Origin of the sequence: Oleiharenicola lentus, assembly GCF_004118375.1 — a bacterium.
Classification (GTDB): Bacteria; Verrucomicrobiota; Verrucomicrobiia; order Opitutales; family Opitutaceae; genus Lacunisphaera; species Lacunisphaera lenta.
This window is the reverse complement of record NZ_SDHX01000001.1, coordinates 974,163-1,087,714: the sequence shown is the minus strand read 5'-3', so window position 1 is coordinate 1,087,714 and position 113,552 is coordinate 974,163. Positions and strand designations below refer to the sequence as shown.

Genomic DNA, 113,552 nt, shown 5'->3' with positions numbered 1-113,552 from the left:
AGCTCGACGCCGCAGCCGCGGAAAAACGCAACCCCTTACCCTGATGCCATCCCTCCGTCTGTTCGCCGTTGTCACCGCCTGTTTCGCAGCGGCCTCGCTCTACGCCGCCGCCTACAACGTCCGCGACTTCGGCGCTGTTGGCGATGGCATCACCAAGGACACGCGAGCGTTCCAACAGGCCCTCGACACCTGTGCCGTCAATGGCGGCGGCGAGGTTCTGGTGCCCGCCGGCCGCTACCTGATCGGCAGCGTGCAGCAGGGCAACCGCACGATCATCCGGCTCGAGGAAGGCACCGTCATTCTCGGCAGCCCCGACGCCGCCGACTATCCAACCGTCGACATCCGCTGGGAGGGTCGCATGCAACCCGGTCGGCGCGCGCTCATCCACGCCGCCAACGTCGAGCAGATCGGAATCATCGGCCCCGGCCGCATCGAGGGCAATCCGGCCATGGCCGCGCCCCAGAACCCACGCGGCTCCGTCGTGCTCGAACCGATGAACTGCACCGGCGTCCGCTGGGACGGCTTCACCGTCACCCAGGGCGGCAACTGGGCCACCCACCCGACCTTCTGCACCGACGTCGTCATCCGTAACCTCACCATCCGCGGCAACCGCGACGGCATCGACATCGACTCGTGCAAGAACGTGCTCATCGAGGGCTGCGACATCGAGACCGGCGACGACGCCATCAGTCTGAAATCCGGTCGCGGCATGGACGGTGCCCGCCTCGGCCGGCCGACCGAGGACGTCGTGATCCGCGACTGCAACCTCCGCTGCACGCGCTTCGCCTCCATCGGCATCGGCAGCGAAACCTCCGCAGGCGTTCGTAACGTCCGGATCGAGCGCTGCAAGTTCACCGCCAAGACGCACGCCCTCTACATCAAGACCCGCCTCGGCCGCGCCGGCGTGACCGAGAACATCACCGGCGACGACCTCGAGGTGTTCGGCGGCGGCTTCCTGCGCATCAACCTCATTGTCGGTGGCAACACCAACACCGCCGACGACCCCGTGCCCGGTCTGGTCGGGTACCCCGAGGCCCGCAACCTGAACTTCACCAACGTCCGCCTGAACAACGCCGCCTCCGTCGTGGACGCCACCCAAGTGTCGCGGGAAAAACCCGTGCTCGGCCTGCGCCTCGCCAACATCACCGGCACCGCCGCGAAGGGGCTGGCCCTCACCCACATTCGTGGCGCCGAGCTTCGCGACCTCCACGTCACGGTCGCCACCGGTCCGCTTCTCACCTTGGATGACGTTCAGGGCACCGGTCTTGAAACGCCGAAGTAACGCGCGCCGTCCGGTCTTCCTCTCAGCCGTTTCGCTTCCTCAAACTTCACCCGTTTTATCCCCCATGAAAAACCCCCGCTCCCTGTTCGCGGCGCTTGTCGCCGCTTTTCTCCTCACCAGCTCCGCCCTTGCCGCCGACATTGCCGGCGCGTGGAAGTGGACCACCGAAGGCCGCAACGGCCCGATGGAGTCCACCGCCAAGCTCGCGCTCAAGGACGGCGCGCTCACCGGCACCGTCTCCGGCCGCATGGGCGACGCCGCGATCAGCGACGCCTCCTTCAAGGACGACCAAGTCGCCTTCACCGTCACCCGCGAATTCAACGGCAACAGTTTCGCCATCAAGTATGCGGGCAAAGTCGAGGGCGACACCATCACCGGGACCATTGAACGCCCCAACCGCGAAGGCGGCACCGCCAAGGTGGAGTGGAAGGCCACCCGCGTAAAGTGAACCACCGCCCCGGCCGACGTGCCGGGGCTTTTATTTTCCCCGCCACCTATCTCACCATGAAATCAACTCTCTTGCCCGTTCTCCCTCGCCTGATGCGCTGCATCGGGACGAGCCGCGCCGTAGCCATCGGCGTAGGCGGGTGCCTTCTGGCCTCCGTTCTATCCCCCATGTCCTCCGCCCAAACCTCCCCCGTCACGCCTCTGCCTTCCGCCGTCTATGATTGGGAGAAGATGACCGTCATCCCCACGCCCAAGGGTTCACGCCGCGACGTGTTCGACGGTCCGACCACGACGCTCGACAAGGCGCACTGCCACATCACCACGCTCAATCCCGGCGAAAACAGCGGCGAGCCGCGCCTCCACCTCCAAGAGGAAATCATCATCGTGAAGGAGGGCCTCGTCGAGATGCATATCGACGGCAAGCTGCACACCGCCGGCCCCGGCTCCGTGTTCTTCCTCGCCGCCCGCGCCACCACGCGCCTGCGCAACGCCGGCGACAAGCCCTGCACCTACATCGTCATTTACTATTACACGCCGCTCACACCCAAGTCCTGAGCCGGTGCAATGCGACTGGACGCGCCCCCTTTCCTGGGCAAGGTCATCGGCATGCGCTTACGCCTTTTTCTCTCCGGTCTCCTCAGCAGCCTGGTCCTTCTCATCTCTGCCATGGGGCAGAATGCCGAGCGCCAGCCCACCGATCCCGTGATGATCGAATTGAAGGCCCTGGTGGATGAGATCTCGGCCAAGCTGAAGACCACCGAGCCCACGGCGAAAAATTTCGAGGCGGAGCTGGCGAAGTTCGACGCCCTGCTCGCCAAGCATGCGGGCGAAAAAAGCGAGGCCGTCGCCAACATCCCCATGATGAAGGCCGTGCTCTACATCCAGGTGCTGCAGGATGAGAAGGCCGGCCGCGAAACCCTGCTGAAACTGAAGCAGGATTTCCCGGGCACCAAGGCCGCCAACACCGTGGACCCGATCCTGGCGCAAATCGACCAAGCCGCCCAGGCCGGGGCCGCGCAAGCCGCCCTCATCGGCAAACCCGCGCCCGAGCTGAGTTTCACCTGGGCCTCCCGTGAGGGCCTCACCAAGCTCTCCGCGCTGAAGGGCCGCGTCGTCGTGCTCGACTTCTGGGCCACGTGGTGCGGGCCCTGCATCGCCTCGTTTCCCCAGATCCGCGAGCACGTTGCGCACTTCAAGGACGCCCCGGTCACCTTCCTCGGCGTCACCAGCCTCCAGGGTTTCGTCGCCAACATGGGCCCGCGCGTGAACACCGAGGGCGACCCCGCCCGCGAAATGGCCCTGATGCAGGACTTCATCAAGGCGAAGGAAATCACCTGGGACATTGTCTTCAGCGAGCAGAATGTCTTCAACCCCGACTACGGCATCCAGGGCATCCCCTTCGTCGCGATCATCGCGCCCGACGGCACCGTCCGCCACGCCGGCCTGCATCCCGGAGACCCGCGCAGTAACATCACCGGCAAAATCGAGGAGCTGCTGAAAGAGTTCAAACTGGCGACACCGGGTAAATCCTGAGGCTCCGGACACCGGCACAGTTCCGGCCAAATCAGGCCGGACGCCCCCGGCCGGGTGGACAACCCGGCGGCCGGTGATTCACTCGCCCCATCAACCCATGAAATCCTCCGCCCTCACGACCAGCGCCCCGATTGGCTCCTCCAGCCTTTCGTCCGTTGTCGTGTCCGCCGTCAGCGGCGCGCCGCGAGGGTTTTGAACGTCTCCTGACTTTCGCCCCTCCGGTGTCCACCGGAGGGGCTTTTTGTTGCCCCGGTGGAATCCACGGAGGGGAAAGGTCAGCCGCCTTTCCCACCATGAAAAACAAAACCATCCGCCAGCGGACGCCCCGGCGTCCGACGCAACAGCCCACCGGCCGCATGCTGCCCACCCACGCCGCGCAACGCCGGCTCTACACCGACTTCCTCGCGCTCGCCTTCTACCCGGGTATGGGCGGGGAACCGCTCGGGACCATCCCGGCCCGCCTGGACAACTGAGCGCAGGCTCGCTGCGGAAAGTGTCGCCCCGGCTTACACCGATCTACGTAGATCCACCCAGATTTGGTCAAAGTGATTGCCGCAAGCCACGAGGCCTCGTTTCTGACAGGCCCACACCCACCAGCCATGTCCCTTCGCACTCTCCGCCTGATCCTGCTCGCCGGCCTCCTCTTCGGTGGTCGCCTAACCGCTTCCCCGATCACGTTCCAATACAATGGCGATCTTCTGCCCAACCAGGGCAGCTACGGTTCGCTCTTCACCACGATCGGGCCTGGCGGCCCGGCCAGCTACTGGCCGACCACCAACTGGTCGAGCGATGGCGATGTCCTCACGATGTCGACCGCCCATGGCGCCGGCATCTGGTTCGGCGCGGGCTGGGTCTATGGTGACAACCCGGGCTTCTCCCTCGCCAACACGGCGGACGGCAACCTTGTCCGGACCCGCGTGGCCCTCGGCGCCAATTCCACCGAATGGTCACAGTACTGGTACGACAGCAGCGGCTACGGCTCGGCGTTTTATTTCCTAAACAACGGCTTCAAGTACTACACGGCCGCGGGCGAGACCTTCGTGTCGACCGACATGACCCAGTTTCACACTTTCACCACGTACGTCCTCGCCGGCCAAGTCTCCTATTTCTTCGACAACACCTACCTTGGCGGCGGCGGCGCCCTCACCGGCGCGTCCAACTTCTTCCTCATCGGCGACGGCTCCGGCAGCACCATCAGCGGCACCGGCTCCATGTATCTCGACGACCTGACCATCATCACCGCCGTCGGTGCCGACGCCCCGACCATCGCCGCCGGTCCGCAAACGCCGGGCGTCCCGGACACCGGCGCCACGGCGCTCCTGCTGGCGGGCGGCCTGCTCAGCCTCGCCGGCCTCCGCCGGCGTGCCTGACGCAACCGCTCCCTCCTCCCAGCCCGGGCATTCGCGCCCGGGCTTTTTTGCGCCCGCGCCGCCCGCGCCCCAGCCAGGACCACGCACGATTGAATCTCATCCAAAGGACTGACGTACGATCGCCAGTTCACCTGTAGGTCGCGCCCTTGGGCGCGCCTCGGCCACGAGGTCGGCGCAAGCGCCGGCCCTACACAAAGTGGCGGCCCTTCTTTGGGTATTCATCACTCGGTGGGCGTCGGTTTCCACACCGAAGCCTCGGTCACCGGAAGCCACGCCCCCATCGCCCGGGTTCAGCTCACAACGTCCGCTCGAACCACGCCACTGTCAGTGCGCGCACGCGCCCGGCGTGGCCGAGTTCGGGCTGGAAGACGTTGAAGATATGATCCGCGCCGCCGATCAACACGGCCTCGGCCGGCCGGCTTGCCGTGCCGGAGCCGGGGGCGGAGGCGGGCCGGGCGGACAAAATCCGCACCATCTCGGCATCGCGGTTGGCCACATGATCCGCCGAACCACGGATCGTGAGGAAGGCCCCGGAATACTTCGCCAACGCCGCATCAAAATCGAAACCGCGGAAACTGGCGTAGAATTCACGCTTGGTCGTCAGTTGCTTCCAACCGGGGATGTCCTCGGTCGCCTCACCCTCGCGCAGGGCCCGCTGCGCGGTCTGGTTCTCCGCCCAAAGCGCGAAGATGTCGCCGCTCGGGCTCGACCACACGGCGATGGACTTGAACCAGCCCGGCTGTCGTGCGGCCGTGATGACCGCCGTCGGCCCGCCGAGGCTGAAACCGAGGGCGCCAACGCGGGCGGCATCCACCCCGCCCTGTCGTTTGACCCAGGCATGAGCTGCCGCGGCATCCTCCAGCCGCGTAACGAACGTTGACTCAATCCTCGTCCGCCGGGCGTCGCCTTCGCCGCGAAAGTTGATGCGCAGGCTGGCGATCCCCTGCGCGGCCAGATCGCCCGCCAATTGCCGGAAGATCCCACCGGCGTCATCCATGTCCGACGCCATGCCGTGAAAGAGCAGCACCGCTCGCCCATCCCACGGGCCATCAGGCGTGACCCACGCGCCCCGCAGCTCCGGAGCCACGTCCACCATCGCTTCCCCGGCGCGCATCGTCGGCAAGAATGCTAGGCCCAAGACCAGCAGGCGGAGCAATGTCAGTCGCATGCGGGCCCCGAAGCTAGTCCTTTGCCACATCGCGAAACATCCACCGGAGAATGTCGGGCAGCAGCGCGCCGCCGTGCGTGTCGGAGTGGTTGCCGTCGCCCCACTCGTATTTCACATCGTAGCGCGGGCCCTCGAGCTTGCGGCGGTCGGCACTGGCGTTGGCAAAATTCAGGGCGGAGAGCATCTGCTGGTTCGCGAGGAACCAGTTGCCGTGCGGGTTATCGAGGTCGTTGGAACCGTCCTGCAGGAAGATGCGGATGTTCTTCGGCGGATTCTTGCGGATGAGCGTCGGATAGAGGTCGCCGCCAGGGATCATCGGCTGGTTGCCCCGCGCCGGCTGGTAGCCGATGGACACGTAGCTGCCGATCATGCTGATAACCTTGCGGAAGGTGTCGGGGCGCTCCCACGCCGTGGTCCACGCGCAGATGGCCCCGCTGCTGGTGCCGCCAATCACGCGCTTTTCCACGTCGTCCGAAATGTTGTAGGTCTTCTTCAGCTCGGGGATGAGTTCGTCGGCCAGCATCCGGGCGTAGGCGTCGGTGAGCACGTCGTATTCCTGCGCGCGGTTGTTCGGATTGTTCATGCCCAGGTCTTCGGGATAACGTTCGCTCAGGTTACCCGGCGTGATGAACAGGCCGATCATTACGGGAATGTCCTTCTTGTGGATCAGGTTTTCCATCACCTGATCCACGCGGAGCGGGCCCTTGGGGTTCAGGGCGCGCTGGCCGTCGTGAAACACGAGCAGGCCGGCGGGCTTGGCGGCGGCGTATTGGGCGGGGACATACACCCAGTAACGCCGCACGGTGCCACGGATGATCGCGCTGCGCCACTCGAAGGGCCCGAGCAGCTGGCCCTTGGGCACGCCCTCCTGCGGGAGCGAGTCGGCGGTCAGCGGGTAGTCACCGGGCTTGCGGGCGGGGGCCTCGTTGGCGGTGCCCAAAAGGCTGAGGACCGAAAACAGCAAAACGATAGGAAGCTTCATGGGGTTCAGGGGTAAGAGAACTGAACCATTAATGGCCACTAAGGCCTCACTAATCAAAATCCATTAGTGCTCTATTAGTGTGATTTAGTGGTTTCCAACCCGAAACGGCGCCATCCACGGCTGGCGCTTCAGCCAGCCCGTCAGTTCCGCGGCCATGACCCGGTGGTCGGCCACGCGCGGATGGTGCCCGGTCCAGTGATTGAAGACGAAATGACTGATGCGCGGGTCGTCCGCCTCAAGCTCCTGCACGGCCGCTTCCCATGCCGCGCGCAGATCCGGATCGTTGGCCCCGCCCGACATGCCGCCGCGCAGGAGAACAAGCTGCGCCTTGGGCCAGGCGGCCCGCACCGACCGAATGAACGCCACGTAGCGGACGGCAAAGTCCTTCGCGAAAGGCCGGCCCTCCGTGCGGGGAAACGCCGAGTCATTCTCGCCGAAATTCACCGCCACGACATCCGGCACCCAGACGGAGCGATCCACCCGTTCCGGCCGGTCACGCGGATAGACCTTGTCCCACGTTTCCGCGACCCGCATCGGCACGAAGCCCTCGCCGATGCCCATGCCGCTGACCGCCACCGCGCGATGGTCCGCGCCCAGCTCCTGCGAGGTCAGGAACCCGTAGCTCAGCGCGTGGTTGTGGGTGCGGCGGTCCTCCCACTGATCCACCTCGGCATCCTCGTTGTTGGCTCCGGCCGTGATAGAGTCGCCGAGAAACTGCAGCCTGAGCTTATACGCCGGTGCGGCCGGCGCCCAGGCCCGCGCTCCGACCGCCACTTCGATGCCGCGAAAGACGACGTGCCCGGCATCAGCCTCGCTCCGCTTTACGATCCGCAGCTGATGCCGGCCGGGAGCGAGTGGATGCGGCCAGGCAAAACGCCCGTCGGCTCCGCTCGCGACCGCGGTGACTCCGTCCACGGTCACGTTGAAAAAACTCTGCCCCGTGGCTGGGCCAAAATGCACCGCCAGCGCCCCGCCCTCGAAGTCCACGCTGATACGGTCTCCCGCCCAGATGACGACCGGCTGCGCCGGATCAGCCCGGTCGAAGCGGCCTTCGTAACGGAAGCGACTGTCACTGGCGGAAAGCATGGGCGTGGGCGCGGCGAAGGATGACACCGGATCAAGCAGGAGCAGAAAGGCGCCGGCAAGCGCGCGGATCAGGAATGACTTGAATGCAGCGTTCATGGAATTGGCTTCAGACCTCGAAAATCTCCTCCACCGGGCGCTTGAAGAGCTTAGCGATCTTCAGGGCCAGAGGTAGGCTGGGGTCGTATTTCTCGGTTTCGATGGCGTTGATGGTCTGGCGCGACACCGCGAGCTGCTCGGCGAGCTCGCCCTGCGACCAGCCGCGCTCGGCCCGGAGATCCTTGAGACGGTTCTTCATCGCGGTTCAGTCGTAGCGGCGCTTGGTCCAGAGGATCCCCGAAATCATCAGGAACGACAGCGCCACCAGCAGCCGCTTGTTGGTCCACTCAAAGCGCGGGACAAAACCCGCCGCCTGGAACAGTTCGAGCGCAAACAAGCCGAAAAACGCCGCGTAAAACGCAAATTCGAGCGCCTTGCGGTTGATCAGCAGCTCCAGTTCATCCGCCTGATAGAACCGCCGTGAACTCAGGGCGAGAATTCCCACCAATACAAAAGGGGTAAGCGCCAGCGCCAATCTGCCTCCCCACGGGCCTTCGTAGCGGGCGAGGACCCGGCCTATGAACGTGCACAGCAAGCCGAAGGCAAAGCCCAGCATTGCGAGCACATGCTTGTTGCGGGTGCGCCGCAGGTTCTTGAGTGAATCAGGAATAGAGCTCTCGGGGTTCATGTCTTCGTGTGTAAAGCTTACTTGTCATGTGTCAAGCATGCTTGTCACATAAATCCTCAGTTTCAGCGCTCACTTGCTCAAGCCCGTGCCTCTCGGGCCGATTACACACCGGTCTCCTCACCGCCCGCATGGCCACTGCTCAACCTATTTCGGATACCATCGTCCAGGAATCCATCGTTCGCGCCGTCAAGAACGTGTGCGCCATCATGCTCAAGCGCGAGGCCACGTTCGTGGAGAAGTCCGCCGAGGCCGCCTACGCCGGATTCAAGGACAAGCCGCATGTCTTCGGCAGCGTGGGCTTCGTCGGCCAGATCGACGGCATCGTCTATCTCTGCATCCCCGACGACTTCGCCCAGGATGCCGCCGCCCGCGTGCTGGGCATGAGCGCCGCCGAGGTCGAAATGAGCGGCGACTCCGCCATCAAGGACGTGATCGGCGAGATCACCAACATGACCGTCGGCGGTTTCAAGAACGCCCTCTGCAACATCGGGTTTCCCTGCAAGCTGACGCTCCCCACCATCGTGCGCGGCGACAATCTCGCCGTCTCCAGCATCAAGGGCTCCGAGCGCCACACCTTCCACTTCGACTGCAACAGCCACCGGCTGATCGCGGACATCCAGCTCAAGCAGGACTGAGCCCCGTGAAACGCATTCTCTACATCGAGGATAGCGTCACTTCCCAGCGGATCTTCCAGCGGATGTTTCATCCGCCGCACGACGTGATCATCGTGCCGAGTCCCCGGGCCGCCAACGAGCTGCTGGCGCATACCACGGTGGACCTCATCGTCTGCGACTTCATGTTCCCGGGTGGTGATGCCTTCGAAGTGCTCACGCCCTTGCGCCGCGGGCAGCCGTCGCTCGCTTTGCCCTTCATCGCCGTCAGCGGCTCCATGGACCAGGCCCTCACCGCCAGCCTGCTGGCCGCCGGGGCCAATGCCTGTGCCGCCAAGCCCTTTCACAACGCTGATTTCCGCGCCCTCGTCGAGGGCATGCTCGCGCATCCCTTCGTCGAGGCCGACCACACGGGAGTGATCACCGCCTGTTGCTTCCAATGGGTCGAGCAGGGCAATCATCACGAATACTGCCCCGAGACCGGTGACCATCTCACCGGCAACGACCGCGCCGAGGTCTCCAGCCGCATGCAGGCCCGGTTGCAGGAGCGCTGGGCGCGCGGGGCCCTCGCCGGGCGCATCAGCCAGGAGCGCACCCGCACCTACGTCCTGCGACACGAGTAAGCGGCTCAGGCCTTGCCGTCCGCCAGCTCCTCCCACCGGGCAAAGGCCGCGGCGTGCTCGCGTTCGACGGTCTCGAGCCGCGCCTTCACCTCGGCGAACTTGGCGGCCTGCGACTTGTAGAAGGTCGGATCCGCCAGTTTCCCGGCCAGATCGGCCTGCTCCTTCTCCAGCGCTTCGATCTTCGCGGGCAGCGTCTCGAGTTCCTGGCGCTCCTTGTTGGTGAGTTTCTTGGCTGGTTTCGTTGTAGCCGGGGTCGCCGACCCCGGTGCCTTGCTTGAGATCCGGCCGGGGTCAGCGACCCCGGCTGCAGCAGACGCTCTGCTCGCCTGCTTCGCCTTGTCCTGCATCCAGTCGGTGTAGCCGCCGGCGTAATCGCCGAGGCGGCCGTCGCCTTCGAACACCAGCGTGCTCGTGACGACTTCGTCGAGAAACTCGCGGTCGTGGCTCACCAGCAGCAGCGTGCCTTGGAACTCCACCAGCAGATCCTCCAGCAGGTCGAGCGTCTCGGCATCGAGATCGTTGGTCGGCTCGTCGAGCACGAGCACGTTGGCCGGCTTGGTGAAAAGCCGCGCCAGCAGCAGGCGGTTGCGCTCGCCGCCCGAGAGCACCTTCGCCGGCGTGCGGGCGCGGGTCGGCTCGAAGAGGAAGTCCTGGAGGTAGGAAATGACGTTCTTGGTGCGCCCGTCGATCGTCACGGTCGGGTTGCCGTTGGCAATGTTGTCGGCCACGGTCTTGTTGTCGTCGATCTGCGCGCGCAGCTGGTCGAAATAGACGATCTCCATGTTCGTGCCGTGCTTCAGGCTGCCGGACGTGGGCTGCAGCTGGCCGAGCAGGAGCTTGATCAGCGTGGTCTTGCCCGCGCCGTTGGGGCCGAGGATGCCGATCTTCTCGCCGCGCCGGATCACGGTGGAAAAATCGCGGATGACCGGCGGGCCGCCCTCCGTGTAGGCGTAGCTCACGTTCTCCGCCTCGATCACCTTCACGCCGGAGCGGTCGGCCTCGGCGAGCTTGATGGTGGCGGTGCCGGTGCGGTCGCGCCGGGCCCGGGCCTGGGCGCGCATTTCCTTGAGCGCGTTGATGCGGGCGGTGGCACGGGAGCGCTGGGCTTTCACCCCGCGGCGGATCCACTCCTCCTCCTGCGCGAGCTTCTTGTCGAAGAGCGCCCGCTGCCGCTCCTCCGCCTCCAACACCTCCTGCTTGCGCACCAGGTAGGTGTCGTAATCGCAGGCCCAGCCGGCCAGCCGGCCGCGGTCGAGCTCGACGATGCGCGTGGAGATGCGCCGCAGAAAGGCGCGGTCGTGCGTGATGAACAGCAGGGTCGGCTTCTTCTCCAGCAGGAACTCCTCCAGCCAGAGGATGGACTCGAGGTCGAGGTGGTTGGTCGGCTCGTCGAGCAGGAGCAGGTCGGGCTGGCCGGCCAGGGCGCGCGCCAGCAGGGCGCGGCGCTTGAGGCCGCCGGACAGCGCCGAGAACTCCTGGTCGGGCTTCAGCCCGGTCGCAGTGATCAGATCCTCCACGCGCACATCGCGTTCCCAATCCTCCTCGTGGTGGTCATCGTTGGGCCGCAGGCCGGAAGTCACGATGTCATGCACGCTGCCGGTCAGATCGGTCGGCACCTCCTGCGTGAGTCGGCGGTAAACCGCGTTGGCCGGACGGAAGACATCCCCGGTGTCGGGCTTCATCTCGCCCACGATGACCTTCATCAGCGTGGATTTGCCCGCGCCATTGCGGCCGATGAGGCAGATGCGTTCGCCCGGATCGACCTGGAAGTTGACCTTTTCCAGGATGGCGGGACCGCCAAAGTGGAGCGTGACATCGAGCAAGGTGAGGAGTGCGGGCATCGGAACGGACCAACGTAGGCCGGCCCCGGACCAAACCAAGCCATTTCTTGGCCATGGCCCGGCGTAGCCGCCTCACCCTCGGGCGGCGGTTGGCGCTCGCCCTGGGCCGGTGGCGTGTGGCGGTTGCCCTCCCGGGGGAGGATCGTCACGGCACCGGCACAAGGGCGGCGATTGGGCACGCGGTCACGACTGCGGGACGCAACCGCGCGGACGGCCATCTATCGGCGCAAAGCCGGCGGCGATTAACCCGGACATTTCACCCTGATGAACTATCCAGTCAGCCAACTGTCCGTTCGCCGTTCGGGCGGAGCGACTTGGCCGCGGCTCGCCCCGACAAAATCGGACCGACCGGGCGACGGCTTCTCCCCCAGGGTGTGAAGTAGCCGGGTTAAGTGCCGGTGGCAGGCAAGGGCGTGCGTGGCCCGAGAATTTCCCGCACCTGCGCCAGGAGCGTGGTCGGCAGGTAGGGCTTGGGCAGCACGCGGTCGGCACCGAGCTGGCGCGCCGACTTGAGAAAATCCATGCCGATGCTGGAGGCGTTGCCGGAGGCCGCGATGATGGTCGGGCGTTGCGGCCGCTGTTTCAGCTTCATGATCAGTTCATAACCGTCGAGCTCCGGCATGAGGATGTCGGTCACGAGCACCGCGACTTCGCGGCCGCGCAGTTTTTTGAGCGCGGTCTGCCCGTTGGTGGCGCTCTCCGCCTTGTAGCCGCACCGGCGGAGATACTCCGTCATCAGGTCGGCAATATCCTGATCGTCGTCCACAAAGAGCACATCCAAGCCGGCCGCGGTCGTCACGGTGGGGTTGGTTTGAGGCGAGGTGTTGGTCATCACTCCCATGAATCGGCTCCGGTCCGGCGAACTGAAGCCCCGGATTCCTGAGCCGGGCGAAACCCGAGCGGGAACCGGTTTTGCCTTCCGCGCAAACCCGTCCACCCTACGGACATGTCCTCCACTCCTCCCCTCGCCGCCGGTGTGCGCATCGGCCACGTGCATCTGAAAGTGGCCGATCTGCCGCGCGCGCTCGACTTTTACTGCGGGGTGCTCGGCTTCCAGCTCACCCAGCGCTATGGCCCGCAGGCCGCCTTCATCTCGGCGGGCGGCTATCACCACCATATCGGCCTGAACACCTGGGAAAGCCTCGGCGGCCGGCCACCGGCACGCGGCACGACGGGGCTCTTTCACACGGCGATCCTCTACCCCACCCGCGCGGACCTGGCCGACGCCCTGCGCCGGCTTATGGCCGCCGGCCTCCCGCTTGACGGAGCGAGCGATCATGGTGTGAGCGAGGCGCTCTATCTGCGTGATCCCGACCAGAATGGCGTGGAGCTCTACTGGGATCGCCCCGCCGCGCAGTGGCCGCGCACGCCGGCCGGCGAACTCGCCATGATTACCGCTCCGCTCGACTTGGAATCGCTGCTGGCGGAGAAACCGCCGGGTTAACCCGCCGCCACCTTCACCCCGGCAGGTCCGATCAGCTCATGCACGAGCCGGATAAGATGCGCCGGCTGGAACGGCTTGCCCAGCGTGCGGCTGGCGCCGAGCACGGAAGCCATCTTCAGCATACACTCCACCCGCCCCACGCCGGAACCGGACATGGCGATCACCGCGGGTGCGGGGATGCAACGGCGCAGCAGGCCGAGCAGCTCGATGCCGTCCACCTCGGGCATGAAGATATCGCTGATCACCAGCTCGTATCTTTGCCGGGCGAGCAAATCCATCGCCACCCGGCCTTCGCCCGCGACCTGCACGGCGTAACCGTGACGGCGGAGATACTCGGCCACGCTCTCGGCGAGCAGGTCGTCATCGTCCACCAACAGGATTCTCGGCTGCGGGGGAGCGTCAGGCCCGGGCATGATTTTGGCGCGCGGCACCGGCGTCGGCCGGCATGTCTTCAAAGAAATCGGCGCCGGCCGCCGGCTTGGCGGTCGACCCCGTCCGGGGAAACACCGGCGCGGCCGGCCGCTTGAGGGGCAGCGTCGGCGACACCACGGTCCCGGCGCTGCGGCCGTTGACGATCTGCATGAGCTCGTTGACGCAGCCCTTCAGGGTGACGGCCTGCGCGTTGAGCTCCTCCGCGGCGGCGGAGTTTTCCTCGGCGGAGGCGGCGTTGCCCTGCGTGACCTTGTCCATCTGGCTGACGGCGGTGTTGATCTGCACGATGCCCTCGTTCTGCTCGTGGCAGGCGGAGGCGATCTCGGCGACCAGGCTGTCGAGGCGGCGCGTGCGGTCCACGATGCCGGCAAACCCGCTTGTGACCTTGCCGCTGATGCCCACCCCCAGCTCGCTCATGCGCACGGCCTCGGCGATGGTGGAGGCGGTTTCCTTGGCGGCGCTGGCGCTGCGCTGCGCGAGGTTGCGGACTTCCTCGGCCACCACCGCGAAGCCGGCGCCGGCTTCTCCCGCCCGGGCCGCTTCGACGGCGGCGTTGAGGGCGAGGATGTTGGTCTGGAAGGCGATCTCGTCGATCGTCTTGACGATGGCGGCAACGCTGGAGCTGGCCTTCTGCAGGTCCGCCATGGCGGTGGACATCTGGTGCATGTCGGTGGCGCCGGCATCGGCCGCGGCGCGCGTCTCAGCGGCGAGCGCCTTGGCGGTGGCCGCGTGGTCGGCGTTGCGCTTGGTCATGCTGGAAAGCTCCACGAGGGAGGAACTGGTTTCCTCGAGCGACGCGGCCTGTTCGCTCGCGCCCGCCGCCAGCGACTGGCCGGCGGTCGAGACCTGGCCGGAGGCGGCGGTCACCTCGTCGGCCCCGGAACCGAGCTGCAGCGCGATGGCGCGCACCGGCCGCGAAATGCCGCGCGCGATCCACCAGACGACGAGCAGCACGGCGCCCAGCACGACCGCACCGGCGAGGAGGATCGTGTTGCGCAGCTTCCAAGCCCCGGCCAGCACCTCGCTCTCGCGGATGGTGATGCTGACGCACCAGGGCGTGCTCGATGAACCGATGCGCACGGGGACGCCGAAGCGGTAGGTCATGTCGTTCAGCGTGCGGGAGAAGCTTTCCGTCTCGAAAGCCTCGCCCTTCTTCAAATTGCCGAGGAAAGGCACAACCCAGGGGTCGGTGTCCTTCATCGGTTTGCCCAGACGTTCTGCCCTGGGATGGGCGGCATAAATTCCGGTGTTGGAGACGAGGGCCGCGTAGCCCGTCTCGCCCACCTTCACCTTGGCGATCTCGGCCCCGAGGGTCTCGAGCGGCAGGTCCACGCCGACCACGCCCGCGAACGTGCCGTCGGCGCGATTCACCGGCACCACGAGGCTGGTCATGAGCACGTCGCGGCCGGCGACTTTGTAGATGTAGGGCTCGAGGACCGTCTCCTGATTGCTGTGCTTGGCCAGCAGGTAGTAGTCGCCCGCGCCCTCGGTGGTGTAATCCACCAGCGGTTCGACGATGACCTTGCCACTGCCGCGGTTCCAATAGGCGATATAGCGACCGGTGGCGTCGTGGCCGGGCTTGTTCACGTAGTCGGCATCGCGGCCGTCAAAGGCATTCGGCTCCCACAGCGTCCACACGCCGATGTAGTCGGTGTTGCCCTCAAGGCTGCCGCGCAACATGGCGTCGGCCTGGGCCCGGGACGGATGCCCTTCCGCGAGAATGCCCTCCAGCGCCTCACTGAGGGTGCGGGCGGTTCCGATGGCGCGGCCCAAACGGTGCGCCATCTCGGCGCCGATGGCCTGGGCCTTGGTGCGGCTCAGGGCATTGGCCTCCTGCCGGGCGCTGTGCACCACGCGCAGGGTGGTCAGGGTGAGCAGAACGGCGAGTCCGGCGAGGACGGTCAGGCCGATCGAGAGGAGCATGCGGGTGTTCAATCCGCGTTGGCTGATGAGTTTCATGTGGGGGGATGCGTGGAATGCGAAAAGACACGGGTGCTGCCAGCGGAACGGAACGGGCCAAAAGCAAAAGGCACAGTCTCGCGCCGCCCTCCGAGAGGGTGATGCGTGACTGTGCCTTCGACTGGCAGGCCCGTATGTCCTGCCGGAGAAAGCTGCCTGCAACCGGGTTGCAAGCCTTCCGTGCCCCCCAATCGGCACGAACGGGCCCGGCTTGAGCCCAAATTCACCACTAGGGATAATCCTTGCGCGGCCGCGCGATCCGGGCCGGGCCGCTCTACCTTCTGCCCGTGTTCAGATGCCCGCGCCTTGCCCCTCGTTCCGGTTGAGCAGTTGCTCCAGCTGCTTGCGCAAATCGGCGAGGTCCTTGCTCTTGAAATTTTGCCGGGTGCGCTCCAGCACCTCGACCGTGCGGCGCAGGGCCGCCACATGGTCCACCTCGCGCAACCGGCCGGCCGCCCGGCGGTCGAGCGCCTGGGTGGCCCGTTCGAGATCGCTGAGCACGAGGATGGCCTGCCGCAGGGAGACGCGGATGAAGTCCTCCATCGCGCCATCCGCCGGCGTGCGCACCGAAAGCTGCTCGATCCGCGCCAGCTGCTGCTCCCAGTCGCGCAACCGCTGCCGGCCGGATTGAATCAGCGCCAGTTCCCGGAATTCGGCGATCGCCTGGTCGAGCACCTTGGTCAACTCAGTCATTTCCGGGGGCTTGGTCAGGTAGGCGGCGACAGGCAGCCGCACCGAGCGCGAGGCGGTCTCCACCGAAGGGCGTCCGGTGAGCAGGATGACGGGCAGCCCCGGGGCCGCCTGCACCGCCGCCTCGACCAGCTCGAGCGAGGTGTTGCCGGGCATGTGGATGTCGGAGATCAGGGCCTCGTAGGGCGCGGCCCGCAGTTTTTGCAGGGCCTCGCTGGCGTTGGGCGCGGTCTCACAATCATAGCCCAGACGGCGCAGCATCTCGGCCAGGCCTTCGCGGGCGGCCCGGTCATCGTCGGCGAACAGCACGCGTCCGCGGGATTCGGTGGGGGGATTTTCCATGTCAGGAGGTGGAGGAGGATTTGAGCGCATCGCGAACGACCCGGGACAGATCGGCGATGTCCAGCGGCTTGGCGACCAGCCCGTAGTCTGCGTGCGGCGGCACGGAATGGGTGCCGCCGGGGCTGTCATGCCCGCTCATCAGGAGGGCCGGCAGGCCGGGCCACCATTCGCGCATGCGGGCGATCAGCGCGGGCCCCGTGATGTGCGGCATCGTGCGGTCGGTCAGCAGCAGCTGGAACTGCGACGGCCCGGCCTTGAAACGCTCCAGCGCGGCGCTCGGGTCGGTGAAGGTCTCGACGCGGTAGCCGATCTTTCGCAGCATGGCGCCCACCGCGAAGCAGATGGATTCCTCGTCATCCACCACGAGCACGCTCTCGCCATGTCCGGGCACGATCGCCGAGCCGGACATCGGGGCCGTGCTGTCGGTGCCGGGATCCTCGGGGAAAAAGAGGTCAAAGGTCGTGCCCGCACCGGGCAGGCTGTGCACGAAGATGCCGCCGTGGTGGTTTTGCACGATGCCGTGCACCATCGCCAGTCCGAGACCCGTGCCCTCGCCGGGGCCCTTGGTGGTGAAAAACGGCTCGAAGATGTGCGCCAGCGTGGCGGCGTCCATGCCATGCCCGGTGTCCGTGACGGTGAGCTGGGCATAGGCGCCCGGTTGCAGGCCCGGGAGGGCGCAACAGGCCGCGGCGTCGAGCTGGCGCGACGCCAGCCGCACGGTGAGCCGGCCGCCGGATTCGCGCATCGCGTGGGCGGCGTTCGTGCAGAGGTTCATCACCACCTGGTGAATCTGCGACGCATCGGCGAGCACGGGCGGGGTCTCGGGGGAAAGGTCCTGCCTGATCTCGATGGTGGTGGGCAACGAAGACCGCAGCAGGCCCAACGCCTCCCGCACGATCAGCTGCAGGCGCTGCCGGAGCTTTTCGTGCGGCTGCTGGCGGCTGAAAGTGAGGATCTGCCGCACCAACTCCTTCGCCCGGCCGCTGGCCTGCCCGATCTCCTCCAGCCGGCGCCGCAGGTCCACTGGTTCGTGGATGTCCATCAGCGCCAGCTCCTGGTTCACGATGATCGCGGTCAGGATGTTGTTGAAGTCATGCGCGATGCCGCCGGCCAGCGTGCCGAGGGCCTCCAGCTTCTGGTTCTGCCGGAGCTGCTCCTCCAGCGCGGCCTTCCCTTCCTCGGCCCGCCGCCGCTCGGTGATGTCCTCGATCACGCTCAGCAGGCACCGCCGGCCTGAAACCTCGATCTGTTCGAACGAACAACGCGTGATCACACGCTGCTGCTGCTTGCCGCGAAACACATACTCGACATCCCGCGCCCAGCCCTCGCGCTGCATGCGCCGCATGAGGTCCTCGCGGTCAGCCTGGTTCTCCCAGATCCCGATCTCGACCGCCGTGCGGCCGATGACCTCCTCCCGGCTGTAGCCGGTGAGCCGCTCGAACCCAAGGTTCACGTCAATGTAGCGTCCGCTCGGGATCTCGGTGATCACCAGCGCCTGCGGGCTGGAGCGGAAGGCCCGTGCGAACTTCTCCTCCGATTCGCGCAGCGCCTGCTCGGCCTTGAGCGCGGTGGTGATGTCACGTGAAATGCGCAGGATGCACTTGCGTCCGCGAATGTGCACGATCTCGGCGCTCAGCTCGACCGTGACTTCGCGGCCGTCCCTCGTGCGGGCGGGGGTGCGCATCCCGCGGACCTTGCCGTCCCGGTTGAGCAGCTCCAGCATCCGGGCGCGCGGCTCCTCACTGGGAATCATGCCGAGCTCAAGCGCGGTCTTCCCGATGATTTCCTCCCGGCTGTAGCCGAAGAACGACACAATCGCATCGTTCACCTCGATATGCCGGCCGGTTTCGTAATCGACGATGGCACTGAAGTCGGGCGAAACCCGGAAGGCGGCGGCAAATTTCGCTTCCGACTCCCGCAGCGCCCGTTCGGCTTGGAGCTGCGCCGTGATGTCGCGTGAGGTCAGCAGCGCGCAGTCCCGGCCGCCCACGCGGATGAGCTCCGCATTGTTGAGCACCGTGATCACCCGGCCGTCGCGGGTGCGCGCGTTGAGCTGCAGGTCTCTCACCCTGCCGCGGTTCCGGAGCTCGTTGAGGGCGCCTAGGGTCACCGAAGCGTCCATGACGATGCCCAGTTCCGCCGGCGTGCGGCCGACGACCTCCTCCGGCTGGTAGCCGAAAAGTTCCTGGTGTGCCTGGTTGATCTCGAGGTAGCGGCCGTCGTCCAGGGAGGCTATGGACATGGCCTGCGGGCTCGCCCGGAAGGCCTTGGCGAACTTCTCTTCCGATTCGCGCAGGGCCTGTTCGGCCTCCTTGCTCTCCGTGATGTCCCGCCCCTCGGGAATGATCGCCACCACCGTGCCGCGCTCGTCACGCACGGGCTTGAGCGAGAAGTCGATGGTCAGCATCCGCCCCGCGGCCGTCGGGTGCGTCGTCTCGTAACGCACGAATTCCCCCTGCGCCGCCCGGCCGACGGCCTCGCGCAGCCGCGCCTGTTCCGCCGGGGAATGCGTCCACCAGGGTGTGTCCCAGAAATATTTGCCGACCACTTCCTCGCGGCTGACGCCGACCGCGTCGAGCGAGGTCTGGTTCGGCCGCAGCAGCCGGCCTTCGCGATCCAGCAGGCCGATGAACTGGAACGAGTGGTCGAGGATCGCCCGCAGCATCTCCTCGCTCCGCTGGCGCTCCTGCTCCGCCACCCGTTGCGCGGTGATGTCCTGCGTCGCATAGAGCACAAAGGCGCAGGCCCCGGTCTCGTCCAGCAGGGGCGAGATCGTCGTGCGCCCATGGAAAACACCGGCCGGCCCGCTCTTTTGCTCATCGTAGGTCAGGACCTGGCGGGTCTCGATCACCTGCCGGTATTGCGCCCGGATCGCCTCGACCGCCGCGGGCGGGAAACGAAACAGGGCCATCACCTCGTCGCAGGTCTTGCCGGCAAAATCCTCGGCCGTGTACCGGTAACCCACTGCATGAACCTTGCTCAGGTATTCGCGGTTGACCGACACCACGCGGAACAGCACGCCCGGCTCGACCCGGACGAGCATCATCATGTCCCGCGAGCTGTTGAAAATCATCGCCAGCTGCCGTTCCTGCACGCGCAGCCTCTGCTCCACCGTGTCAGGCATGGTCGGCTCAGGCGGCATGGGCAAACAGCGCCGCCCAGGCGGCCTCGGGACAAGGCGCCGGCAGGCGGGAATACGGTTTACGGTTCACAAGGAAGTCTGACTGGCCTGTCACCAGCATGCACCGCGCCCGTGCGCCCGCAAGTGAACACTCGCCCGCACCCGGCCAACCGGAGAACGCCGGCCCGCTAGGCGGGCCGGCGTCCGGGCACTGGCACACGACGGTGGCGGACCTACACCTACCTGTGGCCGCCGCCGAAATCAAACTCCTGCACCGCCGCGACCATCACGGGCCGGCCGCGACTGGTCGGCGGATCAAACTTCCAGCGCCGCACCGCCTGCACCGCCTGCGCCAGGAGGTAGGGATGCCCCGCCGGCTCCGCACAGGCGAAACGCACCTCGCCGCGCTCATCGATGTAGAAATGCACCTGCACGCGGCCGCTCACGCCGTCCTTGTTCGCGCCTTCCGCATACCGCGGGGCGTCCCCCGCCACCAGCTGCGGCGGCCGGTCGAGCTTCGCGGCGGAGCACAGCGCCGTTTTCACCGCCAGGTCGCCCGCCCCCTCCAGGTGATCGAAGAAAAAATGATTCAGCAGGTTGCTCGTGATCACCGCCCCCTCCAGGCTGTAATCGATCCGCAACTCCGTCTGCACCGGCACCGGCGTGCCGTCGAGCCGCGCCGGGATGAAGCGCCACTCGCCGAGCGCCTGCCGCGTCACCTCGGCCAGACGGGCGTGGGTGTGCGCCAGGATCATCGCGTCCTGCACCTTGCCCTCGGTGTCGATGCTCACGGCCGCGATCGCGTAACCGCGCGTGATGCCCGCGGTCTGCAGCGACGGCGGATACGCCGGCAGCGCGTTGTCGGGATGGATTCGGGCGGATTCGAACTGGGCGAAACCGGAAAGCGCGGCGGTGAGCAGCGCGGCAAGGGAAAGCACACGGGGGAATTTCATGGGGATCGGGATTCGCCCGGCATAAAACCGCGTCGTGGCGCATCCCTTCAATGGATCAGGATTTTCTTCGCCTTTTGCGAGGGGGAGCCCGCGCTCCGCACGGGCTTGGTCAGACCAACCACAATCCAGCCTGCGCGGCCGGCCCGCCGCAGGCTCGGCAAAGACCGGTACGCAGGCTCACCCCGCTCCGGCCCTCACTTCCCTTCCCCGCCAAACACAAACGCCTGGCTCGCCTCCACCGTCACCGGCCGGCCTTCGCGCGTGGGCGGCGTGAATTTCCACTCGCGCATGGCGCGCACGGCGATGCCCGACAGGTAGGGATGCGTCTCGGCCGACACCGCGGGCAAGCGCACCTGCCCGCGCTCATCCACAAAGAAAAACACCGTCACGCGCCCGGCCACGCCCTGCCGTTGGGCCTCGCTGGCATATGCCGGACTCACCCGGTTCAGCGCCTCCAGCGGACGGTCAATCTCGTTCCCCCGGCTGATGCGGTAGTCCAACGGGCGCCCGGCGACGCGCTCGAAGAAATCGCCCACCGTGTCCACCACCGTGCGGCTGATGACCGCGCCGGTCATGCTCAGGTTCACCGTGAATTTCACCCGCACCGGCACGCGCGCCCCGTCGTAGCGCGCGGGCGAAAAGCGCCAGCGCTGGATCGCCTCGCTGCACGGCGCAATGAGGTCCGCGTGCGAGGCCTCCAGCACCAGCCAGTCGGTCAGCTTGCCCTCGGCGTCCACATCCACCGCGAAGGTCACGCGCCCGTCGCGCAGGCCTTCCATCCGCAGCCGCGCGGGAATCTGCGGTTCAACGGTGACCACCACACCGGCCGACTCGAAGACCGGGGGCGGCACCGCCGCCGCACTCAGGCCCATGATCAGGAAGACGAGACAGAATTTAGGATTCATAACGGGAGGAATGCCGCGGCCAATATACTCCCGGGCGCCGCATTTTTCCAGTCGCGGACCGCCGGGTGGAGCCAGCGCTCCGCGCAGGCTTGCCGGACTTAACCGGTGCGAGGCGGAGCGACCTGCTCCCCCGGGCGCTGGCTCGAAACGCCCTCCCCGCCCCTTCATGCCACACTCCGGGCTCGCCAAGAAAAGCGGCAACCGGCTCACTCGCCGGCCATGTCGCGCGTGCTTACCCTGCTCACGAACGCCTTCCCCGTGTGGGTCGTGGCGTTGAGCACCGTCGCCCTGGCTCAACCCGCGTGGTTCGCGTGGTTCAGCGGTCCATGGATCACCTGGGGCCTCGCCGTCATCATGCTCGGCATGGGCCTCACTCTGACCTTCGACGACTTCCGCGGCATCGGCCGCATGCCCAAGGCCGTGGCGCTCGGCTTCGTTGGCCAGTTCACCATCATGCCGTTTCTTGGCTGGGCCATGGGCCGCGGCTTCGCGCTGGAAACACCCTACGCCGTCGGCCTCATCCTCGTCGCCTGCTGCCCCGGCGGCACCGCCTCCAACGTCGTCACCTACCTCGCCCGCGCCAACGTCGCTCTGTCCGTCGTGATGACCATGTGCTCGACCTTCGCCGCCGTGGCGATGACGCCCCTGCTCACGTCCTGGCTGGCCGGCACGCTCGTCGAGGTGGACGCCTGGGGCATGTTCAAGTCCACCGTGCAGATCGTGGTCGCGCCCGTCGTGGTGGGTCTGCTCGTGAACCGCTTCGCGCCGCGTCTCGTGCAACGCGTGCAGCTCGCCCTGCCGCTCGTGTCGGTCGTCGTCATCGCGCTAATCTGTGCCAGCATCATCGGCGGCAGTGCCGCGGCGGTGAAGGGCGCCGCGGGGCGGCTGCTCGGCGCGGTCTTCGGCCTGCACGCCGGCGGATTTCTGCTCGGCTACGTCGCCGCGCGCGTGCTGCGCTTCGACGTGAACGTCGCCCGCACCGTCTCGATCGAGGTCGGCATGCAGAACTCCGGCCTCGGCGTCGCCCTCGCGCGGAAGCATTTCCCCGACCCGCTCACCGCCGTCCCCTGCGCCATCTCCAGTGTCTTCCACTCCGTCATCGGCAGCATCCTCGCCGGCTGGTGGCGCTGGCGCAGCCGGGGCTGAATTCGCGTTACACAGAACGCGTCAGCGCCTTTAGAATTTACTTGGCCAGCAATTCGTTGCTTTCCCGATGCCGCGGCACCGGCTCTGAACGGCCTGTCTTCGGAGCAGAATACGGGGGCAGGCTGGACCCAGTTTGCCTCCCTGCGCTTGTTGCCCCGGTGTTCATTTGATGTGGCGGCTTGATGGGCTCGGAATTGGAGTTTCTGAAAATCCTGTCAGAACGGGCTCTGAGTCGAGCCATACTGAATGAACAAACTGATGCGGAATCATCACTCGCAATTCTTTCCCCTCTTCCCGGCTAAGAATTTCAGCTTCAATGTAGCACGGGTGAGACGAGTCGACTTCCTTACACGGCAGACAAAGGAGGCGTTCTTCTTCGGGTTCTCCGAGCTGGTCGGCCAAAGCCCGAAATGCAAAGTAGTACGAAGCAGGAAGGTCACCCCTCAAAAGTATATGGTGTGGTGCGGCTCTCATCTTATTTGCCTGCCTGACCCGTTGGGCCTTTCAGGCATACTTGTTATTCTCGATCTCTGAGATCGCCCAGCAATCCGCTTCCAGCTCCTTCAAGAGCCGAGCCTCGTATGCGTCGGTGGCAGGGTCGGTGTTGGCTTCATGGTGCCGCAATTTCCAGTGCGCGACCTCATGCAAAACGAGGTGAGTCATAAACCACTTCCGATCCAAGCCCTCATCAACTCGCCGGCGCCGTTGCTCTTCTGTGAGCGGGAACATCCGCGTCATTTGCGTGGCGATGGACCAATCGATACAACGCTTCAGCAGAATCTTTGGAGGAGAGAGGTCACACTTAATCTTGGCCATGCGAGTGTGATTGCGGTCAAGCCCACGAGCTTCCCAACCGAGTGCGACGGCAGCGTCGGCAACGTCATCGACCACGAGCAAGTTTCCCTTCGGAATTCCGTAATGGCTGCAGATCTCGGTGATGTGATCGAAGTGCTCCATGTGCCTATTTGCCCAGACATCATAGCTGAGCCACGAGCGCGGCTGGCGTGACTCGTGCCTCAGCACGAGGCATGACAGACGTGATCGTAGGCACTGGCGCCTTGTAAGGCTGATATTTCATTGGGAAATAGTGCGCGGTCCGCATAAGTTTCAGAAAAAATATATCGGGTGGCGGCAACTTGAGGCGTTCTAGAAAAAGACATGCTACTTGGTCGTAATCGAGCGCGCGACATGCATGACCACAATTCGCGCAGTGCCTTCAGCGCGAACCCTGGGGTTCGAACGAATCGCTTCGACGATTCGAGACAAAATCACCGCATTGGTTGGTTGCTCGGAGAAATCCACTATGGAGATTTGAGGGTTCAGGTTCTGGACCATTGCGATCGAATCAAAGTAGCCATCAACATAGGCGATCGCCCGCATTGCCTTGATGGAATCGATCTCGCCGATCTTTTCTCCGCTTGCTTTCTTGATGGCCAACTCGCAACCAACAAAGAGTTCCTCTGCGGTCATTGGGTTCGACTGCGCAAAGACGGAAGTATTGGCCAGTAAGAGTAGGATTAGAATGAAGCGCATGGGAATTGTGGTTTTAAGGGAAGGAGTGCTGGACGCCTAATAGATGTAAGGACCAACTGAGTTGGTCTATCACAGGAACGGTCATTTTACCAAACGACAGTCACTAAGCCTTTGAGTGGCAACACTCGTTTCGGTTGGGTTGCCCTTTGCCGGGCGATTTTCGGACCTGTAAAAGCTCAACCCGATTTCAAAGATTGGTCTGCCTCCTGCTTTGGCTAGGAACCTACCCATGGCCATTCACGTCGCGCTTAACCACCGGACCAGCTACCAATACGACCGCCCCGTCACCCTCGGGCCCCAGGTCATCCGGTTGCGCCCCGCCCCGCACTGCCGCACGCCCATCCTCAGCTACTCGCTGAAACTCACGCCGGCCAAGGGCCACTTCCTCAACTGGCAGCAGGACGCCTTCGGCAACTACCTCGCCCGCGTCGTCTATCCGGAAAAGGTCACCGAATTCCAGGTCGAGGTGGATGTCGTGGCCGAGATGTCGGTCTATAATCCCTTCGACTTCTTCCTCGAGCCCTACGCGGAAAAATTCCCGTTCACCTACGAGAAGAAACTCGCGACCGAGCTCGCCCCCTTCCTGCGCAAGAACGCCCGCAAGCCCAAGTTCGGCGCCTTCGTCGCGAGCATCGACCTCAAGCCGCAGCGCACGATCGATTTCCTCGTCGCCCTCAACAGCGCGGTCAACCGGATGGTCCGCTACGTCATCCGCATGGAGCCGGGCGTGCAGACGCCGGAGAAAACCCTGACGCTCGCCAGCGGCTCCTGCCGCGACTCCGCCTGGCTCCTCGTCAACGCCCTCCGCCACTGCGGCCTCGCGGCGCGCTTCGTCTCGGGCTACCTCATCCAGCTCAAGGCCGACCAGAAGGCCCTCGACGGCCCGAGCGGCGCGGAACAGGACTTCACCGACCTCCACGCCTGGTGCGAGGTCTATCTCCCCGGCGCGGGCTGGATCGGCCTCGACCCGACCTCCGGCCTCCTCGCCGGCGAGGGCCACATCCCCCTCGCCTGCTCGCCCGAGCCCTCCAGCGCCGCGGCCATCAGCGGCGGCGTGGACGAATGCGAGACCGAGTTCGATTTCGCGATGTCCGTCACGCGCGTCCACGAGTCGCCGCGCGTCACCAAGCCCTACACCGAGGAGCAGTGGGCGAAGATCGAGGCCCTCGGCCACGCCATCGACGCCGACCTCGTGAAACACGATGTGCGCCTCACCATGGGCGGCGAGCCGACCTTCGTCTCGCTCGACGATCCCGACGGCCCGGAGTGGAATTTCACCGCCGTCTCCCCAAAGAAACGCCAGCTCTCCGGCGAGCTCATCAAGCGCCTCCGCACCAAGTTCGCCCCCGGCGCCCTCCTCCACTACGGCCAGGGCAAGTGGTATCCCGGCGAGCAGCTGCCGCGCTGGTCCCTCGCGGCCTACTGGCGCAAGGACGGCATTCCGATCTGGCACGACGATTCCCTCATCGCCGACGAATCCAAGAATTACGGCCATGGCCCGAAGGAGGCCAAGGAACTCGCCACGCGTCTCGCCCAGACCCTTGGCGTCAACCCGAAGCATCTCATCCCCGGCTACGAGGACGCCTTCTACTACACGTGGAAGGAGCGCCGCCTGCCGTCGAACGTCACGCCCGACAAGACCAACCTCAAGGACAAGCTCGAACGCGAGCGCATCGCCCGCATCTTCCAGCAGGGCCTCGACTCCGTCGTTGGTTACACGTTGCCGATCAAGCGCACCCTCATCGGCAACCAACCGGGGTGGATCTCCGGTTCGTGGTTCCTGCGCGACGACGACACGCTCTGGCTGATCCCCGGCGATTCGCCCATGGGCCTGCGGCTGCCGCTCGATTCGATTCCTTGGGTCGCGGAAAAGGATTACCCGTGGAACTACCCGCAGGACCCGTCGATCAAGCTCGGCGCCCTGCCCAAGGAGATGCCCTACGACCTCCGCCGCCTCGCCGCGATCCGCGCGGGCCAGCGCGTGCTCGCCGGCGCCAATTCGCCGACGCCCGCCGGCTACGGCCCGGGTCAGCGCGCGCAGAAGGCCGAGGAACTCCCTCCCCTCCCGCCGCCGGAGTCCGACCCCAACCGCCGCCCACAGCAGGGCGAGAGCGCGCCGTGGATCATCCGCACCGCGCTCTGCGTGCAACCGCGTGACGGACGGCTCCACGTCTTCATGCCGCCGGTGACCACGACCGAGGATTACCTCGACCTCATCTCCGGCATCGAGACCACCGTCACCGAGATGGGCGTGCCCGTCATCATCGAGGGCGAGGCCCCGCCGAAGGATCCGCGGATCAACAAGCTCGCCGTCACCCCCGACCCGGGCGTCATTGAGGTCAACCTCCACCCGAGCAAGACCTGGGACGAGCTCGTCCAGCGCACGACCGTGCTCTACGACGAGGCCCGGCAGACCCGCCTCGGCACCGAGAAGTTCATGCTCGACGGCCGCCACTCCGGCACGGGCGGCGGCAACCACATCCTCATCGGCGGCGAGACACCCTCCGACTCGCCCGTGTTGCGCCGCCCCGACCTGCTCCGCTCGCTGGTCGCCTACTGGCAGAACCACCCATCGCTCAGCTGGCTGTTCTCCGGCCTGTTCATCGGCCCGACCTCGCAGGCCCCGCGCATCGACGAGGCGCGCAACGACTCGCTCTACGAGCTGGAGATCGCGTTCAAGGAAATGGACCGCCAGCTCGGGATGTTCAACAACGTGCCGCCGTGGATGGTGGACCGCCTTTTCCGCAACCTGCTCGCCGACTCGACGGGAAACACCCACCGCGCCGAGTTCAGCATCGACAAGCTCTTCGCGCCTGAGAGCGCCACCGGCCGCCTCGGCCTCGTGGAGATGCGCGCCTTCGAGATGCCGCCGCACGCGCGCATGAGCCTCGCCCAGCACCTGCTGCTGCGCGGCCTCGTGGCGAAATTCTGGAAGGAGCCCTACAAGAACGGCCTCGTCCGCTGGGGCACCGACATGCACGACCGGTGGATGCTGCCGCATTTCAACCGCACCGACTTCAATGACGTGATCCGCGACCTGCGCCTCGACGGCCAGCCCTTCGAGGCCAACTGGTTCGACCCGCACTTCGAGTTTCGTTTCCCGCGCGTCGGCGACTTCAACGTCCGCGACATCCACGTCGAGTTGCGCGCCGCGCTTGAACCTTGGCACGTCCTCGGCGAGGAGCCCGGCCCGGGCGGCACCGTGCGTTACGTGGACAGCTCGCTGGAGCGCCTGCAGGTCAAGGCCACCGGACTCATCGGCGACCGCTTCGTGCTCACGGCCAACGGCCACCGCGTGCCGCTGCACCCGACCGGCGTCAACGGCGAGGGCGTGGCCGGCGTGCGCTTCCGCGCCTGGCAGCCGCCCGAGTGCCTGCACCCCACGATCCCCTCGCACGCCCCGCTGGTGTTCGACCTGGTGGACACCTGGAACAAGCGCTCGCTCGGCGGCTGCACCTACCACGTCGCCCACCCGGGCGGCCGCAGCTACGAGACCTTCCCGGTGAACTCCTACGAGGCCGAGAGCCGCCGCCTCGCGCGCTTCCAAAGCCTCGGCCACACCCCCGGCGGCATGCGGGCAAACCTCCCGCCCGCCGGGAAGCCAGAGCTGCCGTTCACGCTGGATCTAAGAAATCCATGAACCGATCCGTTACTTAACCACTAATGCCTCCCCTAACGGTTCGGCTTACTTGTTCCCCTTCGCCTAATCGGCTCCGGATTGGGTTTCGGGGGGCGGCTAATCGCCGCCATAAAAATCAGTTTTCCTGTCGGCGATTAGCCGACGCCTCCGACCCAATTGCGGAGCCGATCAGGCGGAGCGGACCTTGTAGCAACACCGGTAGGTGGTGCCATTAGTGGTTAAAACCATCTCCCCTCTTGCCTGCCCTTGTCGTTTTGGAAGACTCCCCCCATGTCCGCGCCCGGCTCCAGCGCCCGCACCCTGCTCCACGGCTATGCCCCCAAGGGCAGCCGGTTCGACGAGTGCGTTGACGCCGCCGGGCACCTGCGGCCCGCCTGGGCGCAGTTTTTCAGTCACCTGCACGGCAACCCGCACGTCGCGCTCGCCGCCGCCAACGAGGCCGGTCACCGCGCGATCGTCGAGCAGGACGTGAACATGAACGTCTATCGCGGCGAGCGCGCCGGCGCCCAGCTCTGGCCGCTCGACGTGCTGCCGCTGCTCATCGGCGCGGACGAGTGGGCCGACCTCACCCGCGGCCTCAAGCAGCGCGCCCACCTCTTCAACGAACTGCTCCGCGACCTCTACGGCGAACAGCGTTTCCTCAAGGGCGGACTCATGCCCGCCGCGCTCGCGATGCAGAACCCGCATTTCCTGCGCCCCGTGTCCGGCCTCTCCCGCCGCACGCCGGTCTTTCTCCACACGCTGGCCGTGGACATCGCGCGCTCGCACGACGGCCGCTGGTGGGTGATCGAGGACCGCCTCGACGCGCCCTCCGGCCTCGGCTACTCGCTCCAGAACCGCATCATCACGCGCCAGGCGCTGGCCGACGTGTTCCACCACGCGCCCGTGCGGCGGCTCTACAATTTCTTCCACGACTACCGCGAGTCGCTCGAAAGCCTCGCGCCGTGCAGCGACGACCCGCGCATCGTGCTGCTCTCGCCCGGCTCGGCCAACGAAACCTATTTCGAACAGGCCTACCTCGCCAACTACCTCGGATACACCCTCGTCGAGGGCGAGGACCTCACCACGCGCGGCCGCAAGGTCTTCCTCCGCACCGTCGGCGGCCTCCAGCAGGTGGACGTCGTGCTGCGCCGGCTCGACTCCGAGTATTGCGACCCGCTCGAGCTCGATGCCGCGTCCCTGCTCGGCGTGCCCGGCCTGCTGCACGCGGCCCACTCGGGCCACGTCGCCCTCGCCAACGCCCCCGGCTGCCGCGCGCTGGAAACCCCGGCGCTGCTGGGCTTCCTCGAACCGCTCTGCCGCCAGGTGCTGGGCGAGGACCTGTTCATGCCCCACGCCGCCACCTGGTGGTGCGGCCAGGAAGGCCCGCGCGACTACGTGTTGGACAACCTCGCCAGCCTCGTGGTGAAGCCCACCTTCCGCACCGCCGGCTCCGCCGCACCCCGCTACGGTGCGTGGATGGGCAAGGCCGCGCGCCACGCCCTCGCCGACGAGATCCGCGCCAACCCCTCCGCGTGGTGCGCGCAGGAGCGCGTCTTCCACAGCACCACGCCCGGCTGGCACGAGGGTGCCCTGCGACCCATGCCGTTCATCACCCGGCTCTACGTCGCGTGGCACGACGGCGACTACATCGTGATGCCCGGCGGCCTCACCCGCTGCAACCCGCGCGGCGAGGACATGATCGTCTCCCTCCAGCAGGGCAGCGTGTCGAAGGACACCTGGATCCTGCACGAGGGCCTGCCCGACGACCCGCCCATCCTGCTCAGCTCGCGCCCGGCCGAAACGCTGCGCCATCCGGCGGCGACGCCAAGCCGCACGGCGAACAATTTCTTCTGGCTCGGCCGCTACCTCGAGCGGGCCGGCGCCCTGGCCCGCCGCCTCGAGAAACTCGAGGCCCTGCTTCACGACGAGATCGCCCTGCTCGACCCCGAGGTGCCGCACGACACGCTGGCGTTGCTGTTCCGCATGCAGGATCTGCCGCCCGCCGGCGCGGAGGCCGACCTCGACCAGCTCGCCGCGCTCGTGCGCAAGGCCGCGGACGATCCGTCCCGTTCCTCCAGCCTCACCGCCACCGTCGCCAACCTCGTGCGCCTGCTCGAGACGCTCAAGGTCCGCCTGCCCCACGAGGCCTGGCAAATGATCCGCCACCTGCGCCAACGCCGCAAGGCCGGCGACACCGTCGCCTGCGCCTGGCTCCGGCAACACCTGACCGCGCTCGAAGGCCTCACGCTCGAGTCGATGCCGCACGACACCGGCTGGCACTTCCTCCAACTCGGCCGCCGCCTCGAGCGCGCCCAGCAGCTGCTCGGCCTCCTGCAGGCGCTCCTGCCCGCCGAGGCCGGCGGCAAGCCGCCCACGGAATTCCGGCTGCAAACGCTGCTCCATCTCGCCGACGCCCTCTTCACCTACCGCCACGCCTACCACGGCGCGGTGGACACCGGCGCCGTCATCGACTGGCTCGTCATCTCCGCCGACAACCCGCGCAGCCTCCGCTTCCAGGCCGACGAGATCAACCGCCACCTCGCCACGCTGCCTTTGGATCTCGCCCCGCGCGCCGTCGCCGCGTTGCGCCACCAGTCGGTGCGGGTGCTCGGCGGCATCCACCTCAACGACGCCGCCCGCCTGGCCACGCACCCGGCCGAGGCCGCCCAGCTCTTGCGCGACCAGCAGCGCCACCTCGCCGCCCTCAACGACGAGCTGAGCCACATCTACTTCTCCCACGCGGAGGGCCGGTGATGAACACCTGCGCACACCCCATTTCCGGAGGACCGAGCTCCCGCGAGGCCGTAGCCGCGTTGGAGCATGGCGAGAACGTGGGGCATTTTTCTCCACGCTTTCGGCATGCCTCAAGCGCGGCTAACGGCTGCGGAGCCACCTGACATGCCCCACTACCGCATCACCCATCAGACCGTCTATCAGCACGCCGCCGCGGCCGGCGCAGCGTGGCAGATGCTGCAGCTGCGGCCGCGGGCCGAGGCGGCGCAGGAGTGCCTGGACTTCCAGCTTGAGCTGCACCCCGCCGCACCCGACCTCTCGACCCGCGAGGATTTCTTCGGCAACACCCGGCACTTCTTCTCCGTGCGCGAACCGCACCGCGAACTTTCCATCACGAGCCACGCCGTCGTCCGACGCGAGGCCCCGGCGCTGCCGCTGGCCGGCCTGAGTCCTTCCCTCGTCGAGGCGCGCGAGCGCGTGCGCCACGCCATCTCAACCGGAGAAAGATTCCTGCTGGAACAATACCTCGGCCCGACGACGCTCGTGCCGCTCCTGCCGGGCACCCGGGAGCTTGCCGACGGCCTGGACCCGGCCATCCCGGTGCTCGCCTGGATCGAGGAACTGGGCCGGCGCTTTGCGGAGGAGTTCACCTTTGATCCCACCGCAACCGACGTGAGCACGCCGCTGGCCGATGCGCTCGAGAAGAAGCGCGGCGTCTGCCAAGATTTCACCCACCTGTTCCTGAGCTGTGTGCGCCAACACGGCCTGCCCGGCGCCTACGTGAGCGGCTACCTGCTCACCGAACCGCCGCCCGGCCAGCCCCGCCTGCGCGGCGCCGACGCCATGCACGCGTGGGTCTCGGTCTTCGTGCCCGAGGTCGGCTGGGTGGACTACGACCCGACCAACGCTTGCTTCCCCGCCGCCGGCCACATCGTCGTGGCCCGCGGCCGCGACTACGCCGACGTGAGCCCCACGCGCGGCGTCTTCACCGGCAGCTACTCGCCCCTCCTCCGCGTCGAGGTGACGGTCGAGCCGACGACGTAGCCGGGCATCGCCCGGCTACGTCAGTTTAAGTCTGAAGTTTATGTCATCGGTCGAAGTCGGCCGGCCTTGGGGTTCCGTCTTAAACTTCAACTTAAAACTTAAACTACCCGTCATGCCGCCACCGGCTCGTGCTGAAACCGAGTGACGAGTCCGCGCAGGCCGTCGAGCAGCGACTCGAACAACTGGTCGTAGGCCTCGTCGTCCATGCCCACCGGCTGGCGGCAGGAGGCGCGGATGATCGCACCGCCCTCGCCGTCGGTCTGCACACGCAGCGCCACGACCGCCAGCCAGCCCGAGACGTGGCGGAGCCGCAGGTCGATCTCCCCGGAAATGTCGTCCACCTTGGTCTCGACCGCGAGCTCGCCAAGGGCGGTGTAGGCCCACCAGCCCTCGCGGTGGAGTTCCACCCATTCGCAGAGGCCGCCGGTCCAGGCGGGCAGGTTTTCGATGTCGGCGAGAAAGTTGAAAGCCGACGCGCGTGGCGCGGCGAGGGTGAGCGTGAGGAGACGGTTTTGCATGGTCGGGAAATCAGACGGAGCCTTTGCGTTGGTGGAGGAACACTTCGTTGCCGTCGGGATCACGGAAGCCGATGCTGCGGCACGCATCGCAATCATGCGGGCCCCAACTCGGCGAGAGCCCCGCTGCCTTCACCGTGGCAATGGCGTCGTCGTAGTTCGTAACCTCCAGCGCCACGCCCGGTCCGCCTGAGGCCGGCACAGCGGTGCCGCCAAAGTTCGTTATGGCCAACCCGCTCGGCCCGGCCTCGTATTCGATCCACCATTGGCCGGGCGCAAACTCGGCCTGCGTGCCCACCCTGAGGCCGAGGATGCCCTCGTAAAAATTTCGCGCGCGGGCGACGTCGGTAACGTGGTAGAGGGCGAAGGCGATGCCGGTGACTTGGAGCATGGGGAATCCGAGGATGCTCCCACTCTACCACCCCACGCTGACAGCCCTATGTCAGGAGTGGTTCAGCGATGCAGATGTGGTGCACGTGCGCGCGATCTGGCAGGTGATCCGAGCCACCGGGATCTGCGAAAACCCCAAGCCTCAGGTTTCAAACGCCAAAGAAATCTCAGTTTCCAATTTCGAAACCCTCCGACCGCATTGGCGTTAGAACTTTTTGGCGATAGTGATTTGCGCGCCCGGCGGAGCGACCGGCTCAGCACAGCAATGAGCCGAAGTCCATGAAGTCGGCGTCGAAGCCGCCCTTCACGCCCTTGCAGATCACGCTCACGGCGTCGTGCGAGTGCAGCGACTCCAGGTGCGAGCAGGCGATCCGGAAATCCTTGATGCGCTTGTCGCGATCGAACGCGAGATAGAGCAGCCGCGCAGCGTCCTCGACGAACTTCAGGTAGGCGCCGTTGAGCTCGGCAAAGGCCTGCTCGTCCTCGCGCTTCACCATGACCTGCGTCTCGGTCTGCAGCGCCTGCAGGCAGAGCGCGTGGACGTCCTCGATCCAGATCTTTTTCCCCTCGGACTCCTCGAGCGTGATGCGCGCCTTGCTGCGCTGGGAGTGCGGCACTCCATAGGCCCCTCGCCGGTCGCGGGCGTGCTCGGTAAGTTCGGCGGAACACGGGCAGGCCGACGAATAGACGAAGTCGAAGTGGATGAAGCGGCGGTAGCGTCCGTCGCGCGTCATCACGCCCTCGAACGCCACGTCGTAGAACTGGAAGCCCTCGAGATCCGTGCGCAGGCTTTTCCGCAACATCGGGTAGGAGAACGCGATTTTCAGCCGCGCGTCCTTCGTCTCCACCTTGCGCAGGTAGGCCTTCAGGATCTTGCCCATCCATTCGCCGGTGGTGACGCCGTCGCGGTGCTCGTAGAACGTCCGCATGATGCGGCTCATGTTGATGCCCTTCAGGTCGGCCTCGAGGGAGACCGTGCCGGTGACGCTGGTCTCGAGCGTGAGGATCTTGCCGCCCTTCGTGCGGTATTTGAGCGGCAGCTTGAAGTTGTGGATGCCGACCTGCTGGATCGGCACGTTGGCCCCCTGGATGGCGTCGTGCGCGGCGTCCATCATGTCGGGCAGCGTCGCACGGTAGGCGGCGTCGGGCTTGAACTTCCTGTCGTAACCCCGCTTCACCCGCGGCGGCTGGCCCTGGTTGGAGCGGTGGAGATACATCGGATTCATGGGATTCGTTTTTGGTTGGTGCAGGCGGGTGACGTAACCGCCCGAAACATCAGTGGTGGGCCGGGCCGAAGAACTCGGCGTAGTTGCGCGGCGTCTCGTAGAGCCTCACGCAGTGCAGCCTGGCGGGCAGCGGAATGTGCGAGACGATCTCGTGCCAGAAGGCGATGACGAGGTTCTCGGTCGAGGGAATGATGCCGCGCAGGAAGTCCACCTCGTCGTTGAGGTTGCGGTGGTCGCACTTGTCCACGACGGCGCGGTGCAGGATCTTCTTCAGGCGTGCCAGGTCGATGATGTAGCCGGTGACCGGATCGGGCTGCCCCTTGACCGTGACCTCGAGCACGTAGTTGTGACCGTGCCAGTGCGGGTTGGTGCAGAGGCCGTATTGCTTCTGGTTCCAGGCTAGGCTTTTGGTCGGGTTGTAGAGCCGGTGCGCCGAGTTGAAGTGCACCTGCCGCGTGATGAACACCGTGCCCGCGAGCGCCCGCACGGACGGCTCCCGGTTTTTGCGCGTGTTGGTCTTTTTCGGCATGGAGGGTCAAGCGAAGCGAGATTGCCGCCTGCGTCAACCCCCACGGTGCTGGCGGAGTCGGATGTCCTGCCGCCCCCACCGAAATTCAGCCGCCCTCACAATCAGGCCCAATGTTCGTAATACGAACATTGGGCCTTGAATGACACCCGTCCAGCCCGGTGCGTGTGGACGAATGTTCGTAATACGAACATTCGTCGGGTCGGGCCGGGTGGCGGTCGGCGGACTGGGCCGGATTTGGCATTGCCGGGGTCAGGCGGCGGGCCCTCAATCCCGGCGATGGCCCTGCGGTTCCGCATTCTTGGCTCGGGCAGCTCCGGCAACGCCGCCCTCCTCGCTTCCGACGACACCCGCGTGCTCGTGGACGCGGGCTTCTCGGCGCGAAAACTCGGCGAACTCCTCGCCGAGGCGGGCGAGTCCTGGGAACGCATCGACGCAATCTTCCTGACCCACGAGCACGGCGACCATGCGGCGGCGCTCTCCGGCCTGGCGAAACACGACCGCATCAAGGTCTTCGCCAACCGTCGCACCGCCGAGTCCCTGCAGGCCGGCCTCAAGCACCGGATCAACTGGCAGCTCTTTGAGACAGGCGCGACGTTCCGTTTCCGCGAGTTCGAGGTGCGCAGCTTCACCGTGCCGCACGACGCGCAGGATCCCGTCGGCTTCCTCATCGCCCACGGCCACGGCGACCTGCTCTCGCCGCGCCGAAGTCTCGCCTGGCTGACCGATCTCGGTCACGCGCCCGCGCACATCCGCGAACACATCCGCGAGGCCGACGTGCTCGTCGTCGAGGCCAACCACTGTTCGCAGATGCTGCAGGCCGACACCAAGCGCCCGTGGTCCACCAAGCAGCGCATCGGCGGCCGGCACGGCCACCTTTCCAACTCCGCGGCCCGCGAACTCCTTGAAACCACCGCCGGCGCCCGCTGGCGCCACGTGTTCCTCACCCACCTCAGCCGCGACTGCAACTCGCCCGAAGCCGTCGCGGCCGCCTGCGGCACCGTGCTGGCCGCCCGGCAATGCGGGTTTTCGGTCGTCGCCCCGGGCGCCGGCACGCCCGCCTTCGAGTTTTGAACCCCGCTCCGACTGCGCATTTTCTGTCCGCCTCGGCCCGCCGCTTGACGTAATCCGGCTTTTGCTTTGCCCGCTCCGCCCCCGCCCGCTTCCCTGCTCCCGTCCATGTCGATCCCGTCCTACCGCCGCACCAAGATCATTGCCACCCTCGGCCCAGCCACCGAGAGCGAGAAGCAGCTGACCCGCCTCATCGAGTCGGGCGTGGATGTCATCCGCCTCAACATGGCGCACGCCAAGCACGACTGGACCCGCGAGGTCATCCGCCGCATCCGCGCCGTCTCCAAGAAGGTCGGCCGCGAGGTCGCGGTCATGATGGACATCAAGGGCCCCGAGATCCGCACCGGCGACGTCGCGGCCCCCATGGAGCTGCGGCCGGGGGAAATCTTCGACTTCACGGTCAAGCCGGGCGGCGACCGCACCAACGCCGAGGAGATCCGCTCGGTGGACGTGAACTACCGCGACCTCGTCAACGACATCAAGGTCGGCGACATCGTGCTCGTGGACAACGGCCTCATCCGTCTCGAGGTCCGGGCCAAGAACGACGCCCACATCCGCTGCTGCGTGCTCACGGCCGGCACGCTCTCCTCCCGCCGGCACATCAACCTCCCCGGCGTGCGCGTGAACCTGCCTTCCTTCACCGAAAAGGACCGGGCCGACACCCTCGTGGGCATCGAGGAGGGCATCGACTTCGTGGCCCTCTCCTTCGTGCGCGAGGCCGGCGACATCTCGCAGCTCCGCGGTTTCCTCCGCGAGCAAAAATCCTCCGCCCGCATCGTCGCCAAGATTGAGGACCAGGAAGCCATCTCCAACCTGGACGACATCATCCGCGCCACCGACGTGCTCATGGTGGCCCGCGGCGACCTCGGCATTGAGGTGCCGCTGCAGGACCTGCCCATCATCCAGCACCGCGCCGTCCGCACCTGCCTCTCCGTCGGCCGCCCCGTCATCGTCGCCACCCACATGCTGGAGTCCATGATCACCCAGCCCGTGCCGACCCGCGCCGAGATCACCGACGTGGCCAACGCCGTCTACGAGCAGGCCGACTGCGTGATGCTCTCCGGCGAGACCACCGTGGGCAAATATCCCTTCGAGTGCATCCGCGTGATGGATTCCATCGCCCGGCGCGTCGAGGAGGAGTTGGCCGCCGACTTTCCGGAGCCGGCCGTGTTCATCGAGCCCCGCATGAAGTTCATGCGTGCCGCCGTGGTCATGGCCAACGAGTTCCCCGGGGCGCGCATCGTGATCTTCACCCGCCGCGGACTCGCCGCCGCCGGACTCGCCGCCCACCGCCCGGCCCGTGCGCCCATCCTCGCCCTCACCGACAACGTGACCGCCCTGCGCCAGCTGCGCATCGTCCGCTCGGTCGAGCCCTATTACATCGGCGTCTTTGGTGATCCCGAAAAAACGCTTTCCCGTGCGATTGCCATGCTGCGGGACGCCGGCCGCGTCCAAAGCGGCGACAAGCTCGTGATCATCTCCGATGTGCTCACCGATTCCGGCGACCGGGTGGACAGCATCCAGATGCGCACGGTGGGCTGAGGCGCGAGTGTCATCGCAGGGGCGCGCCTTGCGCGCGCCCTCGGGCGCGGTCAAGCCACGCCCCTACGGATCCCATTTGCCGCCTCCCCGCAGGGAGTTCATCGCGCAATTTCGTCCTTTCGACCTGTAACCTTTGCCGCGCAGCGCGGTTTCCCGCATGACGCCACCCACCCCGGCGATCGCATGACACCACGCCCACGCCTCCTTTTCCTCGGCCTCATCCTGAGCGGAGCCGGCCTTTTCGCCGCCCCCGCCCTGGACGTGCGCCCCACTGCCACGCCGCCCGTGATCGACGGCGTGCTCGACGATCCGGTCTGGCAGACCGCCGCCCGCACCGACGCCTTCCGCGAAGTCTATCCCCGCGAGAACACCGAGCCCACCGAGCGCACCGAGTTCTGGGTCACCTACGACGCCGACCACGTCTTCGTGGCCGTGCGCTGCCACGACTCCGGCGGGCTCGCCGGTATCCGCGCCTACTCCATGCAGCGCGACCAGAGCAACGGCTCCGACGATCTCGTGCGCATCGTGTTCGACACCTTCAATCGCGAGAGCGACGGCTATTACTTCGGCCTGACCGCGGCCGGCGGCAAACACGACGGCCTCGTGCAGAACAAGGACCAGGCCAACGACCAGTGGGACGGCCTCTGGCACGGCCGGGTCACCCGCGATCCCGGCGGCTGGAGCTGCGAGTTCGCGATCCCGGCCAAATCCATCGCCTTCGATCCCGCGGGCGGCACCTGGGGATTCGACGTCGCCCGGCAAATCCGCCGCAAGCAGGAGAACGTCCGCTGGTCCAACGTCATTCGCGCGAAGAGCGTGTTCTCGCTCCCCGATACGGGCGATCTCCGCGGTTTCGCCGGCCTGCGCCAGGGCCGCGGCCTTGAGTTCAAGCCGTTTGCCAGCGCGACCACCCGGCACAAACCGCGCGCCGGCGAGAAGGAAACCGAGTTCAAGCCCGGCCTCGACTTCGTCTGGCAGGCCACGCCCTCGCTCGCCGCCACGCTCACGCTCAACACGGACTTCGCCGACGCCGACGTGGACGAACGCCAGGTCAACCTCGGCCGCTTTCCGCTGTTCTTCCCGGAGAAACGCTCGTTCTTCACGCGCGACGCCTCGCTCTTCACCTTCGCCGGCATCAACCAGGACCCGCTGCCGTTCTTCTCGCGCCGCATCGGCCTGGCCGAAGACGGCACCAAGGTGGACATCCTCGGCGGCGCCAAGGTCACCGGCCGCGCCGGCCCGTGGACCATCGGCCTGCTCGATGTGCAGACCGACGACCACGCGGGCGTGGACGGCAAGAACCTGTTTGTCGGCCGCGTCTCCCACCAGGTGCTGGCCGAGTCCAGCGTCGGCCTCATCGCCACGCACGGCGACCCGCGCGGCGACGGCGACAACACGCTCCTCGGCGCCGATTTCAACTACACCAACAGCCGCCTCGCCGGCGGCAAGACGCTCACGGCCCGCCTCGGCGTGCAGCACACCGACTCCGATCTCGCCGGCGGCACCGGCACCGCGACCACCCTTTCGATCAACTACCCCAACGAACCGCTGATGCTCTCCGGCTGGTTCAGCGCCGTGGACGAGAAGTTCGACCCCGCCCTCGGCTTCGTCTCCCGCACCGGCGTGGGCAACATGCACCTGCAGGCGCTCTACAACGTCTATTTCAAGGACCGCTTCCTCAGCATGGCGCAGCCCTTCGTCGAGACCGACCACACCACCGACCTCGACGTCCACTTTCTCGACGGCAACGTCTGGACCGGTTTCTACGCCGAGACCGCGAAGGGTGACTTCACCAACATCTGGCTCGGCGCCCACTACGAGACCTACGATACGCCCTTCGCGATCCGCCCCGGCATCATCGTCCCGGCCGGCCGGCACCGGTTCGACGACTTCCAAATCGAGATCGGCACCGCCCGCGCCCGACCGGTGGACGCTTATGTGCGCTGGCGCACCGGCCAGTATCTCACGGGACACGCCGATTTCTACAACCTGGGCATCGGCTGGCGTCCGACCAGCCGCCTGCAGTTCAACCTCAGCACGGGTCTGCGCGACATCCGGCTCCCCGCCGGCGAATTCCAGGTCCGCACCGGTTCGCTCCGCGCTTCCTTCACGTTCAATCCCGACCTGCAACTCAGCCTGCTCGGCCAATACGACAACCTCTCGAAGTCGCTCGGGATGAATTTCCGCCTGAAGTGGACCGTCCAGCCCGGCAACGATCTCTACTTCGTGATCAACCAGGGCTACGACACCACGGCCGATCATTTCCGTCCGACCACCGGCGACATTTCCGCCAAGGGCGCCTGGACCTGGCGGTTCTGAGCGGACCGCGGGGTGGCTCAGGGCGAGACTTGACCAAAGTCCGCTCCCACTCATCTTTCTGGGCCGTGTCCCGCCTCGCCCGCATGCTGATCCTTTTCCTGGTCGCCGCCTGGCTGCCGGTCACGCTGCATTGCCGGCTCGAGGCCGCGGGCTTCCACGGCGCGGATGAATGCTGCGCCAGCGAGCAGGCCGCCGAAACGCCCGGTGACTGCAAGGACGACGCCTGCCCCACCGTCGAGGACACCCTCTACAAAGAGTCCGGCCAATCGCTCAAGATCGCCGCACCCGCCGTCGCGTCCTGCCTCGCCTGCCTCGCGCTCGTGCCTGAACCTGCGTCGAACCAGTCTGAACTTGCCACCGCCAGCCACGCTCCGCCCCTCGAGATCGAGGTCGCGTGGCAATTCCTCTCCCGCGCCGCGCCGCCCGCGCGCGCGCCCTCACTGAACGCGTAAGCCTGCTCCGGCGGTCACCGACTGCGGACAGTCTTCTTCCACGCGCACCCACCGGTGCCTTCGCCGGCCTATGGCCGGGCCTGCTTGTCCGTTTAACCCGTGTTCAGTCATGAAAATTTCCACGCTCTGCGTCTCCCTTATCCTCACTGCCAGCGCCCTCGCATCCTCGCTGGCCCCCGATGCCTTGGTCGCCGGAATTGTCGCCGCCAATCCCGAACTTCAGTTTTACCGCGACGAAATCGCTGCCGCGCGCGCGGGTGTGCGCCTGGCGGCCACCCGGCCGCCCGCGGAATTCTCGCTCGAGGCCGGCCGCAAGCGCGTGCGCGATGGCGGTCTCGCCGCCGAGGGCACGGCCTGGGCGGTGTCCGTTTCGCAATCCTTCGAGTGGCCGGGTCGCCTGGCCCTGCGCAAGAGCATCGCCAACCACGACCTCGCCCTCGCCGAACTGGGGCTGGCTCGCTTCGAGGCCGCGCTGACCGCCCGCGCCCGCACCCTGGCCTTCGGACTGCAGGCCGCGACCACCCGGGCCGCCGCCGCCCGCGAGGTGGCCGACCGCTACGCCGCGCTCAAGGAAGTCTTCCTCGCCCGCGATCCTGCCGGCCTCACGCCGCTGCTGGAAATCCGCGTGATCGAGGCGCAGGAACTCGTCCTCCAGCGCCGCGCCACCGACGCAGCCCTGGCCCTGCAAACCAACCTGGCCGAACTGAACCAGCTGCGCGGCGCACCGGCAGACGCCCCGCTCAAAGTCGCGTCCGCCCCGCTGAAATTCAACGGCGCCCCCTCCGCCGAATCCCTGCTCGCCGCCGCCCGCGAAAATCACTTCGAGTTCCGCGCGAAGAAACTGGAGCTGGAACAGCAGGGATTCGCCGTGCAACTCGCCCGCAGCGAAGGCCGGCCGGCCTTCACCGTCAGTCCGTTCCTCTCGCAGGAAAAGGCCGGCGAACGCGAGACCGTGGCCGGAGTGGGGCTTTCCCTGCCGTTGCCGCTGGGCGACCGGCCGCGCGCCAACACCGAGGTTGCCGAGGCCCGCCGGCGCCAGGCGGAGACCGCCGTGCGCGTGGCCGAGCAGGAACTCGAACGCGAGTTGCTCGCCGCACTCGCCGCCTACGCGGCCCGCCAGGGTGAGATCGCCCGCTGGGCTCCGGACTCCGCCGCCAAGTTCCGCGAGGCGGCCGGACTCGCCGACCGGCACTACCGCCTCGGCGCCGTGCCGCTCGCCACCTACGTCGAACTCCAGAACGCCTACCTCGAGGCCGTCGAGGCCCTCCTCGATACCGAGCGCGAAGCCCTGGATGCCGGCCTGCGGCTCGAACAGCTCACCGGACTGAATCTCAAACTCGTGGAGGCCACGCCATGAAATCCGCCCCGATCCTGGTCCTGGCCGCCACCCTGCTCCTCGGCGCCACCGGCTGCACCGAGTCGCACGCCCACGACCATGCCGCCGAACCGCCTCCCGCCTCGGCCTACAAGGCCGGGCACGGCGTGCAGCTCTCGCCGGCGGCAGCAGAATTCGCCGGCCTGGCCACCGGCGAATTCACCGGCCGCCTGCCCGCCGGCGCGCTGCTGCGCACGGTGAAGGGCGACTTCGTCTATGTGGCCAACGGCCCGTGGCTGCTGCGCACGCCGGTGACGCTGGCCGCCGACGGGTTAACCGTCAGCGAGGGCCTCTACGAGGGCGATGTCATCGCCGTGCAGGGCGTGCGCGCCCTCTGGCTCGCTGAACTACAGGCCATCAACGGAGGCGTCGGCTGCGCCGACGGACACTGATGCTGGAACGCATCATCGATTTTTCGCTGCATCGGCGCGGCCTCGTCGTGTTCGCCGCCCTGCTGCTCGCCGCCGCGGGCATCTGGTCGGCCTTCCACGTCGCCATCGACGCCGTGCCCGACATCACGAGCCCGCAGGTGCAGATCAACACACCCGTCGCCGCGCTTGCGCCCGACGAGATCGAGACGCTCGTCACCGTCCCCATCGAGCGCGAGCTCGCCGGTCTGCCCGGTCTCGTCGAGCTGCGCGCCCTCTCGAAGTTCGGGCTCTCGCAGGTCACGCTGACCTTCGCCGATGGCACCGATCTCTACCGCACGCGCCAGCTCGCGACCGAACGGCTCGCCGCCGCCCGCGAACAGCTGCCAGCGGGAGCCACCCCCGCCCTCGCGCCGATCAGCACGGGCCTGGGCGAGATTGTCTATTACACGCTGGATTACCGCGCCGACGCCCCCGGCAAGCCCGCCACCCGCGCCGACCAGTTGCGCGAACTGCGCCTGATCCACGATTTCCAGGTGCGTCCCGCCCTGCGCGCCACGCCCGGCCTCGCCGAGGTCAACGCCATCGGCGGCTACGAAAAGCAGCTCGTGGTCGCCCCCGACCCCGAGAAGCTCCTGGCCGCGGGGGTGAGCTTCGACCAGCTCGCCGGCGTCATCCGCGCGAGCACCAGCAACGCCGGCGGCGGCGTGCTCGAGCTTGGGGGCGAGGCCGTGGTCGTACGCGCCGACACCCGCGCGCGTTCCGCCGCCGACATTGCCGGCCTGCCGGTGAAATTTGCCGGCGGCACCCGCCCCCTCACTGTCGCGGACCTCGCGGAGGTGACCATCGGTTCCGCCGTCCGCACGGGCGCCGCCACCGCCGACGGCGAGGAGACGGTGGCCGGCGCCGCCATCATGCTGGCGGGCGAAAACAGCCGCCTCGTCGCGCGTGCGGCCGTCGAGCGCCTGGAAGGCATCCGGACCCGGCTGCCGGCCGGCGTGCAGCTGCGCGTCGTCTATGACCGCTCCGATCTCGTGCACGCCACGATCCGCACGGTGGCGACCAACCTGTTCGAGGGTGCCGTCCTCGTTGCCGCCGTGCTGTTTGCCCTGCTCGGCCATTGGCGTGGGGCGCTGCTCGTGACCCTAGCAATCCCACTGTCGTTCCTGTTCCTGCTCACGGGCATGGCCCAGGCTCAACTCAGCGCCAACCTGATGAGCCTCGGGGCGATCGATTTCGGCCTTATCGTGGACGGGGCGATCGTGATGGTGGAAAACGTCCTCCGCCATCTCGCGGAGCGCCAGCGCGCTCTCGGTCGCGAGCTGACGGCCGGTGAGCGTCTCGCGGAGGTGCACACCTCCGCCCGCGAGGTGGCGCGCCCGATGTTCTTCGGCGTGCTGGTCATCACGCTCGTCTATGTCCCCATCCTCGCGCTCACCGGCATCGAGGGAAAAATGTTCCGGCCGATGGCCGTGGCCGTGATGCTGGCGCTGGGCGGCGCGCTGGCGCTGGCGCTCACGCTCATGCCGGCGCTCTGCCCGTGGTTCCTGCGCGGGCGGCTGGAAGAGCGCGACGGCCGCCTCGTGCGCGCGGCCAAGGCGGTTTACACGCCGCTGCTGGCCGCGGCCTTCCGCCTGCGGTGGCTCGTGGTTGCCGCGGCGGTCCTGCTCTTCGCCGGCTCGGCCTGGCTGTTCACCCGACTCGGCGCGGAGTTCATCCCGCAGCTCGACGAGGGCGCCATCTCCATCCAGATGATCCGCGGCAACAGCGTGGCCCTCGGCGACTCCGTCGAGCTGCAGCGGCGCTCGGAGCGCCTGCTGCGCGAGCGCTTCCCCGAGATCAGCCACCTCTTCGCCCGCATCGGCACGGCGGAAATCGCCACCGACCCCATGGGACCCAACGTGGCCGACACCTACGTCTTCCTGAAACCGCGCGACCAGTGGCGCCGCCTCGACAGCCGGCCCGCGACCAAGGCCGAGCTCGTCGAGCTGATGCGCCGCGAGCTCACCGCCACCATCCCCGGCCAGACCTACCTGTTCTCCCAGCCGATCCAGCTTCGCTTCAACGAAATCATGGCCGGCGCCCGCGCCGACCTCTCGCTGAAGATCCAGGGCGACGACTTCGCCGTGCTCGAACGACTCGCCGCCGCCGCGCTGGAGATCCTGCGCGGCATCCCTGGCGGGGGCGATGTGGAGTTCGAAACCCCGGGCCGGGTGCCGACGCTGGAAATCACCCCCAAACGCGCCGCGCTGGCCGGGCTCGGCCTGCACGCCGACGAGATCAACGCCGTCGTCGCCACCGCGCTCGGCGGCGAGGAGGCCGGCGCGCTCGTCGCGGGCGACCGCCGCACCGAGGTGGTCGTGCGCCTGCCCGAGCATCACCGGCTGAACCTGGCCGGCTTGCGCGACCTGCCCGTCACCGGCGCCGGCGGCGTGCAGGTGCCTCTCTCGCAGGTCGCCGACATCACCGTCACCGACCGCGTGGGCACGCTCACGCGCGAGGACGCCCGGCGGCGCGTGGCCATCCTCATCAACGTGCGCGGACGCGACACCGAGGGCTTCGTGCGCGAGGCGGAGGCCAAGCTGCGCGCGCAACTGCCGTTCCCCGACGGCTACGCCTTCGCGTTTGGCGGCCAGTTCGAGAACCTGCAGGCCGCGCGCGCGCGGCTTGCGGTCGTCGTGCCGGCGGCGCTCGCGCTGATCTACGCGCTCATCTACGCCAGCTTCGGCAACGCCCGGCAGGCGGCGCTGGTCTTCGTGTGCGTGCCGCTGGCCGCCACGGGTGGAGTGGCCGCGCTCGCGCTGCGCGGGTTGCCCTTCACCATCTCGGCCGGCGTCGGCTTCATCGCCCTTTCCGGCATCGCCGTGCTCAACGGCATCATGCTGGTCAGCTTCATCAACCAGCTCCGGACGCAGGGGCACACGGTGCGCGCCGCCGTCACCGAGGGCACGCTCACGCGTCTGCGCCCGAAGCTCATGACCGCCCTCGTCGCCTCCCTCGGCTTTGTGCCCATGGCCCTCTCCACTGGCCCGGGTGCCGAGGTCCAGCGTCCGCTGGCCACGGTCGTCATCGGCGGCGTGATCACCTCCACCTTCCTCACGCTCGTCGTCCTGCCTGTCCTCTACGACTGGCTGGAAACGCGCGTGAAACCCTCTAACTGCTGACTCCCATGAAAACCAAACTCCTCCTCACCCTGTTCACCCTCGCCTGCGGCTCGCTGCTGCACGCCGAAAAGATCGCGGCCGGCCCCAAGGGCGGGCGTCTGCTCGACTCGACACCCCTCAAGGCCGAGTTCCTTGTCACGACCGAGCGCCGCGTCGAGGTCACCTTCTACGACGACCACAGCAACCCGATCCTCCCCGGTGCGCAGCTCGTTGCGGTGACGGCCGAGCCCGCCAGCGGCCGGGTTGCGCTGGAGATGGAAAAGACCGCCACGCACTTCGCGTCCAAGACCGCCCTGCCGGCCGGCGAACCCTACCGCGTCGTCGTCCAGATCCGCGCCACGCCCGACGCCAAGCCGCAGAACTTCCGCCTCGACCTGAACCTCGCCACCTGCGGCGAGTGTCAGCGCAAGGAATACGCCTGCACCTGCGAAGGACACTGAGCGCACCGGGGCAGAACCCATGACACGGCACCCGCTTGATCCGCTGGCACGATGACGCAGCTTTTCGTTTATCCATGAAAGTGCGCGACAGCGGCATGCCGCCGCAGGACTATTGGGAAACCCTGTTCAACGTGCCGGGCATCCTCGATGCCTTCGGCTTCGGCCCGGCGACGGGCGACGTGGTCGAGTTGGGCTGCGGCTATGGCACCTTCACCCTGCCGCTGGCCCGGCGGATCAGAGGCACCGTCCACACCGTGGACATTGAGTCTGACATGGTCACCCTCACTAGACAACGTGCCGCTCAAGCCCAGCTGACCAACCTCAAGGCTGACCAACGTGACGTGTTGACCAACGGCTTCGGCCGGCCACCCGGATCGTGTGACGCCGCCCTGCTGTTCAACATCCTCCACGCCGAAGACCCCGTGGCCTTTCTCCAGGCCGCCCGCGATGTGGTCCGCCCCGGCGGTCTCGTCGCCGTCATCCATTGGCGCAGCGACGTAACCACGCCGCGCGGTCCCGCTCTGGAGATTCGGCCACGCCCAAACCAGATTGTCGCATGGGCCGGCGAAGCCGGCCTCGTCCTCGACAGCGGCGCTTTTCTGCTTCCGCCCTGGCATTTCGGATTGAAACTGCTGCGCACCTGATCCGCGCATGAACCCCGATCCAAGCATCACCCCTGGCTTCTGGGACCAACGCTACGCCTCCGGCAAGACCCCGTGGGACCAGCACGGCGTGCCGGAGTGCCTGCGCGACTATTTGAAACGCACCCCGGTCTCAGGCCGCGCCCTGGTGCCGGGCTGCGGCTCCGGCTACGAAATCCTCACGTTGCACGAGTGCGGGTGGCCGGTCCTCGGCCTCGACTTCAGTCCGGCGGCCGTGGCCCAGGCACAGCGCCAAATGGGCCCGCTGGCCCAACTGGTGCGGGTCGGCGACTTCTTTGCCCCGGCCGACGACATGTCCGGTTTCAGCTTGGTCTATGAGCGCACCTTTCTCTGCGCCCTGCCGCCGGAACTCCACGTTTCTTACGCCCGGCGCATGGCGGAGATCATCCGGCCCGGCGGCGTGCTTTGCGGGTTCTTCTTCCTCGGCCCGGAAGAAGAACCTCCGCCGCATCCCCTCTCGCAGCAGCAAATCAATACGTTGCTCGGCGAGTCCTTTATTTGCAGCGAAGACCTGCCCGTGGCTGACTCGCTCCCGCTCTTCGCCGGCAAGGAGCGCTGGCAGGTCTGGCGGCGGCGCTAATCCCCCACCCGCGCGAAACGCGGAATGCGTTTCCCGCCAACTTCGACCGTCTCGACGAACATCGCCGCCGGGCGCACGAACATCCCGCCGGCGCCGTAGAGCGCCTCGTAGACGACCATCCATTCGTTGGTCTCCGTGTGCAGGGCCAGATGATGAACGCGGTAGGGGTTGTCCTTGTAGTGACGGTATAGTCCCGGGCGGGGTTCGGCGGGCTTGGGCGGCGAGGGCTTCATGGGCAAAGCCTGACGGAGGCGCCCGCCGGCTTACAAACCGGAAGAGAGAATCCAACCACCCGACTGCGCGCTTGCCGCCGGCCCGGCGCGCCCTTTGCTCGCGGGTTTTCCCATTGATGAATCCGCCTACCTCCGCCCACTCCTCCCTCCGCGCGCTCAGTCGCTTCATCTTCCTGAGCCGCTGGCTCCAGGCCCCGCTCTATTTCGGCCTCATCGTCGCGCAGGGCGTGTATGTCTACCATTTCTTCGTCGAGCTCTGGCACCTGCTCACCAGCATGCAGGGCATCAGCGAGCAGACCATCATGCTCACCGTGCTGGGCCTGATCGACGTGGTGATGATCGCCAATCTGCTCATCATGGTCATCGTCGGCGGCTACGAGACCTTCGTCTCCCGGCTTAACCTCGACGGCCATCCCGACCAGCCCGAGTGGCTCTCGCACGTCAACGCCGGCGTCCTCAAGGTGAAGCTGGCCACCGCGCTCATCGGCATCTCGTCGATCCACCTGCTGAAGACCTTCATCGAGGTCGGCTCCAAGCCCGTGGCCGACAACGTCGTCCTCTGGCAGGTCGTCGTCCACATGACCTTCGTCATCTCCGCCCTCCTGCTTGCTTGGACCGACCGCATCTCCACCCGGACAGCCGCCGAGACCCGCGCCGCGCATTGAGCCCCCATCATTCTCGTTCTCGAACGACGACTGAAGAGCAGGAGAACGATTGGGATTTAGGAAATGAGAATGAACACAGCCGGTCGGTGTTTGCGCGACCCGCTTGCGCCGCCGGCATTCCGGGTTTTGGATAGTGGGAGCTGCACGCTGGGCGCCACGCCCGTCCGGCTCCTGTGCCACCCATGAACTCCCTGCTGCTCGAACTCCTCGTCATCTTTTGCCTGCTCCTGGCCAACGGCGTGTTCTCCATGGCGGAGATCGCCATCGTGTCGGCGCGCAAGTCGCGCCTCCGCCAACGCGCCGAGCAGGGCGATACCCGCGCCCGCCGCGCCCTCGCCCTCGCGGAGAATCCCAACACCTTCCTGGCAACCGTGCAGATCGGCATCACGCTCGTCGGCGTGCTGGCGGCGGCCTTCGGCGGCGCCTCGCTCGCCGACCGGCTGACCGGTCCGCTCGCCACCCTGCCCTGGCTCGCGCCCTACGCCGAGGAGGTCGCCTTCGGTGCCGTGGTCGTTGTCATCACCTACTTCACCCTCGTCATCGGCGAACTCGTGCCCAAGCGCATCGGCCTCGGCAACCCGGAGGGCATGGCCCGCTTCGTGGCGGGACCGATGCACGCGCTGTCCGTGCTTTGTGCTCCCCTCGTCAGCGTGCTGGGCCGCTCGACCGACACCCTGCTCGCCGTCATCGGCATCAAGCCAGCCACGGACGCCGCGGTCACCGAGGAGGACGTGCGCCTGCTCGTGCGCGAGGGCATGCGTGCAGGCGCGCTCCACGCCCAGGAACCGGCCATGATTGAGGGCGTGATGTCATTCGACCGCCGCCCGGTGCGCGATCTGATGACGCCCCGCGCGAAGATCATCTGGATCAACGCCCACGACTCCCACGAGGTCATCTGGCACCGTATCGTGGTCAGTGCGCACACCACGTTTCCGGTTTACGAAGGCCGGCGGGACAACGTCATCGGCATGGTCACGGTCAAGGCCATCTACGCCAACCTGGCCGCCGGCATTTCCGTCAATGTGCGCGACCTGGCCACGCCCGCGCTCTTCGTGCCGGATTCCCTGCCGGTCAACCTGCTGCTCGAAAAGTTCAAGGCCACGGGCAAACACGTCGCCCTCGCCACGGATGAGTTTGGCACCGTCACCGGGCTCGTCTCCCTCCACGACCTGCTGGAAGCCATCGTGGGCGACATCCCCTCACCCGCCGACCGACTCAAACCCAAGGCCGTGCGCCGCGACGACGGCTCGTGGCTGGTGGACGGCCTGCTCGACACTGCCTCATTCACCGAGGCCGTGGCCGACTTCCCGCTGCATCCGCCGGCGCAGCGCGACTACGAAACCTTCGGCGGGTTCGTCGTCAAGCAACTCGGCCATGTCCCGACCGAGGGCGAAATCTTCCGCCACCACGGCTATGACGTCGAGGTCATCGACATGGACGGCCTGCGGGTGGACAAAGTGCTGCTGCTGCCGGTCAAGAACCTCCCCGCGACCGGCGGCAAGGGCTGAGCCCCGAGGTGGAGCCCGCGCGGAGCGCCGGCTCCACCCGGCGCAACCGGTTGCAAAGCCTCGCTTGCAGGCTTTGCTACTGTCCTCTGTAATCCGTCTTCCGTCCTCTGATGTCCTCCTCTCCCATTCCTGTCACCGTCCTCACCGGCTTCCTCGGCGCCGGCAAAACCACCCTGCTCAACCGCATCCTCACCGAGCAGCACGGCAAGAAGATCGCCGTGATCGAGAACGAGTTCGGCGAGGTCGGCGTGGACAACCAGCTGGTCATCCAGAGCGATGAGGAAATCTTTGAGATGAACAACGGCTGCATCTGCTGCACCGTGCGCGGCGACCTCCTCCGCATCCTCGGCCGGCTGATGAAGCGCAAGGACCGGCTCGACGCCATCCTCATCGAGACCACCGGTCTGGCCAACCCGGCGCCCGTCGCCCAGACCTTCTTCACCGATCCCGAGATGAAGGAGCAGTTCCGCCTCGATGCCATCGTCACGCTCGTGGATGCGAAGCACATCCTCCTCCACCTCGACAACTCGCCCGAAGCGAAGAAGCAGGTGGGCTTCGCCGACGTCATCATCCTCAACAAGACCGACCTCGTTTCCCCCGCCGAGCTGGACGCGCTGGAGAAACGCCTGCGTTCGATCAACGCCGTCGCGAAGATCCACCGCACCGCCAACGCCGCCCTGCCGATCGAGAAGGTCCTCAACGTCGGCGGCTTCAACCTCGACCGCGCCGTGGAGGTGGACCCGCAGTTCCTCGAGATGGAGTACCCCTTCGAGTGGGCCGGCGCCTACGACCTCCAGCCCGGCCTCCACGAGATCGAGATCGGCCACGACCCGGCCGACGCCGACCATGCCCACGACCATGCGCACGATCACGAATGCGGCGAGGCCTGCGGCCACAACCACAACGAACTCGATCTCGTCGTCATGCCGGTGAAGAGCCTCGACGAGAAGGACCTCGCCGCCTCGATCAACGCCGCCGTGCTCACCTATTCCGACTGGGAGAAGATCACGCTGCCCGGCGAGACCGTCACGACCGGCGGCCAGCTCCACCGGCTCAAGCTCAAGGACGAATACGGCAAATTCAAGGTGAGCATCCCGGCCGCGGGGAAATACCTGATCTTCACCGCCCACGACGTGCCCACGCACTACTACCTGCCCGATGGCACGTTCACGAAATACGTTTGGGACAAAACCTTCCGCCACGAGCACTCGCATGACGAGGAGGTCACGTCCGTCGGCATCAGCGTGCCCGGCGACCTCGACGGAAAAAAACTCAACGAGTGGATCAGCGAGCTGCTGAAGACCAAGGGCGGGGACATTTTCCGCATGAAGGGCGTGCTCTGCGTGAAGGGCACGAACAAGCGACTCGTCTTCCAGGGCGTGCACATGCTCTTCGACGCCAAATTCGACCGCCCGTGGAACGCCGACGAGAACCGCACCAACACGCTCGTCTTTATCGGCAAGAACCTCGACCGCCCCGCCCTCACCGAGGGGTTCAAGGCGTGCTTGGTGAATTGATCGTGGTGGAGCCCGGCAGGGCGAGCTTTCAGCCAAGGCGTGTATTCAAATTCGGTTGGTCGCTCATAAGTCTGTGAACCGACTGGAGCCCTGCTGCGTGCGATCATCAAAAGCGTCCTTACCGTCATCCTGAGCCCTGCGAAGGATCCAGCAGGATAACCGCCAGCGGACATCCTCTTGGATCCTTCACTGCGTTCAGGATGACGGTTTCGAAGATGTGCTGGATTCGATAAGACAACACTCACAGCCTCAGATTGCATCCTTGGCGTGGAGCCAAAAGACGGTTCAGCTTTGAAGCACCCCACCCCATGAACCGCCGCACCTTCGTCTCCTCTGCGCTCGCCGCCACCGGCGTTGCGCTGCTCAGCAACCCCGTCAGGCTTTTCGCGCAGACCGGCGCGCCCCGCTTCAAGCTCGGTTACGGCCCGCACCCGGGCATGTTCAAGGCTCACGCCCCCGGCGGCATTCTCGATGAGATCAAGTTCGCCGCCGACCAGGGTTTCACCGGCTGGGAGGACAACGGCATCGCGGGCCGTCCCGCGGCCGAGCAGGAAGCCATCGGCCAGACACTGAAGGACCGGGGGATGCAGATGGGCGTCTTCGTTGCCCACGCCAGTTTTGACGAGCCGACCTTCGCCGTGGCCAAGCCGGAATATCGCGAAAAGGTCCTCGCCAGCATCCGCAACGCCGTGGATGTGGCCAAGCGTTGCGGCGCGAAGTGGTTCACCGTCGTGCCCGGCTCCGTGGACCAGCAGTCCGACAAGACCGAGAAGTGGAACCGCTACGGCGGCCCACGCCTCGCCGAAGGTTACCAGACCGCCAACGTCATCGCGTTGCTCCGCGAGTGCTCGGCGATCCTCGAGCCGCACGGCCTCGTGATGGTGCTCGAACCACTCAACTGGTATCGCGACCACGGCGGCGTCTTCCTGCAGCGGTCAGACCAGGCCTACGCGCTCTGCAAGGCCGTCAACAGCCCATCGTGCAAAATCCTTTTCGACATCTACCACCAGCAGATCACCGAGGGTAACCTCATCCCCAACATCGACCGCTGCTGGGACGAGATCGCCTACTTCCAGGCCGGCGACAACCCCGGCCGCAAGGAACCCGGCACGGGCGAGATCAATTACCGCAACGTCTTCCGGCACATCCACCGCAAGGGCTTCACCGGGGTCGTCGGCATGGAGCACGGCAACGCCAAGCCGGGCAAGAAAGGCGAGGAAGCGGTCATCCGCGCGTATCGCGAGGCGGACGGATTCTAGATTGCGTCAGAGTGGCTCCACGCGTGGGCGGTGAGCTTGCTCACGCCACGAACGTCGTGTTGCGCTCGTGGCGCCAGCAAGCTGGCCGCCCACCCGACCAGGTTGAGCCGCTCAGAGCCCCTTCAAATACGCCACCAGGTCCGCGACGGCCTGCGCGTCCAGGCCGAGCTGCTCGGCGCTGAGCATCAGGGAGCGGTTCATGCGGGTCTTCTTGGCGACACGGTCGGCGGGGATCAGCTGCGTGACACCGCCCATGCTCATCACGACCAGCGGGTCGCTCTCCGACACCTGCATGCCCTGCACGAGCCGGCCGTCCTTGAGTTCGACCGTGGTGCCTTCGTAACCGTGGGCGATATCGGCCGACGGATTCACAATGGCCCCAACGACCACCTCGGTGGTCTGCATCTTCGCGAAGGCGGTGAGATTCGGGCCGTATTCCACACCCTGGTCGCCGATGCGGTGACAGAGGTAGCAGGAACTCACGAGCGCGGCGCCACGCTTCGCATCGCCCTTGAGCGCCGCGATCTCCGCGGCCGGAGGCAGCTTGCTCGGTTCCGGCACCGGCACGACGCTCTCGTTCACGACCACCGTCGTCGCATCGTAAAGGCCCCGCGCCTTCAATTCGGCATCGAGACCGAGACCGGCCCAGCGCGTGTCCTTGTAATTCAGCAGCCACCAGAGCGCCTGCCGCTGCACGAGGCCGTCGGACTTTTGCGCCAAGTCGGCCAAGGCCAGCGCCGGTGCCTTGCCGGGCATGAAGCCGAGCGCGGTGACGGCGGCGAGCCGGTCTTTCTCCGACAACGTGGTCGCGGCCGCGCGCGCGGCGAACTGCGGCGCAGCGGCATGGGGTGTCAGCCGCCAGAGCAGGCCCGCATAGGCTGGGGTCCACTTGAGCGGATCGGCCCCGGCGTGCGTCGCGATCAGCGCGGCGGCAATTTCCGCTTCCTTGCCCGCGCAGCCGATGCCCCAGGCCTCGAGGTAGGTGCGGTCGACGCCGTCATAACCGCGCGCGAGCGTGAGCAGAATGTCCTTCGCCTCAGCGAGGGGCACGTCGCGCATCGCGACGGCGACTTGCCGGCGCACGGCCGCCGAAGGATCGACGGCGAGTTTGGCAGCGTGGACGAGCACGCGGTGATTCTGCCGGCGCAGGGCCTGGAAGGCCGTCGCCCGAATCTGCGCGTCGGCGTCGCCCAACAGGGCTTCGACGCGCGCGAGTCCCTCGGAGCCGAGTTCGGCAAGCAGCCACACGGCGCGGGCCCGGATGAAGGGATTGGCGTCGGCCAGCAGGCCGGCGACCGGCGCGACCGCGGCGGCGCCCTGCGCCTTGAGCACAACGAAACCAAGTGAACGCACGTTCACCGCCGGGCTCTTCAGCGCGGTGAGCTGGCCCTCGGTCGTGGCGAGGTCGAACTTGGGCACGACCGATTTGAAACCCTTCGGCGCGACGCGGTAGATGGCGCCGGCGGTCAGGTTGTCGAAGTCCTGGTGTCCGCCCACGCGCGGGTCGAACCAGTCGGCGATATAGACGGCGCCGTCGGGCCCGACCATGACGTCGGAGGGACGGAAGAACGTGTGCAGCTCCTGGCTGACGCGCCCGCGCAGCGCATCGGTGCCGGCGAGCACCTGCGCCGGATTGCTCGTCACAAAGTTGAAGCGCTCCAACTTGAAACCCGCCCCGTCGGCCTTGGGCCGGTAGCCGAAGATCGTGTTGCGCGCCGCCTCGGCGCTGAGCAGCAAGCCGCGCCACTCGGGACCGAAGGCGTCGGCCTCGTAGTAGGCGATGCCGGTCGGCGCGCCCGCGCCGTAGATGTCGCCGGCGGGCATCGCGCCCGGGTCTTCCTGCCGCCACTCGGACGTGGGAATATCCTGGCCCGGCCGCCGGTCGGCCCACCAGATGCGCTTGCCGTCGCGGGAGAAAAAGCCGGCGTTGCCGTATTCAAGCACGTGACTGGTGCGGCTGGCGGGCGGGTCGTCGTTGTCGTTTTGGAAAACGTCGCCGAACGACGTGACCGTCTGCTCGTAGCTGTTGCGGTAGTTGTGGCCGATGATCTCCGTGCCGGTGGCGTCGGGCTTCATGCGCACGGTGAAGCCGCCGACATAGACGTGGCCGTCGTCGCTCTTGGCGCCGGCGAGCTGGGTGGGTTTCCAGCTGTAGATGGGCGGCGCGGCCTTGCCCCAGGTCGGCTCGTAGGAGCTGCCGACGCGGAAGGTCCGGCCGGCGCGGTCGGTGAAGTGCGCGCTGTTGTTGCCCTGGCTGAAATACCAGCGGCCGTCGGGCCCGACCGTCACGGAGTGCAGCGAATGGTCGTGGTTCTTGCCGTTGAAACCGGTGAGCAGCACCTCGCGTTTGTCCACGGCGGCGTCCCAGCGGGCGTTGCGGTCCACGTCGGTATAGACGATCAGGTCGGGCGCGTTGGAAACGATGATCTTGTTGTCCAGCACCGCGAGGCCGAGCGGGGCGCCGAGGGCGGGCTCCTGAATGAACACGTGGCTCGAGTCGGCCGTGCCGTCGCCGTCGGTGTCCTCCAGCACGACGATGCGGTCGCCGGCCTTGTCGCGGTCGTCGTGACTGCGGTAGTTGACCCCCTCGGCCACCCAGATGCGGCCCTTGTAGTCCACATCCATGTTAGTCGGGTTGCGCAGCATCGGGGCCTGCGCCCACACGGTGATCTCGAATCCCTCCGGCACGGCGAAGCCGGTCGCCGGCACGAGCGCCGGCGGGGGCGGAGCTTCCGGAGTGGCGGGGGCCGGGGCCTGCGCAAGCAGCGCAGCGGGCAACAGGGACAGCAACAGGGCGGCGGCGGGGCGTGGAACAAACGTCATGGCGTGGGTCGGGGTTGACGGAACCGAGCCAGCAAACCGGGCCAACCGCGCAGGGCAAGGCTCGCGTTGCGCGGCTGGGAGGACAGTCACACGATCCAGAGACGGACGCCCGCCTGAGCAGACACTCGCGCCTTGCACGGTACCGCGCTCGCGCGCAAGTTGCGGGCGAATGCAATTCGCCAAGCACTGGGCCGCCGCCCTCGACGACTACGCCATCGACCTCGCCTGGTCGCCCGACGGCCTGCTGCTGGCCGCGGCGGCGCAAAGCGGCAGCGTCACGCTCTTCGACGCGACCACCGGAGCCGAGAAGCACACCCTCGCCGGCCACACCGACGGCACGAACTGCCTCGGCTGGTCGCCTGACGGCACCCTCCTTGCGACGGGTGGGCAGGACGGCTGCGTGCGACTGTGGAGCCCGGCCACCGGGGCGCAGACCGCCGAGGCAAAACTGGGCAACGCCTGGGTCGAGCATCTCACCTGGCAATCATCCGGCGCTCAGCCTTCCGCGCTCAGCACTCCGCTGCTCTTCGCCGCCGCCGGCCGGAAACTCGTCGCCATCAAACCCGACGGCACGATCGCGCACGCCTTCCCCGACGCGCCCAAGACCATCAGCGCGCTCGCCATGAAACCCGGCGGCGCCACCCTCGCGGCGGCGTGCTTCGGCCACGTGGCCCTCTGGAAAACCTCCGATTTCTCCGCTTTCAAGGAGTTCCCCTACGGCAACGCCATCTACGCGCTCACGTGGTCGCCCGACGGGCGCTGGCTCGTCGCCGGTTGCCACGACAACGCCGTGCATCTGTGGGCCCCGGCCGAGGCCGACCTGGAACTGCACATGAGCGGCTATGAAACGCGGCTCAAGGAACTCTCTTTCAGCTCCGACTCGAAGTGGCTGGCCACCGGCGGCGGCCGTGACGCCTGCGTGTGGGACTGCTCCGGTGCGGGTCCCGAGGGCCGCGAGCCCTTGCTGCTGCCGCATGATGCGCGCGTGTGCGCCCTCGCCTTCCAGCACAGCCACAGCCTGCTCGCCTCCGGCTCCGCCAAGGGTGAATTCACGCTCTGGATGCCGACGCGCAAGAACCCGATGGTTGCCGAGGTCACCATGCCGTCCGCCGCCACGAGGTTTGCCTGGCGTGGCGACGATGCGCTGCTCGCCGTCGGCACGGAGAAGGGCCAGGTCTTCGTTTTCAAAACGGCCTGAGCCGGCCGGCGGATCGTCGTTTGCAGCTTGCACGGCGTGTCATAAGAAGTTCTCGTGATCGCGGGCCAGTCGCCGGTCAACCCCACCAGCGTCACAGTAAATCATGTCCCCATTGTCCGCCAACACCGCCCTGTCCACCCGCTCCATCGGAGGCGCGGCATGAGCTTCAACCCCGGGGCGCCCGACTCCCGCGCCAACGCCAGGGCGATCAACGAATCGCTGCTCGCTGCGATCGTCGCCTCCACGGAGGACGCCATCATCAGCAAGACGCTGGACGGGGTGGTCACCAGCTGGAACGGCGGTGCGGAAAAGATCTTCGGCTACACCGCCGCGGAGATGATCGGCCAACCCATCACGCGGTTGTTCCCAGTCGATCGGTTCGGCGAAGAGTCATCCATCCTTGATCGGCTGCGCCGAGGCGAAACCGTGAAGCACTTCGACACGGTGCGCATCCGCAAGGATGGCTCGCTCATTGATGTTTCCGTCACCATCTCCCCGATCCGCGATGCATCCGGCAACATCCTGGGGGCGTCCAAGATCGCCCGCGACATCACCAGCCGCAAGAAAGTCGAACACGACCGGGACGAGCTCAACGCCCGCTTTGCCAAGCTCAGCTCGATGGTCCCGGGCGTAATCTACCAGTTCAAGATGCGGGCGGACGGCACCTCCTGCTTTCCCTACAGCAGCGAGGCGATCCGCGAGATCTACCGCGTCAGCCCCGAGCAGGTCATGGACGATGCTTCCGCCGTGTTTGCCGTGCTCCACCCGGAGGATCGGGATTCCGTGGCCGCCTCGATCAAGCAGTCGGCCGAGACGCTCCAGCCCTGGCAGATGGAATATCGGGTCCGGTTTCCCGACGGGTCGATCCACTGGCTGCGCGGTGAATCCACCCCCGAACGGACGGCGGACGGCGGCACGATCTGGCACGGCTTCATCTCCGACATCACGGAGAGCCGCCGGTTGGAAACCAAACTCGTCGAATCCGCCAAGCTCGAGAGCCTCGGCGTGCTCGCCGGCGGCATCGCCCACGACTTCAACAACCTGCTCACGGGCATTCTCGGCAACGCTTCCCTCGCCCGGCAGGAGCTCCCGCCGGCCTCGCTCGGCCAGCCGATGCTCGACCAGATCGAGACCGCCGCCCGCCGCGCCGCCGACCTCTGCAAGCAGATGCTCGCCTACTCCGGCAAGGGCCGCTTCGTCGTCCAACGCCTCGACCTCAACAAGCTCGTGGAGGACACCACCCACCTGCTCCAGATTTCCATCGCGAAGAACTGCGTGCTGCGCTTCAACCTCGCGGCCAACCTCCCCGCGATCAAGGCCGATGCCACGCAGCTCCGCCAGGTGATCATGAACCTCGTGATCAACGGCTCGGAGGCCATTGGCAACCGCAGCGGCGTGCTGGCGCTGACGACCGGCGTGGCCCGGGTGGACAGCGAATACCTCAAGGGCTTCCGGCCCGACGCCTCGCCCGTCCCCGGCGACTACGTGTTCATCGAGGTCAGTGACAATGGCTGCGGCATGGACTCCGCCACGCTCGCCAAGATCTTCGATCCCTTTTTCACGACCAAGTTCACCGGCCGGGGTCTCGGCCTGGCCGCCGTGCTCGGCATCGTGCGCGGCCACAAGGGCGGACTGAAGGTCTATTCCGAGCCCGGCAAGGGCACGACATTCAAGCTCTTCTTCCCCGTCGCCGGAGGCAAACCGCAGGACAGCTTCAGCCCGTTCCAGGATGCCGCGCCGTTCCAAGGCTCCGGCACCGTGCTCGTGGTGGACGACGAGGAGACCGTGCGCACCGTCGCCGCGCGCATGCTCGAACGCCTGGGCTTCAGCGTCGTCATGGCCAACGACGGACGCGAAGGCATGGAGCGGTTCCGAACCGACCCCACGCGTTTCACGCTCGTGCTGTTGGATCTCACGATGCCGCACCTCGACGGTGAGGAAACCTTCCGCCAGATGCGGATGCTGAACCCGACCGTGCGGGTGATCCTGACCAGCGGGTTCAACCAGCAGGAGGCTATCAACCGTTTCACCGGCAAGGGCCTCGCCGGCTTCATCCAGAAGCCCTTCGAGCTCGCCAGCCTCATCCAGGTCATCCGCAGCGTATTGCCGCACAACTGAGCCGTGATCCGCGGCTTATTTCGCAGCAAGCTGCGCTCATACCCAGCCCGCCTGACACATTCCCGGCTTGCGACTCGCCCGGAGGCCATGCACATGGAGCGCGTGCGCCGCACCCTCTCCACGACCTGCCTGCTGCTCGCCTGGCTTTGTGCCAACGGCGCGGTGTGGAATGTCGTGCAGGTCGTCGCCTGGGCGAAGATGTTCAAGGAATACTCCCAGGTGATGCCCGTGGCCGACGCTCTGGAACTGACCTTCGACGGCAGCGCACCCTGCGAGATGTGCACCCTTGCGCAAAGCAACCAGGACGCCGCGCGCCGGCAGCTGCCGACCGAGGCCGCACTCGGTGGTGGAACGGAAAAAATCCTTTTGATCGCCGACTGGACGCCAGCCCCCGTGCTGATCGCGCCCGAAATTGCCTGGCCGGGCCTCGTCAACGAGGCCGGTCTCACGCGCACCGTTTCGGTGCCCGTGCCCCCGCCGCGCGCCTGAAGCGGCACACATCCTGATCCCCTCTATCAAGAGGGGTGCCCATCAGGGCGGGGTGTGTTGCACGCTGGCACTGTTTCCCCGCCGCGGCCTTTCCGCCCGGCGTCTCCTTCCACGCCCGCCTCGGGCCGCGCCTGTGCGCCCGCGTCAACCCGCGCACATCCCGACCATCACAACCATGCATTTCCGCACTCTTTTCACCGTATCCACCCTGGCCTCCGCCGTGCTCCTGCGCGCGCAGACGGCCAACGAAACCGTCGAGCTCGACAAGCTCGAGATCAACGCCGGCAAGGAGGCCGTCTTCTCCCTGCCCCTCGACTCCGCCCCGGCTTCCGGCTCCCGCCTCGGCCTCGCCAACCGCGACCTGCCCGTCTCCGTCTCCGTCGTCACCCAGGAGGTGATGCAGCTGCGCGGCCTGCGCACCGCCGTCGAGGCCGTCGAGGCCGCCGTCGGCATGACCGGTGGAACCCAGTTCGGCTCCATCCCCACCTACTCCACCCGCGGCTTCGGCTCCAACAGCGTCAGCGTCATGCGCGACGGCATCCGCCAGAACACCGCGTCGCAGTCCTCGCGCACCGTGGACTCCTTCCTCCTCGACCGCGTCGAGGTTCTCAAGGGCCCGGCCTCGCTCATGTTCGGCGAGGGCGCCGTCGGCGGCGCGGTCAACTACCTCTCCAAGTCCCCCAGCCCCGTCGCCCGCGGCGAGGCCTTCGTCAGCGCCGGCGCCTGGGACAGCTACCGCATCGGCCTCGGCTGGGGCGGCCCGCTCCCGCTCGGCTCCAAGGAACACCCCGTCACCGCCCGCGTGGACTACAGCCACAACGAGACCCAGGGCTACGTGGACCGCAACGCCCAGCGCTACGACGCCGTCGCCGCCGCTCTCGCGTGGCAGGCCACCGACAAGCTGAAGCTCTCCTTCAACACCACCCTGCTGAAAGACTGGAACGAGAGCTACTACGGCAACCCGGTCGTCTACGACGGCGTGATCAACACCACCATCCCCGGCAACACCAACGTCGAGGTCCGCACCTTCAACAGCGCCACCGACCGCATGGTCAACCCGCGCGTCGTCGACGCCGCCCGCCGCACCAACTACAACATTCTCGATAACTACGCGAAGACCGAGAACACCTTCTCCCGCCTCCGCGCCGAGCTGCGCCTGACACCCGACCTCGAGCTGCGCAACGAGGCCTACGTCGCCACCCAACTCCTCAAATGGCGCAACCTCGAGACCAACACCTGGAACCCGGTCACTCAGCTCGTCGCCCGCTCCTCGTTCCTCCACATTTACCGCGACGACCTGCTCGCCGGCAACCGTCTCGACCTCATCCACCGCGGCACAATCGCCGGCCGCCCCAACCGCCTCATCGTCGGCGGCTTCTTCGAGCGCAACAACCTCACCCGCGGCGGCACGCCCTTCGGCTACGCCACCACGGCCAGCAGCGTCAGCCTGCTCAACCCGGCCCAGACCTCCGGCCCGGGAGATGCGAATTACTTCATGAAGACCTCCCATGTCATCATCGAGACCGCCGCCTTCTATGTGGAGAACGCCCTCGACGTCACCTCCGACGTGAAGCTCATCGCCGGCCTGCGCCACGACACCATCGATTTGACCCGCGACACCCTTGTCACGCCGGCCAACCCGACCTTCGCGCGCTACGAGAAAGGCTATTCCCCGCTCACGGGCCGCGCCGGCGTCGTGTGGTCCGTCCGCAAGGACCTGAACCTCTACGCCAGCTACAGCCGCGCCGCCGAGCCGACGACCCAGCTCGTCAGCTTCACCGCCACGTCGAACGACTTCGCCCTCCAGACCGGCCGCCAGTTCGAGATCGGCGCCAAGGGCTCCCTCGTCGGCGGCAAGGTGGACTTCACCCTGGCGCTGTTCGACATCGAGAAGAACAACATCCTCGCCTCCACCCTCGACCCGCTCACCGGCTTGCGCATCAGCCAGCAGATCGGCGCGCAGAATTCCCGCGGCGTCGAACTCGCCGCCGGTTTCTCGCCGGCTGACGGCTGGCGTCTCGAGGGCAACGTCGCCTGGACCGACGCCTGGTATGGCAGCTTCGCCGAGAACCTCGGCACGGGCGTCATCTCCCGCACCGGCAACACGCCCTCCAACGTCCCCGAGTGGGTCGCGAGCGCCTTCGTCGTGAAGCGTATCTCCCAGGCCTTCGCCCTCAACGGCGGCGTGCGCTACGTCAGCGACCGCTTCGCCAACAACAATAACTCTGTCGTCGCCGAAGGCTACGTCGTGGTTGATGCCGGCGCCAGCTACACTTGGAACGACGTCACCTTCACGCTCCGCGGCCGCAACCTCCTCGACGAAGAATACCAGCCCGTCGCCGGCACCACCATGTGGCGCCTCGCCGACCCGCGCAGCTTCGAGCTGAGCGCCCGATTCACGTTCTGAACGCCCCAAACATCAGCCTCATGAAAACTGTCCGCCTCATTCTCGCGCTGCTCGCCATTCCGGCAGCGCTGTTTGCCGGTGAAAAGTCCGACGACAAGGCCAAGAACTGCGGCTGCGGTTGCTGCAAGGGCAAGAAAACCTGCTGCTGCAACACCGAGGCATCCGCCGACGACGCCAAGCCCGAACAAGCCAAGCGTTACCCGCTCAAGGGCGTCATCGTCGACATCCTCGCAGAAAAGTCCGCCCTGCTAGTCAAACATGAGGAGATCCCGGGCTACATGATGGCCATGACCATGCTCTTCCAGGTCGACGCCGCGACCCTCAAGGCCGCCGTCAAGGGTCAGGCCATCACCGGCACGCTCGTGGAAAAGACCGACGGCTTCTGGCTCGAGGACATGAAGCCGGCCAAATAAGACCGACTCATGCGCGCGCTGCTCGCCCTGCTCGTTCTCACCGTTGCCGGCTGTTCCCGCCAGGAACCGCCGGCCGCAGCCTTGCCAGCGTCCAGCGCGCCGCAACCGAAGGAATACGCCCTGACCGGCGAGGTCGTGGCGCTCACGCCCGAGCGCAACGCCATCATCGCGAAGCACGACGAGATTCCGGGTTACATGCCGCCCATGACAATGGAGTTCATTGTCGAGGCCGCGGAGCGCGCGAAGCTCGCCGAGGGTCGGCGGTTTCGCGCACGCCTCGTGGATGACGGCTCGGGCACGCTGCGGCTCTTCGACATCGTGCCCCTCGACCCCGTGAAGGAGGCCACCATCGCTGCGGCGGCGGGCCAACTGCGCCAGGAAACCTCCATGCGGGGCAAGGGCGCCTACCGTGAGATCGGCGAAACCGTCCCGCAATTTACGCTCTATGACCAACAGGGCGAGACCTTCGCCATCAACCGGGTCAGGGGAAAGTGGGTCGTGATGAATTTCATCTACACGCGTTGCCCGATAGCGACCATGTGTCCGGCCGCCACCGCGCGCATGTATGACCTGCAGCGCACGGCCCGCGAACAGGGCCGCGACGACCTCGAACTGCTCTCCATCACCCTCGACCCGGCCTACGACACGCCGCCCGTTCTGAAAAGCTACGCCGAGGCCCGCGGCATCGATGGGAAGAATTTCCACTTCCTCACCGGCCCCGAGGGCGCGGTGCGCGACCTGCTCGTCCAGTTCGGCGTCATCGTCGAGCCCGGCGAGAACTTCCTGAAGCACACCCTTGCCACGATCCTGATCAACCCGCAGGGCAAGATCGTCCACCGCGTGGACGGCACCACTTGGTCGCCCAAAGTGTTTCTCGAGCGCTTGCCCGCCCCCAAACCCGCGCCCGCCGTCACGCCGCTGTCCTCGCACTGTCCGGCCGATTCCGGCGAATCGAGCCTCTTCCGCGGCCCTGATGGCACGGTTTATCAAACGTGCTCCGGCGCCGGCCGGCAGGAGGGCGAACGCGGCCTCTGGCTCGCCACCCTTGCGCCCGGCGCTGAGACGTGGTCGGAAATGCGCCTCATCGTGAGCACGCCGCTGCTCATGGAAAATTGGGCCGACTTCGCCACGCTCATCGTGGGCACCGACGGCCAGCTCTGGGCCCAGTGGTTCCAACGCCAGCCCGGCGAGGACAGCCACGGTTACGACGGCTGGTTCGCGCGCTCCGCCGATGGTGGCGCTTCGTGGTCCGAGCCCGCGCCGCTCGGCCACGAGTTCGTCAGCCTCGCCCCGCTCAGCGGTGGCCGCGTGCTGTCCGTCTGGCTCGAAAGCGCCCGCGTGCGGGATCCGAACGCCCCGCGCGTGAAGCGCGATCCCAACGCGCCGCGTCCAGCCAAGGATCCGAACGCGCCCTACGCCCCCTCGATGCGCCTGAAGTCCCGCCTGCTCGGCCCCGACGGCACGACGCTGCAGGAGTGGATCGTCGATCCCGATGTCTGCACCTGCTGTCAAACCACGCTGGCCACGCTGCCCGGCGACCGCGTCCTGGTGGCCTACCGCGGGCACCTGCCGGACGAGACCCGCGACAACTGGGTCGCACTCTTCGACGGCGCCACTTGGGGAAAACCGCATACCCTCCACGACGACGGCTGGAAGATCCCCGCCTGCCCCGTCAACGGCCCCGCCGCCGATGCGTTGGGGGAACGCACGGCGATCGCCTGGTTCACCGCCGCCGCCGGCGTCGCGAAGGTGCAGGCGAAGTTATCCACGGACGGCGGCCACACCTTCGGCCCCGCGGTGCCCATCGACCTCGGCCGCCCCATTGGGCGGGTCGACCTCGTGACCCTCTCCGACGGCTCGGCGGTCATCTCCTGGCTCGAAGCCCGCAGCGAAAACAACGCCGCCGGCCTCTATGTGCGCCGCCTCTTCCCTAATGGGCGGCTCTCCGCCCCCCTGCAGGTCGCCGCCACCAGCGCGGTCCGCGCCAGCGGTTTTCCGCGGATGGCGACCCAGCCGGGAGCGCAGCTCCCGGTCGTCATCAGCTGGACCGATGCCACGCCCTCCGATCCCGCCGACCCGAAGTCGCCCGCCGCGACGCGCGTGCTCACCGCGCGGTTCAGCGCCGGGGCACTGACCAAGACCCATTCGACCGCCGCGCTTCCCGCCGCCAATCGCCCGGTTGCGGTCGTGCGCGGTGAAGAACTTCAGTTGCTCGAGGTTTGCGCCGTGCCGGAAACCGTCCACTGATTCCAGCATCATGATCCTCCGCGTTGCCCGTTTTCTGCTGCTCGCCTGCCCGACCTTCCTCGCTGCCCACGAATGCTGGCTCCAACCCTCGCGCTTCGACCCCGCGCCCGGCCAAGAGCTGGTGCTCCGCCTCAACGTCGGCATGAATTTCCAGGGCGAGGCGCGCCCCTTCAACTCCCAGCGCGCCGCCAAGCTGGTCCACCACTCCGCCGCCGGCGCCGCCGACTGGACCGGCCAGACCAAGGGGCAGACCGAGCTGGCCTTTGCACTGCCGTCTCCCGGCACCCATGTGCTGGCCCTCGACAGCAACCCGAGCTTCATCACGCTCGAAGCGGAGAAGTTCAACGCCTACCTGAAGGAGGAAGGCCTCACGGCAATCCTCGCCCAGCGCGAGCAGGCCGGTGAAACCAACACGCCCGGCAAGGAACGCTACATCCGCAACATCAAGACGCTCCTCATGGCCGGCGGCCGCAGCGACGACACCTGGAAAGTCCGCACCGGCCAGCGCCTCGAACTCGTGCCCCTCGACAACCCGGCGACCGTCCAGCCGGGCGGCACCCTCCGCGTGCAGTTGTTCTTCGCCGGCCAGCCGCTCGCCGACAACCTCGTCCGCGCCTGGCACCGCACCGGCGACAAGCTCACCGTGATCGACGTCCGCACCTCGGCGACCGGCGAGGCGGCCTTTACGCTGCCCGCCGCCGGCGCGTGGATGCTCAGCACCGTGCACATGGCCCGCGTGACCGGCGACGACAAAGCCGACTGGGAAAGCCTTTGGGGCAATCTCACCTTCGCGATCCCGGCGCCCGCCGCGACCCACCCGGTGAAGGGTGTGATCATGGGCATCATGACCGACAAGACCGCGCTCCTGGTGAAGCATGAGGAAGTCCCCGGCGTCATGCGCGCCATGACGATGATGTTCAAGGTCGAGCCCGCCGTCCTCGAGCGGGTGAAGCGCACCGACGCGATCCAGGCCAAGATGCAACGCCGCGCCGACGGCTGGTGGCTGCTCGACGTCGAGGTCGTGGCTGCCGGCAAGTAAGCGGACTTGCCTCAGGGCAGGGCGCGGTTTGGTTCGCCCCGTGCCCCGGCTCTTCACCGCCCTCGTCCCGCCCACGACCATCCAGACCGAACTGGCTGATGTCGCCGCGCCGCTCGCAGGCGTGCGCTGGACGCCGGCAGAGAACATCCACCTCACGCTGCGTTTCATCGGAGAAACCGACGAAGCCAAGGCGGAACGCTACGCCGAATCGCTCGCGCGCGTGCGAGTGGAGCCGTTCATCCTGCCCGTCGGCGGGGTCGGACTGTTTCCGACTCGCGGGCCGGCCAAGGTCCTCTGGGCCGGCGTGGGCAACGGCCACACGCGGCTCTACCAACTGCGGAAGCAGGTGGACGAAGCGCTGCTCGCCGTGGATGCGGGGCTCGCGATGCCGGGCTTCCACCCGCATTTCACGCTCGGGCGGATCGGCGAAAGCTACGAACCCAAGGAACTCGCCCACTTCCTCGAACGCCACCGGACCCTTGAGGCTCCGCCGTTCCGCGTCGCGGATTTCCGGCTGATGAGCAGCGAACTCACACCCGGGCGCCCGCCGGAGTATCGGGTGGTGCGGAGTTTTCCGTTGGATCGGGATCCAGTTCCGTAGGGTCGGCGCTTGGGACGATCCTACACCCAATCCATTCGTCACAAAGAAAGGCGTGCGCCATTCCGCTGCGCTTGCTTGCCTAGCCGCGATGCCACCCCGACCGACCGTGCTGGAGATATTCCTCGTCGCCCTGCGGCTGGGCTGCACGTCGTTCGGCGGACCGGTGGCGCACCTGGCGTTTTTTCGGAAAGAATACGTGGAGAAGCGGCGCTGGCTGGACGAGGCGCACTACGCGGACCTCGTCGCCCTCTGCCAGTTCCTGCCCGGTCCAGCGAGCAGCCAGACGGGCTTCGGCATCGGTTATATCCACCGGGGCTTTGCCGGCGGTCTCGCCGCCTGGCTCGGCTTCACGCTGCCTTCCGCCGTGTTGATGATCGGCTTTGCCTACGGGGTTTCGTTCCTCGGCGAACTCGCCTCCGCCGGATGGCTCTTGGGGTTGAAAGCGGCGGCCGTGGCGGTCGTGGCGCAGGCGGTGCTGGCCATGTGGCGCAACCTCTGTCCTGACCTTTCGCGCTCCGCACTGGCCGCCGGCAGTGCCGGCCTGCTGCTGGTGCTGCCTTTCGCGTGGAGCCAGATCGGCGTGATCGCCCTCGGGGCGCTGATCGGCCGGTTGTTTCTCAAGGCGCCGGCGTCGGTCGCTGTCCGGTCCTTGTCATCAAATGGGGAAAACCTGCGGAAGGCGTGGCTCTGTCTCGGCGTGTTTTTGGTGCTGCTGCTCGGTCTGCCTGTGCTGGCCGGGCTGACAGCCCACCCGGCGCTCGACGTCCTGGACCGCTTTTATCGCGCGGGCTCCCTGGTGTTTGGCGGTGGGCATGTGGTGCTGCCACTGCTGGAGCGCGAGGTGGTCGCGCCCGGCTGGGTCACACACGACCAGTTTCTTGCCGGCTACGGGGTGGCGCAGGCGGTGCCCGGACCGCTCTTCTCCTTCAGCGCGTATCTCGGCGCAGTGGGCACGCACGGGGCCGGCGGTTGGGCCGGGGGGCTCTGGTCGTTGTTCGCGATATTTTTGCCGGCGTTGCTGCTCGTGGCCGGTGCCCTCCCGCTCTGGCAAACCTTGCGGACACGGGCGGACATGCAGGCGGCGATGCGCGGCGCCAATGCCGCCGTCGTGGGCGTGCTGCTGGCCGCCCTCATCACCCCCGTCATGGCCACCGGGTTGACCAGCAAACCCGCGGTGGCGCTGGCCGTGGGAGTTTTCGCGATGCTCGAGTGGGCCCGCTGGCCGGCTTGGGCCGGGGTCGCGGCCGCCGCGCTGGCCGGCCTGTGGTTGTTGTGACCCGGCCACCCCGGGCCGCGCTCGGGCACAGCAACAAAAAAGGCCGGCGGGAAGCGCCGGCCTTTGCTGCACGAAAAACGCTGCGCGCCTTACTTCCAGTTCAGGATCAGCGCCGAGAAATAGGTGGTGTCGAGTTTCTCGATGCCACCGGCCGGCTTGCTCTGGTAGTCGTTGTTCACGCCGAACCGGAGCTTCCAGAAATCCGCGCCCTTCACCGGCAGATCGAACGAGGTCTCGTGGACGAGGCGGTAGTTGGCGAACTCCTTGAAGGAAGGCGACCAGGTGACAACGTTGTTCATCTTGGCCCAGCCCAGGGTGGACGAGTTGATGAGCGCAACATCCAGACCGGCGGAGCTGAAGTTCGCCGCGCCGTTGGTGTAGGTCTCATAAACGTAACCGAGACCGAGGCGGACCTCCGTGTCCTGGTTGTCGTTCTTCACCAGCTTGCGGCCGAAACCGAAGGCGGAGTTGGAGCGCAGGTCGATGGCCTTGATCTCGTCTTTGCCGATATCGGTGCGGACATACCAAACGGTATTGCTGTGGGCGATGCTGGACGAGTAATCGACCCCGGCCCGCCAGTCGTTGGCCGTCTCGTTGCCGTTCTCCTGGGCGCGGTTGATGATGCCGGCGAAGATCAGTTTGTCTTCCGGACCGGCGAGCGTCGCCTTGAAGCCGACGGAACCGGCAAATTTCTCGGAGCCGCCGGTGCGGCCCGTGATGGCGGCGGCGGCCTCATAGGCCCAGCGGCGCTTGAGCTTTTCCGCGGCGGCCTTGGCCTCGCGCATGGCCGGGCTGTCCGCGCCCTGGCGCCAGACGGCGACCACTTCGGCGGTGCCGGCGACCTGTTGACCGTTGGCGGCGGCAACCGTGATGCCCTGCCCGGAAGCAGCAACCTTGCCCAACACGGCGGAGCCGCTGGCGAGGCTGACGTTTACCGCTTCGTCGGTGGCGAAGCTCAGTACTTTGTCCTGAGCGATCTCAATGGTGCCAGCGAAGGCGGTTTCAACCTTCAGCTTGCCACCCTCGGCGGAGAGGATCTTGCCATTGACGATGGAGCCGTCAGCGAGCTCGACGCGGTCGGCCCAGGCGGAGGCCGCCAGCCACAAGGCGAGCAGCGAACTGATGAGGATTCGGAATGATTTCATATTCATGGATTAAGCGTATCAATTCGACTATTGGTCAGCCCCGGCATGAGGCAATTAAACAAATACGACCGACCCGGGCTTCCGGATTGCGGTTCCCACCCATAAACCGCCTGATTTCCGCATGCCCGCCCGCGCCTGGTTCCCGACTCTCATCTATCACGAGCCCCTGTTGAGCACCGGCTTGCAAAAGTTCAACGCCGCGCTCGCCGACGAGTGCCGCAACCTGCGCGACTTTGACAGCGCCGGCCGGCGCTGGTCCGCCAAGAACTATCCCGGCGGCTACACTTCCTACGCCTCGCTGAACCAGCTGCACAAGTTCTCCTCCACCTTCGCCGGCTTGGAGCGGAAGATCACGGCCCATGTCAGACGCTACGCGGCACTGCTCGACATGGACCTGCGCGGCCGGTCGGTGCACATGACGGATTTCTGGGTGAACATCATGCCGGAACACGCCGCGCACAGCCTGCACCTGCACCCGCTGTCGTTTATCAGCGGCACCTACTATGTGGTCACGCCCCGTGGCTGCCCTGGCCTGAAATTTGAAGACCCACGCCTGAGCAAGTTCATGGCCGCCCCGCCCAAGACCGCTGAGGCCCGGTCCGCCAACCGGCCGCACATCACCTACCCTGCCAAAGCCGGCCATGTGATTCTGTTCGAGAGCTGGCTCCGCCACGAGGTCGCCGCCAACCGCACCACGGCGGAGCGCATCAGCGTGAGTTTTAATTACAACTGGCACTGACGGAGAAGTCCCGGAAGCGGGAAATCCGGTCAGACATTATAAAGATTTTCAGCGCGCGAGCGTTGCCCGCGCCATCCCACGGGCGCATGTTGCCGTCGTGAAAAGAATCGATGTCAGCGATGAGGCCTACGCCGCCCTGCAGCGGCTCGCGGCCGCCAAGAATCTGACGCCGGCCGAGCTGATTGCCGCGCTGGTTGATCCGAGCCGCCCCGCTCTGGCCGGCGACACCCTGCTCTTCCACCTCGCGAGCGCGGAATTCACGAAGCTCACCGACCGGACCGAGCGCTACCTCAACCTGCTCGCCTGGTGCGCGCGCCACTACGCCACCGATTTCGCGGACTTCATCTCTCATCAGGAAAGCGGACGCCGCTACCTCGCCTGGAACCGCGATGAGATCAACGAGGCCCGCGCCCACAACCAGGCGCGACAGATCGACGGCACGCAATTTTGGGCCGTGATGACGATAGACGAGGCCACCAAGCGCCGCTTCGTGTGCCGGCTCCTCGAGTTCATCGGCTGTCACGACGAGACCGTGGCCGAGGCCTGCCATGCGCTGGGCTTCACCGCCCCGGTCACACGGCGCTTCGGATTGCTGAGCGCCTGACACAGTTTGGATTTGTCGGCGACCCCGCGGAAGCGTTCACTCCGTGCGTGAGCGATCCCGTGCCGCCGCCCGAATCCAAGCGCCGCGACTTCCGGAACTTCTTCCAGTCGGTGGGCTACGCCATCGACGGTTTCTGGGCGGCGCTGAAGCACGAGCCTTCCTTCCGCGAGGACCTGATCTTCGTGGCCATCCTGACCCCGCTCGCGGTGATCCTGCCCGTCAATGCCGTCTCCACCGCGGTGATGATCGCCTCGCTTTTCCTGATCGTGATCGCCGAGCTGCTGAACTCGGCCATCGAGTGGACCATTGACGACATCTCGCTCGAGAAACGCCCCTTCGCCAAACGCGCCAAGGACATGGGCAGCGCGGCCGTCTTCATCGCCTACATCAACTGCATCGTGGTCTGGGGCGTGATCCTTTACTCCAACTGGAACCGCATCGCCACGCTCGAGTTCCTGAAGTGGCCGCCGCCCTTTCTGCCGTAGCTCCGGTTGGCGCCCACCTTTCCGCATGAAGCTGCTCATCGTCACCGGCGTCCTTTTCGCCGCTACCTTGGCGCGGGCTGAAATCCAAGCAACGCCCCCACCCGCCATGGAAACCCGGATCTACAAGCGCGTGGCCGGCCGGGAACTGCAGGTCGATGTCTTCCGACCGGACGGAGAAACCGCCCGGTCGGGCCGCCCCGCCATCGCCTTTTTCCACGGTGGCGGCTGGGTTTTCGGCCGGCCGGCCGAGTTTCACGGCGCGTGCCGACGCTACGCCGCGATGGGCTTTGTCACCTTCGCGTTCCAATACCGGCTGTCGATCAACGCCGACGGCACCTACCCGCACCCGGATGTCACGCTCGTCGAGTCCGTGAAGGATGCGCGGTCGGCCCTCCGCTGGCTCCGGGCCAATGCCACGACCCTCGGCATTGATCCGCACCGGATCGTGGTCGCCGGCCAGTCCGCCGGCGGCCAGCTCGCCTGGTCCACCGTGCTTTTCGATCCGATCAACGAGGACACCGACGACCTGAATGTCAGCCCGCGCCCCGACGCCCTGCTGCTCTACTCGAGCAATTACAATACCATGGAAGTCTGGGCCGATCTGATCATGGGCCAGCGCCGGACGCAGATCTGGTCCGTCTCCCCTTACCACAACCTGAAATCCGGCCTGCCGCCCGCGCTGGCCTTTCACGGCCGGGAAGACGCCACCGTTCCGTATTACAGCGTCCAGCTCTTCGCCACGAAGACCCGCGAGCTCGGCAACGCTTTCGAGCTGGTGACCGTGGACGGCCGCCAGCACTACCTCGGCGAGGGCCATGAAAAATACGCCCGCTATTTCGATGAAGCCATCCTGGAGCGAACGGATGCGTTCCTGCGCGAACAGGGCCTCATGCCCGGTAGCCGGTGATCTGCCGTCCCGGCTAAGACCCGTTCAGCGCAGCCGCCCGAAGAACCACGCGGCGAGGCCGATCATCGCGAGATTGGGCATCGCGGCGGCCCACACCGGCTCGACGTAGCCCTTGGTGCCCAGCAGCGTGGCCAGGTTGCTCAGGATGTAGTAGATGACGAAAAGTCCGATGGACTTGGAGACGCCGACCACGGGATTCACGCGCACGCCGGAAACCGCGAACGGCACGGCGATCGCGATCACGATGAGCGGGCCGAGCGTCGAGAACAGCATGCCGTAGTAGCGCACCTCGTAGCCGATGAGCTTCGGATTCTTTTCCGCGGCGAAATAGCCGGTGATGCGCTTGAGTTCGTTGAACGAGAGATCCTGCGCCCGCTTGGTGCCCACGAGCAGCATCAGCGAGGGATCCTCGTTGAAATACGGCACGGTCTTTTTCTCGAAGGTCACGGAGCGCATGAGCTCGCCCAGCTCCGGGTCAAACCACAGTTCGCGGCCGTCGAGGAGCGTCCAGCTGCGGGCGGCGGTATCGTAGGTCGCCTCGCGCGCCATGAGCCGAGTTTTTTCGCGCCGCTGCGCGTCCATCTCGGAGACGGTCACGCCAAAGGCCTTGCCGGAAACCTGGCTGTAGCGGTTGATAAACCACATCCGGTTCTGCGGCCGGTTGTCGAAAGCCATCGTCGTGACCAGGCCGAGCGAGTCGGCGTCGGCCGGCTGCGCGCCGCTGGCGGCTTTCTCGGCCTCGGCCCGGAACAGGATGGTGTCGCGCAGGCTGCGCGAGGTCTCGACCGACCAGGGCACGACCCGGGCGTTCAGCAGCAGGGAAACGCCGCAAAGGACGATCCCCGCCAGCCAGAGCGAGCGCGTGGTGGAGAAAATGTTCAACCCGGCGGCGCGGATGGCGGTGAGCTCGTTATTGCGGTGCAGCTTGCCCAGCACGAAGAGCAGCGATAGCAGCATGGACAGCGGCAGCACCACCGTGAGATTGCTGGGCATGCTGGTGGCAAAATACAGGAGGATGTCGCCCATCGCGGCGTTGATCTGGGTAAAGTCCCGCAGCTCGTCGTAGAGCGAAGTCATGAGCAGCAGGCCCATCGTCGCGGCCAGCAGCAGGCCGAGCATCTTCAGCCATTCGGCGAGCAGGTAGCGGTCGAGGAGGTTCATCAGGTGACCGGGTGAGACAACCACCCGGGCCGTTGGTGGCAAAGCCGAAAGCAATCCAGCCCGCACGCCCCCCTGATGGGCACAGTTGGTGTTTGCCCGGCCGGGCCAATCCCCTTTCATCGCGGCCATGTCAAAAACCCAAGAAGCCTGGAGTTCGCGCCTCGGCGTGATCCTGGCCGTTGCGGGAAGTGCCGTCGGTCTGGGCAACTTCCTGCGTTTTCCGGGCCTCGCCACCCAATACGGCGGCGCGGCGTTCATGATCGCCTACTTCATCTCGCTCCTGCTGCTCGGCATCCCGATCGGCTGGGCGGAATGGACGATGGGCCGCAAGGGCGGCCTCGCGGGCTACCACTCCTCGCCGGGCATTTTCCACGCCATCATTCGCCACCCGGCCGGCAAATACCTCGGCCTGCTGGGGTTCATCGTCCCGGTAATGGTCTACATGTATTACGTGTATATCGAGGCCTGGTGTCTCGGTTATGCGCTCAATGCCGCCACCGGCAATCTCAGCCTGCCGGGCATGAACTACAGCGACTTCTTCGCCACGTTCACCGGCACGCGTCAGGACGGCGCCTCGATCCATTTTGGCCTCAGTGACGTCGGCATCTTCGTGGTCATCGTCTATGCGCTGAACTTCTTCTTCATCTACCGGGGAATTTCCAAGGGCGTGGAGTTCGTCTGCAAGTGGGGCATGCCGCTGCTCATCCTGATCGCGCTCATCATCCTGGCCCGCGTGCTCACCCTCGGCACGCCCGACCCGGCCAAGCCCGACCAGAATGTGATCAACGGTCTCGGCTTCATGTGGAATCCCAAGGAGATCGCCACCGGCCTGAAGAATCCCCAGCTCTGGCTCGCCGCCGCCGGCCAGATCTTCTTCTCCCTCTCCGTCGGCTTCGGCGCCATCATCACCTACGCCAGCTACCTCAAGCAGAAGGACGACGTCGTGCTCAGCGGCCTGACCGCCGCCTCGGCCAACGAATTCTGCGAAGTGGCGCTCGGCGGCCTGATCACGGTGCCGGCGGCCTTCGTGTTCTTCGGCACGGCAGGCATCGTGGGCATGGGCACTTTCGGCCTCGGCTTCAATGTGCTGCCCCACGTCTTCGCGCAGATGGCCTTCGGCCAGTTCTTCGCCACCATCTTCTACCTGCTGCTCTTCCTCGCCGCCATCACCAGCTCGCTCTCCATGCTCCAACCGGGCATCGCCTTCTTCGAGGAGGGCCTTGGCCTCGGACGCAAGGCCGCCATGGGTGTGCTCGGCCTGCTGACCGCCCTCGGCACCGCCCTCGTGTGGTGGTTCTCCAAGGACCTGAAGGCCCTCGACACGATCGATTTCTGGATCGGCACCGTCGGCATCTTCGTCTGCGGGACCATCCTGATCATCGTCTTCGGTTGGGTGATAGGAATCGATGAAGGCATCAACGAGGCCCACCAGGGCGCCGAGATGCGCATCCCCGGCTTCTACAAACCCATCATGAAATACATCACCCCGCTCTACCTGCTGGCGATCTTCGTGATGTTCCTGCTCGCGAATATCTTCGGCTGGAACTTCAAGTTCGGCCCCGAAGCCGCGTTCAACCCGACCAGCTACGTCACGGATCTCGTCGGCGACAACCCGAGCGGCCCGGCCCGCATCGCCTTCGGCTTCATCGTCATCACCATCATCTTCGTCACCTTCCTCGTGGCCCAGGCGGGCAAACGCTGGGAAGCGGCGGAAAAATCCAACGGAGGAAAAAAATCATGACCCCCGGCGGCTGGATCACCATGATCATCTCGGTCGGCTTCGTGACCGTGCTCTTCGCCTATTGTGTCTGGCGCGTGCTCACCAGCCACAAGCCCGACCACGACCTCGGCCACATCGAACCCGTCCACAAGGACCAGGTGGACGAGCGCTGAGATCTTTTGCGGAAAGCCATTCCCCCGCTTGATTTTTTCCAGAGCCCGCTAAAATGGCGGGCTCTTTTCTTTAACCACGTTCATCCGTCCAACCACCATGTCCACCACCACTCCGCAAAAATTCGAGTTCCAGGCCGAGATCAAGCAGCTGCTCGATATCGTCATCCACTCGCTCTACACGGAGAAGGAAATCTTCGTCCGTGAACTGGTTTCCAACGCCTCCGACGCGCTGGAAAAGCTGCGCCACACGCAGCTGACCGAGAAGGAGATCCACGACGACCTGCCGCTCGAGATCACGATCACGACCGACGAGACGGCCAAGACCATCACCATCCAGGACTACGGCATCGGCATGACCCGCGCCGAGCTGGTCCAGAACCTCGGCACCATCGCCCACTCCGGCTCCAAGCAGTTCCTCAAGGCCCTCGGCGAGGGCGGCGCCAAGAACTCCAACCTCATCGGCCAGTTCGGCGTCGGCTTCTACTCGGCCTTCATGGTCGCCAAATCCGTGAAGGTTTACTCGCACTCCTGGAAGAAGGAAGAGCCCGGCCACGTCTGGACCAGCGACGGCTCCGGCAGCTACACCGTCGAGGAGGCCGCCGACCAGCGCCGCGGCTGCAAGATCGTCATCGAGCTCAAGGACGACTGCGACGAGTTCGCCAAGGACTGGCGCATCAAGGAAATCCTCACCCGCTACAGCGCCTTCGTGGGTTTCCCGATCACGCTCAACGGCAAGAAATTCGAGACCGTCCAGGCGCTCTGGCTCCGCAGCAAGAACGAGATCAAGGACGAGGAATACACCGAGTTCTACAAGTTCCAGGCCCACGCGCACGACGAGCCGATGCTGCGCCTGCACTTCTCGGCCGATGCCCCGCTCGCCATCAACGCCCTGCTCTTCGTCCCCTCCGAGAACACCGAGCGCTATGGCTTCGCCCGTCTCGAGCCGTCCGTCGCCCTGCACTGCCGCAAGGTGCTCATCGACGCCAAGCCCAAGGACCTGCTCCCCGAGTGGCTCCGCTTCCTCAAGGGTGTCGTGGACAGCGAGGACCTCCCGCTGAACATCTCGCGCGAGACGATGCAGGACAAGGCCCTCATCGAGAAGCTGAACAAGGTCATCACGAAACGCTTCCTGAAGTTGCTCGACGAGGAGGCCACGCAGCGCCCCGACGCCTACGTGAAGTTCTACGGCGAGTTCGGCCTGTTCCTCAAGGAGGGCGCCGCGCTCGACTTCACCCACAAGGACCAGCTCGTGAAGCTCCTCCGCTTCGAGTCCTCGCTCACCGAAAAAACCAAGACGACCTCCCTCGCCGACTACGTCTCCCGCATGGGTGCCGAGCAGAAGGAAATTTATTTCCTCGTCGGCAAGGACCGCACCGCCATCGAGAGCGGCCCCTACCTCGAGGGCTTCAAGGCGCGCAACCTCGAGGTGCTCTTCTGCTACGAGCCGGTGGATGAATACGTCTTCAACAACGTCCGCGAGTTCGACGGCAAGAAGATCATCGCCGCCGACCACGGCGACGTGAAGCTCGCCGACATCCCGCAGCAGGGCGAGGCGCTGAGCGAGGCCGAGGTCAAGGACCTCACCAAGTGGCTCAAGGAAACCCTGGGGGAGCAGGTCGCCGAGGTGAAGAGTTCCGACCGCCTCGTGGACTCCCCCGCCCTCGCGACCAATGCCGACAAGTTCATGTCCGCCCACATGCGTCGCATGATGAAGGCCATGAACAAGGATGGTGCGGACACCCCGACCAAGGTGGACCTCGAGATCAACCCCCGCCATGCCGTGATCAAGAAGCTCGCCACCATGCGCACCACCGACGCCGACAAGGCCGAGCTGGTCGCGGAGCAGCTCCTCGACAACACCTTGATCGCCGCCGGCATGATGGAAGACCCGAGCCGCATGCTCGCCCGTCTTAACAAGCTGCTGGAAAGCGTTTAAAGTGCCTCACGGAAGAAAGTATGGCCATACGACCATACTTTCTTCTTGCTAGTATGGCAGCACAGCCATACCGGTGTCTTTGTTATGAAAATGACGATGCACATCGACGAGGACGTCTTGGACCGGGTCATGAAGGTGACCGGGGCCAAGACCAAGACCGAGGCGGTTCAGATCGCCCTCACCGAGATGGCCCGTCGGCACAAGCTGAAGGAGCTGTTCAGTCAGGGTCTCGGAATGACCCCGGAGCAACTCAAGGCCGAGTTCGCACCGACTGCGGCTGACGAATTCGACCGCCCCCTGCTCAACGTCGCGGAACCCAAGACTCCTTATGGCGAATCTGGTTCTGCCCGATAGCAGTTACTTCATCACCCGTGCGCGCGAAGGCGTGGATCCTTTTCAGGAACTTCGCGCGCACGCAGATGGGTGGGAGTTTGCCACCTGCGGCCTGGTGCTCATGGAAGTATGCCGCGGTCGTAGCGATGCTCATGTCTACAAGCGCTTCCGGGAACGCTTCGCGGTGATGATCTTCGTGCCGGCAACCAGTTCGACCTGGGAAAGAGCCACCCAGCTGGCATGGAGCCTGGATCGTCAGGGCATCGTGATTCCGGCCACCGATATCTTCATCGCCGCCTCCGCGCTTCAGGTCGGCGCCGCCGTGCTGACCTACGACGCCCACTTCCGCCAGATACCCGAGCTCACCGTGCTGGAATGTCTGGAATAGCCTCCGCACCCAGCCAGCTTGGCCTTGCCGGAAAACGTTCTTATGACACCGTCCGGCGCATGTGTCCTGCAGCTCGCTTTGCCGCCATTTTTGTCCTCCTGAACACTGCCGCCCTTTCCGCGGCGAATGAGGTCACCGCCACGCGCATCCGCGCGCACACCACTTTCCTCGCTGATGATCTGCTGGAAGGCCGGGGCGCCGGCACACGCGGTCACGAACTGGCGGCGCGCTACGTGGCCAGCCAGCTCGCCCGCCTCGGAATCGAGCCCGGCGCCGACGGCGGCATCTATGAACAACCGGTCAAGCTGGTCGAGTCCGCCAGCAATTACGCGGCCGCCCGCCTGGTGGTGCGCGCTGGCGACAAGGAAGACGCGCTCACGCCGGTGAATGACATGATGGTCACAATCGCCCCCGGACAGACGGCCGACGCCATCACCGCGACCGCGGTCTTTGTCGGCTTTGGCATCCGGGCCCCCGATCTCCAGCACGATGATTTCGCCGGCGTGGACCTCCAAGGGAAGATCGCCGTCATTCTCTCGGGCGCGCCGCAACGTTTCCCCAGCGAACAGCGCGCGCACCACGGCAACAGCGAGCAAAAGCGCACCCTGCTCGTCCAACACGGGGCGATCGGCGTGGTCACGATCATGACGCCCTGGGACGAGGTCCGCCGCCCCTGGGCCATGACCGTGGCGCTGAGTCGGTTTCCCAGCATGCGGTTGGTGGATGACGCGGGCGGTCTGGTGAACGGTTTCCCGCAACTGCGCGTGCTCGGCTCCGTGGGCAACGCCGCCGCCGGACGAGTCCTGATCGGCGCACCCAAAACACTCTCAGAAATCTTCGCCGCCGCCGAGCGCGGCGAACCGCAGAACTTCCCTCTCGGCGTCACGATCACCCTCGCCGGCGAAGCCACCCTCCGGCGCGTCGAATCGCTCAACGTGCTCGGCCGCCTGCCGGGCACCGACCCTGAGCTGGCCGGCCAGCCGCTCGTGATCACCGGGCACCTGGATCATCTCGGGATTGGCACTGCCGTGAATGGCGACACGATTTACAATGGCGCCGTGGACAACGCCCTGGGCATCGGCGTGCTGCTCCAAGTTGCGGAGGAACTCGCCACCGGCCCGCGTCCGCGCCGCCCCGTGCTCTTTGCCGCGGTCACCGGCGAGGAGAAGGGCCTGCTCGGCTCGCACCGCCTCGCGACCCATCCGCCCGCCTGGGTGCAACGCTGCGCCGCCAGCCTGAACATCGACATGCCTCTCCTGAGTGCTCCCGCCCGCGACCTGATTGCTTACGGTTACAGAAACTCCACCCTTGGCGCGGTCCTGGAAAAGGTCGCCGGCCGGCACGGGATGGTTGTCAGTCCCGATCCCGCCCCGGAGGAAGTCCGTTTTGTGCGCAGCGACCAGTATTCCTTCGTGCTCACCGGAGTCCCCGCCATGAAGGTCGATCCGGGTAAGCAAGCCGTGGATCCCGCTGTGGACCTCGTGGCCGCCGAGGTGGATTACCGGAAGAATCACTATCACAAGCCGTCCGATGAACTGGACCGGCCCATCGACTGGACGGCGGCCGCCCGCTACACCGCGCTGATGGCCGATCTTGCCCGCACCATTGCGAACGAACCCTCGGCACCCGCGTGGCTGCCCGGGGATTTCTTTGGCGAACTCTTCGGTCCCAAAAAATAACCCGGGGCGGGCGCCAAGCGCCTCGTCCCCGGGGAAGAATGGAGCCGACCGGCTTTACTCCTTGATGCCCACGTATTGGAGGAAGGCCTTCTGCGAGCGCGGACGGCCGAGGAATTTTTCGACGGATTCGGCAACATCACGGGTGTGGCCCGCCGCATAGACCTCGTCACGCAGACGGCGCCCGATTTTCTCATCGAGGTAACCGTTCGGAGCCGCCTCGAAGACACTCGCCATGTCGGCCGCCATGACCTTGGACCACAGGTAGCCATAATAACCGCCGTCGTAGCCGGTGAGATGGCCAAAGTAGGCCACGAACGCGGTGTCGGCCGCGGGAGGGATCGAAACACGCGCGCCGACCGCGTTGGTGAGCTCGACCACATCGGTCGTCCAGGCATCGCCCGGTGAGAGGGTGTGCAGTCCGAGATCCATGAGACCAAGCGAGAGCTGGCGACGATAGGCGACGCCCTCGGTGGCCTCGCGGGCGCGGATCATCGCTTCGATGGTCTCGGCCGGGATTTTCTTCGACGGATCGCGGTAGTCGGCGGCGAACGTGTCGAGCACGGCCTTGTTCCAGACCCAGTTCTCCAGCATCTGTGAAGGCGCCTCGATGAAATCCTTTGGCACGCCGGCGTAGTTGAAACTCGAGTACCGCGCCCGGCCGAGCAGGTTGTGCATCACGTGGCCGAACTCGTGGAAGAGGGTTTTGACGTTGTCGTGGGACAGCAGCGAGGGCTTGTCCGCGGTCGGCGGCGAAAAATTGCACAGCAGCACGGAGACCGGGAGCTGATAACCGCCATCGGGCAGCGTCCGGCCCAGATTCTGCCGGAAGTGGGCGAAGTGGTTGTATTTCCCCTCCCGCGGAAACATGTCGAGGTAGAAGGCGCCGATGGGTTCACCGCTGCCCGCATCGGCGGCGATCCACAGCTGCACGCCGGGCGCCCAAACGTAGGGCGGTTCGATCTGGGTGAACTTCAGTGCGAACACCTTCTCGTAGATCGCAAACATGCCGCGCAGCGTGGGCTCGTAGGCGAAGAACACGCGCAACGCCTCGGTATCGACCGCGTATTTTTCCTTCCGCAGCTTATTGGTGTAGTAAGCCGTGTCCCACGCCTCGATCCGGGCGTCGGCCTGGCCGGTGTGTGCGGCCTTGAGCTGACGCAGGGTTTCCACCTCCTCCACGAACTTCGGCTGCAGGCCCTTGACGAGATCCTCCTCGAACTTGAGCGCCACCGCCGCACTGCCCGTCATGCGGGTCTCGGTTCGGAAATCCGCCCACGTGGCGTAACCCAGCCGCCGGGCGATCTCGGCGCGCAGGGCGACGAGCTTGGCCAGGACCGGGATGTTTTTCTCCCGGGCCAGCTGGCCGCGGGCCACCGTCACCCGGCGGCGCACCTCGGCGTTGTCGGCGTTGTCCTGCACGGCGGCTACATGCCAGGTGATGTTCGCCATCACGCGGTAGCGGCCGTCGGGTTGCTTCACGCCGGGGCTGTTCAGCAGCGTGGCGGGCACGCCGGCCAACTCCTCCGCGGTGAAGTCGAGCGGCGCGCGCGCCTCGTTGATGTTCACGTCGAACTGGCGCTCCAGCTCGGACAGGCTCTTGCGCAACAGCTCGACCTGCTGCCGCTCGGCCGGCGGCAGGGCGAGACCCGCCCGCCGAAAGTCACGCAGCGTGAAATCGACCAGCCGCTGCTGCTGGGCGTCGAGCGCGGGCTTGGTGTCGGCCCAACGCTGCAACGCCCGGTAAAGATCCTCGCGATACTCCAGCGCGATGCCCCAGGCCTCGATGCGCTGCCCGGCGTCACGGGCGGTATCGCGCAAGCGCTTGTCCGGATGCGACTCGGCCAAGGTGCCGATGTGGTTGGCCCAGGTGCTCACGCGACCGGTGATTTCCTCAAAGGCGCCAAAGGTGCTCGCAAACGATGCCTTGCCCGCATCCTGCGACGCGAGGCCAAGCAGGGCCGCATCAGCCTCTGCCAGGGCGGCGGTCGTGCGGTTGCTGATTTCATCGGCGGTGCGCGGATAATCGGGCAGCTCGAGACGCAGCTTGCTGCGGGCCGCCTGGGCCTGGAAGTCGGCCAAGGTCGGCGCGGCGGCGGCTGAAAGCACGGTGGCGACAAGCGTGCTGACGACGAGGGCCGAGCAGAGGATAAGCGGGTGTTTCATGGAAAAGGCTTCGGATGGGTGAAATAAAAACCGCCACCCGCCGGTTGGAAGGGCAGGTGGCGGCAGGTTTAAGGTGAAACGGACATCGGCCTCACTGCTTGATGCCGACGTCCTCCAGGAATGGCTGCATGGAACGCGGACGACCGAGGAACACCTCGACCGAGTCGGCCACGTCACGCGTGTTGCCGGCACCGTAGATTTCATTGCGCAGGCGGCGACCGACCTGCTCGTCGAGGAAACCCTTGGGCGAGGCCTTGAAGACGCTGGCCATGTCCGCCGCGATGACCTCGGCCCACATGTAGCTGTAATAGCCGGCATCGTAGCCCGCGAGGTGCCCGATGTAGGCGCCCCAGAACGTATCGGCCGGGGTGGCGATGGTCACCCGCTCGGTGGTCTCGTTCACAATCTTCACGATGTCAGCCATCCAGGCCTCGTCGGCGGTCAGGGTGTGCAGGGCGAGGTCCAGCGAGCCGATCGCGAGCTGGCGCCGGGTGAAATAACCCTGGGTCGCCTGCCGGGCCGCCACCATCGCGTCGATGGTCGCCGCCGGAATTTTCTTGGAAGGATCGCGGTAGTCGGCGGCGAAGGTGTCGAGCACCGCCTTGTCCCAGACCCAGTATTCCAGCATCTGCGACGGGGCCTCGACGAAGTCCTGCGGCACGGCGAAGCCCGTCTGCGCGACGAAGCGCGAGCGGCTGAGCATACCGTGCATGACATGGCCGAACTCGTGGAAGAGCGTCTCCACGTCCGAGTGCTTGAGCAGCGACGGCTTGTCGGCCGAGGGCGCGGGGAAATTGCAGAGCAGCGCCGCGACCGGCAGGTCGTATTTGCCGTCGGCCATCACGCCGCCGACCTTCTGCGGGAAGCAGGCAAAGTGGTTGAACTTCCCGTCGCGCGGGAACATGTCGAGGTAGAAGGCCCCGATCGGCGTGCCCGTGTCGGCGTCGGCCACCATGTAAAGCTGGATGCCGGGCGCCCACGTGTAGGGTGCCTGCACTTCGGTGAACTTCAGCCCAAAGATCTTCTGGTAGATGGCGAACATGCCCTCGAGCGTCGCCTGATAGGGGAAATACACCCGCAGCGCCTCGGTATCGACGGAGTATTTCTCCTTCTTGAGGCGGTTGGTGTAGTAGGCGATGTCCGACAGCTCGAGCTTGGCATCGGCCTTGCCGGTGTGGGCGGCCTTGAGCTGGCGCAACTGCTCCATCTCGGCGTCGAACTTGGGCTGGAGTCCGGCGACCAGGTCGGCCTCGAACTTGGCGGCGGTGAGGCCGTTCTTGGCCATGCGCGTCTCGGTCTGGTAATCGGCCCACGAAGCATAACCGAGGCGGCGGGCAATGTCGGCGCGCAGCGCCACCAGCTTGCTGAGCAACGGCGTGTTCTTGTCGCGGGCGAGGTTGTAGCGCGCCGTCAGGACCTTGCGGCGAACGTCGGCGTTGTCCGCGCTTTCCGCAATCGCCTGATGATGCCAGGTGATGTTGGCCATGACGCGATAGCGGCCGTCCGGCTGCTTCACCCCGGGACTGTCGAGGAAGCTCTGCGGCACACCGGCCAGCTCCTCCGCGGTGAAATCGAGCGGGGCGCGCGCCTCGTTGATGTTGATGGCGAACTGGGTGTTCATCGCCGCGAGCACCTTGCGGAGGCGCTCAACCTCGCTCCGCTCGGTGGGGGAGAGACCGAGTCCGGCACGACGGTAGGCGCGCATCTGCTCGTCCACCAGCCGCTGGGACTGGGCGTCGAGCTTGGGTTTCGCGTCGGCCACGGCCTTGAGCGCCTGGTAGATGTCCTGACGGTAGTCGAGGCCCACGCTCCACTCCTGCAGTCGGACCGTGGTCTCGTTGGCCGTGTCGCGCATGGCCTGGTCGAGCGCCGACTCGGCGACGGTGGCAATGATCTGGTAGGTTTCGCCGACCCGGGCGGTGATGGCGTCGTAGGCGACGAAGGTGTTGGCGAACGTGAGCCTGGTCGGATCCTCGGCGGTCAGCTTGCCGAGTTCGGTTTCAGCCCGCTTGATGGCTTGGTCGGCCTGCGACTTGATTTGCTCCGGCGAGAGCGGGTATTCCGGCAGTGTGAGCGACTGGCCGGACTTGGCCGCGGCGGCCTGAAACTCGGCGATGGTTTTGGGAGTTGCCGCACCGGCCGTGAGCACGCTCACGAAAACCGAGACAACGAGGGTGAAGGCGCGAAACGCGCGGAACTTGTTCATGGGAGTAATAAGGGATGAAGACTTATGACACAGCATCCACGGCACAACCCCGAAACGACAAACTCCCTTGGATGAAAGGCTGGAGCGCAGGAGGACCGGCATCGCCTCAAGGATCAGGCTGGCCTGCCAGCCGTAGGCTCGGCGAAAGCTGGCGGAGGGGGTGGGATTGATTCGCTTCGCTCAGGGCTCCGCCCCAAAGCCTGCGCTTTGTCCATATCCATCCCTCGCAGCCGCTGAGCGTCTGTCCCGGCTTCGCCGGTTCGCCATGCGCCTGTAGCGCATGGCGGAGGGGGTGGGATTCGAACCCACCTGCCCTCTCTGCCAAGTTCCGAAACTCAACCTGTTTGCGAAGGTCCTCCCGTGGGACTTCCACAAACTGTGCCACAAAAACCGGGTGCGAATGGGGGCGAATTGTCCGAAATCGTCTCCATTTGGACAACGCTACCTGAAAACGTTCGCGCTGCGATTCTGACACTCGCGCGCGCGGCGAAAGGCAGCGATGCAAGCCGGGGCCCCGAGTAATTTGGGGGCTGGGGTGGAATCCACCCCAGTAAGCCGGGACACGGAAGTGCCCGGCGTAGCCCTCGTCAGTTTCTCCGACCGGAAGCCGGTCGGGTGGGATGCGCCGTCCGAGGGCTCCCGGCCGGTGCGCGCTCTGCCCAACCCCACCCCGTCAACAGCCCAAATGACGCCCGAAGGTCGGCAGGCCGCCCGCTCGCGGTTCATGTCCGCACTTACGGAATCCGTTGAACGCTCGCACACGGAAACGGCCCGGCCGGCCGCCGGACGCGGGCGCGAAGCGCCCGCGCCGGCGCCAGCCGGCCTTCCTTGTCAGAATAGTAACAATTCCGACAAGTCACCTCGCCGTTATCGCCTGAAGGCGGTCAAGGGACAGGAGGGCGTATTCACTGATCGCGATGGAAAGCGGCTTTGGGACCAACGCGACAAAGACACCCTGCACCGTTTCGGCATGCCTACAGGAGCGGAAGCGAAGTCTGCCTTTCATCTTCGCCTAAATGTCGCGTCGTTTATCCAGCACTGGGGCCGCAACCGTTGCCTGTTCTTTACCCTTACAGATGAAGCCAACCTGCACCCCACCCAGTTTGCCCGGAGTTGGAACAACTACCTGCGCCGTCGTGGCTCTTGGATTCTGAGCTTCATCCGCGTCCTGGAGCCGCAGAAACGGGGTAATCCGCATTACCACCTACTCGTTGCCGTAGAGTGGGACACCAAACCCGACGCATTTGATTGGAAGGCCTTCGACGAGTGCCAACGGGAGCGCCGCGAGAACGGCCGGACAGCTCGTTTCCGTGAACTCCGCGACCGCTACAAGGCCTCAGCCTCTCCTCGGCTCGTCGCGATGTGGTCTCTCTTGCGGAAGGTGCTCCCGAAATACGATCTCGGCCGCGCTGAGCTACTGCCTTTGCGGAAGGGCAAGGAGGCCGTCTCCGAATATATCGGCAAATACCTCGAGGCCGGTCTGGTCATCCGGAAGCACTCGTGGAAGGGCTGCCGGAGAGTCGAATTCGACCGGCGCAACAAGATTCACTGGCTCGCCTGCACACGCGTTTTCGCGTGGCATTCTCCCGGCATGACCGCATGGCGGCAGCGAATTGCCGAACTAGCTCGTGCAGTTGGCGCCACGGATATGCCAGCCATTGCCAGAAAGCTCGGGCGGAGTTGGGCGTATCACTTACGCTATTCCATTGTCAGCGCTTCAGCCGAAGAATGGACGGCTATGCTGAAAGTCCTAGCTCTGCGTGGAATGCTGCTTGCGCCGCACTAGCCAGCGGCGAAGTCGCTCGCAAACCTCTGTCATGCTATAGCGCGGCGAAATGGACATCAATTTGCCGTTTTGTCTTACGGCAAATCCTCTGCCAAGCATGTCAGGTATGAGTTCAATCTTGAGCGCCCTACCCGATACATTATCTTTGATTGATATTCGAAATTGCGCTTTTCTACGGGCCATGGGGAAGCGAAAAAGCTGCACCCGGACTTTCACAAGATCATTTCGCCAAAGAGATACTGTGTTTCTATCGTGAAACACCGAATGGCATATTAAACGTTAGCCGATGAAAGTTCGCCTGGCGCTGCTCACAATTTTAGCCGGTCTCCTCGCCGCTTGTGGTCGCTTCGAGGGCACTTTCAGCTTTCTCCGAGATGAGCCCGTGAAGGCAGACGTGCCAGGCACGTTCATCCTTGATCAGAGTTCCCAATCCGGAGCCATGCTTCGCTCGATGGGTTACACTGATCTGTCGGCTCGCATCACGCTGAAAGAAGATGGCACTTTCAGCATCTCCCAGATGCCTGATTGCTGGCTGACCGACTTCGCAGATTCGAAGGGCGGCTATGATGGATGCAGCGGCACATGGTCCATCTACAAGAGCTATTCGGTCTACACTATCTCCCTGAGTGTGGACCGTTGGGTGGAGGGCTCCACCTACGTTCGAGATAAGAAGAATTCCGGATTCGCCTATACTGCAGCGTTCACGCTCACGAAGGAGAAAGAGGGTTATGGACTGGCATTGCCCTTGGCCGCAGGCGATAAAGGCCATGTCTATTTCCGCCGTGAAAAAAGAGGCTAACCAAATGCCAGAGCCAATGCCGGGCCTGCGGCCCTTCATGGCTCTTCGCTGACGTTCGGCAAAAGATAACGTATGAACCCCGAAACAAAGCGCTCGCTCAAGAAAGAGGGTAAAGCGCTGGCTGCGCAGCGGTCTGCAGCATGGCAGGCGGCGCTCACGCGTGCGAATCCTGCGCCGATTGGCAGCGATGCGTGGATGCAAAATCACCTTCGAGCGCGTGTGAATGAAGCATGGTTTGCCGAGAAGCAGCGGGATCACATTTCTGCAATCGAAGCATCTTCGCGTTTTGTGCTCATTTCATCCGAGGAGACCGGACAGCCCGAGCCCTACGCGGAGTGCATGAGTTGCCATGACCTTTTATATTCGGCTCCGAAGAAGGCAGTAACCTGCACCTGTGGCTCGCTCAGCGTGTCGGCTGGTAAGCGCCCGCGCGTCAGTGCGCTCACTGAATTTCGCGCGGTTCGCTTAATTGGCAAGGGAATCGCATGAAAGAAAAGCCGAACCAATCGCCACAGACAACTCGGGCCTTCGGCCCTCGTGTCTGAGCTCAGACGTTCGCCGGAAGATGATGCCTGCTTTCCCAATACTTGCTGAGGTTGCCGATAAAGAGCCACCGGCATGGGCATTCGTTGTATGTGCCCTCGTCTGCATTCTCGCGTCGTGGCCATTGGTCCGCTGGAAGAAGTGGCTGGCGGTTGTCGCGGTGCCGTTGGCGCTCTTTTCCGCAGCGTTGTGCCTCGAAGAAGTAAGGAGCCCAGATGTAGGTCCGGCGATCGTCCGTGAGCTGGGATACTCGTATGTGGCCATCGCCTATCTATCGGCGTTAGCTCCGTTCGTCGTGATCATCACACTCCTCCTCCGGAAGAAGAGAGGCGAACCAGATGCCAGTGCCAATGTCGGGCCTGCGGCCCGCCATGGCACATCGTGAACGTTAGGCAAAAAAGATGAACTCCGACGCAGCAATAATTTGGATCGTTATCGGGTTGATCGTTGGCGTGATTATCATCGCCATGATCATGCAGGCTGCTGCGGCGGCAAAGGCCGAGGAGGAACGTCGGCAACGACTATACACGAGATATGGTAAGACCTCTCTAGCCGAAAAACTGATAGCCCGAACTATTTGGACGGGCGAGACGGCAGCACAGCTCAGGGATTCGTTGGGTCACCCCCTCGATGTTGACCAAAAGGTTCTAAAGACAAAAAAGAAAGAAGTCTGGAAATATAAAAAGACCGGCACCAATCGTTACGCTTTGAAGATCACGTTAGACGATGATGTAGTTGTGGGGTGGGATCAGAAATGAAAAATGAGCCTAACAAGGCAGTGGTGCGAAGCTGATTGCTTGTCACGGGTCGTGCTTACGCACGCTCCGCGCTAAGCAACCGTCTCGCTCACTTTTGTCGTTCACAAAAAATAGTTGACGCAGCGTTAACCGTCAGTTGGTTGATGTAATGTCAACCGACTTTCCCTTCGTCGTAGTCCCCCCAGAGCTGCACAAAGTTTTTGGCGAGCCCATCCCCGGCACGCACCTCTATCACAAAGAAGGTCCGCAAGAGGAAGCGGGCTACTGGTATGACGCCTTGTTTCCTGTGGTCGGCCAGTGCGTGTCACCCGGCGGCGTTTCAATGTATGCCCCGGTATCCCGTGCAGCTGTGCACAAGCGATTGAAAGAGGGAAAGCTCACGGGGTTTTTCTTTCACATTACCCACCGGAAGCGGAATTTCTTCGGGGTCGATCTCAGCACCCGTGAACTGGCTATTGGCTGCATTCCTATCAGTGAATGCAAGGCGTGGAAGGCAGAGCTGGAACAGCGGGCCATAGAACAAGGCGTCGTGACCGAAAAGGAGTTACGCGGCGACAAGCCGGACTGGCATGGCGACTTCCTAAATTGGAATTCACGCTGGGCCAAAGCCCAGAAAGCAAAGGCCAAGCAATGAACGCCCCAGCCCCACTCCCCAACGGCGACACGCTGCTTCGAATTAAGGAAGCCGCCGCTTGCCTGCGTTCGTGCGACAAAACCGTCCGTCGGCTCATCACCGAAGGGAAATTGCCCAGCATCAAAATTCGCGGCCTTCGCCTGATACGTGCAAGCGATCTCACCAAGTTGACCCAACCCCCAACACCCTAACCCCATGTATGTCTTCAAACCCAAAGGCAGCCGGTATTATCGGGGACGGTTTCGCCTCAGCAATGGCCCGCGTTGGTATGAGGTCGGCCTGCGTGTCGAACAGAAGGAACTAGCCGTCGCCAACCTGCAGAAACTCGTCCGCGAGAAAGAGCAGGAATTGCTCGGCTGGCTCCCTCCGAAGCCGCTGCGCGATGCGGCCCTGTCACCAATTGCCGAGCATCTCGCCGAATACGTCGCCGACCTGGCTGCGCAAGGCTCCTCGAAAAAGCACGTCGCCCTTTCGCGCAACCGGGTGCAACGCCTCTGCCACGAATGCGGCTGGCGTCTGCTCCGCGACATCACCCCGGACGGCTTCACCCGCTGGCGTGCACGCCAATCTTTCGCGCCGAAAACCTGCAATGAATACCTCGGCCTGACCTCCGCCTTTCTCAACTGGATGGAGAACGCCGGGCGCATCGCGAAAAACCCGCTGGCTACCGTCGGCAAATCGGAGACCCGTGGCCGAGAACGCCGCACGCGCCGTGCTCTCACGCTGGAACAGTTCACGTCGCTTGTTGCCGTGTCGGGCAAGCGCGGCCTCTTCTACACGCTGGCCGCATACACAGGCCTCCGCCGCAGCGAAGCCAAGGCGCTCTTGTGGTCGGACCTCCATCTCGACGCCGCACGCCCCTACGTGCTCGCCCGCGCCTCTACGACCAAGAACAAGAAGCAAGCCGCCCTGCCCCTCCTGCCCGAACTGGTCGAGATGCTCAAGGCACGGCAAGCCGCGGCCGGACCCGGTGACGGCAAAGTCTTTCCGCTTGGCGTCCCCACTGCCGCAACGCTGCGCAGTGATCTCGCCAAATGCGGAATTCCGGCCGTCGATGAGCAGGGCCGCCGGGTGGATATTCACGCGCTCAGAAAGACCTTTTGCTCCCTCCTACATGCCGCAGGAGTGCCCCAGCGCGTCGCGCAGGAACTCATGCGCCACAGCGAGCCGCGCCTGACCGCTACGGTTTACACCGATGCCGATTTGCTGCCGCTGCACTCGGAGGTCCACAAACTCGCCCGCCCGAAACTTCCACAAACTGTTACACAAAAAACCGGGATTTCGGGGGTTTTCGTGTCCAAAACTATCCAAACCGACCCCGCTTCTACTGACTCAGAAAGCCTTGAGGAGTCGCCGTTTGTCCCAACTTGTCCAAGTGCGGAAAGTGGCGGAGGGGGTGGGATTCGAACCCACGTTAGGGTTTAGCCTAAACCGCATTTCGAGTGCGGCGCGTTCAACCACTCTGCCACCCCTCCGTTTGCGAGGCGCTCAACGTAGGACGCGTCGCTCAAAACGGAAGCCGAAACTTTTCAAATCCCGGCCTGTAAAATTCAGATGTTCTCGTCCTCGCCCGCCTCCAGCTTGCCGCGGTTGGCCGGCAGATGCTGGGGCAAAAAGAAATAATAGAGCATCAGCTGCCAGCTCCGCGAGGAACGGTAGAGCAGCATCGGCACAACCAAGGATCCGCCGATGGCCAGGCCGACGGCCAGGCGCCCGCCAATCCAGCCGGCATACCAGATCAACAGCACCGGGAGGAGGAAACCCACCAACGTCACGCCATAGTTGAGCGACATGGCGCCGAGAAAAAAACCGTCGTCCTTCTCGAAGCGCAGGTGGCAGTCGGGACACTCGTCGTTGAGCTGGAAAAGTGCGCCCTCCTTGAAGAGGCGGCCACCGCCACAGTTGGGGCAACAGTGGGTGAGCCCGCGGGCGATGACCTGGCCTTGCGTGACTTTCATGGGTGCAGGCTAGCGCCATGGCCGCAAAACGGAAGACTGCTCTGCAAAGTAGGCATTCAGCCCATAGGCCCTATTAGCCCCATGGGGCCCATAGACTCAGAAACAAAAAGGCGCCCCCTCGCGGGAGCGCCTTTCGAAATCAGAACCGGTCACGGTCTCAGGCGCCGAGCTGGTAGCGGGTGAAGCGGCGAATGCCCATGTTCTCGCCCATCACGCCCACCTTCTCGGTGAGGAGATCCTTAATGGTCTTCTTGCCCTCGGGGTCCTTCACGAAGGGCTGGTCGAGGAGGCAAACCTGCGAGTAGAACTTCTCCAGCTTGCCCTCAACGATCTTCTGGATTGCGGCGGCGGGCTTGCCGGCCATCTGCGCGGCGGCGATATCGCGCTCCTTGGCCAGGTCGGCCTCGGGCACTTCCTCGCGGCGCACGTAGAGCGGGCTGGCAGCGGCGATCTGCAAACACACGTCTTGGCAGAAGGCCTTGAAGTCTTCGTTTTTGGCGACGAAGTCGGTCTCGCAGTTGACCTCCAGGAGCACGCCGACTTTGCCACCGACGTGGATGTAGGCGTGGACCAGGCCTTCCTTGGTGGCGCGGGAGGCGAGCTTGTCGATCTTGTTGCCGAGCTTCTTGCGGAGGATGGTGACGGCTTCCTCCATGTTGCCCTTGGCCTCATCGAGGGCCTTCTTGACGTCGAGCAGACCGGCTCCGGTTTTCTCCCGGAGCTCGCTGATCATGGCGGTGGTGACAGTGGACATGTTTGGTTAAGTTGTCGGATGGCTCAGACCTCGTCGGTGGTGACGGCGGACTTCTTGGTGGCGGAGCGGGCCGGGCGCTTCTTGGCGACGGGCTTCTCCTCGACCACTTCCTTGATGCCGGCCGGGATGGCGACCTTGTCGAGGTCGACCTCGCCGGTGGCGGCGGCGGCCTGGTTCTCGGCCGGGGTGGCGCGGCGGCTCTCGCGGTGGGCGAGGCCGGCCTGGATGGCGGCCACGATGGTCTCAACGATGATGCGCACCGACTTGGTGGCGTCGTCGTTGCCCGGGATCGGGTAGGTCAGGAGAGTCGGGTCGGAATTGGTGTCGACGAGACCGATGGACGGGATGCCCACGCGGGCGGCCTCGCGGACGGCGATCTCCTCGTAGCTGACGTCGATCACGAACATCGCGCGGGGCAGGCCGCTGATGCCGGCGATGCCGTCGAAGTTGCGGGTCATGCGGGCCATCTCGCGGCGGATGGCGGACTCTTCCTTGGAGGGGAGCTTGGCGAGGTCGCCGTTGGCGTCCATCGTCTGGTATTTCTTAAACTTCGCGAGGGACTTCTTGATGGTCTCGAAATTGGTGAGCGTGCCGCCCATCCAGCGGGTGGTCACGTAGGGCATGCCGGTGGCGGCGGCGGCCTCGCGGATGAGCTCCTGGGCCTGGCGCTTGGTGCCGACGAGCAGCACGTCGTCGCCGTGGGCAACGAGGTTCTCGATGAAGGCGCAGGCCTTCGCCAGCTGCGCGTGGGTCTTCTCGAGGTCGATGATGGTGATGCCCTGGCGGTGGTCGAACACGTAGGGCTTCGAGCGGGGGTTCCAGCGCTTGGTCTGGTGACCGAGGTGGACGCCGGCATCGAGGAGGTCTTTGGGAGTGACGTTCATGATCTATGTAGTTGCTACACAGGTCGGCCAAGTGGGCCGCCTTGCGATCGCAGTTTTTGCCGACGCTGCCATCCTGTAGGGCACCGCCAGCGAGTTTTGGTTTGGTTGTTTAAAGGAACAGGAAGGGCCGAAAACAGAGATTGGGACGGGGCATGGCAAGGGGATTCTCTGCGTGGGGGCCCTAATTTACCCGGCCTCGCCCCGGGCCAGCGCCACCCGGGCAGTCCTCGCCTAACTGACAAAATGGCCGGTATTTAGCCGGTCATCCCCGGTCTATAGGTTTGACGTAACCCGACCCGGAAGGTGCATTTTGGGGCGGTCCCCGGATCACCCCGCCCCATGCTTTCGCCCCTCCGTAACCTTTTCCGCTTTCAGGAAAGCGGTCTGCTGCTGGTCATCATCGTGCTGGGAATTCTGCTCACGGCCTTTGCCGGCACGGTGCGCACCCCGGTCTTCGAGATCGGCCCTGATGGTTCACGGCAGCGTGTGTTCACGACCAACGACGCCGGCGAACGTATCCCGGCCTTCGTCGAGAAAAACAAATTCCTCAACGCCCAAAACCTCGCCCAACTGGCCAAGGACACGAGCTTCATCGCCATCATGGCCGTGGGCATGTCCATCGTGATCATCGCCGGCGGCATCGACCTCTCGGTCGGCTCGATCTACGCGCTGGCCTCGGTGCTCGGAGCGCTGGCGTTTCAGCATTTCGGTCCGACCGGCGCGGCGGCGGGCACGGCGCCGTGGTTGGCCGTGACGCTCGGCGCACTCGCCTGTGTGGGCACCGCGGCAGCCTGCGGTCTGGCCAACGGCGGGCTGATCGTGGCGCTCCGCGTGCATCCGTTCATCATCACGCTCGGGGCGATGGCGATTTTGCGCGGTATCGCCTTCGTCGCCACCAAGGGCCAGTCCGTCGGTGGCTTCCCTCCCCTCTTCCGCGATCTGGTCCGTTGGGAAACCAGCGGCGGCCTCAGCCTCGTGCCGCTCGGCGTGATGCTCGTCGTGCTGGTTGTGGGGTGGATTTTCCTTTCGCGCCTCGCGGCCGGTCGCCGCGTCTATGCCATCGGCGGCAACGAGCTCGCGTCCCGCTTCAGCGGCATCCGCGTGGAGCGAGTGAAGCTCGGCGTCTATTTCCTGTCCGGCCTGTCCGCTGGTGTCGCCGCGCTCATCGCCCTCGGCTACTACGGCAGCGCCAGCTCCGGCGACGGCCAGGGCTACGAGCTCAACGTCATCGCCGCCGCCGTCGTGGGCGGGGCCAGCCTCACGGGCGGACGCGGCACCGCCCTCGGCGCGGTGCTCGGCGCGCTCATCATCCAGATGATTTCCAGCGGCATCGTCATCCTCGGCATCGACCAGAACTACAGCCAGATCATCATCGGCACCGTGGTCATTGCCGCCGTCGTGCTCGACAACTTCAACACCTGGCTCGCCAAGCGCCGGCTCACCCAGTCCTCCGCGGCGAAACATTGATCCGCCGGCCCGGTCGTTACGCTTTCAACCTCAACCACCCCAACTCATGAAACGTCTGCTCCTCCTCGCCGCTTCGCTGGCCGCCGCCCTCACGGGCTCCGCCGCCGAGCGCGAACTCATCATCGGCCTTGTCGCCAAGTCCCAGGGCAACCCGGTCTTCCAGGCCGCCCGCGTCGGTGCCGAGGACGCCGCCAAGGCCCTCAGCGCGAAGCACAAGATGAAGATCAAGATCGACTGGCGCACGCCCAACGAGGAGGACGCCCAGAAGCAGGCCGAGGCCATCGAGCAGCTCGTGCTCGCCGGCGCCGAGGGTATCGCCGTCAGCTGCTCCGACGCCAACAAGCTCACCGACGCCATCAACCGCGCCGTGGACAACGGCGTGCCGGTCGCGACCTTTGACTCCGACGCCCCGGCCTCCAAGCGTTTCGTCACCTACGGCGTGGACGACATTGAGTGCGGCAAGCAAACCATGGAGGAGCTCGCGAAGGTCATGGGCGGCAAGGGCATCGTCGCCATCCTCGCCGGCAACCAGAACGCCCCCAACCTCCAGCGCCGCGTGCAGGGCGCCAAGGAAGTCGCCGCCAAGTATCCCGGCATCACCATCCGCGACACTTATTACCACAAGGAGACCCCGCAGGACGCCGCCGCCAAGGTCGAGCAAGTCATGCAGGCCAATCCCGACATCACCGGCTGGGCCATGATCGGCGGCTGGCCGCTCTTCACCGAGAACGCCCTCAAGTGGCAGCCCGGCACCGTCGCCTGCGTCTCCGTGGACGCCCTCCCTGCTCAGCTCGCCTACATCCGCAGCGGGCACGTGCCCGTGCTCCTCGCCCAACAGTGCTACCAGTGGGGCTACCGCTCCACCGAGCTCCTCATCGCGAAGATCGTCGAGAAAAAGAATCCCCCGGCCGTGAAGGAGATCAGCGCCCTGATCCCCGTCACCAAGGACACCGTCGAGGAATTCGCCAAGAACTGGGACAAGTGGCTGCCGAAGTGATTCGCGCTCCGCGCGAATCACTCGTTGAAGTTGAAAGTTTAAGTTGAAGTAACCCGGAAGACCAACCGCGCCGCTCCGTGAACTTAAACTCTCAACTTAAACTTCAACCATCCCGCTGATGTCCTTCCTGACTTTCAGCGGGATCACCAAGCGCTTCCCCGGCGTGCTCGCACTCGACGGGGTTGGCTTCGCTGTCGAGCGCGGCACCTGCCACGCCCTCATCGGCGAGAACGGCGCGGGCAAGAGCACGCTCGGCAAGATCCTCGCCGGCGTGCACACCGCTGACGGCGGCGAGATCCGCCTCGAAGGCAAGGTCATCCACCCGACCGATCCGCTTACCGCGCGGGAACTCGGCATTGCGATGGTTCACCAGGAACTCGCGTTCTGCCCCAACCTGAGCGTCGCCGAGAACCTCTGCCTCGGCGACCTGCCCCGCCGCGCGGGTTTCGTCCAGCGCGGCGAGCTGCGGGCCCACGCGCGTGCCATGCTCGCCACCATCGGGGCCGACATTGATCCCGACGCCATCATCGGCACGCTCTCCACCGGCCGCGAACAACTCGTCCAGATCGCCGCCGCCGTGGGCACCGGCGCCAAGGTCATCGTCATGGACGAGCCCACCAGCTCCCTCTCCGCCGCCGAGACCGCCGACCTCTTCAAGCTCGTGCGCGAGCTGAAATCCCGCGGCATCACCCTCATCTATGTCTCGCACCGCCTTGAGGAACTCTTCGCGCTCTGCGACAACATCACCGTCCTGCGCGACGGCAAACACGTCGCCACCGAGAAGATCGCCGAGACCACGCCGCACCGCGTCGTCACCCAGATGATCGGTCGCGAGCTGCTCATCGCCACGCCCAATCACCTCGCCCGCGAACCTGGCGCAGAGCGGTTGCGCATCGAGGGCCTCTCCTCGCCCGGACAATTTTCCGACATCAACCTTTGCGTTCGCGCCGGCGAGATCGTCGGCCTCGCCGGCATCGTCGGCGCCGGCCGCAGCGAGACCGTGCAGGCCGTGTTCGGCCTCGACCTGCAGGCCAGCGGCAAGGTCACCGTCAACGGCAAGCCGCTACCGCTCGGTTCCGTGGACGCCGCGCTCGCCGCCGGGGTCGGCCTCGTGCCCGAGGACCGCAAGCGCCAGGGCCTCGTGCTCGGACTCAACTGCCGCGAGAACACCGCCCTCGCCGCCCTGCCCGCGCTGAGCCGCCTCGGTTGGATCCACCGCGCCAACGAGCGATCGCTCGCCGCGAAATACACGCAGCGCCTGCGCGTGAAGGCGCCCTCGCTCGAATCCATCACCGCCGGCCTCAGCGGCGGCAACCAGCAGAAGATCGCCCTCGCCAAGTGGCTCGCCCGCTCCTGCGACGTGCTGCTCATCGACGAACCCACGCGCGGCGTGGACGTCGGCGCCAAGGCCGAGATCTACCAGCTGCTCGACGAACTCGCCTGCGAGGGCAAAGCCCTGCTGGTCGTCTCCTCCGAATTGCCCGAACTCATCGGCCTCTGCCGCCGCATCCTCGTGATGCGCGAAGGCCGCCTCGCCGGCGAAGTACAGCGCGCCGACTTCAGCGAAGCCGCCCTCATGCGCCTCATGGCCGGCGTCGCCGCCGCCTGAGCCGTTTCTGGCTTTTCAGAAAAGCGTCTTCAGTGTCTTTGCCGTCGGTGCGTTCTTCGCCTCGCGCAGCAGCCAGGTCTCGGTGTGCTTGAGGGTCTGCTGGGGCTTGAGTGTGGTGAGCGGACTCATCGTCTCCATCTCGACCATGAAATTTTTGGGCCCGACGTAAAACGCGAGGTTGGTGCCGAGTGGGTAGTTGCCGTCGGGCTGGTAGGCCGCGTGGATGGCAAAGAGCACCTTCCGCGCAGGGTCATGCATCGCGACGATGCCAGGGTCCGCCTTCACCATCCGTTTGTTCTCACGGCCCGCAGGATTCAGCACGAGCGCATCATCCGTGAGGCGGAACTGGTCGTCGCCAAAACCCGCGCCACCGTGCCCGCCGCCCCAGGTGCGGAAGGCGACCATCGTCGCATAATCCCAGGAGCTGCCGTCGCCGAGCGGCATCTGGTAGGTGGTGCCGGCGATAGGAAGGGTGCACGTCAGTCCCCACAGGCCGCCGCTCCAGAGCATGTCACTGTGGTTGGTGACAAAATGCTCGATCTCGATCCGGTCGGCCGCGCGCACGGTAAACTTCACCCCCCGCTGCGTGCGATGAATCGGATCAACCGGGGCGGAGACGGTGAAGCCCTTCGCGAAGGTCTCCACGGTGCAGGCCTGGTTGTCAGTAGCGTAAGTTTCCTCGGCCTCGTCGGCTCCGGGGCGCGCCACCCACAGGCGATGGCCACCCATCAGGTCCCATTTGCCCCGCAGGTATTTTCCGGGCGCCCACATGAGCAGGTTGGGACCGTCGCCCCGGGTCAGCACCGCGATGCGCGGGCCCTTGGCGGTAATGACAACCAGCCGGAGCTCGGTGGTGCGGATTTCCATGGCGGCCAGACCGCCGAACTTGGTGCGCTTGATGGAGAGCTTGGAACTCATGGGGCGAGAAGTCCGAAGAAGGTGAGCCGGAACCGTTGCCGGCGCCAGCCGGATTCGCAACTTACACGAGTTGAGAAAAACCCGTTGACAGGGGCAGGCTCGGTCCGCACTTATGCACCTCCCTTTGTTGCAGGGTGGAGCAGCCTGGTAGCTCGTCAGGCTCATAACCTGAAGGTCGTTGGTTCAAATCCAACCCCTGCACCCAATTTGAAAGGCCGCCCACTGCTCGGGCGGCCTTTTTGCTGTTCGTGAGGGATTCGATATACCCGATGATGCTGGACGGTCCAATGACACGGACTATTTTCAACGCACTCTCCCCGTTTGGGTGAATCGGTGATTTTCCGTCGTCATGGCGGAGTTTTGGCCTCACGTGATTTCACGCCGCAAAACCACCCCACCCTTCCGGCTTAGCCGGGCGGCAACAATATGAGCGCTTAGCCGGGCGGCAACGGAGTGCTTGCCAACCCGGCGATCCTTCAGCGCAGGATGATTCCATGAGCACTGTGGCCATGCGTATTCGAGCCTTAGGCCTGGACGTGCTGTGCATCCTCGCGGCGGCCAACGCGTTTGGCGACTTCGGCCCGACGCAGGAAAACACCGGCCCGGTCCCGGCCCATGCGCCGGCCGGCATGGTGTGGATTCCGGGCGGGGAATTTTCGATGGGCTGCAAGGACCCGCGCGGCGATCTCTGCGGCGGCAACGAGCCGATGACCGATGCGCGCCCCATCCACCGCGTGCGCGTGGACGCCTTCTGGATGGACCGCACCGAGGTAACCAACGCGGAGTTCGCCCGCTTCGTCGAGGCGACCGGGTATGTGACGGTCGCGGAGCGTCCGCTGCGCCCCGAGGATTTCCCGGGCGTGCCGCGCGACAAGCTCGTTCCCGGCTCGGTTGTGTTCACCCCGCCCGACCACGCCGTGCAGCTCACGAACGCCCTGCGCTGGTGGAGCTACGTGCCCGGCGCCAACTGGCGCCACCCGACCGGACCGGAGAGCAATCTCGCAGGTCGCGAAAATCATCCGGTGGTGCACATCGCCCACGAGGACGCCGAAACCTACGCGCGCTGGGCCGGCAAGCGCCTGCCGACCGAGGCGGAATGGGAATTCGCCGCCCGCGGCGGCCGGGCCGGCGAAGCCTACCCGTGGGGCAACGAACTCACCCCGGGCGGCCGGTGGCTGGCCAACATCTGGGAAGGCGGATTCCCGCACGCCAACTCGAAGGCCGACGGCTTCGCCGACACCGCCCCGGTCGCCTCGTTTCCCGCCAACGGCTACGGCCTGCACGACGTCGCCGGCAATGTCTGGGAATGGTGTAGCGACTGGTATCGGCCCGACGCCTATGCGCAGCAGGCGCGCCCCGATTCCGCCGTGACCAATCCGGCCGGCCCCGCGCAGGCCGACAGTTTCGACCCGCAGGAGCCGGGCCTCGCCAAACGCGTCCAGCGGGGCGGTTCCTACCTTTGCACCGACCTCTACTGCACCCGCTATATGCTGGGCACCCGCGGCAAAGGTGCGCCCGACACGGGCAGCAACCATCTGGGCTTCCGCTGCGTCCGCTCCCCCTGAAAGGGTCGAGGGTCCCGGAGCAGGGCAGCCGTTGGCATCCTTGGTGGCAAAATTGTTACCTAACCCCGGCTGCTGCCGTCTTTTGGACACGACCGACGGCTGGAGGCCCGGCTTGCCAACACGGCACAGAGCCGCTTTCAAGGTGTCGGACCTTGGCCAAGTCCCTCCTCCCTCTTCCACCCGGGCTCTCCGGGCACCCATGAAATCACCCCACTTCCGCCTTTCCCTGTCCGCGTTGCTGCTTGGTGGCCTGCTCACCCCGCTCTTTTCCCAAGCCCAACCCGGCCCCGCATCCGCCCCGGCGGCTACTTCCGGCCCGATGGTTGGCCCCATCATGCTGCGCGATGAGAGCATCGACCAGGTGTTGGCGCTGATCGAGCGCTGGACCGGCCGCACCGTGCTCCGTCCGAACACGATGCCGGCCGCCACGATCACCCTGACTCTGCGCGAGAGCGTCACCCAGGCCGAGGCCGTCCAAGCCGTCGAAACCCTCCTCAACCTCAACGGCATCGCGCTCACCCCGCTCGGCACCCGCTTCCTGAAGGCCACCCCGCTCGCCCTGGCCAAGTCCGAGGCCCCCGAGTTCATCGAGGGTTCCACCCTCGGTCTCACCCCCAGCGGCCGCATCGCCAGCAAGCTCTTCCAGCTGACTTTCCTCCGCATCGGCGAGTTCATGCCGCAGGTGACCGCCCTCCTCAATCCCGCCGGCGGCAGCGCCCCCATCGTCTTCGAGAAGGCCAACGCCGCCCTGATCACCGACTCCGTCAGCAACCTCCAGCGCATCGAGACGCTCGTCGCCCGGCTCGACCAGCCGATCCTGTCCTCCGTCCAACCGAAGTTCTACCCGCTCACCTTCGCCAAGGCCAGCGACGTGGTGAACAAGATCCGCGCCCTCTTCTCCGGTCCGCTGCAAAGCCAGATCGGCACCGCGACGACCTTCAACGCCGACGACCGCACCAACCAGATCATCCTCGTCTCCGACCCACGCCAGCACGGTTTCTTTGACGAGCTGATCGGCAAACTCGACGTCAAATCCGACCCGAACACCCGCAACGAGGTCATCTACCTCAAGCACGCGGTCGCCAAGGACGTCGCCCAGATCCTCAGCCAGCTGGTGAGCGGCCAGAACAACGCCGCCCGCTCCGCCGGCACCGATGCCTCCCGCCCGCTCACCGGCGCCGCGCAGGCGCCGGGTGCGCAGCCGGCACCGGCCGCGCCGACCCCGGCCCCCGTGGCCGTCACCGCCAACACCGTCAATCTCTCCTCGCTGGGCCTCGAGGCCGGTTCCTCCAACCAGTTCAGCTCGCTGCTCACCATCCTCTCCGAGGAGCGCAGCAACTCGATCGTGGTCTCGGGCACGGTGGACGACGTGCGCCTCATCAACGAGCTCGTCACCAAGATCGACGTGCTGCTCGCCCAGGTGCGGATCGAGGTCGTCATCGCCGAGGTCACCCTCAACGACAACGCCAGCTCCGGCATCAGCGAGCTCGGCCTTCAGGTCACCGACGGCAAGCTCGTGGGCTTTAGTTCCGCCGGCGCCGGCTACAACATCAGCAACGCCACCTTCTCGGCCGGCACCACTGACCTGACGGCCGCCATCGGCCTCTCGACCACTCCGCGCAAGACCAACGCCGTGATCCTTTCGCAGCCCAACATCATGACCACCCATAACCGCAAGGGTGAGATCTTCGTGGGCGAGTCCCGCCCGACCATCAGCAGCTACATCAACGACAACACCACGACGGCCGGCGGCGTCGGCGGCTACCGCAGCACGGTGGGCCAGCAGGAAATCGGCATCGAGCTCATCGTCACGCCGCTCATCGGCACCGACGGCTCGGTCCAGCTCGAGATTGAGCAGAACGTGGACGACGTGCTCGGTGAAATCGAGATCGACGGCAACCCGCAGCCCCGCGTCGGCAAGCGCAACACCAAGTCGTTTGTCAGCGCCCGCAGCGGCGAGATCATCGTGGTGGGCGGCCTGCAACGCACTTCCCAGACCAAGCGCACCAACCGGCTCGGGCCCATCCCGATCCTCGGCGACCTCTTCGGCAGCCGCACCCGGGAGAACGCCCGCACCGACCTCGTGTTTTTCCTGCGCCCGACCGTGCTGACCAACACCTCCGCCGACGGCGCCGCCGCCATCGAACAGGTGGAAAAATTCCCCAAGGCCCAGCGCGAAAAGGTCCGGGAAGCCCTCGACCTCAGCCCGCCCAAGTCGTGAGCGCCATGGCCGCCGAGACCGACATGCTGCCGGCCGCGTTGCGGACCCGGCTCAGCGAGGACCAACGCCGCACCCTCGCCGAATCGCCCCGCGACCGCCGGCTCACCGCCCTCGCCACAGCCCTGGGCGGCGATGAACCCATCGCGCTCGACGCCCTCGCCACGGCCACCGGCCTGCCCGTGCAGCGCGACCTGAAGCCCGACCCGGAAGGCATCCCGCTGCTACCTGCCCGGCTCACCCGCGATTTCCTGATCGTGCCGATCCTGGCGGCGGAACCCAACGGCGTGCTGACCCTCGCCACGACCTGGCCGGCGGATGACGTGGTGCGCGACTGGCTGGCGACCTTCACCCAGCGCCCGTTGCGCTGGGTCCTCGCCCCCACCGACCGCATCAACCAGCTCATTGTCGAGTGCTACGGCGTCGGCGCCGGCAGCCTTGAAAACGACGACGACCTGCCCGAGCTGGCCGTCAACAGTCTCGCCTCCGACAACGAGGCCGACGAGGAGGCCGCCGTCGTGCGCTTTGTCACGGAAGTCATCTCGCAGGCCATCGAGGACGGCGCCACCGACATCCATTTCGAGCCGCAGGAGGGCCAGCTCCGCATCCGCTACCGCGTGGACGGCCTGCTCGTGCCCGTGCCGCTCCCGGAAAACCTCATCCGTTATCAGGACGCCATCATCTCGCGCCTCAAGATCATGGCACGCCTCAACATCTCCGAGAAGCGCCTGCCGCAGGACGGCCGCATCAACTTCCGCGCCGCCGGCAACACGCTCGACATCCGCGTGTCCACGATTCCGACGATCTACGCCGAGAGCGTGAGCCTCCGTCTCCTTAATCTGCGCCGCGAAGCCTACACGATGGACCGGCTCGGCATGGACGCCGGCGAACAGGCCGCCGTGCGCCGCGTGCTCGGTTTCCCGCACGGCATCATCCTCGTCACCGGCCCGACCGGCTCGGGCAAGTCCACCTCGCTGAACGCATTTCTCCGCGAGATCAATTCGACCGACCTGCGCATCGTTACCGTCGAAGACCCGATCGAATACGAGGTGCCCGGCGCCAACCAGATCCAGGTGCGCCCGGAGATCGGCCTCACCTTCGCCAGCGCGCTCCGCCACATCCTGCGCCAGGATCCTGACGTCATCATGGTCGGCGAGGTGCGCGACCGCGAGACCGCCGACATCGCCATCCGCGCCTCGCTCACCGGTCACTTGGTGTTCTCTACCCTCCACACCAACGACGCCCCCGGCGCCATCACCCGCCTGACCGACATGGGCATCGAGCCCTTCCTGATCACCTCCGCCGTCGAACTGGTCATCGCACAGCGCCTGGTACGCCGCCTGTGCGAACACTGCGCCAAGCCGACGCCGGTTGACCTGACCAAGCTGCGCGACTCGCTTTCCATTCTCGGCCTGGACCACGCCGAGGCCGATGGCGTGAACCAGCTGCTGGCCCCGGTCGGCTGCGACCGCTGCCGCCAGACCGGTTTCCGCGGCCGCGTGGGCCTGTTCGAAATTCTGGAACCGGTGCCCGAGCTGCACGACCTCGTGATCAAGCGCGAGTCCACCCGCACGCTGGCCAAGTGCGCCCGCGAACACGGCATGCGCACCCTGCAGCAGTCCGGCTGGCAGAAGGTCCGCTCCGGCCTCACGACGATCGACGAGGTGCTGCGCGTCATCACCGTTTCCGACCACTGAGCGGCATGCCGACGTATCGCTACAGCGCCCGCGATGCCGGCGGCCAGGTGGTCGAGTCCAGTCTCGACGCCCCGAGCCGCCGCGACGCGCTGCGCGTGCTGGCCTCGCGCGGCTTGCAACCGGTGCGGCTCGACGAAAGCGGCAGCGCCAAGCCGGCGAAGAGCGCCGCCTCCCTCATCGGGGAAGTGCTCGAGAAGCCAGCCTTCAACAAGTCCCTGCTCCTGCCCTTCCTGCAGGCCTTGCATGAGCTCACTGCCAGCGGCCTCTCCGCCGGCGAGGCCGTGCGGCTGCTGAGCCTGCGGCTCAAGGAACCGAAGTTGCGCGCCCTCAGTGCCACCATCTGGACCAGCCTCAGCGAGGGCCGCACCCTGTCGGCCGCGATGGAGGTCATCCCGGCGGTGTTCAACCGCCAGACCGTGTCGCTGGTGCGCGCCGCCGAGGCGACCGGCAACCTGACCGAGGTCATCCAGCGCCTGATCGACCACTTCACCCAGCAGAAGGAGATGCGGCAGCGCCTCACCACCGCGCTGGTTTACCCGGTGTTCGTCTGCTTTCTGGCCTTTGGTGTCATCCTGTTCTTCGTCTTCTTCCTGCTGCCCCGGTTGCAGGGCCTGCTGGCGTCGCTCGGCGGCAAGCTGCCGCTCTCGACCCAGATCGTGGTCGCGGGCGCGCAGTTCATGGTGCGCTACGGTGTCTTTCTGCTGCCGGTCGTTCTGCTAGGAGCCATCGCCCTGTGGCGCTGGCGGCTGTCCGAGTCCGGCCGGCGCGTGTCCGACGCCTGGCTCGTGAAGATCGCCTTCGTGCGCAGCTTCGTGATGGAGACGACACTCCTGAACTTCACGCAAATCCTCGCCGTGCTGCTGGAAAACGGCATTCCCACCGTCGAGGCCCTGCGCCTCACCGAGCGCACCGTCGCCAATCGCACGCTGCAGGCCGAACTGCACAAGGCCACCGACCGCGTGCTCGAGGGCGCCAGCCTCTCCGCCGCCCTGGGCCAGACCGGCTTCTTCCCCGATTTGCTGCTCGACCGCCTCGCCGTCGGTGAGAGCACCGGCAAGCTCGCGCCCTGCCTGCGCGACATCTCGAAAAATTACGCCGCCCGCCATACCCGCCGCCTGCAGGCGCTGACGAGCGTCATCTCGACCGCGGTGCTCCTGTTCGCGTTCACGTTCGTCGGCCTGATCGCCTACGCGATCGTGTCGGCGGTGCTCGAGGTCAGCGCGAGTTTCAAGTTCTGAGCCACGGTGGCCGCGAACCGCGGCTCTGTTCTAGTATAAGAGCGGAGGGGGCGTTGAAGAGTCTGATGCGGGCCGCACGGTCAACGATGGCGTGTTCACTCACCACGCCCCACCCCATGACCTCCCCCCACTCCCTTCATCGTCTCGCCGCCTTGGCCCTCCTCACCGCGCTTCCGCAGGTTTCAGAGGCCCAACTGGCCACCGGCAAAAGCAAATTCCTGGGCAACATCACGGCCAATAGCGTGCCCGCGAATTACAACACCTACTGGAACCAGATCACGCCGGAGAACGCCGGCAAGTGGGGCTCCGTCGAAGGCACCCGCAACACGATGAACTGGACCGCACTCGACACCGCCTACAACCACGCCAAAGCGAACGGCTTCAAGTTCAAGCTCCACACCCTCGTCTGGGGCTCCCAATACCCGAGCTGGATCAGTACGGTCTCGGCGAACGACCTCCGGACGGAAATCGAGGCCTGGATGGATGCGCTCGCCGCCCGCTACCCGGATGTCTGGGCCATCGATGTCGTGAACGAGCCAACCAAGACCCCGATGCCCGACAACTACAAGGCCGCCCTCGGCGGCAACGGCACCACCGGCTGGGACTGGGTCATCACCTCGTTCCAGCTCGCCCGCCAGAAGTTTCCCAACGCCAAATTGCACATCAACGAGTATGGCACCGAGAACGACGCGACCGCCCGCAACCAGATGCTCGTGATCATCAACCTGCTCAAGGAACGCGGTCTGATCGACGGCATCGGTATCCAGGCGCACGCCTTCAACCTCGACCACATGAACGCGGCCCAGATGAAAACCTGCCTCGACGCCTACGCCGCCACCGGGCTCGAAGTTTACGTCACCGAGCTCGACATCCGCGGCATCGGCACGAGCTATTCCGAAGCCAACCAGTTTTCCAAATACCGCGAGCTCTTCCCCGTCATCTGGGAGCATGCCGCCGTGAAGGGCGTCACCCTGTGGGGTTACATCGAAGGCCAAACCTGGATGACCAGCAGCGGCATCCTCAACAGCAACGGCACGGAGCGCACCGCCATGACCTGGCTGAAAGGCTACGTGACCGGCACCCTGCCTGCCTTGCCCGCCGCCCCCAGTGGCCTGACCGCCACCGCCGCCTCCACCACGCAGATCAATCTCGCCTGGACGGACAACGCCACCACCGAGACCGCCTACAAGGTTGAGCGAGCGACGGCGAGCACCGGCCCCTGGACCGAACTCACGGGCACGCTCGCGGCCAACGCTTCGTCCTACAGCGCCACTGACCTCACGGCTTCAACCACCTATTACTTCCGGGTCCGCGCGAGCAACCTCACCGGCGACGGCGACTACAGCGCAACCGCCTCGACCACGACGTCGGCCAATCCTCCGCCGGCACCGCCGCCATCAAGTGGGGGTGGCGGAGGGGGTGGCGGTGCGCCGAGTCTCTGGTTCCTCGCCTTGATTTCCGGTTGCGCCCTGCTGCGGCTGCGCCGGCGGTGCGGCTGAGCATCGAACCCAAGCTTACGCGCGAATTTTCCCAGCTTCATCCGATGAAAAAACGGCTGACATCGCTGCTGCTCCTGGGCGGCGTGCTGGCAATCGGCTGGATGGCGATGCGCGCTCCACGTGTTCAGGAACCTGTTGCGCAGGTGACCGGAGGCCACGCTGTTTCGACCCCTGCGACGATCATGACGCCCCCCGCAGTGGTTGCGGCGGTGGACGCTCCCCTCACCGTCAATGCGACCCCGGACCTGGTCGGCCAGATCACGACGGCGCTCCGCTCCGGTTCCACCACGGAGCGCGACCGCGCCTGGCAGCAACTCCTGCCCGAACTCGTGCGCACCGACCCTTCGGCGGCCGGACATCTGGCCCTCGCGTGGGAACAGGGCGCGATGCGCGATGAACTGCTGGAGCGGACCATCCGGCTCTGGTCGGAAACGGATATTGGCGGAACGCTTACCTGGCTGACCTCCCTGCTCGATCAGGGCGACCGTGATCTGGCTGCGCTCAGTGCCACCACCCAAGTCGCCCAGACCGACCCCGCCGGGGCGCTTGAACTCGCGCAATCGCTCCGCATCGGTCTCGACGACGGCAGATTTGAACGCATGGCCCAGCTCTGGGCCGAAGAATTTCCGCAGGACGCCGTGGACTGGGCCACGGCCCAGCCCGCCGGTGCGCTTCGGGACAAACTGCTGATCCGCATCGTGCATGTGCGTGCCCAACAGGATCCGCCGGAAGCGGCCCGGCTGGCCACGGCCCAGTTCGCGCCCGGAGCCAACCGGGACAACGCGATCCTGACCGTGATCCGCCATTGGGCGGTTCGCGATCAGGCGGCCGCCACCCTGTGGGCCGGAAGTTTTGATTCCGGTTCATTGCGTGACCGTGCCTTTTCGGAAATCCGAAACGCCGGGGTGCGCCTGCAAATGTAAAGCCCCACCCGGGGCATTCCACCCCGGGCCATGGTGGGCAATCAACACTAGCCTTGCTGACTGGCTTTGGTCTGAGATCAGTTTAGTTTGTCAGCATGATCCGGTCGGCGTCAGTCGTTGCTTGGTGCGGCTTGCTGCTGCTCAGCGCAACCGGGACAACAGCGAAGGCGGAATCGACGACTTGGATCCGAGGCATCTACACACGGGAGTCGCCCCGCCCCGTGCCCGCCACCGAGGAGAAAGCCTGGCAGCGCGCCATTTCCCTCGCGGAAGCCACCCCGGACGCATTTGTGCTCGTGGGCACCGGCCGATCGATGCAGCCGCTCTACGAATCCGACACCATCCTCGTCCTACGCCAGCTGCCCTTCATGGAGCTCCAGCGGGGACAGACGGTACTCTATCGCAACAAACGGGGAAAGATCATCGCCCATGTGCTTGTTTCCCGGACCCGTGATGGCTGGCGCGCGCGGGGTCTAAACAACTCCATCCATGACATGGAGCCCGTTCAGGCGGAGAATCTCGTCGGCATTGTGCTCGCGGCTTTCAAACCGGTTTCCGTCGGTCCAGACGGGAAACGTCACGTCATCGGGGCCGCAACTGATCGCTACACCGCCAAATAAAAGACGCGGACTCTCGTCCGCGTCTTTGTCGCACTAACACAGCTAACCCTAAAAAGGATGAGGGCTCGCGCGCGCACAACGGGCCAGTCAAGCGCACGCGAGCCCCTTTGGTCACCTCTCGCACCCTCTGCAGGGCACGAAAATCTCGGACGCAAACCTATCGTAACGAGGCGTTTCCCTCCTCAGGCAAAACAACCTAATTTTAGGTGCCACGTAGGCCCACCTAGTTGCGTGGTGTCATACACCCAACGCGACAATCCGCCATTTAAGCGCGCCAGATCGCCTACTGTTCCAATCCAAAGATGGCGCGTGCGTAGGTCTCGGCCGAAAAAGGCTGCAAATCATCCGGCTGCTCCCCAAGGCCGATGAAGTAGATCGGAATCTTCAATTGCCGCCAGATACCCACGATCGCCCCGCCGCGGCTGGTGCCGTCGAGTTTGGTGACGATCAGGCCCGTCAGCCCGAAACTCTTGTGAAAGACCTTGGCCTGCTCGATGGAGTTGGCGCCCAGGCTGCCGTCCACCACGAGCCAACGGTGCTGCGGCGCAGCGGCATCGTGTTTCTGGAGCACGCGGCGGATCTTCGCCAGTTCCTCCATGAGGTTGTCCTTGGTGTGGAGCCGCCCGGCCGTGTCCACAATGAGCCAGTCCTTGCCGCGAGCCTTGGCGGCTTGCCAGGCGTCAAAGGCCACGGCCGCCGCATCGGCTCCGGTGTGGCTGGCCACGATGTCGAGGTCGAGCCGGGTGGCCCAGCTTTTGAGCTGCTCGACCGCGGCGGCGCGGAAGGTGTCGCAGGCCGCAACGATCACGGTTTGTTTCTCGGCCTTGAACTTGTGCGCGAGCTTCGCGGTGGTGGTCGTCTTGCCCGAGCCGTTCACGCCGATCATCGCAATGACCTCGGGACGCCCGGCACCCGGCTGCAACCAGCCTTCTGCTCCGGCCAACACCCGGCGGAGCACCGCCGCCCCGATCTCCGCCGCCTGACGGCCCTGCAGCGTCGGGTCCTTTTTGTAGGCGGTCTTGATTTCCTCGAGGATCTCGGTCGTCGTCTCGACGCCGAAGTCGGCCGTGTAGAGGGCCTCCTCCAATTCGTCGAGCGAGGCGGCGTCGATCTTGCGCCCGCCGAACAGGCCGTGGGTCTTGGCCGCGATGGCCGCGACGGTCTTGGTCAGTCCGTCCTTGAACTTCTTGAGCAGCGAAAACATGCGCGCCCGTTACTCCGTGGTCGGCTTGCGCGCGTCGCGTCCGAGCTTGTCCTTCATCCGGTCGAGGATGCCGTTGATGAAGCGCTTCGAGTCCGACGTGGAGAACTGCTTGCTGAGATCAATGGCCTCGTTGATCGAGACGACCGGCGGGATGTCCTTGCGGTAGAGCATCTCGAACATCGCCAGCCGGAGGATGGCGAGATCGATGCGGGCGACGCGGTCGAACTCCCAGTTGTGGGCGAGGCTGCGGATGTGGCCGTCGATCTCCGCCACGTGCTCAAGGGTGCCGTGGATCAGCTCCTCGGCGAAGGCGTAGTGGTCGCGGGGCTGCTCAAGGTGCTCGAAGAACAGCTGCAGGTCGGCGCCGAGGTTGGCGGGCTGGTTGACGCTCCACGCATAGAGATACTGGAACGCGGCGGCGCGGCATTCGCGCCTTTGGGTGAACTGGCTGCTCATGATTTTCCTCCGAGTTTGCGCTTCAGCGCCGCCATGGCCAGCGCGGCGTGGGCAAACTCCGCCCCGCGGTTGATGCGTCCGGCGCAGCGGGCGCGCGCCTGGGCCGGTGTGTCGGTGACGATGACGCCGTTGATCACGGGCACCCCGCTGTCGAGGGCCACGCGCTGCAGGGCATGGGAAACGCTCTGCCCGACCATCTCGTGATGGTTGGTGTCGCCGCCAATGAGCACGCCGAGCGCAATCACGCAGTCGAACCGGCGGCCCGCCGCCAGCCGGGCGGCCGCCCAGGGCACCTCGTGGGAGCCGTGCACGCGAACCACGACGAGGTCTTTCGCCTTCACGCCCGAAGCCTGGAGGGAGGCTTGCAGCCGGTTCAGGAGAGACGTCACCAAATCCTCGTTGAAACGCGCCGCGGCGATGCCGAAGCGGAGGCCGGCACCACTGACCTGCGGTTTGCTGGGAGCATCGAGACTCATGGAAGGGCCTATTGGCGGGGGCGATTGGTCAATCCGCAATCCGAAATCCGCCGGGTTCAGACCGCCACTTGCTCGACGATTTCCAAACCGTAGCCTTCCAGGCCCACCACCCGCTTCGGGGCGTGTTGCAGGAGCCGGATCTTGCGCAACCCAAGGGCCGTGAGAATCTGCGCGCCGGTGCCGTAATCGCGGAGATTCGGCTGCGTGCCCGACGGGCCGGCGTTGATCAGCGCCTCCTGCATGCGGCCGTTCTGCTCCATGTAAACGATGGCGCCGTGGCCGGTTTGCGCCACGCGCTGGAGCGAGGCGACGAGCGAGCGGTGGCTGCCGAGGCCGTTGGCGTGGAACACGTCGCTGAGCAGGTTCTCGGTATGCACGCGCACCAGCGTCGGCGAACCGTCGAGCTTGCCCATCGTGAACGCCAGGTGATGGCGACCGTCCACCTTGCTGCGGAAAACGTGCAGGGTGAACTCGCCATACTCGGAGGAAAACGGCCGCTGCGCCACCCGTTCGACCAGCTGCTCGCGCCGGTGGCGGTATTCGATCAGCGCCGAGATGGAGATGAGCGGGAGCTTGTGCCGGTGCTTGAACTCCACCAACTCGGGCACCCGCGCCATGGTGCCGTCCTCGTTCAACACCTCGCAGATGACCGCCGTCGGGCGGAGTCCCGCCAGGGCCGCCAGGTCCACCGCCGCCTCGGTGTGGCCGGCGCGCTCCAACACGCCGCCGGGACGGGCACACAGCGGAAAAATGTGTCCCGGTTGCACGAGTTCATCGGAACGCGTGGCTGGGTTGGCCAGGAGCTGGATCGTGCGGGCGCGGTCGAACGCGCTGATGCCGGTCGTGATGCCCTCGGCCGCATCCACCGAAACGGTGAAGGCCGTGCGGTGCGCCTCGCGGTTCTGCTGCACCATCGGATTGATGCCCAGTCGCTTCAGCTGCGGCTCCGTCATGGGCACGCAGATGAGTCCGCGGGCGTGCCGGATCATCAGGTTGACCAGCTCCGGCGTGGCCTTCTCGGCCGCCAACACGAGATCACCCTCGTTTTCACGACCTTCGTCGTCGGTCACAATCACGACTCCGCCGGCGGCGATGGTCTGGATCGCGGTCTCCACGGAATCGAAAGACGCAGAATGGCTCATGGCGAAGGGGCGGGAGCATCCCCCGCACCCCGGTCCCTGTCAAATCCCCGCTGGGAACTATCAGCTGCGGAAATCGACCGTGTAGTTCTCCACCGCGGTCGCCTGATCGCCTTCGCCCCGCAGGAGGGTGATGAACAATTTGAAAGAATGCGGGCCGCGCACGAATTGCGCCCCCATCAGGAAGGTGCCGTCGCCGGCCACATTGAGGATTGTGCGATTGTCGCCCGGCCCGTGCATGTTCGGCCAACGGGCCGTCGCGCGCGTGACGTCCACCTTCTCGGGCTTCTTCTTCTTGTCGTAGAAAGTCAGCTTGTATTTTCCGCCGTCCAGTTTGAGGCCGAGAAAGTGGCCGTTGGCCCGGGCGATCGTGGTGCCCTCGATCACGCCCATTTCCTCCTCCTTCGCGCCCGGCGCGGCCTTGCCCGGAGTCGGTTTGACCGCCGGTGGCTTGGGCGTGGGCGGCTTGGGCGCGGGCGCCGTCTGGGCCTGCATGACTCCGGTCGCGATCACGATGCTCAGCAAGAGGGCGGCGAGTTTCATGGCGGGCAACATAACCGCCGGTCGGGCCGGCGCAAGCCCGGGGTGCCCGTTGTCGGGTCAGGGAGCGAGATTCGCACGGAGTTGACGCCATCGCGCGAGCCGCTCGGCAATCTTGGCCTCCCAGCCGGCCGTCTTGGGGGTGTAGAGCGCGAGCGGTTTCTCCAAGTGCGCCTGGCCGCTGATGTTCTCCGGAAAATCGTGGGCGTAAAGGTAGCCCTTGCCGTGCCCCACCCGCTTGCTGGCCTGACCGCCCTTGTCCCGCAACGGCAGCGGCACCGGCTGAACCGGCTGTTCCTTCAACACACGATGCGCCTCGCCGAGGGCGATCGTGGCCGAGTTGCTCTTCGGTGCGGTGGCGATGTAGAGCGTCGCGTGCGCCAGCGTCAGCTCGGCCTCGGGCAGGCCGATGAAGTCGCAGGCATGGTGCGCCGCCACCGTCAGCGGCAAAGCCTGCGGATCGGCCAGCCCGACATCCTCGCTGGCCAAAATCACCAGCCGTCGCGCGATGAAGCGCGGGTCCTCGCCGCCGGCCAGCATCTTGGCCAGCCAATACATCGCCGCATCCGGGTCGCTGCCACGGCAGCTCTTGATGAACGCCGAGATCGTATCGTAATGTTCATCTTCGTCGGCGTCGTAACGGATGCGCCGTTCGCGGGCGAAGACTTCCAGCTCCTTCTCCGTGATCGCCGCCTGTTCCGGCAGACTGAGCGCGATGACCTCGAGGGCGTTTAGTGCACGGCGCAGGTCGCCGTCGCAGAGCACGGCCAGATCGGTCAGCACCTTGTCGTCCGCCGCGTGGCTGCGCGCGCCAAGTCCCCGCTCGGTGTCGGTCAGTGCCTGCCGCAGGACACCCGCCACGGCCTCGGTGGCGAGCGGCTCCAGCCGGAACAGGTGGCTGCGACTCAGCAGCGGCGGGTTCACGTAGAAACCGGGATTGTGGGTCGTGGCCCCGATCAACCGCACGTTGCCTTCCTCCACGTCCGGCAGGAGCAGGTCCTGCTGCGACTTGTTGAACCGGTGCAGCTCGTCAATGAACAGGATTGTCGCCGCCTCCGGCTGGCGGCGGGCGGCGCCGAGGATTTCCCGCAGCTCGGCCACATTGGACATGACGGCGTTCACGCGCACAAACCGGCTGCCGGTTTCGCGGGCGATGACCTCCGCTAAGCTCGTCTTGCCGCAACCGGGCGGACCGTAGAACAGGAGGCTGCCGAAGCGGTTGCTGGCGATGAGCTGCGGCAGCAGGTTGCCCGGACCGACGATGTGCCGCTGACCGGCGATTTCCGTCAGCCGCCGCGGACGCATCCGCGCCGCCAGCGGTTGCGCCGCCGGGGGCTTGCCGGACGACGCCGTCGGCCGCGGAGTGTCTTCCGCGAACAGGGAACCGGTGTCGTCAGCGCTGCGGGCCATGGTTCGCGCAGTGTGCGTCGCACTCCGTGAGAAACAAGTTTGAAGGCGGCCGGCCGATCCTTTGGCTGGTGAGGCTGCGAACCGGGCCAGGGCGCAGATCCGCCCCATGCCCTCGCCCGCCCACTCCATCCGCGCCCCCCTGCTCTGGCTGCTGCTGCCGTTGATGGCGGGCCTGTCGGCCGCGAAAATCTGGCCGGCACCCGGCTTCGGGCTGTGGCCGTTCCTGATTGCGGCAGGATTGTCGGCCCTGATCGCCGGTTGGGCGGCCCGCCGCGCGCGGAGGAGTTGGGCGCTCGGGGCCCTGGTGCTGGCCGGCACGCTCTCAGGCTACTTGCTGCTTCAGCTGCGTTACCCGCATCTGCACGCGCGGGAAAACCGCCCGCCCCGGGAGATTACCCTCCGGGTGCGCGTGACCGAGGTCTTCAGCCCGACCGCGCGCGCCCGCAGTGTATCGGGCTTGGGAACGGTCCTGCTGGCCGATGCCGGCGGCGAGGATCTGGTCGGCCAGCGGATCTACTTTTCCGCGGTCCGGCGGATCAGCGTGCCGTTGGGCATCTCCGGCCAATACGAGTTCAAAGGTGTGCTCGAGCCGCTGCCGCGCGACGCAGCCGGCGCCGGGTTCAACGACTACCTCGCCAACCTGGGCGTCCGCCAGCGGCTGCTGCGCTCGCGCGCAGCGCGGGAGCTGAAGCCACCGACCAAAATTCAGACCCTGGTCGCCGGTCTGCGCGAGCGGCTGGAAGTCATCCTCCGGCATGGATTGGACCGGCATCCGCAGACGGCCTCGCTTTATCTCGCCATGCTCCTCGGCGAAAAGGCGGCGCTCAGCCCCGAGCAGGAAAACGCGTTCATGCGCAGCGGCACCTTCCACGTGTTTTCCGTCAGCGGCCTCCATGTCGGGGTGATCGCCCTTGCCCTGCACATGCTGCTGTTCCTGCTCCGCGTCCCGCGCCGCCCGGAAGCCCTGATCACGCTCGCGGTGCTTTGGGTCTACGTGCAGGTCACCGGCGGTGGCACGCCTTCCGTGCGTGCCTACGTGATGATCGCGTTTCTGCTCTGTTCGCGGGCGTTCCGGCTGCCGGGCAACGCCTTCGCGGCGCTGACGGCCGCGGCCTTTTGCACCCTGCTGGTGGACCCGCTCCAACTGTTCAGCACGGGCTTCCAGATGTCCTACTCGGTGGTCACCGCGCTTATCCTCTTCGGTGGCCCGCTGGCCGACCGCTGGCTGGAAAACTGGCAGCCGTTCACCCTGGTGCCGCGACCGGAATGGCGCTGGTGGCACCATCTGATCAACGGGGTCGGGCGCAAAGTGATCAGCGCCACGGCGGGTTGCTGGGCGGCCTTCCTCGCCAGCACGGCCTCGGGCATCGGCTTCTTCGGGCTGTTCTCGCTCGGGTCCTTCGTGGCCAATCTCGTGATCCTGCCGATCTCCACCCTGGCGCTCATCGCCGGATTCCTGTCACTGCTGGCCGGGCTGCCGGGGCTGCTGTCGGTGAGCGGGTTGTTCAACTCCGCCGCCGCCCTCATCATCATTGCCGCCGACTGGCTGCTCCGGCACGGCACGACGCTGCCCGGCGTGTATTTTCCCGCGAGATTCCGGGCCGAGTGGCTCGCCCCGGCCTCGCTCGCCCTGATGACCGCGGTGATGCTGGCCGGCGCCTCGGGACGCTGGGCCGGTCGCTACGGCGGTTTCTGGCCGCCGGTAGTGTTGCTCGTGCTCCTGTTGATCCTGGGCGTGAAGTTCGGAGGGTGACCACGAAATACACGAGCGACCCGAAAACCGGACAAGGACCGGTGATTTTATTTCGTGTGTTTTGGGTATTTCGTGGTGCAACATCCCCGCATGAAAAGCGCCTACGAACTCGCCATGGAACGTCTCGCGAAAAGCGACCCCTCCTCCGCCCCGCTGTCCGCGGAACAGAAGGCCCGACTGGCTGAAATCGACCGCGTGTATCAGGGCAAGATCGCCGAGCGAGAAATCTTCCTCAAGCAACAGCTCACCGGCGCCCTGTCCGGCCAGAATCTCGACGAGGCCGAAAAGATCCGGAAGCAAATCGCCGGCGAGCGCGCCCGGCTCGAAGAGGAGCGCGAGGACGAGAAGGAACGCGTGCGGCGGAAAAAGTAGAACCGGTCTCTGACCGGTTTCTTCGTAGGGAGGAGGCGAGCCCGACGGCCGGTCCGAAAATTAGGGCTCGTAGCTTTTTGAATTTTGTCATCGCGAGGCCCGCAAGGCGGGCCGTGGCGATCCAGCTGGATTGCTTCGTCGCTTCGCTCCTCGCAATGACGGTCTAAAAACTAAGTAGCGCCGGCCTGATACCGGCCTCACTCCACGAACTCGAATTCCGCGCTCAACGTGTGGTGGTCCGACGCGGGTGTGGGTTTCACGGTATGGCTCACGGGCCGGAGCCAGCGGTTGTAGAAGATGTGGTCCAGCACATAGGGCCGGCGGCGCCAGGTCGGCTCGGTTGACTGCACCGTGCGGTAGCCGGCGTTGGCAAACTGCTCGATCAGGGACTGGTGTTTGCTGACATTGAAATCGCCCGTGAGCAGCGTGGGCACCTCCGTGCTGCGACGCAGTTGGTCCTCAACCAGTTTGCGCTGATCGAGGTGCAGCTCGCTGCTCGATTTGAGCATGAAAAAAGCCAGCAGGTGGGTGTTCAGCAGGCGGACCTCGCGCCCGTGGATGGTGGTCGTCGCCCCGATGAGCAGGCGGTCGGTCGGCGTTTTCTTCTCCCCGAGAAAATCGAACTCCACGGGCGGCGACGGCAGGTTCATGCAGACATGCTCGCGCAGGGGTGTCTTGCTGAGGATGGCCAGGCCAATGCCGAAGGGCAGCTCGCGCTCATCCGGTTTGGGATAGCTGAAGTAGCCGTCGTAGGCGGGAAATTCCTTGCGCAACCGGGTGTAGTGGGGCGGCGGCTGGGCCTGGACCCCTCCGGACAAGGTTTGCTCCAGCTCCTGGAGCATCACGATGTCGGCATTATGGGCGCGAATTTCATCCACCGTGCCCCGGATCCGGATCGGAGCCGTGTCGGGATAGGTGTCGTCCCACGGCTGCCCATACTGCATGTTAAACTGCAGAACTTTGAAACGTCCGCTCATGCGATCAGATATGCACCGGTGCCGCGTGGAGCCAGCCAGTCGGTCCTGCCAGAAAACAGTCTGTTGTTCTGCGGAACATGCGGACGATGAGCCGGATGTTCGTTTCGCCACCAATAACCGGCAAGACTATTCTGGTTCGGCCGTTCCCTCTATGACCCAGTCTTTCGCCTCTGGCACCTGGCGGTTGAATTCCCGCAAAACGGCACTGAGGTGCTCGGCGTAACGGAAGTGCGCGCCCATGCCGGTGCGCAGCTCGGCCTCGTAGATGAATTTGTCGGCGTGGGTACTGTGCTCGAAGGGCGTCTGCGCGCCCAGCAGCAGCGAATACACGTAGGCCGGCGACCCGCGCTGCATGAGTTCGCGCGTGAGCGCGGCCTGCTCCGCGAGCAGGGCCGAATGGTCCGAGTGCTTGATCTCCGGCGGCAGATAAAAACCCGCCTGAATGAGCGGCGTCCAGCGGTGGCCCGTGCGGTGGCGGTTGAGGTCGCGCAGCTCGGCGATGGCCATGTTGTTCCAAGCAAAGGTCACGCGCATGCGGCGGGTGGCCTTGCCCTGCCAGCCGTAGCGGTTGGCGCGGTGCTTCAAGGCCTCGGCCAGCGGCTGCTCCTCGGCGAGCCACGGCGGGGCGTCGCGGTCGGTCTTCACCCACACGGCGTCGGCCAGCGGCGCGGTCGAGAGGCGCGCGAGCCCGAGCTTGAGGCTCTC

The 113,552-nt window shown here is 65.8% G+C and carries 103 protein-coding genes, 2 tRNA genes and 1 pseudogene (2 of these 106 cut by a window edge); 67 read left to right on the top strand and 39 right to left on the bottom strand.

Features of this window, described 5'->3' with window-relative positions; genetic code table 11:
* The 7 genes from ESB00_RS04520 to ESB00_RS04490 all read left to right on the top strand — a co-directional run.
* A protein-coding gene (locus ESB00_RS04520; RefSeq protein WP_164976039.1) for a glucuronyl esterase domain-containing protein crosses the window boundary here: on the top strand, positions 1–44 show its 3' portion. Its footprint begins 1,399 nt before the window's first position; only the last 44 of its 1,443 coding nucleotides appear in the window; its start codon lies beyond the left edge, outside the window; it ends in the stop codon at positions 42–44.
* The gene (locus ESB00_RS04515) at positions 44–1,282 is read left to right on the top strand and encodes a glycoside hydrolase family 28 protein (protein WP_129046532.1); all 1,239 of its coding nucleotides are present in this window, start codon (positions 44–46) and stop codon (positions 1,280–1,282) included. Before ESB00_RS04520 ends, ESB00_RS04515 begins: the two co-directional genes overlap by 1 nt.
* Before the next feature lie 64 nt (positions 1,283–1,346).
* Positions 1,347–1,730, top strand: a complete 384-nt coding sequence (locus tag ESB00_RS04510) for a DUF2147 domain-containing protein (protein WP_129046531.1) — start codon at positions 1,347–1,349, stop codon at positions 1,728–1,730.
* 167 nt (positions 1,731–1,897) lie between these two features.
* Positions 1,898–2,284 (top strand): cupin domain-containing protein, encoded by a 387-nt coding sequence (locus ESB00_RS04505; RefSeq protein WP_164976038.1) that lies wholly within the window; start codon positions 1,898–1,900, stop codon positions 2,282–2,284.
* A gap of 51 nt (positions 2,285–2,335) precedes the next feature.
* Complete coding sequence (locus ESB00_RS04500) at positions 2,336–3,262, top strand: TlpA family protein disulfide reductase (protein WP_164976037.1); 927 nt, start codon at positions 2,336–2,338, stop codon at positions 3,260–3,262.
* 293 nt (positions 3,263–3,555) lie between these two features.
* Entirely contained in the window at positions 3,556–3,735 is a 180-nt protein-coding gene (locus ESB00_RS04495) for a hypothetical protein (protein ID WP_129046528.1), read from the top strand.
* Positions 3,736–3,861: 126 nt separating this feature from the next.
* Positions 3,862–4,632 carry a VPDSG-CTERM sorting domain-containing protein gene (locus ESB00_RS04490; protein ID WP_129046527.1) on the top strand — a complete coding sequence of 257 codons (771 nt, stop codon included), beginning with the start codon at positions 3,862–3,864 and terminating at the stop codon, positions 4,630–4,632.
* 295 nt (positions 4,633–4,927) lie between these two features.
* On the opposite strand, the gene ESB00_RS04485 is transcribed toward ESB00_RS04490, so the two are convergent.
* From ESB00_RS04485 to ESB00_RS04465, 5 genes are all read right to left on the bottom strand, one after another.
* On the bottom strand, positions 4,928–5,800 hold the full coding sequence (locus tag ESB00_RS04485; RefSeq protein WP_164976036.1) for an alpha/beta hydrolase family protein: 873 nt from the start codon (positions 5,798–5,800) through the stop codon (positions 4,928–4,930).
* A gap of 13 nt (positions 5,801–5,813) precedes the next feature.
* Positions 5,814–6,782 carry an alpha/beta hydrolase gene (locus ESB00_RS04480; RefSeq protein ID WP_129046525.1) on the bottom strand — a complete coding sequence of 323 codons (969 nt, stop codon included), beginning with the start codon at positions 6,780–6,782 and terminating at the stop codon, positions 5,814–5,816.
* A gap of 84 nt (positions 6,783–6,866) precedes the next feature.
* Positions 6,867–7,964: a GDSL-type esterase/lipase family protein gene (locus ESB00_RS04475; protein WP_129046524.1), complete on the bottom strand. Its 1,098-nt coding sequence runs from the start codon at positions 7,962–7,964 to the stop codon at positions 6,867–6,869.
* 10 nt (positions 7,965–7,974) lie between these two features.
* Complete coding sequence (locus tag ESB00_RS04470; protein WP_129046523.1) at positions 7,975–8,163, bottom strand: helix-turn-helix transcriptional regulator; 189 nt, start codon at positions 8,161–8,163, stop codon at positions 7,975–7,977.
* Positions 8,164–8,169: 6 nt separating this feature from the next.
* Positions 8,170–8,592 carry a hypothetical protein gene (locus ESB00_RS04465; protein WP_129046522.1) on the bottom strand — a complete coding sequence of 141 codons (423 nt, stop codon included), beginning with the start codon at positions 8,590–8,592 and terminating at the stop codon, positions 8,170–8,172.
* A gap of 128 nt (positions 8,593–8,720) precedes the next feature.
* Here ESB00_RS04465 and ESB00_RS04460 point away from each other — a divergent pair, with 128 nt between their 5' ends.
* Positions 8,721–9,227: a chemotaxis protein CheX gene (locus ESB00_RS04460; RefSeq protein WP_164976035.1), complete on the top strand. Its 507-nt coding sequence runs from the start codon at positions 8,721–8,723 to the stop codon at positions 9,225–9,227.
* Between the two features lie 5 nt (positions 9,228–9,232).
* Positions 9,233–9,826, top strand: a complete 594-nt coding sequence (locus ESB00_RS04455) for a response regulator (RefSeq protein ID WP_164976034.1) — start codon at positions 9,233–9,235, stop codon at positions 9,824–9,826.
* A gap of 5 nt (positions 9,827–9,831) precedes the next feature.
* On the opposite strand, the gene ESB00_RS04450 is transcribed toward ESB00_RS04455, so the two are convergent.
* Both ESB00_RS04450 and ESB00_RS04445 read right to left on the bottom strand, forming a co-directional pair.
* A complete protein-coding gene (locus ESB00_RS04450; RefSeq protein ID WP_129046520.1) occupies positions 9,832–11,667 on the bottom strand; it encodes an ATP-binding cassette domain-containing protein in 1,836 nt (611 codons plus the stop codon).
* A gap of 388 nt (positions 11,668–12,055) precedes the next feature.
* Positions 12,056–12,499 carry a response regulator gene (locus ESB00_RS04445; RefSeq protein ID WP_164976033.1) on the bottom strand — a complete coding sequence of 148 codons (444 nt, stop codon included), beginning with the start codon at positions 12,497–12,499 and terminating at the stop codon, positions 12,056–12,058.
* Between the two features lie 114 nt (positions 12,500–12,613).
* On the opposite strand from ESB00_RS04445, the gene ESB00_RS04440 reads away from it, so the two are divergent.
* A complete protein-coding gene (locus ESB00_RS04440; RefSeq protein WP_129046518.1) occupies positions 12,614–13,111 on the top strand; it encodes a VOC family protein in 498 nt (165 codons plus the stop codon).
* Here the strand turns inward: ESB00_RS04440 and ESB00_RS04435 are convergent.
* The 6 genes from ESB00_RS04435 to ESB00_RS04410 all read right to left on the bottom strand — a co-directional run bounded on the left by ESB00_RS04435 (position 13,108) and on the right by ESB00_RS04410 (position 21,513).
* A complete protein-coding gene (locus ESB00_RS04435; RefSeq protein ID WP_129046517.1) occupies positions 13,108–13,524 on the bottom strand; it encodes a response regulator in 417 nt (138 codons plus the stop codon). The genes ESB00_RS04440 and ESB00_RS04435 overlap by 4 nt on opposite strands.
* Positions 13,511–15,502 carry a methyl-accepting chemotaxis protein gene (locus ESB00_RS04430; protein WP_129046516.1) on the bottom strand — a complete coding sequence of 664 codons (1,992 nt, stop codon included), beginning with the start codon at positions 15,500–15,502 and terminating at the stop codon, positions 13,511–13,513. Before ESB00_RS04430 ends, ESB00_RS04435 begins: the two co-directional genes overlap by 14 nt.
* Before the next feature lie 291 nt (positions 15,503–15,793).
* Entirely contained in the window at positions 15,794–16,534 is a 741-nt protein-coding gene (locus ESB00_RS04425; protein WP_164976032.1) for a response regulator, read from the bottom strand.
* Position 16,535: 1 nt separating this feature from the next.
* Positions 16,536–19,676, bottom strand: a complete 3,141-nt coding sequence (locus ESB00_RS04420) for a PAS domain S-box protein (protein ID WP_129046514.1) — start codon at positions 19,674–19,676, stop codon at positions 16,536–16,538.
* Positions 19,677–19,894: 218 nt separating this feature from the next.
* Positions 19,895–20,608 carry an energy transducer TonB gene (locus ESB00_RS04415; RefSeq protein ID WP_129046513.1) on the bottom strand — a complete coding sequence of 238 codons (714 nt, stop codon included), beginning with the start codon at positions 20,606–20,608 and terminating at the stop codon, positions 19,895–19,897.
* Between the two features lie 194 nt (positions 20,609–20,802).
* On the bottom strand, positions 20,803–21,513 hold the full coding sequence (locus ESB00_RS04410; protein ID WP_164976031.1) for an energy transducer TonB: 711 nt from the start codon (positions 21,511–21,513) through the stop codon (positions 20,803–20,805).
* A 219-nt stretch (positions 21,514–21,732) separates the two neighbouring features.
* Between ESB00_RS04410 and ESB00_RS04405 the strand changes: the two genes are divergently transcribed.
* Entirely contained in the window at positions 21,733–22,659 is a 927-nt protein-coding gene (locus ESB00_RS04405; RefSeq protein ID WP_129046511.1) for a bile acid:sodium symporter family protein, read from the top strand.
* A gap of 504 nt (positions 22,660–23,163) precedes the next feature.
* On the opposite strand, the gene ESB00_RS04395 is transcribed toward ESB00_RS04405, so the two are convergent.
* On the bottom strand, positions 23,164–23,616 hold the full coding sequence (locus tag ESB00_RS04395; protein ID WP_129046510.1) for a hypothetical protein: 453 nt from the start codon (positions 23,614–23,616) through the stop codon (positions 23,164–23,166).
* A gap of 204 nt (positions 23,617–23,820) precedes the next feature.
* Positions 23,821–24,192, bottom strand: a complete 372-nt coding sequence (locus tag ESB00_RS04390; protein WP_129046509.1) for a hypothetical protein — start codon at positions 24,190–24,192, stop codon at positions 23,821–23,823.
* A 229-nt stretch (positions 24,193–24,421) separates the two neighbouring features.
* Between ESB00_RS04390 and ESB00_RS04385 the strand changes: the two genes are divergently transcribed.
* From ESB00_RS04385 to ESB00_RS04375, 3 genes are all read left to right on the top strand, one after another.
* Positions 24,422–27,832 (top strand): transglutaminase family protein, encoded by a 3,411-nt coding sequence (locus ESB00_RS04385; RefSeq protein ID WP_129046508.1) that lies wholly within the window; start codon positions 24,422–24,424, stop codon positions 27,830–27,832.
* A 270-nt stretch (positions 27,833–28,102) separates the two neighbouring features.
* A complete protein-coding gene (locus tag ESB00_RS04380) occupies positions 28,103–30,568 on the top strand; it encodes a circularly permuted type 2 ATP-grasp protein (protein ID WP_129046507.1) in 2,466 nt (821 codons plus the stop codon).
* A gap of 144 nt (positions 30,569–30,712) precedes the next feature.
* Positions 30,713–31,591: a transglutaminase family protein gene (locus tag ESB00_RS04375; protein WP_129046506.1), complete on the top strand. Its 879-nt coding sequence runs from the start codon at positions 30,713–30,715 to the stop codon at positions 31,589–31,591.
* A 110-nt stretch (positions 31,592–31,701) separates the two neighbouring features.
* Here the strand turns inward: ESB00_RS04375 and ESB00_RS04370 are convergent, their stop codons facing one another.
* From ESB00_RS04370 to ESB00_RS04355, 4 genes are all read right to left on the bottom strand, one after another.
* On the bottom strand, positions 31,702–32,109 hold the full coding sequence (locus ESB00_RS04370; RefSeq protein WP_129046505.1) for a hypothetical protein: 408 nt from the start codon (positions 32,107–32,109) through the stop codon (positions 31,702–31,704).
* A gap of 10 nt (positions 32,110–32,119) precedes the next feature.
* The gene (locus tag ESB00_RS04365) at positions 32,120–32,497 is read right to left on the bottom strand and encodes a VOC family protein (RefSeq protein WP_129046504.1); all 378 of its coding nucleotides are present in this window, start codon (positions 32,495–32,497) and stop codon (positions 32,120–32,122) included.
* 253 nt (positions 32,498–32,750) lie between these two features.
* The gene (gene folE2, locus ESB00_RS04360) at positions 32,751–33,722 is read right to left on the bottom strand and encodes a GTP cyclohydrolase FolE2 (protein ID WP_129046503.1); all 972 of its coding nucleotides are present in this window, start codon (positions 33,720–33,722) and stop codon (positions 32,751–32,753) included.
* Positions 33,723–33,771: 49 nt separating this feature from the next.
* Positions 33,772–34,251: a 6-pyruvoyl trahydropterin synthase family protein gene (locus ESB00_RS04355; RefSeq protein WP_129046502.1), complete on the bottom strand. Its 480-nt coding sequence runs from the start codon at positions 34,249–34,251 to the stop codon at positions 33,772–33,774.
* Positions 34,252–34,527: 276 nt separating this feature from the next.
* Between ESB00_RS04355 and ESB00_RS04350 the strand changes: the two genes are divergently transcribed.
* The 10 genes from ESB00_RS04350 (at position 34,528) to ESB00_RS04305 (ending at position 46,221) form a co-directional block, all read left to right on the top strand.
* Positions 34,528–35,322 carry an MBL fold metallo-hydrolase gene (locus ESB00_RS04350; protein ID WP_129046501.1) on the top strand — a complete coding sequence of 265 codons (795 nt, stop codon included), beginning with the start codon at positions 34,528–34,530 and terminating at the stop codon, positions 35,320–35,322.
* Between the two features lie 105 nt (positions 35,323–35,427).
* On the top strand, positions 35,428–36,861 hold the full coding sequence (gene pyk / locus ESB00_RS04345; RefSeq protein WP_129046500.1) for a pyruvate kinase: 1,434 nt from the start codon (positions 35,428–35,430) through the stop codon (positions 36,859–36,861).
* Positions 36,862–37,044: 183 nt separating this feature from the next.
* Positions 37,045–39,180, top strand: a complete 2,136-nt coding sequence (locus ESB00_RS04340; protein ID WP_129046499.1) for a carbohydrate binding family 9 domain-containing protein — start codon at positions 37,045–37,047, stop codon at positions 39,178–39,180.
* 65 nt (positions 39,181–39,245) lie between these two features.
* Complete coding sequence (locus ESB00_RS04335) at positions 39,246–39,632, top strand: hypothetical protein (RefSeq protein WP_129046498.1); 387 nt, start codon at positions 39,246–39,248, stop codon at positions 39,630–39,632.
* A gap of 109 nt (positions 39,633–39,741) precedes the next feature.
* Positions 39,742–40,989, top strand: a complete 1,248-nt coding sequence (locus ESB00_RS04330; RefSeq protein WP_246026403.1) for a TolC family protein — start codon at positions 39,742–39,744, stop codon at positions 40,987–40,989.
* Positions 40,986–41,399: a hypothetical protein gene (locus ESB00_RS04325; RefSeq protein ID WP_129046496.1), complete on the top strand. Its 414-nt coding sequence runs from the start codon at positions 40,986–40,988 to the stop codon at positions 41,397–41,399. The genes ESB00_RS04330 and ESB00_RS04325 overlap by 4 nt, the downstream gene beginning before the upstream one ends.
* Entirely contained in the window at positions 41,399–44,539 is a 3,141-nt protein-coding gene (locus ESB00_RS04320) for an efflux RND transporter permease subunit (RefSeq protein WP_129046495.1), read from the top strand. Before ESB00_RS04325 ends, ESB00_RS04320 begins: the two co-directional genes overlap by 1 nt.
* 5 nt (positions 44,540–44,544) lie before the next feature.
* Positions 44,545–44,979 carry a hypothetical protein gene (locus ESB00_RS04315; protein ID WP_129046494.1) on the top strand — a complete coding sequence of 145 codons (435 nt, stop codon included), beginning with the start codon at positions 44,545–44,547 and terminating at the stop codon, positions 44,977–44,979.
* A gap of 74 nt (positions 44,980–45,053) precedes the next feature.
* Entirely contained in the window at positions 45,054–45,623 is a 570-nt protein-coding gene (locus tag ESB00_RS04310; RefSeq protein WP_129046493.1) for a class I SAM-dependent methyltransferase, read from the top strand.
* A gap of 7 nt (positions 45,624–45,630) precedes the next feature.
* A complete protein-coding gene (locus ESB00_RS04305; RefSeq protein ID WP_129046492.1) occupies positions 45,631–46,221 on the top strand; it encodes a methyltransferase domain-containing protein in 591 nt (196 codons plus the stop codon).
* On the opposite strand, the gene ESB00_RS04300 is transcribed toward ESB00_RS04305, so the two are convergent.
* Positions 46,218–46,454 carry a DUF1653 domain-containing protein gene (locus ESB00_RS04300; protein ID WP_129046491.1) on the bottom strand — a complete coding sequence of 79 codons (237 nt, stop codon included), beginning with the start codon at positions 46,452–46,454 and terminating at the stop codon, positions 46,218–46,220. The two genes, ESB00_RS04305 and ESB00_RS04300, sit on opposite strands and share 4 nt — an antisense overlap.
* A gap of 116 nt (positions 46,455–46,570) precedes the next feature.
* Here ESB00_RS04300 and ESB00_RS04295 point away from each other — a divergent pair, with 116 nt between their 5' ends.
* The 4 genes from ESB00_RS04295 to ESB00_RS04280 all read left to right on the top strand — a co-directional run bounded on the left by ESB00_RS04295 (position 46,571) and on the right by ESB00_RS04280 (position 51,403).
* Positions 46,571–47,119, top strand: coding sequence for a TIGR00645 family protein (locus ESB00_RS04295; protein ID WP_129046490.1), 549 nt, complete (start codon positions 46,571–46,573; stop codon positions 47,117–47,119).
* A gap of 182 nt (positions 47,120–47,301) precedes the next feature.
* Positions 47,302–48,627, top strand: a complete 1,326-nt coding sequence (locus ESB00_RS04290) for a hemolysin family protein (protein WP_129046489.1) — start codon at positions 47,302–47,304, stop codon at positions 48,625–48,627.
* A gap of 110 nt (positions 48,628–48,737) precedes the next feature.
* Complete coding sequence (locus ESB00_RS04285) at positions 48,738–50,144, top strand: CobW family GTP-binding protein (RefSeq protein WP_129046488.1); 1,407 nt, start codon at positions 48,738–48,740, stop codon at positions 50,142–50,144.
* Between the two features lie 308 nt (positions 50,145–50,452).
* Positions 50,453–51,403, top strand: a complete 951-nt coding sequence (locus ESB00_RS04280) for a hydroxypyruvate isomerase family protein (protein ID WP_129046487.1) — start codon at positions 50,453–50,455, stop codon at positions 51,401–51,403.
* 111 nt (positions 51,404–51,514) lie between these two features.
* Here ESB00_RS04280 and ESB00_RS04275 read toward each other — a convergent pair whose 3' ends face one another.
* Entirely contained in the window at positions 51,515–54,226 is a 2,712-nt protein-coding gene (locus ESB00_RS04275; RefSeq protein WP_218938678.1) for a PVC-type heme-binding CxxCH protein, read from the bottom strand.
* Between the two features lie 169 nt (positions 54,227–54,395).
* Here ESB00_RS04275 and ESB00_RS04270 point away from each other — a divergent pair, with 169 nt between their 5' ends.
* From ESB00_RS04270 to chrA, 9 genes are all read left to right on the top strand, one after another.
* Positions 54,396–55,424, top strand: a complete 1,029-nt coding sequence (locus tag ESB00_RS04270) for a WD40 repeat domain-containing protein (protein WP_129046486.1) — start codon at positions 54,396–54,398, stop codon at positions 55,422–55,424.
* Between the two features lie 159 nt (positions 55,425–55,583).
* Entirely contained in the window at positions 55,584–57,542 is a 1,959-nt protein-coding gene (locus ESB00_RS04265) for a PAS domain-containing hybrid sensor histidine kinase/response regulator (protein WP_129046485.1), read from the top strand.
* An 87-nt stretch (positions 57,543–57,629) separates the two neighbouring features.
* Positions 57,630–58,031, top strand: a complete 402-nt coding sequence (locus ESB00_RS04260) for a hypothetical protein (RefSeq protein WP_129046484.1) — start codon at positions 57,630–57,632, stop codon at positions 58,029–58,031.
* Between the two features lie 175 nt (positions 58,032–58,206).
* Entirely contained in the window at positions 58,207–60,438 is a 2,232-nt protein-coding gene (locus tag ESB00_RS04255; protein ID WP_129046483.1) for a TonB-dependent receptor, read from the top strand.
* A 20-nt stretch (positions 60,439–60,458) separates the two neighbouring features.
* Positions 60,459–60,851 (top strand): copper-binding protein, encoded by a 393-nt coding sequence (locus ESB00_RS04250; RefSeq protein ID WP_129046482.1) that lies wholly within the window; start codon positions 60,459–60,461, stop codon positions 60,849–60,851.
* Between the two features lie 9 nt (positions 60,852–60,860).
* Positions 60,861–63,098, top strand: a complete 2,238-nt coding sequence (locus ESB00_RS19830; RefSeq protein WP_218938677.1) for an SCO family protein — start codon at positions 60,861–60,863, stop codon at positions 63,096–63,098.
* A gap of 10 nt (positions 63,099–63,108) precedes the next feature.
* Positions 63,109–64,137, top strand: a complete 1,029-nt coding sequence (locus tag ESB00_RS04240; protein WP_129046481.1) for a DUF4198 domain-containing protein — start codon at positions 63,109–63,111, stop codon at positions 64,135–64,137.
* Positions 64,138–64,177: 40 nt separating this feature from the next.
* On the top strand, positions 64,178–64,738 hold the full coding sequence (gene thpR, locus ESB00_RS04235) for an RNA 2',3'-cyclic phosphodiesterase (RefSeq protein WP_164976030.1): 561 nt from the start codon (positions 64,178–64,180) through the stop codon (positions 64,736–64,738).
* Between the two features lie 88 nt (positions 64,739–64,826).
* Complete coding sequence (gene chrA / locus ESB00_RS04230; RefSeq protein WP_129046479.1) at positions 64,827–66,014, top strand: chromate efflux transporter; 1,188 nt, start codon at positions 64,827–64,829, stop codon at positions 66,012–66,014.
* An 89-nt stretch (positions 66,015–66,103) separates the two neighbouring features.
* Here chrA and ESB00_RS04225 read toward each other — a convergent pair whose 3' ends face one another.
* Entirely contained in the window at positions 66,104–67,159 is a 1,056-nt protein-coding gene (locus tag ESB00_RS04225) for a DUF481 domain-containing protein (RefSeq protein ID WP_164976029.1), read from the bottom strand.
* 121 nt (positions 67,160–67,280) lie between these two features.
* Between ESB00_RS04225 and ESB00_RS04220 the strand changes: the two genes are divergently transcribed.
* The 4 genes from ESB00_RS04220 (at position 67,281) to ESB00_RS04205 (ending at position 69,894) form a co-directional block, all read left to right on the top strand.
* Positions 67,281–67,898 carry a TIGR02466 family protein gene (locus ESB00_RS04220; RefSeq protein WP_129046477.1) on the top strand — a complete coding sequence of 206 codons (618 nt, stop codon included), beginning with the start codon at positions 67,281–67,283 and terminating at the stop codon, positions 67,896–67,898.
* Positions 67,899–67,995: 97 nt separating this feature from the next.
* The gene (locus tag ESB00_RS04215; protein ID WP_164976028.1) at positions 67,996–68,502 is read left to right on the top strand and encodes a replication initiation negative regulator SeqA; all 507 of its coding nucleotides are present in this window, start codon (positions 67,996–67,998) and stop codon (positions 68,500–68,502) included.
* A gap of 47 nt (positions 68,503–68,549) precedes the next feature.
* Positions 68,550–68,987 carry a diacylglycerol kinase gene (locus tag ESB00_RS04210; protein WP_218938676.1) on the top strand — a complete coding sequence of 146 codons (438 nt, stop codon included), beginning with the start codon at positions 68,550–68,552 and terminating at the stop codon, positions 68,985–68,987.
* Positions 68,988–69,012: 25 nt separating this feature from the next.
* A complete protein-coding gene (locus tag ESB00_RS04205; protein WP_129046475.1) occupies positions 69,013–69,894 on the top strand; it encodes an alpha/beta hydrolase in 882 nt (293 codons plus the stop codon).
* A gap of 24 nt (positions 69,895–69,918) precedes the next feature.
* Here the strand turns inward: ESB00_RS04205 and ESB00_RS04200 are convergent, their stop codons facing one another.
* Positions 69,919–71,055, bottom strand: a complete 1,137-nt coding sequence (locus ESB00_RS04200; RefSeq protein WP_164976027.1) for an LptF/LptG family permease — start codon at positions 71,053–71,055, stop codon at positions 69,919–69,921.
* A gap of 127 nt (positions 71,056–71,182) precedes the next feature.
* On the opposite strand from ESB00_RS04200, the gene ESB00_RS04195 reads away from it, so the two are divergent.
* The 6 genes from ESB00_RS04195 (at position 71,183) to ESB00_RS04175 (ending at position 77,284) form a co-directional block, all read left to right on the top strand.
* Complete coding sequence (locus ESB00_RS04195) at positions 71,183–72,796, top strand: sodium-dependent transporter (protein ID WP_129046473.1); 1,614 nt, start codon at positions 71,183–71,185, stop codon at positions 72,794–72,796.
* Positions 72,793–72,948, top strand: coding sequence for a hypothetical protein (locus tag ESB00_RS19575; RefSeq protein WP_164975956.1), 156 nt, complete (start codon positions 72,793–72,795; stop codon positions 72,946–72,948). The genes ESB00_RS04195 and ESB00_RS19575 overlap by 4 nt, the downstream gene beginning before the upstream one ends.
* 97 nt (positions 72,949–73,045) lie before the next feature.
* Positions 73,046–74,884 carry a molecular chaperone HtpG gene (gene htpG, locus ESB00_RS04190; protein ID WP_129046472.1) on the top strand — a complete coding sequence of 613 codons (1,839 nt, stop codon included), beginning with the start codon at positions 73,046–73,048 and terminating at the stop codon, positions 74,882–74,884.
* Positions 74,885–74,974: 90 nt separating this feature from the next.
* Positions 74,975–75,238, top strand: a complete 264-nt coding sequence (locus tag ESB00_RS04185) for a type II toxin-antitoxin system VapB family antitoxin (protein ID WP_164976026.1) — start codon at positions 74,975–74,977, stop codon at positions 75,236–75,238.
* Positions 75,213–75,605: a PIN domain-containing protein gene (locus ESB00_RS04180; RefSeq protein WP_129046470.1), complete on the top strand. Its 393-nt coding sequence runs from the start codon at positions 75,213–75,215 to the stop codon at positions 75,603–75,605. The genes ESB00_RS04185 and ESB00_RS04180 overlap by 26 nt, the downstream gene beginning before the upstream one ends.
* A 59-nt stretch (positions 75,606–75,664) precedes the next feature.
* Complete coding sequence (locus ESB00_RS04175) at positions 75,665–77,284, top strand: M28 family peptidase (RefSeq protein ID WP_164976025.1); 1,620 nt, start codon at positions 75,665–75,667, stop codon at positions 77,282–77,284.
* Between the two features lie 54 nt (positions 77,285–77,338).
* Here the strand turns inward: ESB00_RS04175 and ESB00_RS04170 are convergent, their stop codons facing one another.
* The 3 genes and pseudogenes from ESB00_RS04170 to ESB00_RS19570 form a co-directional block, all read right to left on the bottom strand.
* The gene (locus ESB00_RS04170; protein WP_164976024.1) at positions 77,339–79,447 is read right to left on the bottom strand and encodes a M3 family metallopeptidase; all 2,109 of its coding nucleotides are present in this window, start codon (positions 79,445–79,447) and stop codon (positions 77,339–77,341) included.
* 91 nt (positions 79,448–79,538) lie between these two features.
* The gene (locus tag ESB00_RS04165; RefSeq protein ID WP_164976023.1) at positions 79,539–81,653 is read right to left on the bottom strand and encodes a M3 family metallopeptidase; all 2,115 of its coding nucleotides are present in this window, start codon (positions 81,651–81,653) and stop codon (positions 79,539–79,541) included.
* Between the two features lie 281 nt (positions 81,654–81,934).
* Positions 81,935–82,024: pseudogene (locus ESB00_RS19570) on the bottom strand.
* Between the two features lie 314 nt (positions 82,025–82,338).
* On the opposite strand from ESB00_RS19570, the gene ESB00_RS04160 reads away from it, so the two are divergent.
* The 7 genes from ESB00_RS04160 to ESB00_RS04135 all read left to right on the top strand — a co-directional run bounded on the left by ESB00_RS04160 (position 82,339) and on the right by ESB00_RS04135 (position 87,598).
* Complete coding sequence (locus ESB00_RS04160; RefSeq protein WP_129046466.1) at positions 82,339–83,439, top strand: rolling circle replication-associated protein; 1,101 nt, start codon at positions 82,339–82,341, stop codon at positions 83,437–83,439.
* 286 nt (positions 83,440–83,725) lie between these two features.
* Positions 83,726–84,238 (top strand): hypothetical protein, encoded by a 513-nt coding sequence (locus ESB00_RS04155; RefSeq protein ID WP_129046465.1) that lies wholly within the window; start codon positions 83,726–83,728, stop codon positions 84,236–84,238.
* Positions 84,239–84,310: 72 nt separating this feature from the next.
* The gene (locus ESB00_RS04150) at positions 84,311–84,727 is read left to right on the top strand and encodes a hypothetical protein (protein ID WP_129046464.1); all 417 of its coding nucleotides are present in this window, start codon (positions 84,311–84,313) and stop codon (positions 84,725–84,727) included.
* A 455-nt stretch (positions 84,728–85,182) separates the two neighbouring features.
* Positions 85,183–85,539 (top strand): DUF2845 domain-containing protein, encoded by a 357-nt coding sequence (locus ESB00_RS04145; RefSeq protein WP_129046463.1) that lies wholly within the window; start codon positions 85,183–85,185, stop codon positions 85,537–85,539.
* Positions 85,540–85,687: 148 nt separating this feature from the next.
* The gene (locus ESB00_RS19565) at positions 85,688–86,173 is read left to right on the top strand and encodes a hypothetical protein (RefSeq protein WP_164976021.1); all 486 of its coding nucleotides are present in this window, start codon (positions 85,688–85,690) and stop codon (positions 86,171–86,173) included.
* On the top strand, positions 86,170–86,364 hold the full coding sequence (locus ESB00_RS20220; protein WP_164976020.1) for a helix-turn-helix domain-containing protein: 195 nt from the start codon (positions 86,170–86,172) through the stop codon (positions 86,362–86,364). The genes ESB00_RS19565 and ESB00_RS20220 overlap by 4 nt, the downstream gene beginning before the upstream one ends.
* Positions 86,365–86,368: 4 nt before the next feature.
* On the top strand, positions 86,369–87,598 hold the full coding sequence (locus ESB00_RS04135) for a site-specific integrase (protein ID WP_129046461.1): 1,230 nt from the start codon (positions 86,369–86,371) through the stop codon (positions 87,596–87,598).
* Here the strand turns inward: ESB00_RS04135 and ESB00_RS04130 are convergent.
* The 4 genes from ESB00_RS04130 to rpsB all read right to left on the bottom strand — a co-directional run bounded on the left by ESB00_RS04130 (position 87,559) and on the right by rpsB (position 89,769).
* Positions 87,559–87,648, bottom strand: a tRNA-Ser gene (locus ESB00_RS04130). The two genes, ESB00_RS04135 and ESB00_RS04130, sit on opposite strands and share 40 nt — an antisense overlap.
* 75 nt (positions 87,649–87,723) lie before the next feature.
* The gene (locus ESB00_RS04125) at positions 87,724–88,131 is read right to left on the bottom strand and encodes a DUF983 domain-containing protein (protein WP_129046460.1); all 408 of its coding nucleotides are present in this window, start codon (positions 88,129–88,131) and stop codon (positions 87,724–87,726) included.
* Between the two features lie 157 nt (positions 88,132–88,288).
* The gene (locus ESB00_RS04120; RefSeq protein ID WP_246026402.1) at positions 88,289–88,885 is read right to left on the bottom strand and encodes a translation elongation factor Ts; all 597 of its coding nucleotides are present in this window, start codon (positions 88,883–88,885) and stop codon (positions 88,289–88,291) included.
* A 23-nt stretch (positions 88,886–88,908) separates the two neighbouring features.
* Complete coding sequence (gene rpsB, locus ESB00_RS04115) at positions 88,909–89,769, bottom strand: 30S ribosomal protein S2 (RefSeq protein WP_129046459.1); 861 nt, start codon at positions 89,767–89,769, stop codon at positions 88,909–88,911.
* 339 nt (positions 89,770–90,108) lie between these two features.
* Here rpsB and ESB00_RS04110 point away from each other — a divergent pair, with 339 nt between their 5' ends.
* From ESB00_RS04110 to ESB00_RS04100, 3 genes are all read left to right on the top strand, one after another.
* Complete coding sequence (locus ESB00_RS04110) at positions 90,109–91,236, top strand: ABC transporter permease (protein WP_129046458.1); 1,128 nt, start codon at positions 90,109–90,111, stop codon at positions 91,234–91,236.
* 46 nt (positions 91,237–91,282) lie between these two features.
* A complete protein-coding gene (locus tag ESB00_RS04105) occupies positions 91,283–92,233 on the top strand; it encodes a substrate-binding domain-containing protein (protein ID WP_129046457.1) in 951 nt (316 codons plus the stop codon).
* A gap of 118 nt (positions 92,234–92,351) precedes the next feature.
* Entirely contained in the window at positions 92,352–93,842 is a 1,491-nt protein-coding gene (locus ESB00_RS04100) for a sugar ABC transporter ATP-binding protein (protein ID WP_129046456.1), read from the top strand.
* A gap of 15 nt (positions 93,843–93,857) precedes the next feature.
* Here ESB00_RS04100 and ESB00_RS04095 read toward each other — a convergent pair whose 3' ends face one another.
* Positions 93,858–94,760, bottom strand: a complete 903-nt coding sequence (locus ESB00_RS04095; protein ID WP_129046455.1) for a hypothetical protein — start codon at positions 94,758–94,760, stop codon at positions 93,858–93,860.
* A 128-nt stretch (positions 94,761–94,888) separates the two neighbouring features.
* Here ESB00_RS04095 and ESB00_RS04090 point away from each other — a divergent pair.
* From ESB00_RS04090 to ESB00_RS04055, 8 genes are all read left to right on the top strand, one after another.
* A tRNA-Met gene (locus ESB00_RS04090) sits at positions 94,889–94,965 on the top strand.
* Between the two features lie 289 nt (positions 94,966–95,254).
* On the top strand, positions 95,255–96,325 hold the full coding sequence (locus ESB00_RS04085) for a formylglycine-generating enzyme family protein (RefSeq protein WP_129046454.1): 1,071 nt from the start codon (positions 95,255–95,257) through the stop codon (positions 96,323–96,325).
* 199 nt (positions 96,326–96,524) lie between these two features.
* Positions 96,525–98,546, top strand: coding sequence for a secretin N-terminal domain-containing protein (locus tag ESB00_RS04080; RefSeq protein WP_129046453.1), 2,022 nt, complete (start codon positions 96,525–96,527; stop codon positions 98,544–98,546).
* Positions 98,547–98,551: 5 nt separating this feature from the next.
* Positions 98,552–100,240: a GspE/PulE family protein gene (locus ESB00_RS04075; protein WP_218938754.1), complete on the top strand. Its 1,689-nt coding sequence runs from the start codon at positions 98,552–98,554 to the stop codon at positions 100,238–100,240.
* Positions 100,241–100,245: 5 nt separating this feature from the next.
* Positions 100,246–101,478 (top strand): type II secretion system F family protein, encoded by a 1,233-nt coding sequence (locus ESB00_RS04070; RefSeq protein ID WP_129046452.1) that lies wholly within the window; start codon positions 100,246–100,248, stop codon positions 101,476–101,478.
* A gap of 116 nt (positions 101,479–101,594) precedes the next feature.
* Positions 101,595–102,977 carry an endo-1,4-beta-xylanase gene (locus ESB00_RS04065; RefSeq protein WP_129046451.1) on the top strand — a complete coding sequence of 461 codons (1,383 nt, stop codon included), beginning with the start codon at positions 101,595–101,597 and terminating at the stop codon, positions 102,975–102,977.
* Positions 102,968–103,900, top strand: coding sequence for a hypothetical protein (locus ESB00_RS04060; RefSeq protein WP_129046450.1), 933 nt, complete (start codon positions 102,968–102,970; stop codon positions 103,898–103,900). The genes ESB00_RS04065 and ESB00_RS04060 overlap by 10 nt, the downstream gene beginning before the upstream one ends.
* Positions 103,901–104,121: 221 nt before the next feature.
* Positions 104,122–104,520 (top strand): S24/S26 family peptidase, encoded by a 399-nt coding sequence (locus tag ESB00_RS04055; RefSeq protein WP_129046449.1) that lies wholly within the window; start codon positions 104,122–104,124, stop codon positions 104,518–104,520.
* A 283-nt stretch (positions 104,521–104,803) separates the two neighbouring features.
* Here the strand turns inward: ESB00_RS04055 and ftsY are convergent, their stop codons facing one another.
* The 6 genes from ftsY to ESB00_RS04025 are packed head-to-tail and all read right to left on the bottom strand — an operon-like array spanning position 104,804 to position 109,745.
* On the bottom strand, positions 104,804–105,724 hold the full coding sequence (ftsY, locus tag ESB00_RS04050; protein WP_129046448.1) for a signal recognition particle-docking protein FtsY: 921 nt from the start codon (positions 105,722–105,724) through the stop codon (positions 104,804–104,806).
* A 9-nt stretch (positions 105,725–105,733) separates the two neighbouring features.
* On the bottom strand, positions 105,734–106,180 hold the full coding sequence (gene nusB, locus ESB00_RS04045; protein ID WP_246026401.1) for a transcription antitermination factor NusB: 447 nt from the start codon (positions 106,178–106,180) through the stop codon (positions 105,734–105,736).
* A complete protein-coding gene (gene ribH / locus ESB00_RS04040; RefSeq protein ID WP_129046446.1) occupies positions 106,177–106,656 on the bottom strand; it encodes a 6,7-dimethyl-8-ribityllumazine synthase in 480 nt (159 codons plus the stop codon). The genes nusB and ribH overlap by 4 nt, the downstream gene beginning before the upstream one ends.
* Positions 106,657–106,712: 56 nt before the next feature.
* Positions 106,713–107,798 carry a 3,4-dihydroxy-2-butanone-4-phosphate synthase gene (gene ribB / locus ESB00_RS04035; RefSeq protein ID WP_129046445.1) on the bottom strand — a complete coding sequence of 362 codons (1,086 nt, stop codon included), beginning with the start codon at positions 107,796–107,798 and terminating at the stop codon, positions 106,713–106,715.
* Positions 107,799–107,858: 60 nt separating this feature from the next.
* Complete coding sequence (locus ESB00_RS04030) at positions 107,859–108,338, bottom strand: hypothetical protein (RefSeq protein WP_129046444.1); 480 nt, start codon at positions 108,336–108,338, stop codon at positions 107,859–107,861.
* A gap of 57 nt (positions 108,339–108,395) precedes the next feature.
* Entirely contained in the window at positions 108,396–109,745 is a 1,350-nt protein-coding gene (locus ESB00_RS04025; RefSeq protein WP_129046443.1) for a replication-associated recombination protein A, read from the bottom strand.
* A gap of 106 nt (positions 109,746–109,851) precedes the next feature.
* On the opposite strand from ESB00_RS04025, the gene ESB00_RS04020 reads away from it, so the two are divergent.
* On the top strand, positions 109,852–111,498 hold the full coding sequence (locus ESB00_RS04020) for a ComEC/Rec2 family competence protein (protein ID WP_129046442.1): 1,647 nt from the start codon (positions 109,852–109,854) through the stop codon (positions 111,496–111,498).
* A gap of 90 nt (positions 111,499–111,588) precedes the next feature.
* On the top strand, positions 111,589–111,870 hold the full coding sequence (locus tag ESB00_RS04015; RefSeq protein WP_129046441.1) for a hypothetical protein: 282 nt from the start codon (positions 111,589–111,591) through the stop codon (positions 111,868–111,870).
* A gap of 197 nt (positions 111,871–112,067) precedes the next feature.
* On the opposite strand, the gene ESB00_RS04010 is transcribed toward ESB00_RS04015, so the two are convergent.
* Positions 112,068–112,847: an endonuclease/exonuclease/phosphatase family protein gene (locus ESB00_RS04010; protein WP_129046440.1), complete on the bottom strand. Its 780-nt coding sequence runs from the start codon at positions 112,845–112,847 to the stop codon at positions 112,068–112,070.
* A gap of 126 nt (positions 112,848–112,973) precedes the next feature.
* Positions 112,974–113,552 carry the end of an FAD-dependent thymidylate synthase gene (locus ESB00_RS04005; RefSeq protein ID WP_129046439.1) on the bottom strand. The gene runs 768 nt beyond the window's last position, so only the last 579 of its 1,347 coding nucleotides appear in the window; the start codon falls outside the window, past its right edge — the gene reads right to left on this strand; its stop codon occupies positions 112,974–112,976.

Excerpts from the sequence above, each read along its gene's own strand:
- ESB00_RS04515 (WP_129046532.1), top strand. The coding sequence starts at position 44 with ATGCCATCCCTCCGTCTGTTCGCCGTTGTCACCGCCTGTTTCGCAGCG.
- ESB00_RS04510 (WP_129046531.1), top strand. The coding sequence starts at position 1,347 with ATGAAAAACCCCCGCTCCCTGTTCGCGGCGCTTGTCGCCGCTTTTCTC.
- ESB00_RS04505 (WP_164976038.1), top strand. The coding sequence starts at position 1,898 with ATGTCCTCCGCCCAAACCTCCCCCGTCACGCCTCTGCCTTCCGCCGTC.
- ESB00_RS04500 (WP_164976037.1), top strand. The coding sequence starts at position 2,336 with ATGCGCTTACGCCTTTTTCTCTCCGGTCTCCTCAGCAGCCTGGTCCTT.
- ESB00_RS04495 (WP_129046528.1), top strand. The coding sequence starts at position 3,556 with ATGAAAAACAAAACCATCCGCCAGCGGACGCCCCGGCGTCCGACGCAA.
- ESB00_RS04490 (WP_129046527.1), top strand. The coding sequence starts at position 3,862 with ATGTCCCTTCGCACTCTCCGCCTGATCCTGCTCGCCGGCCTCCTCTTC.
- ESB00_RS04485 (WP_164976036.1), bottom strand. The coding sequence starts at position 5,800 with ATGCGACTGACATTGCTCCGCCTGCTGGTCTTGGGCCTAGCATTCTTG.
- ESB00_RS04480 (WP_129046525.1), bottom strand. The coding sequence starts at position 6,782 with ATGAAGCTTCCTATCGTTTTGCTGTTTTCGGTCCTCAGCCTTTTGGGC.
- ESB00_RS04475 (WP_129046524.1), bottom strand. The coding sequence starts at position 7,964 with ATGAACGCTGCATTCAAGTCATTCCTGATCCGCGCGCTTGCCGGCGCC.
- ESB00_RS04470 (WP_129046523.1), bottom strand. The coding sequence starts at position 8,163 with ATGAAGAACCGTCTCAAGGATCTCCGGGCCGAGCGCGGCTGGTCGCAG.
- ESB00_RS04465 (WP_129046522.1), bottom strand. The coding sequence starts at position 8,592 with ATGAACCCCGAGAGCTCTATTCCTGATTCACTCAAGAACCTGCGGCGC.
- ESB00_RS04460 (WP_164976035.1), top strand. The coding sequence starts at position 8,721 with ATGGCCACTGCTCAACCTATTTCGGATACCATCGTCCAGGAATCCATC.
- ESB00_RS04450 (WP_129046520.1), bottom strand. The coding sequence starts at position 11,667 with ATGCCCGCACTCCTCACCTTGCTCGATGTCACGCTCCACTTTGGCGGT.
- ESB00_RS04445 (WP_164976033.1), bottom strand. The coding sequence starts at position 12,499 with ATGACCAACACCTCGCCTCAAACCAACCCCACCGTGACGACCGCGGCC.
- ESB00_RS04440 (WP_129046518.1), top strand. The coding sequence starts at position 12,614 with ATGTCCTCCACTCCTCCCCTCGCCGCCGGTGTGCGCATCGGCCACGTG.
- ESB00_RS04435 (WP_129046517.1), bottom strand. The coding sequence starts at position 13,524 with ATGCCCGGGCCTGACGCTCCCCCGCAGCCGAGAATCCTGTTGGTGGAC.
- ESB00_RS04430 (WP_129046516.1), bottom strand. The coding sequence starts at position 15,502 with ATGAAACTCATCAGCCAACGCGGATTGAACACCCGCATGCTCCTCTCG.
- ESB00_RS04425 (WP_164976032.1), bottom strand. The coding sequence starts at position 16,534 with ATGGAAAATCCCCCCACCGAATCCCGCGGACGCGTGCTGTTCGCCGAC.
- ESB00_RS04420 (WP_129046514.1), bottom strand. The coding sequence starts at position 19,676 with ATGCCGCCTGAGCCGACCATGCCTGACACGGTGGAGCAGAGGCTGCGC.
- ESB00_RS04415 (WP_129046513.1), bottom strand. The coding sequence starts at position 20,608 with ATGAAATTCCCCCGTGTGCTTTCCCTTGCCGCGCTGCTCACCGCCGCG.
- ESB00_RS04410 (WP_164976031.1), bottom strand. The coding sequence starts at position 21,513 with ATGAATCCTAAATTCTGTCTCGTCTTCCTGATCATGGGCCTGAGTGCG.
- ESB00_RS04405 (WP_129046511.1), top strand. The coding sequence starts at position 21,733 with ATGTCGCGCGTGCTTACCCTGCTCACGAACGCCTTCCCCGTGTGGGTC.
- ESB00_RS04395 (WP_129046510.1), bottom strand. The coding sequence starts at position 23,616 with ATGGAGCACTTCGATCACATCACCGAGATCTGCAGCCATTACGGAATT.
- ESB00_RS04390 (WP_129046509.1), bottom strand. The coding sequence starts at position 24,192 with ATGCGCTTCATTCTAATCCTACTCTTACTGGCCAATACTTCCGTCTTT.
- ESB00_RS04385 (WP_129046508.1), top strand. The coding sequence starts at position 24,422 with ATGGCCATTCACGTCGCGCTTAACCACCGGACCAGCTACCAATACGAC.
- ESB00_RS04380 (WP_129046507.1), top strand. The coding sequence starts at position 28,103 with ATGTCCGCGCCCGGCTCCAGCGCCCGCACCCTGCTCCACGGCTATGCC.
- ESB00_RS04375 (WP_129046506.1), top strand. The coding sequence starts at position 30,713 with ATGCCCCACTACCGCATCACCCATCAGACCGTCTATCAGCACGCCGCC.
- ESB00_RS04370 (WP_129046505.1), bottom strand. The coding sequence starts at position 32,109 with ATGCAAAACCGTCTCCTCACGCTCACCCTCGCCGCGCCACGCGCGTCG.
- ESB00_RS04365 (WP_129046504.1), bottom strand. The coding sequence starts at position 32,497 with ATGCTCCAAGTCACCGGCATCGCCTTCGCCCTCTACCACGTTACCGAC.
- folE2 (WP_129046503.1), bottom strand. The coding sequence starts at position 33,722 with ATGAATCCGATGTATCTCCACCGCTCCAACCAGGGCCAGCCGCCGCGG.
- ESB00_RS04355 (WP_129046502.1), bottom strand. The coding sequence starts at position 34,251 with ATGCCGAAAAAGACCAACACGCGCAAAAACCGGGAGCCGTCCGTGCGG.
- ESB00_RS04350 (WP_129046501.1), top strand. The coding sequence starts at position 34,528 with ATGGCCCTGCGGTTCCGCATTCTTGGCTCGGGCAGCTCCGGCAACGCC.
- pyk (WP_129046500.1), top strand. The coding sequence starts at position 35,428 with ATGTCGATCCCGTCCTACCGCCGCACCAAGATCATTGCCACCCTCGGC.
- ESB00_RS04340 (WP_129046499.1), top strand. The coding sequence starts at position 37,045 with ATGACACCACGCCCACGCCTCCTTTTCCTCGGCCTCATCCTGAGCGGA.
- ESB00_RS04330 (WP_246026403.1), top strand. The coding sequence starts at position 39,742 with ATGAAAATTTCCACGCTCTGCGTCTCCCTTATCCTCACTGCCAGCGCC.
- ESB00_RS04325 (WP_129046496.1), top strand. The coding sequence starts at position 40,986 with ATGAAATCCGCCCCGATCCTGGTCCTGGCCGCCACCCTGCTCCTCGGC.
- ESB00_RS04320 (WP_129046495.1), top strand. The coding sequence starts at position 41,399 with ATGCTGGAACGCATCATCGATTTTTCGCTGCATCGGCGCGGCCTCGTC.
- ESB00_RS04315 (WP_129046494.1), top strand. The coding sequence starts at position 44,545 with ATGAAAACCAAACTCCTCCTCACCCTGTTCACCCTCGCCTGCGGCTCG.
- ESB00_RS04310 (WP_129046493.1), top strand. The coding sequence starts at position 45,054 with ATGAAAGTGCGCGACAGCGGCATGCCGCCGCAGGACTATTGGGAAACC.
- ESB00_RS04305 (WP_129046492.1), top strand. The coding sequence starts at position 45,631 with ATGAACCCCGATCCAAGCATCACCCCTGGCTTCTGGGACCAACGCTAC.
- ESB00_RS04300 (WP_129046491.1), bottom strand. The coding sequence starts at position 46,454 with ATGAAGCCCTCGCCGCCCAAGCCCGCCGAACCCCGCCCGGGACTATAC.
- ESB00_RS04295 (WP_129046490.1), top strand. The coding sequence starts at position 46,571 with ATGAATCCGCCTACCTCCGCCCACTCCTCCCTCCGCGCGCTCAGTCGC.
- ESB00_RS04290 (WP_129046489.1), top strand. The coding sequence starts at position 47,302 with ATGAACTCCCTGCTGCTCGAACTCCTCGTCATCTTTTGCCTGCTCCTG.
- ESB00_RS04285 (WP_129046488.1), top strand. The coding sequence starts at position 48,738 with ATGTCCTCCTCTCCCATTCCTGTCACCGTCCTCACCGGCTTCCTCGGC.
- ESB00_RS04280 (WP_129046487.1), top strand. The coding sequence starts at position 50,453 with ATGAACCGCCGCACCTTCGTCTCCTCTGCGCTCGCCGCCACCGGCGTT.
- ESB00_RS04275 (WP_218938678.1), bottom strand. The coding sequence starts at position 54,226 with ATGACGTTTGTTCCACGCCCCGCCGCCGCCCTGTTGCTGTCCCTGTTG.
- ESB00_RS04270 (WP_129046486.1), top strand. The coding sequence starts at position 54,396 with ATGCAATTCGCCAAGCACTGGGCCGCCGCCCTCGACGACTACGCCATC.
- ESB00_RS04265 (WP_129046485.1), top strand. The coding sequence starts at position 55,584 with ATGAGCTTCAACCCCGGGGCGCCCGACTCCCGCGCCAACGCCAGGGCG.
- ESB00_RS04260 (WP_129046484.1), top strand. The coding sequence starts at position 57,630 with ATGCACATGGAGCGCGTGCGCCGCACCCTCTCCACGACCTGCCTGCTG.
- ESB00_RS04255 (WP_129046483.1), top strand. The coding sequence starts at position 58,207 with ATGCATTTCCGCACTCTTTTCACCGTATCCACCCTGGCCTCCGCCGTG.
- ESB00_RS04250 (WP_129046482.1), top strand. The coding sequence starts at position 60,459 with ATGAAAACTGTCCGCCTCATTCTCGCGCTGCTCGCCATTCCGGCAGCG.
- ESB00_RS19830 (WP_218938677.1), top strand. The coding sequence starts at position 60,861 with ATGCGCGCGCTGCTCGCCCTGCTCGTTCTCACCGTTGCCGGCTGTTCC.
- ESB00_RS04240 (WP_129046481.1), top strand. The coding sequence starts at position 63,109 with ATGATCCTCCGCGTTGCCCGTTTTCTGCTGCTCGCCTGCCCGACCTTC.
- chrA (WP_129046479.1), top strand. The coding sequence starts at position 64,827 with ATGCCACCCCGACCGACCGTGCTGGAGATATTCCTCGTCGCCCTGCGG.
- ESB00_RS04225 (WP_164976029.1), bottom strand. The coding sequence starts at position 67,159 with ATGAAATCATTCCGAATCCTCATCAGTTCGCTGCTCGCCTTGTGGCTG.
- ESB00_RS04220 (WP_129046477.1), top strand. The coding sequence starts at position 67,281 with ATGCCCGCCCGCGCCTGGTTCCCGACTCTCATCTATCACGAGCCCCTG.
- ESB00_RS04205 (WP_129046475.1), top strand. The coding sequence starts at position 69,013 with ATGAAGCTGCTCATCGTCACCGGCGTCCTTTTCGCCGCTACCTTGGCG.
- ESB00_RS04200 (WP_164976027.1), bottom strand. The coding sequence starts at position 71,055 with ATGAACCTCCTCGACCGCTACCTGCTCGCCGAATGGCTGAAGATGCTC.
- ESB00_RS04195 (WP_129046473.1), top strand. The coding sequence starts at position 71,183 with ATGTCAAAAACCCAAGAAGCCTGGAGTTCGCGCCTCGGCGTGATCCTG.
- ESB00_RS19575 (WP_164975956.1), top strand. The coding sequence starts at position 72,793 with ATGACCCCCGGCGGCTGGATCACCATGATCATCTCGGTCGGCTTCGTG.
- htpG (WP_129046472.1), top strand. The coding sequence starts at position 73,046 with ATGTCCACCACCACTCCGCAAAAATTCGAGTTCCAGGCCGAGATCAAG.
- ESB00_RS04185 (WP_164976026.1), top strand. The coding sequence starts at position 74,975 with ATGACGATGCACATCGACGAGGACGTCTTGGACCGGGTCATGAAGGTG.
- ESB00_RS04180 (WP_129046470.1), top strand. The coding sequence starts at position 75,213 with ATGGCGAATCTGGTTCTGCCCGATAGCAGTTACTTCATCACCCGTGCG.
- ESB00_RS04175 (WP_164976025.1), top strand. The coding sequence starts at position 75,665 with ATGTGTCCTGCAGCTCGCTTTGCCGCCATTTTTGTCCTCCTGAACACT.
- ESB00_RS04170 (WP_164976024.1), bottom strand. The coding sequence starts at position 79,447 with ATGAAACACCCGCTTATCCTCTGCTCGGCCCTCGTCGTCAGCACGCTT.
- ESB00_RS04165 (WP_164976023.1), bottom strand. The coding sequence starts at position 81,653 with ATGAACAAGTTCCGCGCGTTTCGCGCCTTCACCCTCGTTGTCTCGGTT.
- ESB00_RS04160 (WP_129046466.1), top strand. The coding sequence starts at position 82,339 with ATGACGCCCGAAGGTCGGCAGGCCGCCCGCTCGCGGTTCATGTCCGCA.
- ESB00_RS04155 (WP_129046465.1), top strand. The coding sequence starts at position 83,726 with ATGAAAGTTCGCCTGGCGCTGCTCACAATTTTAGCCGGTCTCCTCGCC.
- ESB00_RS04150 (WP_129046464.1), top strand. The coding sequence starts at position 84,311 with ATGAACCCCGAAACAAAGCGCTCGCTCAAGAAAGAGGGTAAAGCGCTG.
- ESB00_RS04145 (WP_129046463.1), top strand. The coding sequence starts at position 85,183 with ATGAACTCCGACGCAGCAATAATTTGGATCGTTATCGGGTTGATCGTT.
- ESB00_RS19565 (WP_164976021.1), top strand. The coding sequence starts at position 85,688 with ATGTCAACCGACTTTCCCTTCGTCGTAGTCCCCCCAGAGCTGCACAAA.
- ESB00_RS20220 (WP_164976020.1), top strand. The coding sequence starts at position 86,170 with ATGAACGCCCCAGCCCCACTCCCCAACGGCGACACGCTGCTTCGAATT.
- ESB00_RS04135 (WP_129046461.1), top strand. The coding sequence starts at position 86,369 with ATGTATGTCTTCAAACCCAAAGGCAGCCGGTATTATCGGGGACGGTTT.
- ESB00_RS04125 (WP_129046460.1), bottom strand. The coding sequence starts at position 88,131 with ATGAAAGTCACGCAAGGCCAGGTCATCGCCCGCGGGCTCACCCACTGT.
- ESB00_RS04120 (WP_246026402.1), bottom strand. The coding sequence starts at position 88,885 with ATGTCCACTGTCACCACCGCCATGATCAGCGAGCTCCGGGAGAAAACC.
- rpsB (WP_129046459.1), bottom strand. The coding sequence starts at position 89,769 with ATGAACGTCACTCCCAAAGACCTCCTCGATGCCGGCGTCCACCTCGGT.
- ESB00_RS04110 (WP_129046458.1), top strand. The coding sequence starts at position 90,109 with ATGCTTTCGCCCCTCCGTAACCTTTTCCGCTTTCAGGAAAGCGGTCTG.
- ESB00_RS04105 (WP_129046457.1), top strand. The coding sequence starts at position 91,283 with ATGAAACGTCTGCTCCTCCTCGCCGCTTCGCTGGCCGCCGCCCTCACG.
- ESB00_RS04100 (WP_129046456.1), top strand. The coding sequence starts at position 92,352 with ATGTCCTTCCTGACTTTCAGCGGGATCACCAAGCGCTTCCCCGGCGTG.
- ESB00_RS04095 (WP_129046455.1), bottom strand. The coding sequence starts at position 94,760 with ATGAGTTCCAAGCTCTCCATCAAGCGCACCAAGTTCGGCGGTCTGGCC.
- ESB00_RS04085 (WP_129046454.1), top strand. The coding sequence starts at position 95,255 with ATGAGCACTGTGGCCATGCGTATTCGAGCCTTAGGCCTGGACGTGCTG.
- ESB00_RS04080 (WP_129046453.1), top strand. The coding sequence starts at position 96,525 with ATGAAATCACCCCACTTCCGCCTTTCCCTGTCCGCGTTGCTGCTTGGT.
- ESB00_RS04075 (WP_218938754.1), top strand. The coding sequence starts at position 98,552 with ATGGCCGCCGAGACCGACATGCTGCCGGCCGCGTTGCGGACCCGGCTC.
- ESB00_RS04070 (WP_129046452.1), top strand. The coding sequence starts at position 100,246 with ATGCCGACGTATCGCTACAGCGCCCGCGATGCCGGCGGCCAGGTGGTC.
- ESB00_RS04065 (WP_129046451.1), top strand. The coding sequence starts at position 101,595 with ATGACCTCCCCCCACTCCCTTCATCGTCTCGCCGCCTTGGCCCTCCTC.
- ftsY (WP_129046448.1), bottom strand. The coding sequence starts at position 105,724 with ATGTTTTCGCTGCTCAAGAAGTTCAAGGACGGACTGACCAAGACCGTC.
- nusB (WP_246026401.1), bottom strand. The coding sequence starts at position 106,180 with ATGAGCAGCCAGTTCACCCAAAGGCGCGAATGCCGCGCCGCCGCGTTC.
- ribH (WP_129046446.1), bottom strand. The coding sequence starts at position 106,656 with ATGAGTCTCGATGCTCCCAGCAAACCGCAGGTCAGTGGTGCCGGCCTC.
- ribB (WP_129046445.1), bottom strand. The coding sequence starts at position 107,798 with ATGAGCCATTCTGCGTCTTTCGATTCCGTGGAGACCGCGATCCAGACC.
- ESB00_RS04030 (WP_129046444.1), bottom strand. The coding sequence starts at position 108,338 with ATGAAACTCGCCGCCCTCTTGCTGAGCATCGTGATCGCGACCGGAGTC.
- ESB00_RS04025 (WP_129046443.1), bottom strand. The coding sequence starts at position 109,745 with ATGGCCCGCAGCGCTGACGACACCGGTTCCCTGTTCGCGGAAGACACT.
- ESB00_RS04020 (WP_129046442.1), top strand. The coding sequence starts at position 109,852 with ATGCCCTCGCCCGCCCACTCCATCCGCGCCCCCCTGCTCTGGCTGCTG.
- ESB00_RS04015 (WP_129046441.1), top strand. The coding sequence starts at position 111,589 with ATGAAAAGCGCCTACGAACTCGCCATGGAACGTCTCGCGAAAAGCGAC.
- ESB00_RS04010 (WP_129046440.1), bottom strand. The coding sequence starts at position 112,847 with ATGAGCGGACGTTTCAAAGTTCTGCAGTTTAACATGCAGTATGGGCAG.